Genomic DNA, 114,803 nt, shown 5'->3' with positions numbered 1-114,803 from the left:
CCACCCGTCGTTCACTGTTGCCGCCGCTACCGTATTCGCGGGTAAACCTGCTCCTACGCCGGATCGGTGGTGGACACAGGTCGGTGGTTGGGCACAGGCCGCCGTGTAGGAGCGGGTTCACCCGCGAAAGGGCCGGCCCTGCTGGCCAATTACCCCCGCCGTTCACCGTTGCCGCCACTACCGTATTCGCGGGTAAACCCGCTCCTACGCCTGATCGAGGATGGACACAGGTCGGTGGCTGTGCACAGGCCGTGTAGGAGCGGGTTTACCCGCGAAAGGGCCGGCCCTGCTGGCCAATCCCCACCCGCCGTTCACTGTTGCCGCCGCTACCGTATTCGCGGGTAAACCCGCTCCTACGCCGGATCGGTGGTGGACACAGGTCGGTGGTTGGGCACAGGCCCCGGTAGGAGCGGGTTTACCCGCGAAGAGGCCGGCCCTGCTGGCCAATTACCACCCGCCGTTCACCGTTGCCGCCGCTACCGTATTCGCGGGTAAACCCGCTCCTACGCCGGATCGGTGGTGGACACAGGTCGGTGGCTGGGCACAGGCCGTGTAGGAGCGGGTTCACCCGCGAAGAGGCCATCAAACCCCGTGCAAAAAAATCAAATTTTTTCTATTTACCCCTTGAAAGCATTTCCCTCGGCCATATCTTTTGAGTACGCGATGCCGAAGCCGGGTCGCGTAATGACTTACTTGCTGAATCTCAGGAGTTTATGACCATGACTACTGCTTTCTCTCTTGCTCCACTGTTCCGTCATTCCGTTGGTTTCGACCGTTTCAACGACCTGTTCGAATCCGCGGCACGTAACGAGGCCGGTAGCAGCTACCCGCCCTATAACGTGGAAAAGCATGGCGATGACCACTACCGCATCGTGGTTGCTGCAGCCGGTTTCCAGGAAGAGGACCTCGACCTGCAGGTCGAAAAAGGTGTCCTGACCGTGACCGGTGGCAAGCGCGACAATAACGCCGCTGAAGTGACCTACCTGCACCAGGGTATCGCACAACGCGCCTTCAAGCTGTCGTTCCGCCTGGCAGATCACATCGAAGTGAAGGCTGCCGGCCTGGCCAATGGCCTGCTCAGCATCGACCTGCTGCGCATCGTGCCTGAAGAAGCCAAGGCCAAGCGCATTCCGATCAATGGTGAAAAACCAGCGCTGAACTGATCGAGCTGAAATGAAAAAAGGGCACCTCCAGAGGTGCCCTTTTTCGTGCTTCTCACGCGTGCGCGGCCGTCATGCGATCAGTAATCTGCCGGCGCCTCCAGCAACATCTGCCGAAACTCCGGTAACGGTAATGGCCGGCTGTGCAGATAACCCTGGTACAGATGGCACCCCAGCCGCTCGAGAAACGCCAGCTGTTCGGTCAGTTCTACCCCTTCGGCAATCACCACCAGGTCCAGGCTGCGTGCCATGGCGACAATGGCGCGGACAATTTCTGCGTCGTTGGGGTCGACCGGTGCATCGCGTACGAAGCTCTGGTCGATCTTCAGCGCATCGACCGGCAGGCGCTTCAGGTAAGTCAGCGAGGAATAGCCGGTGCCGAAGTCATCCATGGCAAAACTCACCCCGTAGCGCTTCAGCTCGCGCATCTTGCTGATGGTGTCTTCCAGGTTCTGTATGACGATGCCTTCTGTGATTTCCAGCGTCAGCATCTGCCGCGGCAGGCGGTAATCGTCCAGGCTGCGCAGCACCCGCCCGACAAAGTCGTTCTGGCGGAACTGTCGCGGGCTTATGTTCACGCACAGGTTGAAATCATCAGCGTCGATCAGCCCGTCGGTCAGCATGCGGGCGCAGGCGTCGCAGGCTTCGTCGAGAATCCAGCTGCCAACTTCAAGGATCAGGCCACTTTCTTCCAGTACCTGGATGAACTGCGAGGGCGGTTGCTGACCCAGTTGCGGGTGGTGCCAGCGCAACAGTACTTCGGCACCGACGATGCGGTTGTCGCGGGCATCCACCTGCGGCTGGAAGTGCAGTGCCAGCTCGCCACGGGCCAGGGCCAGGCGCAGGTCGTTTTCCATGCGCAGGCGCTCGCTGGCGGCCTTCTGCATGGTGGTGTGGAACAGCTGGGTGGTGTTGCGACCAGAGTCCTTGGCCCGGTACAGGGCGATATCGGCACGCTTGAGCAGGTCGGCCGGTGTGGTGCCGTGGTCGGGGATCAGCGCCACGCCGATGCTGGGCGTTACCTGCAGGCGCTGGCCATCCAGTGACATTGGCTCGGCCAGCAGTTCGCGCAGGGTGTCGGCCAGCTCGCGCACTTTCTCTTCCACGTGTTCGCGGCTCCCTTCCAGGCCACTGAGCAGCACCACGAATTCGTCGCCCCCCAGACGCGCCACGGTGTCCTCCAGGCGCACGCTGGCCTCAAGGCGGGCGGTGATGATCTTCAGCACGGTGTCGCCCACAGGGTGGCCCAGCGAGTCGTTGATGTGCTTGAAGTGGTCGAGGTCGAGGAACAGCAGGGCGCCACGCAGGTTATGGCGCTTGAGCAGGGCGATCTGCTGGCTCAGGCGGTCCATCAGCAAGGCGCGGTTGGGCAGGTTGGTCAGCGGGTCGTGATAGGCCAGGTGGCGTATCTGCGCCTGGGCGTTCTTCAGCTGGCTGACGTCGCGGGCGGTCAGCAGCAGGCAATCCACTTCGTTGAGGGTGATCGGTTCCACCGAAACCTCGACCGTGAGGATATCGCCACGCTTGTTGCGCCCGAGCATCTCGCGGTGGTGTACCCGGCCGCGCTCGCGCAACTCGGCCAGCAGCGCGCTGCGCTGCTTGTCGTCGGCCCAGATGCCGATCTCATACACCGTGTGGCCGATCACTTCATCAGTGCTGTAGCCGGTCAGGCGGCAGAAGCCGTCGTTGACCTCCAGGTAGCGGCCGCTGTGGCGTTCGGTGATGGTGATGGCGTCGGGGCTGGAGTGGAAGGCCTTGGCGAACTTCTCCTCGCTGGACTTCAGCGCGGCTTCGGCGCGTTGTTGCTGGGTGATGTCGCGCAGGGTGGTCACGCTGCAGGGCTGGTCGTCGACGGTGATCAGGCGGCTGGAAATCACACAGGTCAGCGGGTCGCCATTGCGGTGGTTGAGTACCACGGCGACGTTGCTCAAGGCCTGTTCGCGGATCACCTGCTCGATACGTTTCGCGCGCTCGACGGACTCGGCCCACAGGCCGATTTCCTCGGCGGTACGCCCAAGCACCTGCGCGCTGCTCCAGCCGAAGGTCTGGGTGAACGCCGGATTGATCTCGATGAACTGGCCAGTGTCCTGGCGGGTGACGCAGATCGGGTCGGGGCTGACCTGGAACAGGCTGGCAAACTTCTCTTCCGAGGCGCTCAGGCGCTGTTCGCGCTCCACCTGATCGGTGATGTCGAGCAAGGTGCCCGCCATGCGCAGGGGGATGCCCTGGTCGTCGCGGTACAGCCGCGCGCGGCTTTCGATGTAGCGTGAAGTGCCGTTTTCCAGCTGCACCCGGTAGGTGATCTGATAGTTTCCGGCGGGCCCTTCGCGCAGGCTACGGTAGGCTTGTCGCATCGAGTTGCGCTCGTGCTCCGGCACGCCCTCGAAGAACGCATCGAACGATTCATGAAAGGGGATGGGCGGCAAGCCATGCAGCTGCGCGGCGCGGGCCGAGCCGTAGAGCATGCCGCTTGGGATGTGCCAGTCCCAGGTGCCAAGTTGCGCCGAGTCCAGGGCCAGGTCCAGGCGCTCCTGGCTGTCCTTCAGGGCCTGCTCGGCGCGCTTGCGTTCGGTGGTGTCGACGAATGTACTGATCAGGAAGGTCACGCCTTCCAGCTCGATGCCCTGGGTGCACAGGATGCCGTCATGCACCTTGCCGCTGGTTGCGCGGAATTGCACCTCCATGATCAGCGGGCCGCCGTTGGCGCGGGTCGACTCCACTATCTGGTGGCGCTGTTCGGGGTTGACCCACAGGCCCAGTTCCAGGCTGGTCTTGCCGATCACCTGGCTGCCGGGCCAGCCGAACATGTCTTCGAAGTGCTGGTTGACCTCGAAGATCATGCCGTCGTGGCGGCGGGTCAGCAAAATGGCGTTGGGGCTCAGGTGAAACAGCGTGGCGAAGCGCTTTTCCGAATTGATCAGCGCCGTTTCCCGCTCGCGCTGGCGGGTGATCTCGCGGATCACACCGATCATCTGCGGTCGGCCGTGCGGGTCGCGGGTCAGGCTGCCGTTGATCTCCAGCCAGTGCAGGCTGCCGTCCGGCCAGCGGATACGGTGGCGCATGGCCTGCTCCACCGGCTCGCCGTTGAACACTGCCTGGAACATCTGGCGCGTGCGGGCGCGATCCTCCTCGGGCAGCAGGTCGAGGTAATCGATATCGGCGGGCAGTGGCCGCTGTGGATCGAAACCGAACAGGGCCTGGGTACCCCGCGACCAACTGACCCTGCCGCTTTCGATATCCCATAGCCAGGCACCCAGGTGCGCACCGTTGAGCGCTGCCAGCAGTTGCGGGGCGTTCTGCCAGGCCTGCTCGGACTCCTGGGGATCAGCTGCGGGTATTCGCGGCAGGCGCAAAAAGCGGTTTGCTGATTTGGGCATTGGTACCAGACCTGTGGCGTATGACGTGTCCTTGGAATACGAATAGCTGGCTGACAGCCGGTCAGGTGGGCCCTGAGTGGCTGTCGAGCAGGGCCATGAATGCCCTGGCCGCATTCGATAGCGTACGCTCCGTGTGCAGAATGTAGCCTAGCTGGCGCGACAGCTGTATGCCGGGTAAAGCGATGGGTGCAACCTGTTCGTCGAGCATGGTGCGTGGCAGCACGCTCCAGGCCAGGCCGATCGACACCATCATCTTGATGGTTTCCAGGTAGTTGGTGCTCATGGCGATGTTCGGCGTCAAGCCCTGGCTTTCGAACAGGCGCTGGACAATATGGTGGGTAAAGGTATTGCCGCCGGGAAATACCGCCGGGTGGCGGGCGATGTCAGCCAGGCTGACCGACTGGTTGTTGGCCAGCGGGTGCTCGGGGGCGGCGACGAAGTCCAGGGCGTCGTCCCACACCGGCACGGCCTTGACCAAATGGTGCGGCTCGGGCGCCAGGGTGATAACGGCGATTTCGGCGCGGCCATGCAGAATCTCGTCGTAGGCCTGTTCCGAATCCATGAACTGAATATCCAGTGCCACTGCCGGGTACTGGCGGGTGAAAACCCGTAACAACGGGGGCAGGCGGTGCAGGCCGATGTGGTGGCTGGTGGCCAGGGTCAGGCGACCGCTCACGGCCCCGGTCAGATTGGTCAGCGCCCGTCGGGTATCATCCAGGACGTTGAGGATCTGGTACGCACGGGGCAGCAGTGCGCGCCCGGCTTCAGTCAGGGTCACCTCGCGGCCCAGGCGGTCGAACAGGCGTACGTCCAGTTGCTGCTCCAGGCCGGCGATGCGTTTGCTGATGGCCGGCTGGGTCAGGAACAGGCGTTCGGCTGCGCCGGAAAAGCTGCCGGTTTCGGCAATGGCGATGAAGGCACTGAGGTTGGCCAGGTCCATGATGTTGTATTCCTTTGGGTTATCCAAAGCATAAAAATTATGAATTTGAGTTATTCAATCTAACCCCCTAGCATCGTCCGTACAAGCCAAGGGGTCTTTGGCATAGAAAGACGCTGATGAGGAACAGTCTGATGGCTGGCAAAACGCTCTACGACAAACTCTGGGAAGCCCATGAGGTCAAGCGCCGTGATGACGGCTCGTCCTTGATCTACATCGACCGCCACATCATCCACGAAGTGACGTCGCCCCAGGCCTTCGAAGGCCTGCGCCTGGCCAACCGCAAGCCATGGCGTATCGACGCCAACATCGCCACGCCCGACCACAACGTGCCGACCACGCCAGAGCGCAAGGGCGGTATCGAGGCGATCGTCGACCAGGTGTCGCGCCTGCAGGTGCAGACCCTCGACGAAAACTGTGACGAATACGGCATCGTCGAATTCAAGATGAACGACGAGCGCCAGGGCATCGTCCACGTCATCAGCCCGGAGCAGGGCGCCACCTTGCCGGGCATGACCGTGGTCTGCGGTGACTCGCACACCTCCACCCACGGCGCCTTCGGTGCCTTGGCCCATGGCATCGGCACTTCCGAGGTCGAGCACGTGCTCGCCACCCAGTGCCTGGTCGCCAAGAAGATGAAGAACATGCTGGTGCGCGTGGAAGGCCAATTGCCGGCCGGCGTTACCGCCAAGGACATCGTGCTGGCCGTGATCGGCAAGATCGGCACCGCCGGTGGCAACGGTCACGCCATGGAATTCGCAGGCAGCGCCATTCGCGAATTGTCGATGGAAGGCCGCATGACCATCTGCAACATGTCCATCGAAGCCGGTGCCCGCGTGGGCCTGGTGGCAACCGATGCCACTACCGTTGCCTACGTCGAAGGGCGCCCGTACGCGCCGAAGGGCGAGCAGTGGAAGCAAGCGGTCGAGTCGTGGAAAGACCTGGTGTCGGATGACGATGCCGTATTCGACACCGTGGTCGAGCTGGATGCCAGCCAGATCAAGCCACAGGTCAGCTGGGGCACTTCGCCCGAGATGGTCCTGGCCGTCGACCAGCGTGTACCAGACCCGGCTGCCGAGACCGACCTGGTCAAGCGTGGTTCGATCGAGCGTGCCTTGAAGTACATGGGGCTGACCGCCAACCAGGCGATCACCGATATCAAGCTCGACCGTGTGTTCATCGGCTCGTGCACCAACTCGCGAATCGAGGACCTGCGCGCGGCGGCGGAAATCGCCAAGGGCCGCAAGGTGGCCGCCAGCGTCAAGCAAGCCATCGTCGTGCCAGGTTCGGGTCTGGTCAAGGCCCAGGCCGAGCGTGAAGGCCTGGACAAGATCTTCCTCGAAGCCGGTTTCGAATGGCGTGAACCAGGCTGCTCGATGTGCCTGGCGATGAACCCGGACCGCCTTGAAAGCGGCGAGCACTGTGCGTCCACCTCCAACCGCAACTTCGAAGGCCGTCAGGGCGCCGGTGGCCGTACCCACCTGGTCAGTCCGGCCATGGCCGCCGCTGCTGCTGTAGCGGGCCACTTCATCGATGTCCGCGAGTTGATCCAAGGGAGCGCAGCATGAAAGCCTTTACCCAGCACACTGGCCTCGTCGCACCGTTGGACCGTGCCAACGTCGACACCGACCAGATCATCCCCAAGCAGTTCTTGAAGTCGATCAAGCGCACCGGCTTTGGCCCGAACCTGTTCGACGAGTGGCGTTACCTGGACGTGGGTCAGCCCTACCAGGACAACAGCAAGCGCCCGCTCAACGAAGAGTTCGTGCTCAACCACGCGCGCTACCAAGGTGCCAGCGTGTTGCTGGCGCGGGAAAACTTTGGTTGCGGCTCCAGCCGTGAGCATGCCCCCTGGGCGCTGGACGAGTACGGCTTCCGCAGCATCATTGCGCCGAGCTTTGCCGACATTTTCTTCAATAACAGCTTCAAGAACGGCTTGCTGCCGATCATTCTCAGCGATGAGGAAGTCGACGAGCTGTTCAAACAGGTCGAAGCCAACCCGGGCTACCAGCTGACCATCGACCTGCAGGCGCAGGCGGTGACCCGCCCGGATGGCAAGGTGCTGCACTTCGAAATCGATGCGTTCCGCAAGCACTGCCTGCTCAACGGCCTGGACGATATCGGCCTGACCCTGCAGGACAGCGATGCGATCAAGGCCTTCGAGGCCAAGCACCGCGCCAGCCAGCCTTGGCTGTTCCGTGATGCCTGAAGTTCGTAGGTGACAGTACGGGCCTCTTCGCTCCTACAGAAAGTTACGCGGTCGCTGTAGGAGCGGGTTTACCCGCGAAGAGGCCGGCACAGGCAACAAAAATCTAAAGGAACGAGACATGACCAGCACCCAGCACATCGATGTGGTCCAACGCCAGTTCGGCGAACAGGCCAGCGCCTACCTCAGCAGCGCCGTGCACGCCCAAGGCAGTGAATTCGCCCTGCTGCAGGCTGAGCTGGCAGGGCAGGCCCATGCCCGCGTGCTGGACCTGGGCTGCGGTGCCGGTCATGTCAGCTTCCACGTCGCTCCGCTGGTTACCGAAGTGGTCGCCTACGACCTCTCGCAGTCCATGCTCGACGTGGTCGCCAGCGCCGCCGCCGAACGCGGCCTGGCCAATATCACGACCGAACGCGGCGCTGCCGAACGCCTGCCGTTCGCCGACGCTTCGTTCGACTTTGTCTTCAGCCGTTATTCGGCCCACCACTGGAGTGACCTGGGCCTGGCCCTGCGCGAGGTGCGCCGGGTGCTCAAGCCAGGTGGTGTGGCGGCGTTCATCGACGTGATGTCGCCGGGCAGCCCGCTGCTCGACACTTACCTGCAAACGGTCGAAGTGCTGCGCGACACCAGCCACGTGCGCGACTACTCCGCCGCCGAGTGGCAACGCCAGGTCAGCGAAGCCGGCCTGCACGTGCGCAGCCACACCCGCCAACCGTTGCGCCTGGAGTGGAGCACCTGGGTTGAGCGCATGCGCACCCCCGAGCCGATGCGCGTGGCCATCCGCCAATTGCAACAAGCCATGGGTGAAGAAGTACGGCAGTATTACCAGATCGAGGCCGACGGCTCGTTCAGCACCGATGTGCTGGTGTTGTGGGCCGAGCGTTAAGCACTTTTCGGTGGGGCCCGCTTGGCCACGCCGCGTGAATGGATAGAGGAAAGCATGAGCAAGCAGATTCTGATTCTCCCAGGTGACGGTATCGGCCCGGAAATCATGGCCGAGGCAGTCAAGGTACTGGAGCTGGCCAACGACAAGTTCCAGCTCGGCTTCAGCCTGGCGCACGACTTGATTGGCGGTGCCGCCATCGACAAGCACGGCGTGCCGCTGGCCGACGAAACCCTGGAGCGTGCGCGCAAGGCCGATGCGGTGCTGCTGGGGGCTGTGGGCGGGCCGAAGTGGGACAAGATCGAGCGAGACATTCGCCCGGAGCGCGGCCTGCTGAAGATCCGCTCGCAACTGGGTCTGTTCGCCAACCTGCGCCCAGCCATCCTTTACCCACAACTGGCCGATGCTTCGTCGCTGAAGCCGGAAATCGTATCGGGCCTGGACATCCTCATCGTTCGTGAGCTGACCGGCGGCATCTACTTCGGTGCCCCGCGTGGCCAGCGCGAGCTGGAAGGTGGCGAACGCCAGGCCTACGACACCCTGCCGTACAGCGAAAGCGAAGTGCGCCGCATTGCCCGTGTCGGCTTCGACATGGCCCGCGTGCGCGGCAAGAAGCTGTGCTCGGTGGACAAGGCCAACGTTCTGGCCTCCAGCCAGCTGTGGCGTGAAGTGGTCGAAGACGTGGCCAAGGACTACCCGGACGTGGAGCTCAGCCACATGTACGTCGACAACGCTGCCATGCAGCTGGTGCGTGCACCCAAACAGTTCGACGTGATGGTGACCGACAACATGTTCGGTGACATTCTGTCGGATGAAGCTTCCATGTTGACCGGTTCCATCGGCATGCTGCCGTCGGCGTCCCTGGATGCCGACAACAAGGGCATGTACGAGCCGTGCCACGGCTCGGCACCGGACATCGCCGGCCTTGGTATCGCCAACCCACTGGCGACCATCCTGTCGGTGTCGATGATGTTGCGTTACAGCTTCAATCAGTCGGCTGCCGCCGAGGCGATCGAGAAGGCCGTGAGCCTGGTTCTGGACCAGGGGCTGCGTACCGGCGACATCTTCTCGGAAGGCTGCCGCAAAGTTGGTACGCAGGAAATGGGCGACGCAGTAGTCGCAGCGCTGCGGAATCTGTAATCTCTCTGGCCCGCCCCCCAAAATTCCCGGTGGCGGCCCACTTTTAGCAAAGGTGTAGTTGCGATGAAACGTGTAGGTCTGATCGGTTGGCGCGGTATGGTCGGTTCCGTGCTCATGCAGCGGATGCTGGAGGAGCAGGATTTCGACCTTATCGAGCCGGTGTTCTTCACTACCTCCAATGTTGGTGGCCAGGGTCCGAACGTGGGCAAGGATACAGCGCCCCTCAAGGACGCTTATTCGATTGAAGAACTCAAGACCCTCGACGTGATCCTGACCTGCCAGGGCGGCGACTACACCAACGAGGTCTTCCCCAAGCTGCGTGAAGCCGGCTGGCAGGGTTACTGGATCGACGCCGCTTCGTCCCTGCGCATGCAGGATGACGCGGTGATCATCCTCGACCCGGTCAACCGCAAGGTCATCGACCAGCAGCTGGACGCCGGTACCAAGAACTACATCGGTGGCAACTGCACCGTCAGCCTGATGCTGATGGGCCTGGGTGGCCTGTTCGAGGCCGGTCTGGTCGAGTGGATGAGCGCCATGACCTACCAGGCGGCTTCGGGTGCCGGCGCGCAGAACATGCGCGAGCTGATCAAGCAGATGGGTGCTACCCACGCGGCAGTGGCCGATGACCTGGCCAACCCGGCCAGCGCCATTCTCGATATCGACCGCAAGGTTGCCGAGACCATGCGCAGCGAAGCGTTCCCGACCGAGAACTTCGGCGTGCCGCTGGCGGGCAGCCTGATCCCGTGGATCGACAAGGAACTGCCGAACGGTCAGAGCCGTGAAGAGTGGAAGGCCCAGGCCGAAACCAACAAGATCCTCGGTCGCTTCAAGAGCCCGATCCCGGTCGACGGCATCTGCGTGCGCATTGGCGCCATGCGCTGCCACAGCCAGGCGCTGACCATCAAGCTGAACAAGGACGTGCCGATCGCCGACATCGAAGGCATGATCAGCCAGCACAACCCTTGGGTGAAGCTGGTGCCGAACCAGCGTGAAATCAGCATGCAGGAACTGACCCCGACCAAGGTCACCGGCACCCTGAACATCCCGGTTGGCCGTCTGCGCAAGCTGAACATGGGTTCGCAGTACCTGGGCGCGTTCACCGTGGGTGACCAGCTGCTGTGGGGCGCCGCCGAACCGCTGCGCCGCATGTTGCGGATTCTGCTGGAGCGTTGATCGTTCAGGCTTCACCTGAAAAATACCGCACTGGTGACAGTGCGGTATTTTTTTATGCCTGAAGGTATGCATTTGGGTCGCGGGCCTAATCGCCGGATAATTCATGCCGCTGTTTAATGGCGAAATGTCTGCTCTGACAGCCCCTTGCTCTTGCTCTTGCCGTTGCTTTTGCTTCTAAGTGCGCGGTAGTTCAGGCGACGCAGATTGCGACTTCAGGAGGCCGAGCGCAGGGCTTGCGGAGGGAGGTGACGGGCATGGATGCCCGTCAAGCGCTGGGCCCCAGGATGGGGCCTGCAGCGCGGTCCTCCCGGGAGCAAGCCCGGAGCGAGGGGACCCCGGAGCGCAGCGTAGGGGCCGGATGATGGGAGCCGACGGCTTTGGTTACTTTGGCCACGACCAAAGTAACCCGCCGGAAGGGCGGAAAGGTGACGATGCGCCACCTGCGCGAATGAATACCTACTCGGTGTGAGTGCGCACATCCAAGAAGCAAGACGCAATCGAGCAACAGCAACAGCAGCGCCGGGTGGGCACAGACAAAACCCTACAATCCGAGTAAAGTGCCGCCCCCGCCGTCTACAGCAAAAGGATCCCTTCCATGACACACCCTTTGGATATCGCCGTCGTCGGCGCCACCGGCAGCGTCGGTGAAGCCTTGGTGCAGATCCTCGAGGAACTGGCATTCCCGGTTGCCACCCTGCACCTGCTGGCCAGCATGGAATCGGCGGGCAGCAGCGTGATGTTCGCTGGCAAGAAGCTGAAGGTGCGCGAAGTCGACAGCTTCGACTTCGCCCAGGTCAAGCTGGCCTTCTTCGCCACCGGCGCCGCCGTCAGCCGCAGCTTTGCCGGCAAGGCGCTGCAGGCGGGCTGCACGGTCATCGACCTGTCCGGCGGCCTGGACGACGCCCTGGCCCTGGTGCCGGAAGCCAACGCCGAACGCCTGGCCAGCCTGTCGTTGCCAGCGCGTATCGTCAGCCCATGCTCGGCCGCAGTAGCCCTGGCCGTCGCGCTGGCGCCGCTCAAAGGCCTGCTGGACATCGAGCGGGTGCAAGTGATGGCCGCATTGGCGGTGTCTGCGCAAGGCCGTGAAGCGGTCAGCGAGCTCGCCCGGCAAACCGCCGAACTGCTCAATGCCCGCCCGCTGGAGCCGCGTTTCTTCGACCGCCAGGTGGCATTCAACCTGCTGGCCCAGGTCGGTGCTGCCGACGAGCAGGGCCATACCGCGCTGGAGCGCCGCCTGGTCAGCGAACTGCGCGTGCTGCTGGGCCTGCCTGAACTGAAGATTTCCGTGAGCTGTGTTCAAGTCCCGGTGTTTTTCGGCGATAGCTTCAGTGTGGCCGTGCAAAGCCGTCGCCCGGTAGACCTGGCAGCGGTCAACCAGGCCCTGGAGGCAGCCGACAGCATCGAACGGGTGGAAAACGATGATTATCCGACCCCGGTAGGTGACGCAGTGGGCCAAGACGTGGTCTATGTTGGACGTGTACGTCACGGTGTTGATGAAGACCAGCAACTCAACCTCTGGCTAACCACCGACAACGTGCGCAAAGGCGCCGCGCTCAATGCCGTGCAAGTGGCGCAATTGTTGATTAAACACATGCCGTAAAAGATACTGGCGAGCACTTTTGTCCTGCTCCGCATGCAGGTTCCGGGACGATTCATACAAGGGAAGAGGTCATGCTTCGAATTCGCAAACTGGTTCTGGCCATGGCTGCAGCATCCGCGCTGTCGTCTGGCATGGCGAATGCGCTGGGCCTGGGGGAGCTGACCCTGAAGTCGGCACAGAATCAGCCGCTGGACGCCGAGATCGAATTGCTCGACGTGCGCGACCTCAAAGCCGCCGAAGTGGCGCCGAGCCTGGCGCCACCGGAAGAGTTCAGCAAGGCCGGGGTGGCGTTTCCAACCTACCTCGAAGACCTGACCTTCACACCGGTGATCAACCCCAACGGCAAAAGTGTGCTGCGCGTGACCTCCAGTCAGCCGCTGCCAGGTCCGGTGGTCAAGTTCCTGGTGCAGGTGATGTGGCCGCAGGGCCGCCTGCTGCGTGACTATAGCGTGCTGCTCGACCAGGCCAAGGCACAGGGCGACCAGCCGGCGGCAGGCAATGTCACACCGGCCATCACCGGTGCCAGCAGCTACACCACCCAGCGTCGCGACACCTTGTGGCAGATTGCCGCGCGTAACACCCAGGGTGGATCGATCCAGCAGACCATGATCGCGATCCAGGCTTTGAACCCGGACGCCTTCATCGGCAACAACATCAACCAGCTGAAGGTTGGCCAGGTACTGCGCCTGCCCGACCAGCAGCAGATCCAGAGCATCGCCCAGGGCGAGGCGAACCGCGAGGTGGCCGAGCAGTATGCGGCCTGGCGTGAAGGCCGTCGCCTGGGGCCGCGTGCCCGCCAGCTGGATGCCACCCGCCGTGGCGCCGCCGAGGCTGCACCGTCGCGTATCGCCCAGGGCGACAACCTGCGCCTGGTCAGCCCGGGCAAGCAGGCCGGTGCAGGCCAGGCCAAGGCGTTGAATGACGAGCTGGCCATGGCCCAGGAAAGCCTGGACACCAGCCGTCGCGACAACGAAGAACTGAAAAGCCGCATGGCCGACCTGCAGAGCCAGCTGGACAAGCTGCAGCGCCTGATCGAGCTGAAGAACAACCAGTTGGCACGCCTGGAAGGCCAGGGCGCAGCCGCGTCGGCTGCGGCTGCCGATACCCCGGAGCAGCCCGTGGTCAATCCGGCACCTGCTGCTGCCGATACCGCACCCCAGCCTGTGCCGGACACCCAGCCAGCACCCGCCAGCCAGCCGAAGGGTGCGCTCGACTCGGTCCTGGGCAACCCCTGGCTTCTGGGGGTGATTGCCGGTTCCAGCATCCTGGTGCTGGCACTGCTGCTGTGGCTGCTGGCGCGCAAACGCAAGGCCCAGCAAGAAGCCGAGAAGCACCTGCGCATGGCGCGGGCGCTGGAAGAAGAGCAGGGCGCAGGTTTCGACAGCGATACCGAGAGCTTCGACGGCGTCGAAGCCCGGGAGCCTGGCGTAACCCTGTCGCCGGCTGTGGTTGCCGCTTCGGCTGCAGCTGCCGTCGCTGCGGAAAAAGTGGCAGAGCCGGTCGCCGAGGCAGCACCCGAGCCTGAACCACAAGCAGACCCGCACGCCGCGCTGCTGGCGCAAGTCGACCAATGCCTGGCCGAAGGCCGCCTTAATCGTGCCACCGAGCTGCTGGAGCCCGCCGTGGCCGCCGCGCCGGAGCGTGACGACCTGCGCCTGAAACTGATGGACGTGTACGCCCGTCAGGGTGACCAGAGCGCGTTCGCCGAACAGGAGCGTCAGTTGCCGGCCAGCGAGCAGAACGTTGCTGAAGTCGCCGGCCTGAAAGAGCGTTACCCCGCCATGCTCGGCCTGGCCGCTGCCGGCCTGGGTGCGGCGGCGCTGGCTGCCGAAATGGATGAGCAGTACGTGCAAGAGCTGCTGCACGATGAGCCCGAAGCGCCAGTGGTTGCCGATGTGGTGCCTGACGAGTTGTCCGGGTTCGAGCCGCAAGAGCAGGCTGAGCCAGAGGTTGTCGCGCAGGCAGCGCCTGACGCTGAGCTGGCCGCCTTCGATGATGTGCCAACGCTCGATGCAACGGACCTGGCCGAGCAGGATCTGGACAGCGCCTTCGACCTGAGCCTGGGTGAAGACCTGGCCGATCAAGACCCTCTGGCCGCGTCCGTACTGGACGAGCCGATGGCACAGGGGGGCGTACCCGACGAACTGGTAATCGCTGAGCCTGTGCTGGATGAGCCCGTACAGGAAGAAGCTCAGCCAGACGAGCAACCCTTTGCCGTGGATGCCGAGCTGCAAGCCGACGCCGACGCTGATTTCGAGGCCATGCTGGCTCAGGCCGAGCCTCAGCCTGCCGTGGACCTGTCTGATTTCGATCTCGACGTCAGCGAGCCGGTTGCCCCGGCTGCCCCTGAGGCGCTGGAGCAAGATCCGCTGGATGTCACCGCCGAACTGGCTGCCTTCGACAGCGAACCGGAGTTTGATCCGGTCTCCGAGTTCGACTTGCCGTCGGACTTCGACCTGTCCCTGTCGCTGGAGGATGATTCGCCGGCAGCCAAGAGCTTTGCCTCGGAGCTCAATGACGTCAACGCCGAGCTGGACAAGCTGTCGCAGAGCCTCGAAACGCCATCGCTGGAGCCGCACTTCACCAGCGAAGACGCGGTGGCGCAACCAGAGCCCGAGCCTTTGGACGACCTGGACTTCGACTTCTTCTCCGGCAGTGACGAAGTTGCCACCAAGCTCGACCTGGCCCGTGCCTATATCGACATGGGTGACAGCCAGGGCGCGCGCGACATCCTGGATGAAGTGGTCAAGGATGGTGACGACAGCCAGCGTCAGGAAGCCGAGGACATGCTCTCCCGGCTGGTCTGATGCAAGCAGGGCAGGCCTCTTGCCGTGCTGGCCGCGCCCACAGGATCTCCACAAATGTTCGACCTTGTGAGTGACCTGTGGGGGCGGGCGTGCCCGCGAAGAGTCCCGCAAATACAGTGCGCATCCATCGGCAGCCCTACGAGGCTGCCGTTGTCGTTATAATCCCCGCCATTCCGTACACCCCACAGGTTTCATGCTCTTGGACATCATCGACACCGCTACCGCCGAATCCGCGGCCGAAGGCTACTCCCGCATCGCCCTGGGCGTGGAATACAAAGGCGCGCGCTACCGCGGCTGGCAACGTCAGGCCAGCGGCGTGCCGAGTGTCCAGCAAGCCCTGGAGCAAGCGCTGTCCAAGGTCGCCAACGAGCCGATTTCGGTGGTCTGCGCCGGGCGTACCGACGCCGGCGTTCACGGCTGCGGGCAGGTCGTGCACTTCGATACCCGTGCCGTGCGTGACGAGCGCGCCTGGACCATGGGTACCAACTTCAACCTGCCGCACGACATCAGTGTGGTCTGGTCGCGGCCCATGCCGGCCGATTTTCATGCCCGCTTCAAGGCCTGCGCCCGGCGTTACCGCTATGTCATCTACAACGACCCGATTCGCCCGGCGCACCTGGCCGAAGAAGTGACCTGGAACCACCGTCCGCTGGACGTCGATCGCATGGCCGAGGCGGCGCAGTACCTGCTCGGTACCCACGACTTCAGCGCCTTCCGTGCCAGCCAGTGTCAGGCCAAGTCACCGATCAAGCACATCTACCACCTGCGTGTTACCCGCCATGGCCAGATGATCGTGCTGGACGTGCGTGCCACCGCCTTCCTGCACCACATGGTGCGTAACATTGCCGGTGTGCTGATGGCCATCGGCGCCGGCGAGCGTCCGGTTGCCTGGGCACGCGAGGTGCTGGAAGGGCGCAACCGCCGTGAAGGTGGGGTAACGGCCCACCCATACGGGCTTTACCTGGTGCAGGTGGAGTACCCCGAAGCGTTTGCGTTGCCCAAGCGTTACATCGGCCCACACTTTTTGAGTGGTTACGAGGCGTTGGCAGACTGACGAGCGAAAAGCCATTTGCTAACATCCGCTCTTTCGCCGCAGCAATCAGGGTTCTTGTTCCATGAGCAATGTTCGCAGCAAGATCTGCGGGATTACCCGCATCGAAGACGCACTGGCCGCTGCCGAAGCGGGGGCCGATGCCATCGGCTTCGTCTTCTATGCCAAGAGCCCGCGGGCGGTGGACGTGCGCCAGGCGCGGGCGATCATTGCCGAGTTGCCACCCTTCGTGACCACGGTCGGGTTGTTCGTCAATGCCTCGCGCTGCGAGCTGAACGAGATCCTCGAAGTGGTCCCGCTGGACCTGCTACAGTTTCACGGCGATGAAACCCCGCAGGACTGTGAAGGCTACCACCGCCCCTGGATCAAGGCCCTGCGTGTGCGCCCTGGCGATGACCTGGAGGCGGCCTGTCGGCTTTACGCGGGTGCCCGCGGCATTTTGCTGGACACCTATGTGCCGGGCGTGCCAGGGGGAACCGGCGAGGCGTTCGACTGGTCATTGGTACCGGCGCGTCTTGGCAAGCCGATCATCCTTGCGGGCGGGCTGTCGGCCGATAACGTTGGCCAGGCCATTGCCCAGGTAAAGCCTTATGCGGTGGATGTCAGCGGTGGCGTCGAACAGGCCAAGGGCATCAAGGATGCGGCGAAGATCGAGGCCTTCATGCGTGCGGTGAAACAGGCTTGATGGCAGATGTGACGGCTGGCTGCGCGCCATCGTCCATAGCTTTCGCAGCCCTGCGGGCCGCATGCCAGCACCTGTGGCGGCAAAAAAACACATTAGCGGTGGAGTGGCGCGCTGGAAGCCCCGGCGGCCGGTTCACCATCGTTTCATAAAAGATTTTGAGCTCAAGGGCAGGGCAGGGCCGGTGACGCCGTCCCCCGCCTGCCAATACTGGAGAAAGAAAGCATGAGCAACTGGTTAGTCGACAAACTGATCCCTTCGATCATGCGTTCCGAGGTGAAAAAGAGCTCGGTGCCTGAGGGCCTGTGGCACAAGTGCCCGTCCTGCGAGGCCGTGCTGTATCGTCCGGAGCTGGAAAAGACCCTGGATGTCTGCCCCAAGTGCAACCACCACATGCGCATCGGCGCACGTGCGCGCATCGACATCTTCCTTGACGCCGAAGGCCGGGCCGAACTGGGCGCTGACCTGGAGCCGGTCGACCGCCTGAAGTTCCGTGATGGCAAGAAGTACAAGGACCGCCTGACCGCTGCGCAGAAGCAGACCGGCGAAAAGGACGCGCTGATCTCCATGAGCGGCACCCTGATGGGCATGCCGATCGTGGTTAGTGCCTTCGAGTTCTCGTTCATGGGCGGCTCCATGGGTGCCATCGTCGGCGAGCGCTTCGTGCGCGCGGCCAACTATGCCCTGGAAAACCGCTGCCCAATGGTTTGCTTCTCCGCTTCGGGCGGTGCGCGCATGCAGGAAGCGCTGATCTCGCTTATGCAGATGGCCAAGACCTCTGCCGTGCTGGCGCGCCTGCGCGAAGAAGGCATCCCGTTCATCTCGGTCCTGACCGACCCGGTGTATGGCGGTGTTTCCGCCAGCCTGGCGATGCTCGGCGACGTCATCGTCGGTGAGCCGAAGGCCCTGATCGGTTTCGCCGGCCCACGCGTGATCGAGCAGACCGTACGCGAGAAGCTGCCTGAAGGCTTCCAGCGCAGCGAGTTCCTGCTGGAGCACGGTGCCATCGACCTGATCATCTCCCGGGGCGAATTGCGCCCGCGTCTGGCCCGCCTGCTGGCGCAGATGACCGGTCAGCAAACGCCGGAAGAAGCGCGTGAGGCGGCTGCCGTCGCGTGATGAAACAACGATCCCTGGGCGAATGGCTCGCCTACCTCGAGCAGTTGCACCCCTCGGCCATCGACATGGGCCTGGAGCGGTCGCAGAAGGTGCTTGCCCGCTTGGCGCTGGGCAAGCTGGCGCCGCGCGTGGTGACGGTAACCGGCACCAACGGCAAGGGTTCGACCTGCGCCTTCGTGGCGTCGTTGCTGCGTGCCCAGGGGCTCAAGGTCGGTGTGTACAGTTCGCCGCACCTGCTACGTTACAACGAGCGGGTGGTGATCGATGGCCAAGAGGCCAGCGATGAGCGCCTGTGCGAAGCCTTCGCCGCCGTCGAGGCGGCGCGGGGCGATATTTCCCTGACCTACTTCGAGATGGGGACGTTGGCCGCGTTCTGGTTGTTCTACCAGTCGCAGCTGGATGCGGTGGTGCTGGAGGTGGGCCTGGGTGGCCGCCTGGATACCGTCAACGTAGTGGATGCCGACTTCGCCCTGGTGACCAGCATCGGTGTCGACCATGTTGATTACCTGGGTGATACCCGCGAGCTGGTGGCCTTCGAGAAGGCGGGCATCTTCCGCCCGGGCAAGCCGGCCCTGTGCGGTGATCTGGATCCGCCCGGGCCGTTGCTGGACAAGGCCGCCGAACTGGCCGCGCCACTGTTCCTGCGCGGTCGGGAATTCGACCTGGCCAGCGCCGATGGCTGCTGGAACTGGCGTGGTACTGCCGCCGATGGTGCGCAGGTCGAGCTGCATGACCTGCCTTTGCTTGACCTGCCCATGGAAAACGCCACGCTGGCCTTGCAGGCTTACCTGCTGATGGGGCTGCAGTGGGACGCGGCGCAAGTTCGCCAGGCGCTGCTGGATACCCGTATCACTGGGCGTCTCGACCTCCGTAACTTGAACTGGCACGGCAAACCGGTAGCGTTGCTGCTGGATGTCGGGCACAACCCGCATGCGGCGCAGTACCTGGCCAGGCGCCTGGCGGCCCGGCCGCTGAAGGGGCGCCGCCTCGCGGTATTTGGCCTGCTCGCCGACAAGGATCTGGAGGGCGTTATCGCGCCGCTGCAGGGCCTCATCGACGACTGGGCGGTGGCGCCGCTGGATACCCCGCGCAGTCGCCCGGCCGCAGAGCTGGCCTCGTCCTTGGCGAACCTCGGTGCCACGGTGAAGTCTTATGCCAGCGTCGACGCCGCCCTTGAAGGGCAATGTGCGCAGGCGACGGCGGATGATCAGATCCTGCTGTTCGGTTCGTTTTTCTGTGTCGCCCAGGCGCTGGAATGGCTGGAGCGGCACGCCCTGGAGGGTGGAATAGATGGCTGTGCTGGATAAAGGGATGAAACAGCGCATGGTGGGTGCGCTGGTGCTGGTGGCGCTGGCGGTTATCTTCCTGCCGATGCTGTTTACCCGCCAGGACGAGATGCGCCAGGTGCACGTTGAAGCCCCGCAGGCACCGGCCATGCCCAGCCTGCCGGAAGTGAAGGTGGAGCCGGTTGCCGTGCCGGAGCCACAGGTTATTGCGCAGGAGGCGCAGCAGGCGCCGGTGGTGATCGACGAGGCCACTGCGCCGGCGAGTACACCCAGCCAGCCAATCACCCCGTCGCCACAGACCCAGGTGCAGGTTCAGCCACCCAAGCCCCAGGCGCCCGCGCCCAAGGTGGAGGCCAAAGCCGCTGCAACACCCGCGCCTGCCGCGCCATCGAAGATCGACGCCAATGGCCTGCCCGTCAGTTGGTCGATCCAGCTGGCCAGTCTGTCCAACCGCGCTGGAGCCGAAAAGCTGCAGCAAACCCTGCGTAGCCAGGGTTACAACGCCTATATCCGTACGGCGGGTGGCATGAACCGCGTGTACGTGGGGCCGTTGATCGAGCGCGCCGAGGCCGAGCGCGTGCGTGACGCCATCAACCGTCAGAACAGCCTCAAGGGCTTTGTGGTGCGCTTCCAGCCTGAGCGCAGCTGATTCCCCGGGGCGGCTAGGCCGCCCATTCGCGGGTGAGCCCGCGCCTGCAGGTGCTGTGCCGCTGCAAGGCTTACCCAGAAGCTGTCGGGGCGGGTTTGCCTGCCAATGGCCCAACACCAATCCAGCTGACATTCCGCTTACTCCCGGCCCTCTGCTCTGGTAAAATGCGCCGCCTCAAACGTCTGCAGGCAACACCGTGGCATTTACCTTGGTTGATTGGGCGATCATCGCGATCATCGCCGTCTCCACACTGATCAGTCTCAAGCGCGGCTTCGTCAAGGAGGCCTTGTCCTTGCTCATCTGGATCATTGCCGGTGCGGTTGCCTGGATGTTCGGCGGTTCGCTCTCGGTGTATCTTGAGAGCTATATCCAGACGCCATCGATGCGCATCATCGCTGGCTGCGCCATTCTTTTCGTCGCCACCTTGCTGGTGGGGGCCATGGTCAACTTCCTTGTCGGTGAGCTGATCCGCGTGACCGGGCTGTCCGGCACCGATCGTTTCCTGGGCATGGCCTTTGGCGCTGCGCGCGGGGCCTTGCTGGTAGTGGTGGCCATAGGCCTGATCAGCCTGGGGCCGGTTCAACAAGACACTTGGTGGCAGGAATCACGCCTGATACCACAATTTCTCTTGGTCGCCGACTGGTCGAAAAACCTGATTCTGGGTTTCACCGACCAATGGACGCCCAGTGGGCTGATCAGCACTCCGGCTGATCTTCCGTTCAAGGAACAGTTGCTCGGGCCGTCCAAGCCCTGAGCGCTATTCACTCAAGTTTCATCAAAGTAGGGGTTGCGTCGCATGTGTGGCATCGTCGGTATCGTCGGTAAGTCGAACGTCAATCAGGCGCTGTATGACGCGCTTACGGTCCTCCAGCACCGCGGCCAGGACGCTGCCGGTATCGTGACCAGCCATGACGGCCGGTTGTTCCTGCGCAAGGATAATGGCCTGGTGCGCGACGTGTTCCAGCAGCGCCACATGCAGCGCCTGGTTGGCAACATCGGCATCGGCCACGTGCGCTACCCGACTGCGGGCAGCTCGACCTCGGCCGAGGCCCAGCCGTTCTACGTCAACTCGCCTTACGGCATCACCCTGGCTCACAACGGCAACCTGACCAACGTCGAGCAGTTGGCCAAGGAGATCTACGAGTCCGACCTGCGCCACGTCAACACCAACTCCGACTCGGAAGTGCTGCTGAACGTGTTCGCCCATGAGCTGGCAGTGCGCGGCAAGCTGCAGCCGACCGAAGAAGACGTGTTCGCTGCGGTCTCCCATGTGCACAGCCGCTGCGTTGGCGGTTACGCTGTGGTGGCGATGATCACCGGCTACGGCATCGTCGGTTTCCGCGACCCCCATGGCATTCGCCCGGTGGTGTTCGGTCAGCGTCACACCGACGAAGGTGTGGAATACATGATCGCCTCGGAAAGCGTCGCCCTGGACGTGCTCGGCTTCACCCTGATCCGCGACCTGGCGCCGGGCGAAGCGGTGTACATCACCGAAGAAGGCCAGTTGTTCACCAAGCAGTGCGCCGAATCGCCAAAGTTGCAGCCGTGCATCTTCGAGCACGTCTACCTGGCGCGCCCGGACTCGATCATCGATGGGGTCTCGGTGTACAAGGCGCGTCTGCGCATGGGTGAAAAGCTGGCCGACAAGATCATGCGCGAGCGCCCCGATCATGATATCGACGTGGTCATCCCGATCCCGGATACCAGTCGTACTGCCGCGCTGGAACTGGCCAACCGGTTGGGCGTCAAGTTCCGCGAAGGTTTCGTCAAGAACCGTTACATCGGCCGTACCTTCATCATGCCCGGCCAGGCCGCGCGCAAGAAGTCGGTGCGTCAGAAGCTCAACGCCATCGAGCTGGAGTTCCGCGGCAAGAATGTGATGCTGGTGGACGACTCGATCGTGCGCGGCACTACCTGCAAGCAGATCATCCAGATGGCCCGCGAAGCCGGCGCGAAGAATGTCTACTTCTGCTCCGCGGCCCCTGCAGTACGCTACCCCAACGTCTACGGCATCGACATGCCGAGTGTTCACGAACTGATCGCCCACAACCGCACCACCGAGCAGGTGGGTGAGTTGATTGGCGCCGATTGGCTGGTCTATCAGGACCTGCCAGACCTGATCGACTCGGTCGGCGGCGGCAAGATCAAGATCGAGCAGTTCGATTGCGCGGTGTTCAACGGCGAGTACGTCACTGGCGATATCGACGAAGCCTACCTCGACCGCATCGAGCAGGCCCGTAACGACTTGGCCAAGGTCAAGAACCAGGCCGTCAGCGCGATCATCGACCTTTACAACAACTGATTTTGGGAGCGACGGCATGACGGATCAATGGGATGCCGGGCGACTGGACAGTGACCTCGAGGGTGTCGGTTTCGACACCCTGGCGGTACGCGCTGGCCAAAACCGTACCCCGGAAGGCGAGCACAGCGAAGCGCTGTTCCTGACCTCCAGCTATGTGTTCCGCACGGCAGCCGATGCTGCTGCGCGCTTTGCCGGCGAAACGCCGGGCAACGTCTACTCGCGCTACACCAACCCGTCGGTGCGTGCCTTCGAGGAGCGCCTGGCGGCCATGGAAGGTGCCGAACAGGCCGTGGGTACGTCCACCGGCATGGCGGCGATCCTGGCCGTGGTCATGTCGCTGTGCAGCGCCGGTGACCATGTGCTGGTGTCGCAGAGCGTATTCGGCTCAACCATCAGCCTGTTCGAGAAGTACTTCAAGCGCTTTGGTGTAGAAGTGGACTACGTGCCACTGGTCGACCTCACCGGTTGGGAAAAGGCCATCAAGGCCAACACCAAGCTGCTGATCGTCGAATCGCCCTCCAACCCGCTGGCCGAGTTGGTCGATATCACCGCGCTCAGCGAAATCGCCCATGCTCAGGGTGCCATGCTGGTGGTGGACAACTGTTTCAGTACCCCGGCGTTGCAGCAGCCGCTGAAGCTGGGTGCCGACATTGTGTTCCACTCGGCCACCAAGTTCATCGACGGCCAGGGCCGCTGCATGGGCGGTGTGGTTGCCGGCCGTACCGAGCAAATGAAGGAAGTGGTCGGTTTCCTGCGTACCGCAGGTCCAACCCTCAGCCCGTTCAACGCCTGGATCTTCACCAAGGGCCTGGAAACGCTGCGCCTGCGTATGCGAGCGCACTGCGAAAGCGCTCAGGCCCTGGCCGAATGGCTGGAGCAGCAGGACGGCGTGGAGAAGGTGCATTACGCCGGCCTGCCCAGCCACCCGCAGCACGAACTGGCCAAGCGCCAGATGAGCGGTTTTGGTGCAGTGGTCAGCTTTGAGGTCAAGGGTGGCAAAGAGGGCGCGTGGCGTTTCATCGACGCTACCCGTGTGATTTCCATCACTACCAACCTGGGTGACAGCAAAACCACCATCGCGCATCCGGCGACCACCTCACACGGTCGTCTGTCGCCGCAGGAGCGTGAAGCGGCGGGTATCCGCGACAGCCTGATCCGCGTTGCCGTGGGCCTGGAAGACGTGGCCGACCTGCAGGCTGACCTGGCGCGTGGGCTGGCAGCATTGTGATCGAAATCAGCGGCAGCACCCCGGGCCACAATGGCCGGGTAGCCTTGGTCACGGGCGCCGCCCGCGGCATCGGTCTGGGCATTGCCGCATGGCTGATCTGCGAAGGCTGGCAAGTGGTGCTGAGTGATCTGGACCGCCAGCGTGGTACCAAAGTGGCCAAGGCGTTGGGCGACAACGCCTGGTTCATCACCATGGACGTTGCCGACGAGGCCCAGGTCAGTGCCGGAGTGTCCGAAGTGCTCGGGCAGTTCGGCCGGCTGGACGCGCTGGTGTGCAATGCGGCCATTGCCAACCCGCACAACCAGACGCTGGAAAGCCTGAGCCTGGCACAATGGAACCGGGTGCTGGGGGTCAACCTCAGCGGCCCCATGCTGCTGGCCAAGCATTGTGCGCCGTACCTGCGTGCGCACAATGGGGCGATCGTCAACCTGACCTCTACCCGTGCTCGGCAGTCCGAACCCGACACCGAGGCTTACGCGGCAAGCAAGGGCGGCCTGGTGGCTTTGACCCATGCCCTGGCCATGAGCCTGGGCCCGGAGATTCGCGTCAATGCGGTGAGCCCGGGCTGGATCGATGCCCGTGATCCGTCGCAGCGCCGTGCCGAGCCGTTGAGCGAAGCTGACCATGCCCAGCACCCAACGGGCAGGGTAGGGACCGTGGAAGATGTCGCGGCCATGGTTGCCTGGTTGCTGTCACGCCAGGCGGCATTTGTCACCGGCCAGGAGTTTGTGGTCGATGGCGGCATGACCCGCAAGATGATTTATACCTGAGCACCTTGTTTAAACTGCGCCGGCCTCTTCGCGGGTAAACCCGCTCCTACAACGGTTAATGTCCGACTGTAGGAGCGGGTTTACCCGCGAAGAGGCCGGCACAGGCAATCACATCACGTTGCCTTTTTGAAAAAAATTCAATGGGGCTATTGACTTAGCTTCGCCACCTGCGTAAATTTCGCGGCCTCAGCGAAGCAAACGCAACAAGCAACATCGCGAGGGTGATTAGCTCAGCCGGGAGAGCATCTGCCTTACAAGCAGAGGGTCGGCGGTTCGATCCCGTCATCACCCACCACTTCCTGAGATGTTCCTGGAGCTTCGGGTTCGCAAGAAGCCGATAGCCAGAGAGGAACGCACTGCGCAGCGGTAGTTCAGTCGGTTAGAATACCGGCCTGTCACGCCGGGGGTCGCGGGTTCGAGTCCCGTCCGCTGCGCCATTTTTCAGTAACAGATGGGTGCCTGGCACCGGTCTGAAGCCACAAGGCACACGCCTTGGGCTGATCCCAGTTTCAATCGGGCGCAAGCCTGAACGATACGCAGCGGTAGTTCAGTCGGTTAGAATACCGGCCTGTCACGCCGGGGGTCGCGGGTTCGAGTCCCGTCCGCTGCGCCATCTTCGCTTCAAGGTCCCTAGAACACCTTGAAGCAAACACAAGAGAAGCGATCGCGTTATCGCTTTTTTTGTGCCTGCCCTGAGGCCATCGCGCCGGAAGGGTAGACCCAGGTTTCAATCGGGCGCAAGCCTGAATGATACGCAGCGGTAGTTCAGTCGGTTAGAATACCGGCCTGTCACGCCGGGGGTCGCGGGTTCGAGTCCCGTCCGCTGCGCCATCTTCGCTTCAAGGCCCCATGAACGCCTTGAAGCAACGTTAAAGCGACCTTCGGGTCGCTTTTTTCGTTAGTGCGCCTGGTAAGTGCCTGCCTTTACCCAGATTTACACCAACCTGACAGATTCTTCACCGACCAGCGGTTCCTGTGCCTGCCTGCTGTGTTGCACAATAGGCACTTTCCCGACATACCCGGAATCCGCAATGACCAGATCTTCCGTCTTTGGTGCGCTCGGGCTGGCCCTGGTGCTGGCGGGCGTGACCGGTTGTTCCTCGAAAAAAGCGGCCGTCTACGAGCACGAGAACTTCGATGACTCGGGTACCTTCTCGCGCAGCTTTCCGGTGAGCGATGCTGGCTCTTGCGAGGCCGCCCGGCGTGCTTTGCTCAGCCAGGGTTACATCATCACCAGCAGCGGCGCCAACCAGGTGGTGGGTAACAAGAGCTTTCAGCAAAACAGCGAGAACCACCTGCAGATCAGCTTCAATGTCACCTGTGCGCCGGACGTGAGCGACGATCAGCACTCGACCATGTTCGCCAACGCCCTCCAGGACCGCTATGCGCTGAAAAAGTCCAACACCTCCGCCAGCCTGGGCGTGGGGGTGCTGGGTTCGGTGTCGATGCCGATCGGCTCCAGTGACGACTCGATGGTCAAGGTGGCCAGTGAGACGGTGACCGCGGCGCAGTTCTATGACCGTTATTTCGCCTTGGTGGAGAGCTACCTGCCCAAGCCGAAGAAGGTCGAAAAGGCCAAGGTCGAGGCGCCCAAGGTGGAAAAGCCGGCGGTGGACCTGGGGCTTCCGGAGCAGGCGGCGGCGAACCCGGTGGCGCCGGCCCCGGCAGTTGCACCTTTGGTTGAAGCGACGCCTGCACCTGCGGGGGTAGCCCCGGCCAGCGAGGCGGCAGCGGCACCGGTGGTGGATGACAGCCAGGGTTCGCAGCCGGTCGCCCCGCCGGCGGAAGCTGCACCCATTCAGGTGCAGCAGGATGCCCAGCCAGCCGAGGCCGCCGCCCCCTCCCTTTGATGTGTCGCCTGAACCGGCTCTTTCGCCGGCAGCCCGCGAAAGGGCCGGTTCAGGCTGTAAACATCCCCTGTTACAGACGCCCCGCGATAACTTTCTGAACACCTGCTACGTTTACCACTCATAAGCTTGTCATCATCCCTTCATCCCACCTGCTTAGGCTGAAGGCGATACCTACAAAGGCAAAATGAGCAAAGAGGACGCAGGGCAATGGATGAATACCAGGAAGAACTACTCGAAACCCAGGCTTACGAACTGGACACCCCGGAACCGGCCGACGACGCCACCGAACTCTAGCCCGGCTGCCGCTGGCTGCGGCGGAACTCCCCCGGCGTGAGGCCCGTCCAGCGCTTGAATGCGCGCTGGAAGGCCTCGGCTGAAGCAAACCCCAACAGATAGGCAATCTCGCCAAAGGCCAGCGCCGTGTCACGGATGTAGGTCTCGGCCAGGTCGCGCCGGGTTTCGTTGAGCAGGTCGCGAAAGCGCGTGCCTTCCTCGGCGAGCTTGCGGCGCAAGGTCCAGCTTGGTAGCTGCAAGTGCAGCGCCACTTCTTCCAGGTCCGGTTCACGGCCGCCATTGAGCAGCGGGCCCAGCAGGTGGGTGATGCGCTCACCCAGGCTGCGCACCCGCGTGCGCTGCAGCAGCTCTGCTTCGCACAACTGCAACAGGTGCTGCCAGGTACTCGGGCAATGCCCGGGGTTGGCCAGTTGCAAGGTAGCGCGGCTCAGACGCAGCTGATTGCCGTCGGCGGCGAACTGCACAGGCGTGCTGCAAAGCGGTTGATAGCGCGCGGCATAGGAGGGCGCGGCAAACTCGATCTCCAGGCGTTCGGCCTGCACCGGGGTGCCGGCAAGGTCGGCCAACTGGGCCAGCCAGCCGGCCAGCAGTGAGTCGACCACAAAGCGGTTGTAGTCGTTGTAGGGGCTGATGGAGTAGAAGCGCAGCCAGGCGCCCTGGGCATCTTCCTCAAAGCTGGAATGGCCGCGGTAGTTGGCCGCGTAAAGCGGCTCGAAACGCAGCAGCGTACGCGCGGCTTCACCCAGGGTGGGGGCCTGGGCCGCAGTGACCCCGGCCAGGCCCGTATGCGCCAGCCGGCTGAGGCGCCCCATATGCAGACCTAAAGCGGCCTCACCGCTCATTTCGATGGCTGCGTGGCCCAGGTGCATGTAGCGGGGTATGGACAGGCGTGCGCCGGCTTCGCCCAGGCGGGTCGCGTCCAGGCCGTAGCGGCGCAGCAATGGTTCAGGGTCGTGGCCCAGCTCGCGCAGGGCTTCGCTCAAAGGCTGGACAAAACCAACCGACAGTTCGCCCAGGCGCACGCGGGGGCGGGCCATGGGCTTACAACCACACATTCAACAGGCGGGCGCCTGGGCTGGGGGGGCCGGCGAGCAACGCGCCCGACTGGCGGGCAAAGCCCTGGCCATCGCTGCCCTGTTCCCAGAACTGCCCGCGCATGAATACGCTCATGCTGCTGATGTCGGTTCCGGCCACTTCGGTCAGGCGTTGCCAAGCCGTCTGTTCACTGACTTCGCCGCGCTGCAAGGCTAGCCCGGCGCTGGCATCCTGATGGCGATTTCCCCGCCAGGGTGCTTGCCAGCTGCCCTTGCCACTGAGAAACGCCGGGTTGGCGACCAGTTGTACGGCTTGTTCAGTCAGTTGCTGGTGGTTTTCCGGGTACCAGCTGTCACTGCCCACCAGTATCCCGAGGCGCCCGGCCGGGGTCTGCACGACCTGCAGCGGGTGCTGGCGGCCGTGGTGGACGTAGCGGCGCATTTCACTGTCGGGATATTGCTGGCGCTGGGGCTGCCCCAGTAGCGAGCCGTCTCCGGCAAACACCACACTGCTGTTGAACAGCGGGCCACGGCCGGTATGCAGTACGCCTTGTTTCACATAAGGTTCGGGCAGCACGATCGAACCGGCCACCAAGGTCACGCCAAATTCCTTGGCCAGGCCGCCGAACAGCTGCTGGTAGTCTGCGGCCATCTGCTCGGCCTTCATGCGCAAGTGCGCATCGGCGCGCCAGTCGTCGCCGTCAGCGCCAAGAACCGCGAGGCCATAACGCAGCGGGTTGCTCAGTTCCAGCCATTGTTGGGCTTCGTGGCTCTGGGTGACTTGATACAGCTCGTTCTTCTCTCCGCGCGCCCACAGCCAGGTACCGATGTGTTCCGGCAGCACCACCACCGTGCGTGGGTTCACCAGGCCTTGGGCGCGGGCTTGCTCCAGATAGGCTGCGAGCTTGCGGTGCAGGCGTTGCAGGTTCTGATAGTCGCCCGGGTACAGCAGTGGTTCGACACCGAGCAGGTTGCCGTGCTCGCCCGGCACGCCATGGTTAAGCGCCAGCTCGATGCGCAGGTCGGACAGGTAGTGGCCTTCCGGGCGCTGTTGGGTCCAGAAGCCATAGCCGCAGAGGGCGGCGATCATCACCAGCGCCAGGGCGCTTGCCAGGAGTTTTCGCATCAAGCGTGGGTATTCGCTAAAAATGGAGTGGCCATGCAGGAAATCAAGGACATGGTGCGGCCTTATTCATCAGCATCGGAATCCTTGTTGCGCTGCCTTCTTGCAGAGTCGTGTTTGATCATACCAAAGCTACCGCGCGCTTATGAGCATTCTCTGCAGACAAGAGCGGGTGTCACGGCCGGCAAGCCAGGCGCTGACGTTCATAGTTAACTGCCTTGTCCCGTTCCGGAAGGTTGTAAGGTGCCGCACACTGGCGCTCACCCCACTTGATGGTCAGGCTGCCCTGGTCCTGTTCCAGGAGTAACAATGCCTTGCCGCTGGGGTCGGAAATTGCCAGTTGCTGGCCCGCGGCGTCCTCGACCGAGGCCCCGAACGGTATAAGTTGACCGCGCTCGTCGAACAGCTCGAACTGCACCCGACGCCCGCTCTTGCCGGTATAGCGGGCAAGCACAACGGCGCCGCGGCGAGGCACCAGTTGCTGGGTGGCGTTGTCGATCTCGATGTCGCCCCCAAGGTCACTGGTGTCCAGACTGATCCAGTTGACCCGATAGGGCTGGGCGTTGGGGATCACCGCATAGCCATTGCGCCCGGTCTCCACACCGCTATAGCTGCTGATCTTTGCGCCCTTCACACCCGGTACTTCGGCCAGGGCGAAGGTCTCGCTGAGCGACTGGCCGAGGTTGATGCCGCCCTGGTGGGCGACCACGGCGCCGGCAATGTTCAGGTTCTGCGAGTCGTAGCCGCGCCCCTGGCTATAGCCCAGGCTGATGTCGGCGACCGAAGTGCGGGTGTTCAGGTTGGCCGATGCCGAGCTGCCGCTGGTGCGGCTGTGGCCGCCCTGGATCGAGTAGAAGGTGTCGCTGGTTTCCGACAGGTAGCCGTTGATGCCGGCCTGGGTGGTGTCGTTGCCTTTCTGTGTGCTGGTGGTGACGAACGCCCGCGGTGCGCGGGCCCGGCTGCCGAGTGGGAACGATACCGACAGGTTGAGCTGGGTATCTTGCCCCGAAGGGCCTGAGTTCCCCAGCTCCTTGGTGCGGCTGACGTCCAGGTTGTAGGAGATCTCGCCCCAGTTGTTGCTGTATCCGGCGGTCAGGCTCTGCGAACCGCCGCGGTTCCAGTAGCGCTGGTCGGTGGCCGTCAGGTACAGGCTGCCGAACGCGCGGTTGCGGCCCAGGCTCTGGTTGATGGTCAGGTCGGTGCGGGTCTTGGAGTTGCCACTGCGCTTGATCGCGTTGGCGCTCAGGTCCTCGACATGCTGGGTGAGGGTACGGAAGCCCTCGGTGGAATAGCGGTAGGCCGCGAGGGTAAAGTTGGTGTCGGTACCGGTGAACGTCTTGGCGTATAGCGCCCGCAAGCTGTTGCCCTGGGTGGTCTGGCCCTGGGCCTTGCTCAAGGAGTGGGTGACATCGAGCGAGAAGGCGCCCAGCAGTGTGTTCAGGCCGCTGCCCACGGCCATTGCCTTATAGTCTTGCGTGGCTTGCAGGCCAACGACGCCGGTCACGTTGTTGGTCAGACCGTAAGCCAGCGTCGTACTGAGCATCTGCGGCGTGGCCAGGCCCTCCGTGTTGCTGTTGTAGCGTCCAGCGGACAGGCTGTACTTGACCTGACCGCCACGGACCATGAGCGGCAGGCTGGAGAAGGCCTGCACGGTGACCCGCCGACGGCCGTCGGCCTCGATGATGGTGACTTCCAGGTCGCCATTGGAGCCGCTGGGGTAGATGTCGCTGATCTCGAACGGGCCGGGCGGCACGTTGGCGGTGTAGAGCACGTAGTTGTTCTGGCGAATCTCGACCCTGGCGCTGGTCTGCGCCACGCCACGCACCACAGGTGCGTAGCCGCGCTCGCTGTCGGCGCGCATGCCTTCGTCCGAAGCCAGCTTCAGGCCCCGGTAGCGCACGCTGTCGAACAGGTCGGTGTCGCTGAAAATGTCACCGGCGCTGAACTGGCCTTTGAGCGCGGTCACGTCGTGCTGCATATAGCTGCGGTTGCTTTTGAAAGTGTCCGGCTGCCCGGTGCCGCTGCTGAAGTTCGACTCGTTGCGCAAGCGCCAGCTGCCCAGGTTGATGCCGTTGCGCAGGCTCAGGTTGTTGGCGATGCGGGTCTCGGCATCGCCGGCGCTGCGGCTGGTGTTGAACTGATAGTTCACGAACGCAGCAGACACCCCTGCGTCCCACAGTTGCGGGTCGACGTAGCCGCGCAGGCCGCGTTTCATGGCGACCTGCGGGATGCTGGCGGACAGGCGCAGGTGACCCGAGTCGTAGCTCAGGCTGGCCTGGTCGATCAGTGCGGCCAGGTCGTGGCAGGCCAGGGCGGTATCCAAGCGCCCCTGTGCCTTGAGCTTGTCCATGTCGATACCCAGTTGCTCGAGCAGTTCCAGGGTCAGGCAGGGTTCCACCCGCCCAGTCTGTGGGTGGCGGTTGAATTCGATGTCACGCCGGCCTACCAGCACGTCGTTGCTGTACAGGTCTACCCGGTAGTTGCCCGGCAGCACGCTGTTGGCCGACAGCAGCAGTTGCAGGTCGACCGCCGATTGCGCGCCCTGCAGAAAGGTGGTGTTGAAGCCCTGCAGGTGGGCGGCGTCCTGCGCCGTTGCAAGGCCGGGCAGTGCGGTGCAGATGACCAATGACAGGGCGTTGAGCTTCCAGGCCGGACGAAGCGTGCCGCCACTGAACGCGTGCGCGCCTGCATCGGCTCCCTCGACAGGGTGGGGGGCGATGGACAGAGACATACCAGAAACCTATTTCATATCGCGGCACGGGCGGGGCACGGGGAGGCCGCACGCGACCAGGGCACAAGGTGGGGGCTACGATTTCACAAGGTGATGGCGGGTTCGGCAGGCTTGGCGCTACCCGGCTGGGCAGTGTTCAAACGCAAGAAATATCCATGTTGGGCGCCATAGTCGTTGATGCTCTTGAACGTCAGCGTCAACGGTCCGTCTACCTGGGAAAATACCGAGGTGAATGTTTTTTGTTCGCCAGGGGCGATCATGGTCGAATCGGCGCTGAGCACGGTTTGTTTCCCGCTCTTAAGTTCGATATCGGCCATCGACACGTGATACAGGCTGGGGTTGTTCACGGTCAGTTGTGGCTTCCCGGCGCGCCGGGTCAATTGCCAGACCAGTTGTTCGGGCGCCAGCAGGGCGTTGCCGGGCAAGTTGGCCGGGCGGAAGAAAATCTTGATACGTTGGCGCACCGCCAACTGCAAGGTATTGGCCTTGGTACTGGCTTGCGGAATTTCCTGGACATTGAGCCAGACCACCGACTCGCGATCGGTCGGCAGGCCTTGGCCTTCATAGAGAATGCGCAGCAGTTGTTCCTGCTTGGGCAATACCCTGGCCAACGGTGGAGTAATGGCGAACGGCGCCTGCGCGCTGTCGCCGGCATCCACCCAGGACTGCACCAGGACTTCCTGGTTGCCATTGCGCACGATGACATTGGCTTCTTTGTGCGCACCGTCGAACACGACGCGCGTAGCGCTCAGGGAGATGCTGGCAGTTGCCTGGGCGGCGACGAGCATGCCCAGCAACCCGAGAACGGGATACAGAGAACGACGCAACATGGTTGGGTACCTTGCGGGGGCGAAGAAGTGGCGAGGCTGTTCAGCCTCGCGCAGGGAGCAGCGCCGAAGTGATTACTCGTACTGCAGGATGAATGGCAGGGTGGCGTCACCACGACCGGCGGTGGCAGTGCCGGCGGCGCCAGTGGTCACGTACGCCGCAGAGAAGCTCAGGGTAGCGTCGCCGCCCTCGGCGCCAGTGCCGTGTACATCGCTCTGGATCTTGGCGGTGGCGGCCGAGCTCAGGTCGATCAGGTTGCCATTAGGGTCGAGCAGGGCAATGCCAACGTTGGCAGCAGTGCCGGTGCCTTTGGTCAGGGCCAGGACCTTCTTGCCGGTCACCAGGCCCGAGCCGCCGCTGTTGGCATCGAAGATCATCGCCACCTTGGTGCCGAGGTTGCAGTTGACGTTGAGGTTGAAGTCCTTGCCGGTCACGCGGCCAGCCGTCGGGTTTTCGGCGGTGCCCATGTCCTTGATCGAGACGCTGCCCATGTCTACGGCGATCACGCGGTCGGCGTTGGCGCCATCGACCGAGCAGGCGTCATTGTTGATCACGCCAGTGAAGGAAATCTTGCCGCTGCCGCCGTTGACTGGCCCGGTGGCCTCGACGGCCAGTGCGCCTGCCGAAGCGGTCAGGAGCGAGAGGGTCAGGGCGGCCAGGGAGAATTTATTCATATTGATGTCCACATGAGAGTGAGTAAGTGCTGCAACTTAATGCCCGCTCACAATAAGTCAGGTGGTTTCTCTGGCCCATCAGACGAATCTTAATGGTGGAACAATGACGCTCGCTAGTTAATTAAAGATATGACTCGCCAGGCAATAGGCCAACAATTCCTGATCGCTGTTCACTTCAAGTTTGCGCATCGCGGAAACTTTCTGTGCACTAATGGTCTTGGTACTTCGATGTTGGCTGCGGGCGATCTCACTGACACTTTGTCCGGCAACAAACAGGCGCAGTATTTCGAATTCCTTGGGTGACAGGTTTTCCACCCGTTGATCGATGGCGGTGTTACAGGCGATCACCGATTGCCTTGCCGGTGCCGGCGCCCGGTAGGTGCTGTTGCGGGCGACGGCATTGAGGGCCTTTTCGATTTCGCCATGCAACTGGCTCTTCTGGATCACGCCGTCCACGCCCAGTTCCTGCAGCCGTGTCAGGATCAGCGGGTTGGAAATCATCGTCAGCACGAGGATGCGGACGGCGGGATAGTGACGTTTGAGGTAGTCGATCAGTTTCAGGCCGTCACCGTAGGGTGAGTCTGCCGGCATGTTGTAGTCGGAGATGACCATGTCCACGGGTTGGCGTTCGAGCAGTTCGATCAGCCCTTGCGAACAGACGGCTTCGCCGACCACGCTAAAGCGTGGGTCGCGTTCGACCAGTTCCCGGACGCCGAGCAGCACGATGGGGTGATCGTCGGCGATGATGACCTTGAGTTTTTCCATAAAAGACGACCCGTTAGCCGGTGCGGATGGGAGGGTTGTTTCCATGCGCTATCAGCGCTGAAGTTGATTCTATGCGAGGGCATCGAGTATTGCTGACAGCCTGTCCAGCACCCCCCCCAGCTTATCGGCCAGGGCCGCGTCGAGCGGCGACTCGGCCAGCGCGGACTCCAGTGCACAGCACTGCTCGGCCAGGGACCTGGCCTGTACCGCGCCCAGGGCGCCGGCGATGCTGTGCAGGCGCTCGCCAAGGCGCCGCTGGTCGCCTTGCTCAAGGGCCAGGCGCAACTGCTGCATATCCTCGCGCAGGGTGGTGATGAACAGCGCGCGCATGGCGTCGGAAACTTGCACGGTATCGGTGGCTGCAGGGGAGGGGGAGGCGTTGAGGCTGTCCGCTTGCGCACGGCTGGGCGCTTCGGCCAGTGCTGGCCGACACAGACGGACCAAATGGCTGCGCAACGCCTGCAGGCTCAACGGTTTTACCATCCAGGCATTCATGCCCACCTCGAGGCAGCGCTGGCCTTCTTCTCGCAGTGCATTGGCGGTGACGCCGATGATCGGCAACCGGGCGTCGTGCTGGCGCAGGGTCCTGGCCAGTTCGTAGCCATTCATCAACGGCATGTTTACGTCGGTCAGGACCAAGTCGAACAGGCCTGGCTGCCAGCGTTGCATGGCCTGTTCGCCGTTGGCCGCGACCACCGTGGTACAGCCCAGCGCCTCGAGTTGCTCCTGCAGGATCGCCTGGTTGATCGGATTGTCCTCGGCCACCAGGATATGCAGGCGCAGAGCGGCGCGTTGCTGTTGCGCGGTGTTCTGGTCAGCGGGCGACCCGCCCTGGCGCACGACCGCGATGAGCTGGGCGATGGCCCGCACGTCATGCAGATCCACCCGCCAGCAGCCGTCGATGAACGCGCCGGGGGCAGGGCCGTCGCTGCTGGCGCAGATCCGCTGGCCATGCCAGGTGGCAGCGTCCGGGCAGTCGAGCAGGTCTACCAGCAGGGCCTGGTGGTTGTCCTTCTCCAGGGGGGGAATCGTCAGGGTCGCGGCGATACCCAGACGCTGCAGCCAGTCAACGCCATGCTGGGCAAGCTCCGGTATCGGCGCACGCACATACACCGGGGTCGGGTCGGGCACTACGCTTGGGCAGTCGCTCAGCTCCCCCTGGGCCAGTGGCAGGCTGATGTTGAGGGAAAAGCTGCTGCCCAGGCCCGGCTCACTGACCACCTTGATCTGGCCACCCATCATGTCGGCCAGCCAGCCGCAGATCGGCAGGCCGAGGCCCGCACCGCCCTCGCTGGAGGCGTCGGCGACCTGGTAGAACAGCTCGAAGAGCCTGGCCTGCTGCGCCTGGGAAATGCCAATACCGCTATCGGCAACCTGCCATTGCAGGCGCACGTGGGTGTCGTCGAGCGCCAGCACGCGGGTGCGCAGTACCACCCGGCCGGTGTCCGTGAACTTGATGGCGTTGCTCAGCAGGTTGTTGAGGATCTGGCGGATGCGTATCGGATCGCCCACCACCTGCGCCGGCAGGCGGGCGTCATGGCAGGCATAGAGCAACAGGCCCTTGCGCTCGGCGAAGGCGCGATAGGTGCGCACGGTGTCTTCGAGCATGTCCAGCGGGCAGAACGGCACGGGTTCGAGCGCCATCTGCCCGGATTCGATCTTGGTCACGTCGAGCACGTCACTGATCAGCTGGAACAGGGTTGCCGAGGAGCGCTGGATAGTGTGCAGGTAGCCTTGCTGGCGTGCATCCAGGTGCGTCAGGCCGAGCAGCTCGAGGGTGCCCAGCACGCCGTACAGTGGGGTGCGGATCTCGTGGCTCATGGTGGCCAGGAACAGGGTCTTGGCGGTGTTGGCGGCGTCGGCGGCGCGCCGGGCTTCGTCGAGCGCCTGGGCGTCCTCGACATGGCGGGTGACGTCGTTGAATGCGTAAAGGCGCACGTCTTCGCCGTGGTAGCGGGTGGATACGAAACCGACCTGCAGGTGGCGGCCTTCGACCTGCAGATAGTGCTCGCCACTGCGGGTGCTGCCCACTGCCGAGGCGAGGGTGCTGACCAGCTCGCGGGTGCCCTGCCATTGCTGCGCCCGCTGGTTCTCCAGCAGCACCTCGTTGTCGGCGCTGCGGACCACGCACAGGCCGGTCGGGGCGGTGTCGATGACCACCCGGCTGAAGGCCTCGCTCTCGGTGATGATCTCGTGAGCCGCGCGCGCAGGCAGGATGACCTGGCGCTGATACCAACGGATGACCACCCGGCCCAGCCCGATGAGGACCAGGAACGTGGCGGCGATGCCGGCCAGCGACCAGAACGCGTAACGGAAGAAGTGCCGGTAGGTCACGGTGTAGATCGCACTCCAGCCACCGTTGGCCTGTTCGTGGAGTCGGAACACCAGGCCTTCGGGCTTGATGTTGAGACCTTCATGCACCCCCTTCAGGGGCGCGGGCGCGCCGATCAGCACCTCGCCGGATGGGGTGATGAGGTTAAAGTGGTCATACACGGTCCAGTCCATGATGCGTTCGAAATCATCGATCTGGGCCAGGTCCACCAGCGATGCAACTTGCGTGGCTTGGCCCTCTGCCTTGCCCGAGCGCAGGGGGACGTTGGCGTAGGCCAGCACGCGTGGCGGGGAGGCCTGGTCCGGCTGCTCGACATAGCTGCGCCAGACGATCCTGCTGCCTGGGCCCCAGTCCTTGTCCTGAGGCTGGCGCACAATGACCTGCCTGATCACATCGATGAACGGTTCATTCTCCAGCTTGCCCCGCCCGCGTCCTGCGGCGGGAACCGTGATGTCGTAACGGGCATCCGGCGAGAACAGGAACACCTGTGGCGAACGGTACGGAGAGGCCGACCAGAACATGCTGTAGAAGCTGGCCAGGTTCGCCCCCAGGGTGAAGATGTCCGATACTTCGCGGTCAGCCAGGTTGCGTGGGTCGAATTTGAGGCTGAACGGCATGGAAAATGGAAAGATCTGGCCCTTGTAGATGTCCGGCCCTTCCTCGGGCATGGGTGCCAGCGCCGGCTCGAGCGCACGTGGATAGTCGAGCAACTCCCCCTTGGCGCTGCGTTGCACGAGGGCCTCAAGGAAGGTTTCCTGCTCCTGTACATTCTCCATCAGCCGGGCGAAGTGGATGCTGACCGTGTCGCTGTGTTCGTCGATCAGGCGCTCGAGCGACCAGAGACTGAAGCCGGCCAGCAGCAGCGCCAGGCCCAGCAGGACGGTCATGCCTTTGTTCAGGCGCAGAGAGCTGCGGGCCAGGTTTTCCAGCAGGGCGTTGTACTGTTTCATGCAAGGGTCCGCAAGGGCGTGGGGGCATCGATACCCAACGAATATTACCTTTGATGCCCGGCCGGCGCTGAGAGTTACAGCCGGTCAGTAGGCTGACGGGGGACCGTCGTTGTGCAGCAGGCGCTGGAACTGTTCCGCCGACACGGCATGGGAGATCAAAAAGCCCTGCACCTGGTTGCAGTCGACCTTGCGCAGCATTTCGAGCTCCTGAGGCGTCTCGACCCCTTCGGCGACCACGGTGAGCCCGAGCTTGCGACCCAGGGCAACGATGCTGGCCAAGGCCGAGGCCAGGCTCTCGCTTTCATCGCAACGCTGCACCAGCGCCCGGTCTATCTTCAGTTCGGTGAAGGGCGTCGAGACCAGGCTCATGTACGAGCTGTAGCCTTTGCCGAAGTCGTCCTGGGACAGGCCGAAACCTTTCATGCGCAAGCGGCAGGCGCCTGCATAGAAGTTGCTCAGCTCTTCGGGAATGGAGCATTCCATCAGCTCGAAGCACAGCTTGCCGGGCACGCCTTGGTGGTGCAGGACGAATTCCAGCAGCCGGTCGGCCAGGTCATGGCTGTTCAGCAGGTGGGTCGGCAGGTTGATCGAAACCGGGATGTCATAGCCCCGTTCGCGCCAGCGCGCCTGGGCATCCATGGCTTGCTTGAGCATCACCCACAGCAGCCTTTCCTCCAGGCCAAAGGCATTGATCGTTGGCAGGAAGGTGCCTGGCAGCAACACCCCTTGCTCCGGGTGCATCCAGCGCACCAAGGCCTCTGCCGCGACGATGCGACCATTGTGCAAGGACTTCTTGGGTTGGAACCAGGCCTGAAAAGCTCGGTTGTTCAAGGCATCGACCAAGGTCTGGCGATCGAACTCGGGCGTGGCCGGTACCGCCTGGGCCGGTGCCTGATGGTGCAACCGCAATTGGTCGATCAGGCTACGCAGCGCGGCGGGTTCGACCGGCTTGGAGATCAGCCCGAGCACGTCCACGCCGAGGTTCTTGGCCACCAGGCTCGCCGCCATGAGCATGCGCCGCGAGGCCACGCTCATGATCGCCAGGCCTGGCTTGTGGCGCAGGCCGGCAAGGTGCTGGATGAACTGCACACCGTCCATGCCGGGCATCAGCAGGTCGGTCAGCACCAGGTCGAAGTCACGCTGGCGCAGGCGCTCCAGCGCTTCCTGGCCATCCCGGGCCGCTTCCAGGTTGAAGCTGCCAAGCTCGCTGAACAAGTGTTGTAGGTACATATGCTGGAAGGGATGGTCTTCGACGATCAGGATGTTAAAGGTCTTCAAGGGCTACCTCGATACGGGGCCAGGCAGTTGAACAGGACTTGCAGGTTGAAGGGCTTGATCAGGCAGCGATCCATGCCGGCGGCCAGACACAGTTCCTCCTCGCCGCGTAGGGCATTGGCAGTGGCGCCGACGATGGGGCGGGAGCAGCCCAGCTGGCGCAGGGCCCGGGTCAGTTCGTAGCCGTTCATGCCGGGCATGTTGACGTCGGTCAGCAGCAGGTCGAAATGTTCGCGCTGCCAGGTTTGCAGGGCCTGCTCGCCATCGCTGACCAAGGTTACGCTGCAGCCGAGCTCCTCGAGCTGGTCGCGCAGGATCAACTGGTTGATGACATTGTCCTCGGCAACCAGCACGTGCAGCCCGAGCGGCTCGACCAAGGGGGCCGGCGCGGCGGGGTCCCTGGGACGGCGCAGGCCCTGGGCCTGACCGACAGCATGGTGCAGGGCATCCAGGTCGTTGAGGTTGACCTGCCAGTGACCGGCCTCGTGCCGCGCCTCCCAGCAGTCCTGGGCGCTGGCCAGGATTCGCGGGCCGGGCCACTCGGCGACCAGCCAGCGTTCTACATTGCCGGGATGCAACTCAACCAGCAGTTCGCCGGGCAGGGCGCTGCCTGGCGCCGGCGCGCCGACCTGCGCGCGCGCACCCCAGCGGCAGAGCCAACCACAGATGGCTTCAGCCAGTTCGTGTACTGGCGATACCACGTGAATGCGTTCGCCCAGCAGGTTGAACGGGGCGCTGGTGCGGCCTGACGCCACTTCCAGGGGTAGGGTCAGGCTGAAGCTGCTGCCCAGGCCCAGCTCGCTGACCAGGCGCAACTGGCCGTTCATCAATTGCGTCAGGCGCTGGCAGATCGGCAGGCCGAGCCCGGTGCCGGGGATGACTTGGCTATAACCTTCGGTCTGGTAGAAAGGCTCGAAGATGAACGGCTGGTCTTGTTCGGCGATGCCCTTGCCCGTGTCCGAGACCTGCCACAACAGGCAGGAGCGTTCGCCGTCGCGGTTGAGCAGCCTGGCCCGCAGCACCACGCGGCCGCAATCGGTGAACTTGACCGCATTGCTCAGCAGGTTGTTGAGGATCTGGCGGATCCGGTTGACGTCGCCGATCAGGTGTTCCGGCAGGCGTGGGTCCAGGCAGCTGTAGAGCTGCAGCCCCTTGCTCCTGGCTGCCGCGCTGTAGCCCTGGACCACCTCGCGGACCAGGTCCGGGGCACTGAACTCGCTGAGTTCGAGGGCCAGCTGACCGGCCTCGATCTTGGACACGTCCAGCACGTCGCAGATCAACTGCAGCAAGGTTGACGAGGACCCTTCGATTGCCCGCAGGTAATCGCGCTGCTGGGCGTCGAGCACGGTGCGCGACAGCAGCTCCAGGGTCCCCAACACGCCGTACAGCGGTGTGCGGATTTCGTGGCTCATGGTCGCCAGGAACTGGGTTTTTGCTTCGTTGGCGGTGTCGGCCGCGCGCCGGGCGTCGTCCAGCGCGGCCTCGATCTGCTTGCGTGCGCTGATGTCGCTGAACGCGCAAAGCAGCACCGGCTCGCCCTTGTAGCGGGTTGGCGAGCAGCTCAGGTACAGGTGGCGCCCTTCGGCACTCTCGAAATAGTCGCTGCACTGGCCTTCGGGTCGCTCGAAAGCCTGCTCGATCCATTGCGCGCTGCGCGCGCCGCGTGCCGGGTCCTGGCCCAGCCACTGCTGGGCCAGGTGGTTCTCCAGCACCACCTGGCCATCGCTACGGCGCAACACGCACAGGGCGACGGGGGCGGTTTCGATGACGTCACGGCTGAATATCTCGCTTTCCACCAGTGCACGGATGCGTTCGACCGTAGGGGTGAACAAGCGCTGGTCGAACCGCTGGATCAACACCCGTATCAAGGTGATGCTGAGCACGCAGAACAGCAGGGCACCGAGCAGTTGCTGCCACAGACCGGCAAGGATCGCGGACAGGTCGATCGCGTAAACCAGTTGCCAGTCCGAGGACATCAACGGCTTGCTGATGACCAGGTACTCCGGCAGTAGCCCCTGGCCGGCGAAGCCGAAGAAGTTGTTACCCACGGGATGGCGCAGCGAACGGTCCAGCGTCGGGCCTGGGGTGTTGGTGAACACCAGCATGCCGTCGGCATTGAACATCATGAATTTACCCGCGCTGGCATCCTCGAGCGACGGCGACACTGCCTGGCTGTCGATTTCCAGGCCTAGCCAGCCAGAGTCCGGGTCGCGTGCGTCCAGGCGCAGGAAGATGAACAGGCGCGAACCTTGGGCGCCCTGGTCGGCCAGCCACAGTTCCCGAGGGGCCGTGGCCCGCAGTTCCGCAGCGCGCAACTGCTCCAGCAGGGCGGGCGAAGGCAGCGAGGCCTGGGCGTCAGCGTTGTACAACCAGCGCATGGGGGCCTGAGCCGCTGTGTCGACATACAGCAGGTTGACCCGCCGGGCCTCTAGGTAGGCACACATGCGCTGGGTCAGCCACAGGCTCCAGCGTTTGCCCGGCTGGCTGCCCAGTTGCAGGTGCACTTCCTCGCCCGGTGCCAGGGGCAGCCAGTCGACACCCGGCGCCGTTTGACGCACGGCTGCCAGGCTCAGGCTCTCCAGCAGCGCCTCGCGGTTGGTGAAGAAGGTATGGGCCTCGGCGATCGCGCTGCTCATGGCACCATGGCGCCGAGCGATATCGGTGTTGAAGGTAAAGGACAGGAAATTGTAGGCCGCGCCGAGAATGCCGGCCGATAGCACGATCGCCAGCAACCGAAGCAGGCGGCGTGCTGCCTCGGGGTTGGAGAGCAGGGGGTTGATCTGTTGCAGGTAGGCTTTGAGTCGCATCCCGCAAATCTAGGCAGGCCGCTGGCAACTGGACATCAGACGATCCTTAAAGGCCGCCTGGCCGAAGGTTTTACTGGTAGTACAGGTCGACCAGCGCCGTGGCTTCGAACGGACCGGAAATGGGCGCCGAGCGCCAGATCAGGTCGGCGCGGAACGGGTTGTGGATCACGCCCGGCGCAGCCAGGTCGGCCAGCTTGAACCAGGTGGCGAAAGGCACCGGCTGGTTGCTGTCCTGCTGGGTCAGGGCAATGCCGACGGAGGTGTTGTTGGCGGGCACCAGCAGCTTGTCGATGACGCTGGCGCTGCCAGCGACCGGGGTGAAGCGGGCGCTGACGGTGTAGGGCGTGTCGCAGGATCTGGTCAGGTCGAGGCTGAAACTGGCCGAGCTGGCGACCTGGCCGACCTGTGCCGAGCTGGCCAGGGCCCGGCGGAAATTGACCACCGAAGGCAAGATGGTCAACTCGGGAGAGCAAGGCACGAAGCGGATGTTGTTCATGCCGGTGACGACATAGTTGAGGTTGCTGTCGGGTTTGGGGTTGAGCATGTACCCGCCGTCCAGCTGGAATACCCGGTATTCGCTGAGCGTGCTGGCTTGTCCGTTGCTTGGCGTTGCGCCGTACTTTTCGATGAACACCGTAAAATTCAGGGTGAAGCGGGCCTTGTACCAGCCTGTACAGTTCGCCCAGTCGCAACCATGAAACGAGTTGTAGCCAGTGGTGACGGCGCCCGAAGTCTGAGTGATTTTCTGCGAGCCGTAGCGAATCCCGACCCGTATGCCCTTGCCTATACTGGCTTTGGCCGGGTTGACATAGAAATAGACATCTTCCTTGATGCCGGTTTCATAGTCGTCGGCGCAGATGACCGGAAGCGAGTGTGGTGCCGACTCCCAGATGATCGTGCCGTCAGGCGCGTCGGCCGGTACCGCCAGTGCAGTGCCCAGTGCCTCCTTGAATACCGTCGCCATGGACGGGTCCAGCTTGCAGGACAGCGCGTAGCTGGTGGCGGGGCAGCTGGCGGCGACGAAAAGCAGGCCAAGCAAGTGTTTCCGGATCAGGTTCATGAGTGGGTATCCTGTGGCGGTGTGTTCACGGCAGCGCGATGTGGTGGCGCTTCTGCAGGCCGATATCGGTGAGTTCGCTGAACGCCACGCGACTTTGCGCGGGCAGGGGCGAGGGCGCCTCGAGGGTCAGCGATGCCCCCGGGCGCAGGAGGACGTAGTCCGCAAGCTGGCGCGACTGCCCGGGGCTGTCGAGCTGGAGGTTGACCAGCGAAACATGAAAGGCACTCGGGTTGCTGACTTCGATCAGGCCAGGCTGACGTGCGCGCCATGCCAGGCCCTCGACCGCCTCGCTGGCCGAGCCTGGCAGGCCGGCAGGGCGGTAGAACAGCTTCAGGCGCTGGCGAACGGCGAATTGCAGGGTATTGGCCTGTTCGGGTTTGCGCGGGATCTCGAGGATGTTCAGCCAGAACAGTGACTCCCTGTCCTCGGGCAGGCCCTTGCCGGCGTACAGCACTCGCAGCATGTGCCGGCCGTTGGGCGGTATCAATGCCAACGGTTGGACGATGGCGAAGGGCGCATCGGCGCTTTCGTCGGTACTGCTGACCCAGCTTTGCATGACGGTGTCGAGGTCGCTGCGATTGACCACGCTGATGCTTGCTTCCTTGTTCGAGCCTGGGTAAATGAGGCGTGTGCCCTCGACTTTGAGCTGGCCCCAGGCACCGGACGCCAGGCCCATCAGGACCAGCGCCGCCATGGCTGGGCGCGAGAGGGTATGAAGCAAGCGCGACATGGTCAGGGCAGGGCTCCGGTGAGGGTGACTGGGAAGGGCCTGGGCATCCTAGACAGCTGGGCCGCCCCCGGCTTTGAGACGTTTCTTAAATTGCCGCGTGGTTTAAATGCCTGCTTTGTGAACTGCCTCACGCGCGCAGACGGCCCGGTCCCTGCTCATCCGATAGGCTCAAACGTGGGTATCGGGGAGTGGAAACCATGAGCGGCAAGCGATTCGCATTGAGTGTTGCAATGAGTCTGGCCCTGGTCGGTCAGGCCCAGGCAGGCGCCGTCGTCGCCTCGGGCATGCTGCAGTTCACTGGCAGCATCGTCGAGCCGTCCTGCACGACTACCGTGGGCAGTGCCGGTTGGCGCATGGATGACTGTCCGGCGCTGGCGCGTGACAGCCTCATCGGCATTGAGGGCGTGGACGGCCAGGCACTGCCGGTGCAGGCGGTACGCGTCGATCAGGGGGCCACGGTCGACCAGGCCTACAGGCTGGTCGACGGGCGCGGCGAGCCGCTGACCCAAGGCCATTACGTGGTGATCCTGACCTCACCTTGAGGGCGGGCAGCCGCTCGCTCGCGCTTTGGAGAACATCTTCAGCTTCAGCGCTCAACACAACATGAATTGCCGTACAGGCAATCCGCCAGTTCGTTTGGATGGCGGCTCGGGAAGCGAGCCGCTGGTTCTCAAACCTGGGACGCTGGAAAATCGACGCCGCGAGCGGTGGCTTCCCAGAGGCTGAACTCCGTACGCATGGCGGACAGCTTGGCCATCGCCACATCGAATGCTCTGTTGCCCAGCAGCAGGCGGTGTGGTGGCTGAGGCGAAGTAACCGCAGTATGAATCGCCGCAGCTGCACGGGCCGGGTCCCCCTCCTGCTTGCCGACCGAAGCGTGGTAGGCACGGCGCGCCTTACCTGCGGTAACCTCGTAATCCGCTATCGGTTCCGGCACTTCACCCGATGAGCCTGCCCATTCGGTGCGAAATGCGCTGGGCTCGACCGTCATGACACCGATCCCCAGGGGCTCAAGCTCAGCACGCAAGGTTTCCGATAACCCCTCGACAGCGAACTTGCTCGCGCAGTAGTAGCCTACTGCGGGGAAGCCCGCGAGCCCACCTATGGAGGTCAGGTTCACGATCATGCCCTGACGCCGCTGGCGCATGCCGGGCAGCACTGCCTGGATCATATGGGAGGTGCCGAAGAAGTTAACGTCGAACAGGCGGCGCGCCGCCTGCGGGTCTGTTTCCTCGACAGCGGCGAAGTAACCGATACCGGCGTTGTTGACCAGTACATCCACCCTGCCGAATACGCGTTCAGCTTCAGCCACCACGGCCTTGGCCTGTTCGGCATCGGTTACATCCAGTGGCAGTACCAGCGATTGGCCGAGGCTGGCGAGATCCTGCACCTGTTCGGTCTTGCGTGCGGTGACAACCACGCGCTCGCCTTGCTTGAGCAAATGGGCTGCAATGTGGCGGCCAAAACCGGTGGAACAGCCGGTTACCAGCCAGGTGTTCTGTGTACTCATGGGAGGGTCCTCCTGCAAGTGGTCGGGTTCAGTGCTTGATCGTCTAGGCGCGCCGCTCGAACGTATGGACCTTGGGGACCTCGCTGCAGAACGTGTCGAGTTCGGTCATGAAGGCCTGCACATAAGGTGTCTGCAGATGTCCGTCAAAGGCCTCGGACGAGTGCCAGTCCTCGTAAACGAGCCAACCCTCGACCGAGTCGCCCGATTGGTAGATGTCGTAACGGACGCAGCCAGGCTCCTGCCGTGTGGGGCCGACCAGCGCCAACAGGCGCTGGCCGAGGGCACCGCTTTGCCCGGGGCGTGCGGTGAAGAACGCGAGCTTTGTGAGCATGCTATGGGCTCCTTTATGGGTGATAGACCGATCAACCGGCGGTCACGGTCATGCCGCCGTCGGCCATGACAACCGAACCGACCATGAAGCTGGCCCGTTCGGACGCGAGAAACGCGACGAGCTCGGCAATTTCTTCCGGCTGTGCGGCACGGCCGATGGGGGCCGCTTCGCCGTGCTTGGCAAGAAAGCCAGGACCGTCTTCGACCACGTCATTGAGGATGTTGGTGACCACGTCGCCGACGCCGATGGCATTGACGCGGATACCGTACTCGATGGCTTCGAGTGCCAGCGTACGGGTCAGCTGTGCCAGCGCACCCTTGGAGGCGGTGTAGGCCGCGATGGTTGGAAAGGCGAAGTAGGCGGCATAGGAGGCGATATTGACGATTGCGCCGGACTTGTTAGGCATCATTGCCTTGACTGCCTCGCGGCAATGCAGAAAGGCCGCGGTGGTATTAACCGCCTGGATGCGCTCCCAGTCTTCGCGGGTCATGTCGATGACCAGTTTGTTGATGATGATCCCGGCGTTATTCACCAGGATGTCCAGCCGGCCGAACCGCTCGACGGCAAGGCCGACGGCACGTTCTGCAGCGCCATCTTCGCTGATGTCCGCCACCAGTGGGACCAGCCCTGGACGTGCGAGGTCTTCTACGGCAGGGTCGATATCTTCGGCAACGACCTTGGCGCCACGTGCATGCAGCAAAAGCGCAATTGCCTTGCCGATGCCACTGGCGGCGCCGGTGACCAGCGCGACTTTGCCTTCGACTTCATGGGGAATGTTGGGCGTGATAGTAGTCATGATGCTCTCCTGCGTTGTGAGCCGAGGAGACATTCGCCGGCTCTAGCCTGTAAGGGACGGCTTTACTGTCGCGCAACGCGCAGAGAGAGGCTTTCGTAAGCTTGCCGAGGCTGTCGGGATTTTGCGCCGATATGCAGTCCCTCGGTCCGTAAGCGCGAATCATGCTTTGAATCGCCAGCCAACCCCGCCATCGAGGAGCGGAGTAAACACAGGGGCACCTGGCTCATCGGGGCTTTGACCCGCTGGCTTACCTGCAAACCTCAGATAATATGAGTCGGAACGTTCGAGAGAAGAGCAATGATTTCAGACCCGGGTACCCCAACGCTCGATCAACTGCGGGTATTTCTTGCAGTAGTCGATGTCGGCAGTTTTGCTGGAGCAGCGCGCAAGTTGCATCGCGCCACTTCAGTGGTGAGCTACTCCATTGCCAACCTGGAACTGCAGCTGGGCGTCAGCCTTTTTGATCGCAAAACCACCCGTAAGCCGCAATTGACCGACGCCGGCCGGACAGTGCTGGCCGAGGCGCGCACCATCTACAGCAGCATTGACGGGCTGCGCGCCAAGGTTCGCGGTTTGCTGCATGGCCTTGAAGCCGAAGTGCATCTCGTGCTTGACGTAATGTTGCCTCGCGAGCGTATGGTCGATGCGCTGAAAGCCTTCCGAGTAACGTTTCCAACCGTATCCCTACACCTGCATATAGAGGCGCTTGGCGCAGTGACCCAACGGGTGCTCGACCGTGGCGCCACGTTGGGTGTGAGTGGCCCTCTGTCCACAAGCATTGATGGCATTGAACGTATCGGCGTAGGTAAGGTGGCGCTGGTTCCGGTGGCCGCGCCTGACCATCCGTTGGCGCAACCGGGCCCACACCCGCCGGGCTCAGGTCGCGCACATGTCCAACTGGTCCTGACAGATCGCTCACGGCTCACTGAAGATCAGGAATTCGCGGTGGTCGGCACACGCACGTGGCGCCTGGCGGATTTGGGCGCCAAGCACATGCTGCTTCGCGAAGGCATCGGCTGGGGCAACATGCCGATAGACATGGTTCGCGATGACCTGGCCACCGGACGCCTCGTGCAAGTCGAACTGCCCGACTGCTTTGGCGGCGATTACGCGTTCGATGTTATTTACCGCACCGACACGCCTCCCGGCCCGGCCTCGAAATGGCTGATCGAACGGTTTAAGGCTCAGGCCCGATCCTCCTGACCATTCGAAAAAGTCGAACCTGACGCCCGGCGCATCTATGAACAGGAGTATGTGCTCTTCGTGCGTGTCAAGGACGGCAAGCTTGCCTTTATCCGTGAGTACTTCGACCCGGTCCGGGCTGCCGTTGCACTGAATGCGCCGTTTCCTGCGTTGGCCAGTTAAGGTGTCGCTCGCGCTTACGCAACGCCGCTGCACGGTTGCCGCTTCGCTGAGCCCCTGGCTGTCGGCTGGAGGGATCTTGAAGGCACACTGGGCGGTCGGTAACAAAAACCGATGCGTTCGCCGAGCTTCTATACGGCATCATGTTCCCCTATTGGCGGTATTGCGTGGGCGTTACGCCCACCTCGCGTTTGAACACCTGTGAGAAATGGCTGTGACTGCTATACCCAACCTCCAGGCCTACATCGATGATGCTCTGATCGGTCTCGAGGAGAAGCTGCCGGGCCCGAGCCATCCTCAACCTGATGAAGAACTGCAAGGGTGAATATCCGGCGGCTTTTTTGAACATTCGGCTGAAGTGGCATTCACTCATCCCGGCAACCTCGGCCAACTGCCTTAAATTGAAGTCCCTTGCCAGATCGGCTTCCATGGCCGCCAGCACGCGCCGAAACTTGTACGCAGGGAGAGCGTTGCGGCGTGGGCGATCGTCCGCTGAGCTATCCAGGTAATTGCGGGCAAGGTAGACGGCGATGCATTGGGCCAGACCCTGCAAATACAGCGGGCTCGCGCCACGTCCCATGAGTTCCAGCCGAACCTGCTCCAGCAGTACCGACAGTCCTTCGTCACGCCCGCCTGACACTTCCCGCAGGCGAACGGCCTCGACAGGCCCGCCCAGTATTTCATGGATGGCTTTTTCCAGGAGCGGGACACCGAGATAGATGTGCATGACTTCAAAGTCGTCTGCGCTGGAGACGTTCCAACGCATCTCATACGGTTGCGCCGAAGTGGTCAAAAAGAAATCGCCTTTAGCAACTTCGCTGGTTTCCCATTGGCCCCCAAGCTCACGTTCCTGTACGGCAGCGTTTCCCGAAATGATCCAGACCAGCAAGGGTTCGGCCACCGCTGGGACGATGAAGTTACCTTCCTCACGTTCCCGGTTGAAAATCTGCACCAAGATGTCCCGGTCGGCCAGCACGTCCGAAGCGGCAATTCGCTTGCCCCGGATGTGTGCCTCCAAACCATGGGCAGAAGTCCGCTCTGTCACATCCATGGTCATATTGTCCTCCCTCTTTTTTGGCGAGTGCGCAGGATAAAAGCTGCCTCGCTTCCTGGGTGCCGTACTGACAGGTACAGGTTCAAGGCGGACAGAGTGCGGTGTATTTCACCTGATCTGGTCACGGCAGTGAGAACACACTCTGGACGCAACGGCAGGGCTTTCAGGGTTCAGAGTCACGACAAAGCCGGAATGTCTCCATTCCGGCTTGCGCTTCAACGTTCGGGGTATAAAACCATCCCGGCGTGGTACAACACATTGTTGCGAAACTCACCATCAGCGGTAAATCCAGTGTCATCGACATACTCGATGTGATCACCCTCCAACCAATAGCGGCCTTGGTAAGCACTTGCTTGCCGACCGCGTGCTTCGTCGTAGCGGCCCCCGGGCAAGAGTTCATGGCGGATCCGACCGTCAGCCGTCACCCACATGCCAACGTATGTGTTCTGGTTTCCATATGGCTTGCCCATCTCTGTTCCTCGCTATCGTCAATAGAGCATCAGAATGGACTCGCGGTTGGACGCACGATCAGCTCGCTGACGTCGACATCCGCTGGCTGCTCGACCGCGTAGGCAATCGCACGGGCAATGGCCGCAGCGGGAATCGCGATCTTGCGGAACTCCCTCATCTCCGTGCGTCCGCCTTCATCCGAAATGCTGTCGGCCAGCTCCGATTCGGTAACGCCTGGTGCAATCACCGTGACTCGAATATCACCCCCGACCTCTTGACGCAGACCTTCGGAAATTGCCCGGACGGCATATTTGGTGGCGCAGTACACCGCAGCGGTAGGGCTCACGGCGTAGGCACCAATTGAGGCGATATTGATGATCTGGCCAGCACGCTGCTGTTGCATGAGCGGCAGCGTTGCAGCAATACCGTGTAGTACGCCGCGAATGTTCACGTCGATCATCCGGTTCCACTCATTGACCTTCAACGCTTCCAGTTTCGAGAGTGGCATTACGCCGGCATTGTTGATGAGTACGTCGACGCGACCATGCAATTCGACAGCGAAATCGATGAAGGACTGCATGTCGTCCAGGCTGGTGACGTCCAGTGCCAGCACGTCAGCGGTACCGCCTGCTGAACGAATGTCATCGGCCAGGGCTTCAAGGCGGTCGGTACGGCGGGCCCCCAGAACGACGCGAGCGCCTTTGCTGGCGAGCAGGCGGGCTGTGGCTTCGCCGATACCACTGCTGGCGCCTGTAATCACGATGACTTTGTGTTCGATGCCGTGCATTTTTCTCACTCCTGTTCCTGGTTTCAGAGGCACCTGCTGAACGGCAGGTGTTAAGGCAAGAGTAAGAATCCTGGGGGGAACAGCGTTATGTGATTCCTGCGACGGTCATGCACGATCCTGCATGATTGATCTGCGACTTATGTCAGCCCTTTGCCCGATCCTGGACTGTCTGAGGGCTGCACGAACCGGATACAACTTTTCTATTTATTCGAACATAAATGCCGAAACTAACCGGCTATTAAGCAAAGGCGTATGGAGCCACACTCTCACCCGAACTGCTGCAGTCGTACTGGCGTTGTTCAGTGTTCTCACCGCAGCGATTTTCCACAGCGCGCTGGCCGACCAGGCCCAGTTCATCCATTTCTTCAAGAACATCGCGATGGCCGGTGGCTTGCTTCAGATCGTGGCTTTTGGTGCAGGCCGCTTCAGCTTGGACGCCCGTCGTCAGTAGTCGAAGTGCAGCGCCACAGAGCATCTGGGGCATCATCACCTTACCAATGGGAAAACTTATGAAAGCTATCCAAGTGGCACAGTACGGTCAGGTTCAGGGGTTGGAACTCAAAGATGTCCCAGATTTGATGCCCAATGACGACCAGGTTTTAATCAATGTCGCGGGGAGTGGAGTCAACCCGATTGACTGGAAGATCCTCTCAGGGGCAATGAAGCAATTCATCCCATTGTCTTTGCCCTATACGCCGGGGGTCGAGGTTGCCGGTACCGTTGCAGCGGTTGGCAAAAATGTCCAAGGGTTTGTTGTGGGGGATGAGGTATTCGGTTTCATAGGCATAGTCGGTGGCTACGCGACTCAGGCCGTGGCAGCCGCCGACAGGCTTGCGCATAAGCCCGCCGGCCTGCCGCTCCTCCACGCCAGTGGCATTCCTGCTGCAGCGCTTACCGCCTGGCAAGCACTGCATGAACACGCCAACCTACAGTCGGGTCAAACAGTGTTGATTCACGGGGCTGCGGGAGGCGTAGGAAGTTTCGCCGTACAGCTGGCTCGCCTGGCCGGTGCCTATGTATTGACAACGGCCTCGGCCGGCAACCGAGACTACCTGAATTCACTCGGGGCACAGCAGGTCATTGACTATACCGCGCAACGGTTCGAAGACGTGGCTGAAGAGATCGATGTTGTTCTCGACCTGGTAGGAGGAGAAACGCAAGACCGTTCATGGACGATTGTCAAACGAGGAGGTGTACTTGTATCTACCGTCAGCCCACCCGACCCGCAGAAGGCGCGTGAACACGACGTTGTCGGCAAACATTTCGCTACCCGTTCGGACGGGCGCCAGTTAGCACAGATCGCGCAATTGATTGCTGAGGAGAAGTTGCGCGTCGAGGTTGAGGTGATGCCACTTTCCAAGGTGACCGACGCTATAACGCTGAGCTCAGGGGGGCATACCCGCGGCAAACGTGTCCTGGATGTCAATCGTTGAACAGCGGTTAACTGTATTAGGCTTTTTATGAAAAGCCTAGAAAAGGGATGCCTGCTCCTGGCTGAAGCCTCGTCCCCGAGATACCTCGCCGCAGGAATGTGCAAAATCATCGCAGGAAACCCATAACGGGTTCATTACCGCCGCCTTAATCTGAGCCCAAGCAGCAAGCGAACCCACTGCTGCTGCCGGCCATCAGAGCGACCAAGCCTGGAAGCATACAGGCATCAACGTCACGCTTTGCACTGACAACCGGCAACGAATCCATCGCTAATTTCGGAGTCGCTGTCATGAAAAATGTTAACAAAATGATGATTGGAGTCGCCTTAACTGTTCTGAGCGCAAGTTCGATGGCGCTTCCAGCCAAAGAGCAAGGCAACTGGACCCATAAACCTTGCAAATACCTGTGTTCACCAATCCTGGTCGAGGACGGTGCAGACCGACTCAATGGCCGTCGGGTTGCCGAGGACGGTGCAGACCGACTCAATGGCCGTCGGGTTGCCGAGGACGGTGCAGACCGACTCAACGACCGGCGTGTAGCCGAGGACGGTTCGGACCGAGTCATCAATGCCTGATGTGCCTGGGCTGCGCCAAAAGCCCGGAAAACCGGGCTTTTGGCAGATCAAATGATCCATTCGGCATCTACCCAAATGGATGCGAACCCACCTATCCTCTGCAATCGGGACAGCCGAACGGGGAGGTAACGGTAGTGAGTGATCTGGACAATGAGCTGACACGCCTCAGGGCCGAACTGGCATCAGCGATGCAACGTTTTGCTCCGACATACGGCGTCTATCAAACGGCGATTGATCCGTTGCATTTCATACGAAGCGACACGCCAACAGACGTCATCCATACGGTTCATAAACCGGGATTGTGCATAATTGTACAGGGCCGGAAACAGATCCAGTTGTGGGATGAAAGCTATACCTACGATCAACTGAACTATCTGGTTGTCTCTGTGACACTGCCTCTGGCTGGGCAAGTGACCGAGGCCTCTCCAGAGAGGCCCTACTTCTGCATTCGCCTGGATATCGACCCGGCAGAAATCGCTCAGCTGATTGCCGACGTCAGCCCGATCGGCGTACCCAGCCAGCCATCTCGTCGCGGCCTCTATCTGGACAGGATTGATACCCCATTGCTTGATGCCATGTTGCGACTGGTACGTCTGTTGGATGTGCCCTCCGATATCCCGGCATTGGCTCCGCTGGCCCTCAGGGAAATATTCTACCGGTTGCTCAAAGGCCAGCAGGGCCAGCGATTACATGAGATAGCCATCAACGACAGCCAGACCCACCGGGTGACAAGAGCTATCGAATGGTTGAACAACAACTATGCGCAGCCGCTGCACATCGATGAGTTGGCGAGCTATGTCAATTTGAGTAATTCCACGCTTCACCACCGATTCAAGGCAATCACCGCGATGAGCCCGTTGCAGTACCAGAAACAACTGCGCCTGCAGCACGCACGAAGGTTGATGATTTCAGAAGGGCTGGATGTTTCCACGGCCGGGTTCACGGTGGGCTATGAGAGCCCGTCACAGTTCAGCAGAGAATACAGCCGGATGTTCGGAGCCCCTCCAAGCAAGGACATCGCAAAGATTCGATCGATGGGATGAGTTGCAAGGTGGAACGGGCATGCAAAGAGGCTCCCCCTATGCCCCGCAAGCAAGTAAAGGGGGGCAGCGTAGGGGTATTGATACCGGTCGGGCCTATGCGTCAGCCCTCAGCAGTCTCGCTGTGCGCCAGGATCAATAACTTGTCAGTTTCGATCATTGAGCCCTTTCAAACGGCTGTTTAATGTCGCTGACAGACAAACGACGGGGCCCGCCACCCAGTGAGGTGCCCGCAATCCGTGATCACGCCACCAGGGGACCTTTCCATGGCCGCCGACCGCTACCCGCACCTGCTTGCCCCGCTGGACCTGGGCTTTACCACCTTGCGCAATCGCACCCTGATGGGCTCGATGCACACTGGCCTTGAAGAGCGCCCCGGCGGCTTCGAGCGCATGGCTGCATACTTTGCCGAGCGCGCCCGCGGTGGCGTTGGCCTGATGGTCACTGGCGGCATTGCGCCCAATGATGAAGGCGGGGTGTATTCCGGTGCGGCAAAGCTCAGCACCGAGGAAGAGGCCGACAAGCACCGCATCGTCACCGAGGCGGTGCACGCCGCTGGTGGCAAGATCTGCCTGCAGATCCTGCACGCCGGGCGCTACGCCTACAGCCCACGGCAGGTGGCACCTAGCGCGATCCAGGCGCCGATCAACCCGTTCAAGCCCAAGGCGCTGGACGAGGAGGGTATCGAGAAGCAGATTGCCGACTTCGTCAATTGTGCCGTGCTGGCCCAGCGTGCCGGTTACGACGGTGTCGAGATCATGGGTTCGGAAGGCTACTTCATCAACCAGTTCCTCGCCGCGCACACCAACCACCGCACCGACCGCTGGGGCGGCAGTTATGAAAACCGCATGCGCCTGGCAGTGGAAATCGTCAGCCGGGTACGCGGTGCGGTAGGGCCTAACTTCATCATCATCTTCCGCCTGTCGATGCTCGACCTGGTCGAGGGGGGCAGCACCTGGGACGAGATCGAGCTGCTGGCCAAGGCCATCGAGCAGGCCGGCGCTACCTTGATCAACACCGGAATCGGCTGGCACGAGGCGCGCATTCCGACCATCGCCACCAAAGTGCCGCGTGCGGCCTTCAGCAAAGTCACCGCCAAGTTGCGCGGCGTGGTGAGCATTCCGCTGATCACCACCAACCGCATCAACACCCCGGAAGTGGCCGAGGCGGTGCTGGCCGAGGGCGATGCGGACATGGTCTCGATGGCCCGACCGTTTCTCGCCGACCCGGACTTCGTCAACAAGGCCGCTGCCGGTCGCGCGGATGAAATCAACACCTGCATCGGCTGCAACCAGGCCTGCCTGGACCATACCTTCGGCGGCAAGCTGACCAGTTGCCTGGTCAACCCGCGGGCCTGCCACGAGACCGAACTCAACTACCTGCCTGTACGAACGGTGAAGCGCATTGCCGTGGTCGGCGCCGGCCCGGCTGGCCTGGCGGCGGCCACCGTGGCGGCCGAGCGGGGCCACGCGGTGACCCTGTTTGACGCCGCCAGCGAAATCGGCGGCCAGTTCAACGTGGCCAAGCGGGTGCCGGGCAAGGAAGAATTCTTTGAAACGCTGCGTTACTTCCGCAACAAGGTCAAAAGCACGGGCGTCGACCTGCGCCTGAATACCCGCGTGGATGTGCAGGCACTGGTGGGCGGCGGCTTTGATGAAGTCATCCTGGCTACCGGCATCGCCCCGCGTACCCCGGACATCGCGGGCGTGGAGCATGCCAAGGTGCTCAGCTACCTGGACGTGCTGCTCGAGCGCAAGCCTGTGGGCAAGTCGGTGGCCGTGATTGGCGCGGGAGGTATCGGCTTCGATGTGTCCGAGTACCTGGTACATGAGGGCGTGGCCACCAGCCAGGACCGAGCGGCATTCTGGAAAGAGTGGGGCATCGATACCCACCTTCAGGCGCGAGGTGGTGTGGCCGGGATCAAGGCCGAGCCGCATGCCCCGGCGCGGCAGGTGTACCTGTTGCAGCGCAAGAAATCCAAGGTGGGCGACGGTCTCGGCAAGACGACCGGCTGGATTCACCGCACCGGGTTGAAGAACAAGGGGGTGCAGATGCTCAACAGCGTCGAGTATCTGGGTATCGACGATGCCGGCCTGCACATTCGTGTGGACGGCGGCGAGCCGCAGGTGCTGGCGGTGGATAACGTGGTGATCTGTGCCGGGCAAGATCCGCTGCGCGAGCTGCAGGAAGGGCTGGTGGCGGCGGGGCAGTCGGTGCACCTGATTGGTGGCGCGGATGTGGCGGCCGAGCTGGATGCCAAGCGGGCGATCAACCAAGGCTCGCGGTTGGCGGCTGAACTCTGAGGGCGTCGGGGCTGCGTGAGCCCGATACCTGCACGGTAACCGGAGGGAGCGGGCATGCCCGCGAATTCGATGGCGGTGGCAACGGTGAACGGCGGGTGGAATTTGGCCAGCAGGCCCGGCCCTTTCGCGGGTGAACCCGCTCCTACGACGGTCTATACCGGGCCGTCGATGCCTGTGTCGAACCACTGATGCGCGTCCACCCTGGCACTGTGATGCCTCGGCGGGGGCGACTCATCGATTACAAGCGCTTGCGGGATTACCCTGTAAACTGCGATCCATGCATGTATTCGACCTCCCCCCAGCCCCCCTGCAGTTTCTGAACTTGCCCTGGCTGGAACAAGCCCAGGTCCAGGCCGCCATTCTGCGCCTGGACCTGATCGACCCGCTGATCAGCGGCAACAAGTGGTTCAAACTACGCCACCACCTGCAACAGGCCGGCGCCAGCAATGCTCCAGGCCTGATCAGCCTCGGCGGTAACCATTCCAACCATCTGCACGCCTTGGCCGCTGCCGGCAAGCGTTTCGGCTTCGCCACCGTCGGCCTGTTACGCGGCCATGCCCAGGACACGCCAACCGTGCGTGACCTGCAGGCGCTGGGCATGGAACTGCATTGGCTAGGCTACGGCGGCTACCGTGCGCGCAACGAGCCAGGATTCTGGGCCCCCTGGCAGGCCCGCTACCCAGGCTGGCACTGTATCCCCGAAGGGGGCGGCGGGCTGGCCGGTGCGCAGGGCTGCGCGCTGATCATGCAGCAGGCGCGCGCGCAGATCGCGGGATTGGGCTGGTCGGACCATGACGCCTGGTGGCTGGCTGCCGGAACGGGGACTACCTTGGCCGGCCTTGTACTGGCCGAGGCGGGTGCACATGCCGTACATGGCGCGCTGGCAGTGCCCAGGGATCATGGGGTGCCGGAGACGGTGGCAGCACTGGCCGGCACGCACGGCTACCAGCTACACGACGCCTGCCGTGGCGGTTTCGGGAAGTTCGACGATGAGCTACTGACGTTCATCGCCGACTGCGAGCAGCGCACTGGCGTGCCGCTCGAAGCCCTCTATACCGGCAAGGCTCTGCTGGCCTTGCGTGATCAGGTCGCTGCCGGGCTGTTCAAGCCCGGCAGCCGCCTGATCTTCGTACACACGGGTGGCCTGCAGGGGCGACGCGGTTACTTGTAGGGCAGCATGCGCAACAGCGTGTTGTCGCGCTGCACATAGTGGTGGTAAAGCCCGGCCAGTGCATGCAGGCCGATCAGCCAGTAGCCCCAGCTGCCAATACGCTCATGCCAGCCTTTGATGAACTTGGCCTGGTCCGGGTTCGGGCCGATCAGATGGGGCAGCTCCAGGCCAAAGAACGGCACCGGTTTGTCGGCGGCACTGAGGATCAGCCAGCCGGCCAGCGGCAGGCCGATCATCATCAGGTACAGTGCCAGGTGCATCAGGTGCGCCAGGCCGGTCTGCCAGGCCGGTGGTTTGGGCACGATGGGCGGAGTCGGGCGGCTCAGGCGCATGGCCAGGCGCAGCCAGACCAGCACGAACACGCTGAGCCCGAGCATGAAGTGCAGGTCCTTCATCAGGTTGCGTTCGGCGCTGTCCTTGGGGAACAGGCCACGCAGTTCGATGAGGGCATAGACAGCGGCCAGCAGCACCAGCATCAGCCAATGCAGGGCGATGGACAGGCGCGCGTAATGGGTGGTGGTGGGGGATGAAACCATGATTGGTCCTCGTCATCAGGTCTGAATGGCGCTCTTGCTGGCGCTCAGGAGTCATTTTAATGGCTACCGGAAACAGATCTTTGCGCCAGGTCTGTGAAAAATGTGTTGCCAGCCACCGGCCCCTTCGCGGGCCCGCCCGCTCCCACAGGTACTGCACAGTCTTGGAAGCCTGTGCAGTTGGACTGTGGGAGCGGGCGTGCCCGCGAAGGGGCCGGAACAGGCGACATCAGTTACCGGGCAGATACGGCCAGTCATCACCCACCAGAAACACCCGCTCTGCCTCCTGCCAGGCACCATCGGCATCAGGCACCAGTCGTACCAGCAAGTGCGCCGGTGCCTGCTGCTCCAGCACATGCAGCCAGGCTGCAAACTGCTCCGCCTGCCAGCACTCACCTGACTCCACCCTTGCCGGCGCCAGCCAGGCATGCCGCTGCAGCGGCTGCCAACGCTCGCCCTCGGCCATCACCCAGTCCCGCCGACGAAGCCAGCGCCCACGCAAATGTTGCGGGTTGGCGCCCTGCGGCGCCTCGGCATGCCCAGGCCGTGGATAGAACAGGTAACCACCCAGCCACATTTGCGCCTGCACCTGCTCCACCCCTAGCTGCGCCAGCGCCTGACGGCTGTGCGCCCCCTTGGACATGGGCAACTGGTGCCCCGCCAGGTGCGCAAGCTTGGTCCCCAGCCGGTCATGGCAACCTGGCCCCAGCCAGGCATGGGGATCGTGCCCGGCGTCTTCCGGGCCCAGGTACAGCTTGATCGCCAGTTCCAGGTGGTGCACGCCGTCGCGGTCGCGCAGCACCACGTCGAGCTCGCCCAGGGTGTGCCCGCCGTCGCGAATCGCCAGGTTGGCGGCCAGCAGCTCGATGCCTGGCGCCTGGCCCAGGGCAAATTGCCACAGGCGTTCGTAGTAATGCCCCAGGCGCCGGCTGCCCAATTGCGCCAGCCAGGCGCGCAACGGTCGGTCATCGGCATCCAGGGCCCGCAACCATTGTTCAAGGCGTTGCGGCTGCTGCGCCCACAGGCTGCCCGCCAGCGGGTGTCGCTGGGGGCAGGGTGGGGCGCTGAGCAGGGGCGGCGACAACAAGGCCCATGCCAGGTCACGCACGGTGGAGTGCTGCAGTTGTCGGGGCAGGTCGTGAAGCTGGGCGAATGGCGTCATCCTGCGAGCATAGCCGGTTTGCCGCTGCCCGGTGGTTTCGCCCATAATCGGCGCATCGTCACCCGCCGCAGAGCCTTGCAGGAGCCCCATGGAGCAATTTCGCAATATCGGTATCATCGGTCGCCTTGGCAGCTCGCAGGTGCTCGACACCATTCGCCGACTGAAAAAATTCCTCCTCGATCGCCACCTGCACGTGATCCTCGAGGACACCATTGCCGAAGTGCTGCCCGGCCATGGCTTGCAGACGTCCACCCGCAAGCTGCTGGGCGAGGTCTGCGACCTGGTCATCGTGGTCGGCGGCGACGGCAGCCTGCTGGGCGCTGCCCGTGCGCTGGCCCGGCACAACATTCCGGTGCTGGGTATCAACCGTGGCAACCTGGGTTTTCTCACCGACATCCGTCCCGACGAGCTGGAACAGAAGGTCGCCGAAGTGCTCGACGGCCACTACCTGGTAGAAAACCGTTTCCTGCTGCAGGCCGAGGTGCGTCGCCACCACGAGGCCATCGGCCAGGGCGATGCGCTGAACGACGTGGTGCTGCACCCGGGCAAGTCCACGCGCATGATCGAGTTCGAGATCTACATCGACGGCCAGTTCGTCTGCAGCCAGAAGGCCGACGGCCTGATCGTCGCCACCCCCACCGGCTCCACCGCCTATGCGCTGTCGGCCGGTGGCCCGATCATGCACCCCAAGCTCGATGCCATCGTCATCGTGCCGATGTACCCGCACACCTTGTCGGGCCGGCCGATCGTAGTCGACGGCAACAGCGAGCTGAAGATCGTGGTGTCCAAGGACCTGCAGATCTACCCGCAGGTGTCCTGTGACGGTCAGAACCACTTCACCTGTGCCCCCGGCGACACCATCACGGTCAGCAAGAAGCCGCAGAAGCTGCGCCTGATCCACCCGCTGGACCACAATTACTACGAGGTCTGCCGCACCAAACTGGGTTGGGGCAGCCGCCTGGGGAGCAGTGACGACTGATGCTCGATCCGGCGCGAAGTTTTGACATCATCGGCGACGTGCACGGCTGTGCACTGACCCTTGAACGCCTGCTCGACGCCCTCGGATACAAGCGCGTGGCCGGCGTGTGGCGCCACCCGCGACGTCAGGCGCTGTTCCTTGGCGATATCGTCGACCGCGGGCCACGCATTCGCGAGGCGCTGCACATCGTCCACGACATGGTCGAAGCCGGCCAGGCGTTCTGCATCATGGGCAACCACGAATACAATGCCCTGGGCTGGGTCACCCCGGCGCTGCCTGGCAGCGGCAAGGCCTATGTCCGCGAACACACGCCGCGGCATGCCCGGCTGATCGACGAAACCCTGACCCAGTTTGCCCAGCACCCCGGCGATTGGCACGATTTCGTCAACTGGTTCTACCAGCTGCCGTTGTTCATCGACGCCGGACGCTTCCGTCTGGTGCACGCCTGCTGGGACCCGCGGCTGATCGAGCCGCTGCGCCAGCAATACCCCGACGGCCGCATCGATGAACACTTCATCCAGGCCTCGGCGGTCAGTGGCAGTTTTGCCGACACAGTGTGCAACCGCCTGTTGCGCGGTACCGACATGCGCCTGCCGGACGGGCTGACGCTGACCGGCGGCGACGGCCTGACCCGCGCGTTTTTCCGCACCAAGTTCTGGGAAGAAGACCCGAAAACCTACGGTGACATCGTGTTCCAGCCCGATGCCCTGCCCGAGGAAGTGGCCAGCACCCCGCTCAGCCACAGCCAGAAGAACGCCTTGCTGCGCTATGACGAAGACCAGCCGATGCTGTTCGTCGGGCATTACTGGCGCAGCGGCCGCCCGGCACCGATCCGCGCCAACCTGGCCTGCCTGGACTACAGCGCCGTGCTCTACGGCAAGCTGGTCGCCTACCGGCTGGATGATGAAACCCGTATCGACCCACACAAGTTCGTCTGGGTCGACGTCGACCGCCCACAGGCCAACCAATGAACATTATCGAAGTGATGCGCCTGCCGCTGTCGGTCGACCTCAGCGGCTTCGTCCACCTGTTGCAACGCCTGCAGGTGCCGCACCGGGTCAGCGAGGAGGGTGATGCCCAAGTCCTCTGGGCCCCCGACACCCTGGCCGAAGATGTGCTGCAGCTCTACCAGCGCTACCCCGACGGCAACGCCGACCTGCCGGCCACTGCCGACCCTGTAGGGGCGGGGTCACCGGCGAATGCCCCCACACAACCTTCCCTGGCAGCCCAGGCCAAGGCCTGCAAGATCACCACCCTGACCCTGCTGCTGTGCTTCATCGTCGCCGGCCTCACGGGCCTTGGCGACAACTTCACCACCATCAGCTGGTTCACCTTCCTCGACTTCCGTGTCCAGGGCGACTACCTGTACTTCAGCCCGTTGGCGCAAAGCCTGGATGAAGGCCAGTGGTGGCGCCTGGTATCGCCCATGCTACTGCATTTCGGTGTGCTGCACCTGGCCATGAACAGCCTGTGGTACTGGGAGCTGGGCAAACGCATCGAACTGCGCCAGGGCCCGTGGGCGTTGCTGGGCCTGACCCTGCTGTTCAGCCTGGTGTCCAACCTGGCCCAGCACTACACCAGCGGGCCGAGCCTGTTTGGCGGCCTGTCCGGCGTGCTGTACGGCCTGCTCGGGCATATCTGGCTGTACCAGTGGCTGGCGCCCGACCGTTACTTCAACCTGCCCAAGGGCGTGCTGGTGATGATGCTGATCTGGCTGGTGGTATGCCTGACCGGCGTGGTCGGTACGCTCGGCCTTGGCCAGATCGCCAATGCCGCCCACGTCGGCGGGCTGCTCATCGGATGCCTGACCGGGCTCTTGGGTGGGGCGCTGGCCCGGCGTAAACTGTCGGCTTGAATCAGGAGACACTATGTCCACTTTCGCGCAAATGATTGAAAACATCACCCCGGAAATCTACCAGAGCCTGAAACTGGCGGTGGAAATCGGCAAATGGTCCGACGGCCGCAAGCTCACCGCCGAGCAGAAAGAGCTGTCGCTGCAGGCGGTCATCGCCTGGGAGATGAAGAACCTGCCCGAAGACCAGCGCACCGGCTACATGGGCCCACAGGAATGTGCGTCGAAGTCCGCGCCCATCGCCAACATTCTGTTCAAGTCGGACTCGGTACATTGATCGAACTCGCACGTGGCTCGTTGAGCAAGATGGCCGTAAGCCTGCAGGCACCGGTGGTGCAGTACAGCTTTCGCCTGGATGACACCCAGGTGCCGGTCAACCCCATGATCGGCCAGCGCCTGCGCCTGGAATACCTCGGCGCCATTCATTGCAGCCATTGCGGCAAGCGCACCAAGACCAGCTTCAGCCAGGGTTACTGCTACCCGTGCATGACCAAGCTGGCCCAGTGCGACGTGTGCATCATGGCCCCGGAAAAATGCCACTACGACGCCGGCACCTGCCGCGAACCGTCGTGGGGCGAACAGTTCTGCATGACCGACCACGTCGTCTACCTGGCCAATTCGTCGGGGATCAAGGTCGGCATCACCCGTGCAACCCAGCTGCCCACCCGCTGGCTCGACCAGGGCGCCAGCCAGGCGTTGCCGATCATGCGCGTGGCCACCCGGCAGCAATCGGGCCTGGTTGAAGACGTGTTGCGCAGCCAGGTGCCGGACCGGACCAACTGGCGCGCGCTGCTCAAGGGCGATGCCGAGGTGCTCGACCTGCCGGCCATCCGGGAGCAGGTCTTCGAAGCCTGCGCCGACGGCCTGCGCGAGCTGCAGGGGCGCTTTGGCCTGCAGGCGATCCAGCCGCTGCCGGACGCCGAAGTGGTGCAGATGAACTACCCGGTCGAGGCGTACCCGAAGAAGATTACCAGCTTCAACCTCGACAAGGACCCGGTGGCCGAGGGCACGCTGCTGGGCATCAAGGGCCAGTACCTGATCTTCGACACCGGTGTGATCAATATTCGCAAGTACACGGCCTACCAGTTGGCCGTGCTCCAGTAAAAAGGACCTGCACATGCGTACCGAACAACCGCAAGTGATCTACCTCAAGGATTACCAGGCGCCGGAGTACCTGATCGACGAGACGCACCTGACCTTCGAGCTGTTCGAGGACCACACGCTGGTTCACGCGCAACTGGTCATGCGCCGCAACCCGGCACGCGGTGCCGGCCTGCCGCCACTGGAACTCGATGGCCAGCAGCTGGAACTGCTGCGCGCCTCGCTGGATGACCAGGAACTGCAGCCAGGCGACTACCGGCTCGACGCCGACAGCCTGACCGTGCAGCCCAAGGCCGAGCGCTTCACCCTCGACACCAGCGTCAAGATCCACCCGGAAAGCAACACCGCCCTGGAAGGCCTGTACAAGTCGGGCAAGATGTTCTGCACCCAGTGCGAGGCCGAGGGCTTCCGCAAGATCACCTACTACCTCGACCGCCCGGACGTGATGAGCACCTTCACCACCACGGTCATCGCCGAGCAGCATCGCTACCCGGTCTTGCTGTCGAACGGCAACCCGATCGGCAGCGGGCCGGCCGAAGATGGCCGCCACTGGGCGACCTGGGAAGACCCGTTCATGAAGCCGGCCTACCTGTTCGCCCTGGTGGCCGGTGACCTGTGGTGCGTTGAAGACAGCTTCACCCGCCAGTCCGGCCGTGAGGTGACCCTGCGCATCTACGTCGAGCCCGAGAACATCGACAAGTGCGACCACGCCATGGTCAGCCTGAAAAAGTCCATGCGCTGGGACGAAGAAGTCTATGGCCGCGAGTACGACCTGGACATCTTCATGATTGTTGCGGTCAATGACTTCAACATGGGCGCCATGGAAAACAAGGGCCTGAACATCTTCAACTCCAGCTGTGTGCTGGCCCGCGCCGAAACCGCTACCGATGCTGCGCACCAGCGCGTCGAAGGGGTGGTCGCCCACGAGTACTTCCACAACTGGTCGGGCAACCGTGTCACCTGCCGTGACTGGTTCCAGCTGTCGCTGAAGGAAGGCTTCACGGTATTCCGCGATGCCGAGTTCAGTGCCGACATGAACTCGCGCACGGTCAAGCGCATCGAAGACGTCGCCTACCTGCGCACCCACCAGTTCGCCGAAGACGCGGGCCCCATGGCCCACCCGGTGCGCCCGGAAAGCTTCATCGAAATCTCCAACTTCTACACCCTGACCGTCTACGAGAAGGGCGCCGAAGTGGTGCGCATGGTCCGTACCCTGTTGGGTAGCGAAGGCTTCCGTAAAGGCAGCGACCTGTACTTTGAACGTCACGATGGCCAGGCGGTAACCACCGACGACTTCATCAAGGCCATGGAAGACGCCAACGGCGTCGATTTTACCCAGTTCAAGCGCTGGTACAGCCAGGCGGGCACCCCACGCCTGGAGGTCAGCGAGGCGTATGACGCCGCCGCGCAGACCTACAGCCTGACGTTCCGCCAGAGCTGCCCGCAGACCCCGGACAAGGCCGAGAAACTACCGTTCGTGATCCCGGTGGAGCTGGGCCTGCTTGATGCCGATGGCAACGACCTGCCGCTGCAACTGGCTGGCGAAGACGCTGCTCAAGGAACCAGCCGCGTGCTGTCGGTAACCGAAGCCGAGCAAACCTTCACCTTCCAGGGCATCCAGGCCAAGCCGCTGCCGTCGCTGCTGCGTGGCTTCAGCGCCCCGGTGAAGCTGAGCTTCCCGTATGACCGCGACCAGCTGATGTTCCTGATGCAGCACGACAGCGACGGCTTCAACCGCTGGGAAGCGGGCCAGCAGCTGTCGGTGCAGGTACTGCAGGAACTGATCGGCCAGCATCAACGCGGCGAAGCCCTGAAGCTCGACCAGCGCCTGATCACCGCCCTGGGCACTGTGCTGGGCAATGTATCGCTGGACCCTGCCATGGTGGCCGAAATGCTCTCGCTGCCAGGGGAGGCGTACCTTACCGAGATCAGCCAGGTGGCCGACGTGGACGCCATCCACGCCGCCCGCGAGTTCGCACGCCAGCAGATCGCCGAACACCTGTTCGACGCCCTGTGGGCGCGTTACCAGGCCAACCGTGAAGTGTCGCGCAGCACTGCCTATGTGGCCTCGGCCGAGCACTTTGCCCGCCGCAGCCTGCAGAACATCGCCCTGTCGTACCTGATGCAGAGTGGCAAGCAACAGGTGCTGGACGCGACCCTGGAGCAGTTCGAGCACTGCGACAACATGACCGAGCGCCTTACCGCGCTGGCGGTACTGGTCAACTCGCCGTTCGAGGCCGAGCGCGCCAAAGCGCTGGCGGCGTTTGCCGAGCACTTCAAGGACAACCCGCTGGTCATGGACCAATGGTTCAGCGTGCAGGCGGCCAGCACGCTGCCGGGCGGGCTGGCGCGGGTCAAGGCGTTGATGCAGCACCCGGCCTTCACCCTGAAGAACCCGAACAAGGTGCGTGCGCTGATCGGTGCCTTTGCCGGGCAGAACCTGGTCAACTTCCATGCTGCCGATGGCTCCGGGTATCGCTTCCTGGCGGACCTGGTGATCGAGCTGAACGCGCTGAATCCGCAGATTGCCTCGCGGCAACTGGCGCCGCTGACACGCTGGCGCAAGTATGACGATGCGCGTCAGGCGCTGATGAAGGGTGAGCTGGAGCGCATTCTGGCTTCGGGTGAGTTGTCCAGTGATGTGTATGAGGTTGTGAGCAAGAGTCTGGCGTAATTCTTGTGAATTGGGGCTGCTTTGCAGCCCTTCGCGGGTGAACCCGCTCCTACAGGGGGATGTAACCTTTGTCGGGCGGGTTTACCCGCGAAGGGCCGCCCAGCGGCCCCGGCTTTCCCCGGCCGACAACAAAACATAACACCCCGCCCGTTGTACTCCCGCAAACATCCCCGCTACGATCTCCTCAAGCTATTGCAGGCCTCTAGATCAGGCTTTTTGCAAAGCCTGCAATGCATTGACCCACCAACAAGAACACAACAAGGGGGCAGTCATGAGGGAACAGTTACGTACGCCAGCCAGGCGTGGTGCCTGGCCATGGGCAGCCAGCGCGATGCTGGCACTGGCATTGGGGGTGTGGGCCGACAGCGCCCAGGCCGCAGCAGCCGACCAATACTCCACCGAATCGGCCAAGGCCAGCCAAAGCCTGTTGATCGACGCCACCCATGCCGGCAAGCGCCTGGTGGTGGTGGGTGATCGCGGCCACATTCTGTTCTCCGACGACCAGGGCAGTACCTGGACCCAGGCTCGGGTACCCACCCGGCAATTGCTCACTGCCGTGTTTTTCCTCGACGACAAGCGTGGCTGGGCCGTCGGCCATGACGCGCAGATCCTCGCCAGCACCGACGGCGGCGCCACCTGGAGCAAGCAGTTCGAAGACCTCGCCCGTGAAGCACCCTTGCTCGATGTCACCTTCCTCGACGCCCAGCACGGCTTTGCCGTGGGGGCCTATGGTGCCTTGCTGGAAACCACCGATGGTGGGCAGCACTGGCAGGATGTGGCCGAGCGGCTGGACAACCCGGACCAGCTGCACCTGAACGGTATCGCCCAAGTGCGCGATGCCGGCCTGTTCATCGTGGGTGAGCAGGGCGGCATGTTCCGCTCCACCGACAACGGCCAGACCTGGGCCAAGGTCCAGGGCCCCTACGAGGGCTCGCTGTTCGGCGTGATCGGCACCGCCAGGCCGCAGACCCTGCTGGCCTACGGCCTTCGCGGCAACCTGTTCCGCTCCAGCGACTTCGGTGACAGCTGGCAGCCGATCGAACTCAAGGCCGCGCGCGGTACCCTGGAGTTCGGCCTGGCAGGCGCTACGCTTGTCGATGATGGCACCCTGGTGCTGGTCGGCAATGGTGGCAGCGTGCTGCGCAGCACGGACGACGGCCAGACCTTCAGCGTGTACAACCGCGCCGACCGCCTGGCCCTGGCCGGCGTCAGTGGCCTGGCCAACGGCGGCCTGCTGCTGGTGGGGCAGGGTGGTGTGCACCTGGCCAGCGCCGAAGGGGCTGATCAGCCTGCTCCGGAGGTGCGCCCATGACCAGCAGGGAGAGCATTACCATGCACCCGCATCACCAGGATAAAGCCACGCTGCTCGAACGCCTGATCTTCAACAACCGCCCAGTGGTCATCGCCGTGTGCGTGCTGGTCAGCATTTTCCTGTTCTGGCAGGCCACGCAGATTCGCCCGTCCACCAGCTTCGAGAAGATGATCCCGCTGCAGCACCCGTTCATCGAGCAGATGATGGAGCACCGCAACGACCTGGCCAACCTCGGCAACACCGTGCGCATCTCGGTGGAGGCGGTGAACGGTGACATCTTCGACAAGGACTACATGGAGACCCTGCGTCAGATCCATGACGAAGTGTTTTACATCCCCGGTGTCGACCGGGCCGGGCTGAAGTCACTGTGGAGCCCCAGCGTGCGCTGGAGCGAGGTCACCGAAGAGGGTTTTTCCGGTGGCGAGGTCATCCCTAACACCTACAACGGGTCGCAGGAAAGCCTCGATACCCTGCGCGACAACGTGCTCAAGTCAGGCCAGGTGGGGCGCCTGGTAGGCAATAACTTCAAGTCCAGCATCGTCGACGTGCCGCTGCTGGAGAGCTACCCCGACCCGCAGGACCCGGGCAAACAGGTGAAGCTGGACTATCAGCAGTTCTCTCACCTGCTGGAAGAGAAGGTCCGTGACAAGTTTCAGGCGCAGAACCCCAATGTAAAAATCCACATCGTCGGCTTTGCCAAGAAGGTCGGTGACCTGATCGATGGCCTGGTGATGGTGGCGATGTTCTTCGGCGTCGCCCTGGTGATCACCTTGGTGTTGTTGTACTGGTTCACCTGGTGCATCCGCAGCACTGTCGCCGTGCTCATCACCACGCTGGTGGCGGTGGTCTGGCAACTGGGGCTGATGCATGCGGTAGGCTTTGGCCTGGACCCATACTCGATGCTGGTGCCGTTCCTGATCTTCGCCATCGGCATTTCCCACGGGGTGCAGAAGATCAACGGCATCGCCCTGCAGTCGAGTGATGCCGACAACGCCCTTACCGCTGCCCGGCGCACATTCCGTCAGTTGTTCCTGCCGGGAATGATCGCCATCCTTGCCGACGCAGTGGGCTTCATTACCCTGCTGATCATCGACATCGGGGTGATTCGCGAACTGGCCATCGGCGCCTCCATCGGTGTGGCGGTGATCGTGTTCACCAACCTGATCCTGTTGCCGGTGGCCATCTCCTATGTCGGCATCAGCAAGAAGGCTATCGAGCGCAGCAAGAAAGACGCGACCTGCGAGCACCCGTTCTGGCGCCTGTTGTCGAACTTCGCCAGTGCCAAGGTGGCGCCGGTGTCGGTGGTGCTGGCGCTGCTCGCCTTCGCCGGTGGCCTGTGGTACAGCCAGAACCTGAAGATCGGCGACCTCGACCAGGGCGCACCGGAGCTGCGCCCCGACTCGCGCTACAACCAGGACAACAACTTCATCATCAGCAACTACTCGACCAGTTCCGATGTGCTGGTGATCATGGTCAAGACGCCGTCGGAGAAGTGCTCGGTCCATTCGACCATGGCGCCGATCGACGAGCTGATGTGGACCATGGAAAACACCCCAGGCGTGCAGTCGGCGATTTCCCTGGTCACCGTTTCCAAGCAGGTGATCAAGGGCATGAACGAGGGCAGCCTGAAATGGGAAACCCTGTCGCGTAACCCGGACATCCTCAACAACTCCATCGCCCGGGCCGACGGCCTTTACAACGGCGACTGCTCATTGGCACCCGTGCTGGTGTTCCTCAATGACCATAAGGCTGAAACGCTGGAGCGCGTCACCGCCGTGGCCAAGGCATTTGCCGACAGCCATGACAAGGAAGGCCTGCAGTTCCTGCTGGCGGCGGGCAACGCCGGTATCGAGGCAGCGACCAACGAAGTGATCAAGTCGGCCGAGCTGACCATCCTGATCCTGGTGTACATCTGCGTGGCCGTGATGTGCCTGATCACCTTCCGCTCGTTCGCCGCCACGCTGTGCATCGTGCTGCCCCTGGTGCTGACCTCGGTGCTGGGCAACGCGTTGATGGCCTACATGGGTATCGGGGTGAAAGTGGCGACCTTGCCGGTGGTGGCGTTGGGGGTGGGCATTGGCGTGGACTATGGCATCTATATCTACAGCCGCCTGGAAAGCTTCCTGCGTGCCGGTTTGCCGTTGCAGGAGGCGTATTACCAGACCCTGCGCTCGACCGGCAAGGCGGTGCTGTTCACCGGGCTGTGCCTGGCCATTGGCGTATGCACCTGGATCTTCTCGGCGATCAAGTTCCAGGCGGACATGGGCCTGATGCTGACCTTCATGCTGCTTTGGAACATGTTTGGTGCGCTGTGGCTGCTACCGGCATTGGCGCGGTTCCTGATCAAGCCTGAGAAGATGGTGGGCAAGGAGGGTGGGTCGATCTTCGCCCATTGATTGGAGGGGGCCGCATTGCGGCCCCCCGGTTATACTGCCAGCTCATTTCAGATGGGTACCCCTATGTCCCCCCTCGCTACCGCCCTGCAGTCCTGCGATATGCTTTTGATCGACGGCCTGCACGCCTTCGATTTCACCGTTGATGAAGCCGGCCTCACTGTCGAATGCATGGACGGCCGCCAATTGCGTCGCTGGTCGTTCACCCCTGAGCAAATCGCTGCCGCCATCGCCACCGGAGACGAGTGGCAACTCGACGATGCCAACGGCGCGCATCGGCTAGTCTGTATGAGTGCCTTTCGCGCCCCGGATGATGACCAAGATGAACCGGACCTGGACGACCCTGCTGACCGCTAGCCTGATGAGCCTGACTATCCACGCCCACGCCTCGACGTTGCTGGTGGGCAGCTACACCGATGGCGCCAGCCAGGGTATCTACCGCTACCTGTTCGATGACAAGGCCGGCCGCATCGAGCCCACACCGCAACAAGTGGTCAAGAGTGTCAATCCTTCCTGGCTTGTGCTGTCGGCCGACCAGCGCCAGCTGTTCGTGGTCAATGAAACCCCGGGTGGCCATGCCAGCAGTTTCAGCGTCAGCACCAAGGGCGAAATCAAGCCGCTCAACCAGGTGGCCACCCAAGGTGACGAACCGACTCACGCCAGCCTCAGTCGTGACCAGCGTTATCTGTTCGTGGCCAACTACGCGGTCACGCCTGACCCCGGCGGCAGCCTGGTGGTAATCCCGGTGGCCAGGGACGGCAAGCTCAAGGCCGTGGTGCAACAGGCCCGGCACAAGGCGAGCGGGGTCAACCCTGAGCGTCAGGCCGGTGCCCATGTGCATGCACTGGTGCTGTCGCCCGATGGCCAGCATGTCTATGCCTGCGATTTGGGCGCAGACAAGGTATTCATCTACCGCTACGACGGCGCCAGTGTGGACAAACCGTTGAGCCCGGCAATCCCGGCCTCGGTGGCCTTGCCGCCAGGCAGTGGGCCCCGTCACCTGCTGTTCGACGCCAAGGGCCAGCACGCCTACCTGACGTTGGAAATGAGTGGCGAAGTGGTGATGTTCGACGTCGAGGACGCTGCTTTGCTTGAGCGTCAACGCCTGCCGCTGACCGAGCAGCAGGATGCAGCGGCCAAGGCGGCGGGAGGCCTGCACCTGTCGGCGGACGGCCGTTTCCTGTACGTGAGTAACCGTGGCACGGCGAATGAAATCCTGGTGTTTGCGGTTGGCAAGAATGACGGCCAGTTGACGTTCGTGCAGCGCCGCTCCGTGGAAGGCGACCACCCCCGCGAGTTTGCCCTGGACCCTAGCGGCAATTTCCTGCTGGTGGCCAACCAGAAGAGCAACCAGATCGTGGTCATGCGCCGTGATCTCTTGACTGGCGAGTTGGGGGAGACCGTGCAGACCATGGCGCAGGACGCGCCTTCGGACCTGAAGTTCATCGATTGAGGGGTTGGGAGGGTTCGCCCATAGGCGAACTGGCCAGACACACACTGCAAGAAGTGGATTTATCCGCGAAAGGGCCGGTCCTGCTGGCCAATTTTCACCCGCCGTTCACTGTTGCCGCCGCCACCGTATTCGCGGGTAAACCCGCTCCTACACACAGATCGGTGATGGACACAGGCCGTCGTAGGAGCGGGTTTACCCGCGAAGCAGGCGACGCGTTGCATGGCACCGGCTGCGCCGGTGTTCGCGGGTGAACCCGTGCCTACGGCCCCCATTTGTAGCCAAGTGTCTGTTCAGCGAATCATGATCGCTTTGAACAGCTCCGAAGCCAGCCACCCCTCCAGCCAGCGCCGCACGCGCGGATAAGCCGCCTCGGCGAACCACTGCGGTTCCACTCCGGCAAACTGGCGCATCAGGGGCAGCAACGCGGCATCGGCCATGCTCGGGTGGTCGGCCAGCAGGTAAGCCCGCCCCGCCAGCAAGCCTTCGAGCTCCGCCAGCCAGACCTCGGCCTGCTGGCGGTAATGCTCGCGGGAATGCTCCGGGTAACGTTCAGCATACTTGTACAGGTTCACGTGCGCCTTGAACGTGGTGTCATTGCGCGCAATCAGCGTTTCAGCCTGCTGCGCAGCCGCAGGGTTGGCCTGTAGCCGCCAGTCCTGCGGGTCGTTCTGCGTCAGCGCCCAGCGCATGATGTCCAGGCTCTCTTCCAGTACCTCGGCACCGGTGTCCAGCACCGGTACCGTGCCCTTGGGCGACAAGGCCAGCAACTCTGCCGGCTTGTTCTTCATCGCCACTTCGCAGATCTCCACCTCGCAGCCGGCATAGCGCAGGGCCAGGCGCGCACGCATGGCCCACGGGCAGCGGCGGAACGAGTAGAGGATCACCCGCACACCTCCACGTCACTGAGGCCATTACCCTGGCGCCGCACCTGGATCTGCACCGGGATGCGCTCGTGCATTTCCTGTACGTGGGAAATCACCGCCACTTTGCGACCCTGGGCTTGCAAGCCGTCGAGGGCGTCCATTGCCAGTTGCAGCGACTCGGGGTCGAGGCTGCCGAAGCCTTCGTCGATGAACAGCGACTCGATACGCAAGGTGCTGGACGCCATCGACGCCAGGCCCAGGGCCAGGGCCAGCGACACCAGGAAGGTTTCCCCGCCCGACAACGAGTGCACCGAACGCAGCTCGTCGCCCATCTCGGTGTCCAGCACCAGCAGGCCAAGGGCGCTGCCGCCGCGCTTGAGGCGGTAGCGACGGGCCAGCTGACGTAGCTGGGCGTTGGCGTGGTGCAGCAGCAGGTCAAGGTTGTAGCCTTGGGCGATCTTGCGGAACACATCACCGGAGGCCGAACCGATCAGGGCATTGAGGCGGGCCCAGCGTTGCCACTGCTGGTGGGCCTGTTCGATTTCTGCCGCCAGCGCTTGGTGGGCCTGCTGGCGGCGCTGGTCGTCGGCCTGTTGTGCACGCAATTCGGCGCATTGCTGCTCGTGGTTTGCCAGGCGTTCGCGCAGTTCGGCCAAGGCTTGCTCCAGGGCTTGGACCGTGGTGTCCACGGTCATCTGTGCAGCGTGGTGCTGCAGGCGCTGTTCGCGCTCCTGCAGCAGGACGCGGCCCTGCTCGATGGCTTTTTCCGCGCCTTGCAAACGCTGGCGCAATTCATTGACTTGCGCGTCATCCATGGCCAGCAGGCGATCGAGGCCGGCATCGTCCAGTTCAGGATGCTCGCTGCGCCACTGGGCGATCTGGGCCTGCAACTGTTGGCATTCGGCATCCAGTGCCTGTTGTTGCTGGGTATTGGCCTTGAGCTCGCTGGCCAGTTGCACGCCTTGGGTGCGCAGATCTTGCAGGCGCTGGGCGGTGTCGGCATCGAGGGCGCGGGCTTGTTCCAGCGTGGCTTCCATATGCTGCTGCCAGGCTTCGGCACTGGCATGTTCGCCAAGCAGCTCGCCGAGCGACGCCTGGGCCTGCTGGCGCTGTTCGTCGAGGGCAGCGAGCTTGTGTTGCAACTGCTGCAGGCCTTGCACGCGCGCCTGTTGCTGATCGCGCAGTTTGTCCAGCTGGGCTTGCCGGGCTTGCTGTTCTTCCTGTTCGTCCTTGCGCTGTTCCAGTTGCTGCAGGCGCTGGGCAATCTGTTGGTCGAGGGCGAGGAAGGCATTGGCCGGGTCGTCGTTGAGGGCCTTGAGCGCTTCCTCTGGTAGTACGCCGGCCAGGTCGTTCAGGCCTTGCTGCAACAGCTGCTCGTCGTTGGCCAGGGCCTGGTGCTGTTGCTCCAGGTGGCGCTGGGCCTGTTGTTGGGCGTCGTGGGCAGCCTGCAATTGCTGGTTGAGGCGGGCCGCGTCCCGTTGCAGGGCGAGCAGGGCGCTCTGGCGTTTCTCGTCCTGGCTGATTTCTTCATCCAGGCGACGCAGCTGGCTGTCGAGCCAGGCGCTACGGGCCTTGTCGTCCTGCGGGGCGAGGGCTGGCCACAGGCTGTGTGCCTGTACCTGAGCCACCAGCGGTTGCAACTGTTCGCCCAGTTGCTGCTGCTGTTGCTGGAAGTCCTTGAGCTGGGCATTGACCACACCCAGCTGGGTACGCAGCTCCACCAGCTTGCTGTTGAGCGTTTCGACCTGCTTCTGCGCGGCGTGCTCTTCGGCCTGGTCATGGCGGCCAAGGCTCTGCAGCAGCGCTTCTGGCTGATGGAACGGGTGTTCGGCGCTGCCACAGACCGGGCAGGGTTCGCCGTCACGCAGTTGGTTACGCAGTTCTTCGACGCTGGTGTTGCGTGCCAGGCGTTGGCGTTCCAGCAGTTGACGGGTGAGCATCAACGCCTGTTCGGCGGCCTCCAGCTCGGCCTTGGCGGCAGTGCCTTCGGTAATCAGTTGCTGGCGTTGCAGCATGGCCTGCTGCTGGCGTTCGCGCAGGGCATCCAGCTGCTGACGCAGCTCCTGTTCACGGCCGTGCAGGCGTGACATTTCCTCTACGGCGCGCTGCTGTTTGCGGTTGTCCTGCAGCATGCCGCCGAGCAGGTCGATCTGCTCGGCCAGGGCCTGGGGTTCGGCCTTGGCTTCACGGAACAACAGGTCGTAGGCGTCGCGCTCGGCCTGCAAGTGCGCATTGGCCTGGCTGGCCTGGGCCTGCAAGCCGGGTAGCTCTTCTCGGCCCTTGGTCAGGCGGCCACCGATCAGCATCACCTGTTTCAATTGCGGCAGGTAGGCGTGCCAGGCATTGGCCAGGCCCGCCAGGTGCTGGCTGTCGGCAAGCGCGGTGTCGATCAGCGCCAGTTGTTGCACGCTGCGCTGCTGGTTGTCTTCCAGCTGCTGCAGTTGCTGCTGGCCGTCAGCGACCTGCTGTTGCGCCTGCTGGTTGATGCTGCGCTGGGCGGCCAGCTCCTGGTCCAGGCGTGCCAGCGTATCCTGGGCGGCAAAGGCCTGGCGCAGGCGCGGCGCGTTCTCGCCGTGCTCGGCCTGGCGGTCGGCAAGCGCTTGGCGCGCAGTGTCCAGCGCCTGTTCGAGTTCGCGGGTGCGCACCTGCAGTTCGGCTTGCTGCTGTTGCTGTTCGGTAATTTTCGCGGCCACTGGCGCCAGCTGTGCGCTCAGGTCCTGTCGGCGGTGGAACTGGTGACGCTGTGGGGCCAGGCGCTCCAGGCGTGCCAGGTCCAGGCGTGGTTCGGCCAGCTGTTGCCAGTCCAGTTCGGCGGCCTGCAGCGTGGTGCTGGCTTCGGTGTATTGGGCCTGTAGCTGGCGTTGTTCATTCAGCCAGTTGCGTTGCTGCTCCAGCTGGCGCTCGCCGGCCTGGTCGGCCTTGAACTGCTGTTGCGCCTGCTCCAGGCGCTGGTCGAGCTCGGCACGGGCCTCGGCAGCCATCGGCAGCAGATGGCTGGCGCGTTCTTTCAAGGCGTTGTGTGCCTCGCCGGCTTCGCGCGCCTTGCTGAAGGCACGCTGGCCCAGACGGGTGTAGATCGCGGTGTTGGTGAGCTTTTCCAGCAACTCGCTGCGGTCTTTGTCGTCGGCCTTGAGAAACGCGCCGAACTCGCTCTGGGCCAGCATCACCGCACGGGTGAACTGCTCGAAGTTCAGGCCCAGGCGGGCTTCGACCAGTTGCTTGTATTCGTTCTTGCCACTGCCGAGCACTTGCTCGCTGTCGAGGTCGTAGAAGCTCTGACGGCTGTGTTGCAGTTTGCCGTTGGCCTTGTCGCGGGCGCGGTTGGCTTCCCAGCGGGCGCGGTAGCGACGGCCGTCGATGCCGACGAAATCGACCTCGGCAAAACCGCTGCCGGTGCCACGGCGCAGCAGGTTGCGCGGGTCGGAGGTGGGGATGTCGCCGTCGGCATCCGGAACCTTGGCCTCACGGCCAATGGCATTGAGGCGTGGCACGGTGCCGAACAGCGCCAGGCACAGGGCGTCAAGCAGGGTGCTCTTGCCGGCACCGGTAGGCCCGGTGATGGCGAACAGGCCAGCGCTGGCCAAGGGTTCTGCGGTGAAATCGATGTCGATCGGGCCGGCCAGCGATGCCAGGTTCTTCAGGCGGATGGCGAGAATCTTCATGGCTGTTCCTCTTCCTGCTGCACGTCCTGCAACAGCAGGGCGAAGTCGGCCAGCGCCTGCTCGTCGGCGGGGTTGCCATAGGCTTGCTCCCAGGCGCGGCTGAACAGGTCTTGCGGGGTCATCTGGGCCAGTTCGACAAAGGCCAGGTCGTCGTCTTCGGCGTTGTTGCGACCGGCGTACTCGGCGCTGATGCGGATCAGCCGTACCGCCTTGCCTTCAAGCGCGGTTTCAATCTGCTGGCGCAGGTCGGGTTGCGGCTCGTCGAGCATCACCCGCACCTCCAGCCAGGGCTGGCGGTTGGGGTCTTCAAGCAGGTCGATCACTGGCAGGTCGGCCAGTTGCTGCAACAGCTCGCCCAGCGGTGCCGGGCCCACCCGTTGCAGGGCCACGGCGCGTGGTACGGGGCGTGGCTCGACGCTGACCAGGCCGTTGCCGTCCAACTCCACTTCCAGGACCTGGTGCGGGTAGTTGATTTCGGCGAACGACAGCGGGATTGGCGAGCCGCTGTAGCGGATGCGCTCTTCGCGGTTGACCTTCTGCGGCTTGTGCAGATGGCCCAGGGCGACGTAGCTGATAGCCTTGTCGAACAGCTTGGCCGGCAGCGCCTCGGCGTTGCCGATGATCAGGCTGCGTTCGGAGTCTTCCGACACCGCGCCACCGGCCATGTGCGCGTGGCTGATGGCGATCAGCGCCTGGTCTTTCTTGCGTTTCTTCAGTGCGGCGGCGATCAGTTGCTGGTGCACCTGGGTGATGCCTTGCAGGTAGTCGTCACCCAGCTGCGGGCCGGTCACTTCGGCCGGGCGCAGGAACGGCAGGGCCAGGCACCAGGCGGCCACCTTGCCACGGCCGTTGGTCAGCGGAATCAACAGGCGTTCGGCATCCAGCTGGCCCTCGTCCAGCCAGTGCACACGGCCCAACGCATGGGTGCGCAGGCGGCGCATGAGTGCGGCCGGCAGCTCGATGCGCGAACCGGAGTCGTGGTTGCCGGCGATCATCACGATGTCCAGCTTGGGTTGTTGCTCGTGGGCCTGGACGATGAAGTCGTAGAGGCGTTCCTGGGCTTTGACGGGCGGGTTGACGGTGTCGAAGATGTCGCCCGCAATCAGCAGCGCATCCGGCTGGCGCAGGCGCAGCTGGCCGAGCAGCCAGTCGAGGAAGCAGGCGTGTTCGAAGTCGCGTTCCTGGCCGTGCAGGCTTTGGCCCAGGTGCCAGTCGGAGGTATGAAACAGACGCATGGATGACCTGTTGGTGTCGAGTCGGGCAAGCAGGGAAAGGGCGGTATGGTAACCCAAGCGGGATTCGGGGTGCAGGGCGAGGGATTGGGGGGCAGGTGTTCGTCACAAGAATTTCAGCGCCGGTGACAGGCGCTGAAAACCTAATGGCGAACACCTGCTGGCCTACTTGGGATAGAGCGGCGGCAAGCTGCCGCTCTCGCCCGTCGGCAGCAACACCTGCTCAGCTGGCGGAATGGTACCAATCGCCCGCCACAAATCCTCCCCCTGCCAATACTGCCCGCTCTCGCTATACAGCGCCCCGTTCAACCCATCCAGCGCATCCGACAACGGCACGAAGCGCGCCGCCATCTCGGCCAGGGTTTCCGGTTGCTGTCGGGCCCAGGCATCCAGCGCCTGGCGCGTAGCCTGGGGGTCGTTGGCCTGGCATGCGCGCTTGAGGTCGTCCAGCAAGGTGCGTGGGCTTGGCCCGTTCTGCGCCGTGCGCAGCACCGCTGGCCGCGAACGGGCGCGCCACCACAGGGCAAAGCCCAGCACGGTGGTCAGGGCAAACACCAGTGTGGACAGCTGCCAGGGCCACAGCAGGGTGCTGGCGCTGCTGTTGTCGCCCACCGGGGTGTCGGCGCTCAGTGCCGGGTTGTCCAGCACGTTCAGCGTGCGCGCCGGCAGGCTGCTGTGTTCCAGGTGGTCTTCGCGGGTGTTCCACCAGGCCACTTCCAGCGCCGGCAAGGCCAGCGTGCCGCTGTGGGTCGGCACCAGGGCCTCGCGCTCTTCGCGGTTGGCGGTCATGCCCCGTTCGCTGATTTCGTTGCGCAGCAGCGGCTGGTCAGGGTAGCGGCGCAGGCCGATGATCTCCGTAGCCGGCAGCGGCGGCAGTTGGGTGCTGGACAAGCCTTCGGCACGCAAGGTGATGTTGCGCGTCAGCGAGTCGCCAATCTGTACCTGCTGGCTGCCCGGGTCGGGGCTCCAGTGCTCTTCCAGGGTCAGGCTGCTGGCTGGCAACCACGGCAAGTCAGCCGGCCAGGCTGCCGGAATCGGCCGTACCGTGAGGCGCAAGGGCAGCGAGCTGACCTGCACCTGGTGGCCGGCGCGGGCCGTGCCATTGGCCTGCGCTGCTTCGTCGCTGCTGGCAGCTGCCGTGGCGGTGAACGTCAGTGACGGGATGTCGAGGGTGCCACTTTGCTGGGCATACACCGCATAGCGGGTTTCGATCACGCCATGACGCACGCCGTTGATTTCCTTTTCATACGTGCGCGACTCGCCCAACGGCTCGACCTTGGCGTTCTCCAGTTGCAGGGGGCTGAGGCTGCTGTCGTCGTACAGCGCTACCGAGTGGTAGATGCGCAGGGTCAGCACGGCTTGGGCCTGGACATAGACGTCTTGGCTGTCGAGGGTCGCTTCGATGAATACCTGAGCGTTGTCCTGGCGGTTGGCATCGGCCTGCAGCACTTGCAGTTCGATGGCCTGGCTGTGCGACTGGCCCAGCCGCAGCTCGGGGATGCGCAGGGTACCGCTGCGCCGTGGCAGCAGGGTGATGATCCAGCGGGTGCTGGCGCGGGTTTCGCCGTCCAGGGTGTGCAGGCTGTTCAGCTGTCGCGTGCCGCGCACTTCGAAGTCACCTTCCAGGGCGCGCAGGTCGGGCTTGCCGAACTGGGTGACGTCCTGGCTTTCCAGGGTCAGTTCCAGGCTTTCGCCAGCTTCCAGGCGGGTGCGGTCGACGCTGGCCTGCAGCAGCGGTTCGGCCTGGGCCAGCAGGGCCCACAGCAGGGTGAGGAGAAAGACGCCGAAGCGACTCATCGTGATTTTTCCTGATGCAATTGCTGTTCATACCAGAATTTGCGTCGCAGCAGCTCTGCCGGGTTGTCGGGGATTTCCCGCAGCCATTGCTCCAAGGCTTGGCGCTGTTCGCCGTCGAGGCTGGTCGACACCGGGCGCTGTGGCGGCTGGATGACACTGTCGTCGCCCCCGGCCTGGTTGCCGGGGGCGGCCTGGTTGTTGCTGCTGCTTTCGCCGGGTTGTTCGAGGCTGGCCTGTTGGTCGTCGCCGGGTGTGCCTTGGGCCGGGCTGCTGGCCGAGCTGCTGTTGCCTTCGGTTTCGCTGCCGGGCGTGTCTTGGGCATCGTTGCCGGGCGGTTGTTCCTCGGCCTTGGCTTCACGTTGTTGCAGCAGTTGCTGCACCAGCGCCTGGTTGTCCAGCGCGGCCTGCAGGTCGGGCTGACGCTCCAGGGCTTGCTCGTAGGCATCCAGGGCGGCTTCCAGCTCGCCACTGCGGGCCAGGGCATTGCCTCGATTGTAGTGGGCTGCTGCAGTGTCGCCTTGGGAAAATGCCTCGGCGGCACCGGCATAGTCGCCGGCCTGGTACAGGGCCATGCCGCGCCATTGCGGGTTCTGGAAGTGACGCGCAGCGCTGGCCGGGCGGTTTTGCTCCAGCAGCATCTGGCCTTGCTGGTCGGGACGCAGCCACAGGTCGTTGAGCTCGAAAGCATGGCCAGGCTGCGGCAAGGCCAGCAGCAGCGGCAAGCAGAACAGCCAGCCGCGCCGGCCGGCGCAGGCGGCCAGCAGCAACAACGGAATCAGCAGCCAGTACCCTTGGTCGGCCCAGCTGTCCAGTTGCAGGGTCTGGCCGTCATTGCGCCCGCTCCGCGGGTTGTCGAACAGGCCCAGGCCACGCAGGTCGAGGTCGTCGATGCGGGCGTGCCGGTAGCGCCCGCCCGTGCCGCTGATAAATCCCTTCAGGCTGGCGCTGTCCAGGCGAGGCAAGAGGATGCCGCCCTGGTCGTCTTTAAGGTATTCGCCATTGGCCTGGCGCACCGGGGCGCCTTCGCGGCTGCCGATGCCCAGCATCAGCAGGCTTGGGCCCTGGCGGCCGAGGGCCTGGGTGATGCCCTGGCGCTCGGCGGCGCTGAGCGCCGAGCCTACCAGCAGCAGGCGGCCTTGGCCGAGGCCGCTCTGGGCCAGGAGCGCCAGGCCTTTTTGCACGGCCAGGTCGGCACGCTGGCCGGGTTTTGGCATGATCGACGGGTCGATGGCCTCGAGCAAATTGCGGGTGGTGGCCAGGTCGTCGGACAGCGGCACCAGGGTGTGCGCGGAGCCGGCATACACCACCAGCGCCGTCTGGCTGTCGCGGCGGTGTTCGAGCAGGTCGAGGATCTTGCGCCGGGCCTGTTCCAGGCGGTTGGGCGGGCTGTCCTCGGCGAGCATTTGCGGGGTCAGTTCGAGCAGGATCACCAAGGGGTCGGCCGGGCGCTGACGGCTTTCTTCCAGCCGCTGCCAGCTGGGCCCGAGCAGCGCCAGGATCACCAGTAACCAGGCAAGGCCCAGCGCCACCCACGGCAGTTTGCTGGTGCTGCCGCTGCCGCCACCCAGCAGTACACCGTGGAAGGCTGGCGGCAGAATCATCTGCCAGCGCCCGGCGCGCTTGCGCCGGTGCCACAGCTTGTACAGCAGCCAGCCGAGCACGGGAACCGCCAGCAGCCAGAGCGGGCGCAGCCATTGGGGCCACAAGTCGATCATCGCCGCCTCCTTAAACGCAGGCGCTTCAAGCGCTGGCGCCATTCCGGGTGCGGCTGCAGGAAGCGCGGCTTGCGCAGCAGGCGCTGCAACAGGTTGTCGGGCCACTGCACGGCCACCACCAGCAGCACGCTGAGCAGCAGCGCCAGCGCCAGGGGCCAGGCGTACAGGGCCTGGGCTGTGCGCGCCTGGGTCGGTTGCTGGGCCACTGGCTCCAGTTGGTCGAGGGTATCGCCGATAGCGTCCAGTTCGGCGCCGTCATGGGCGCGGAAGTAGGCACCGTGGGTGATGTCGGCAATTTCCTTTAGCGCGGCTTCGTCCAGGTCCAGGCTCGGGTTGAGGCCGAGCAGGCCTGGGGTGCCACTGGCTTCGGGGTTGGCGCCGATACCGATGGTGTAGATGCGCACGCCTTCCTGGGCCGCCAGGCGGGCGGCTGTCAGCGGGTGAATCTGCCCGCCGTTGTTGGCGCCGTCCGTGATCAGCACCAGCACCCGGCTTTGTGCCGGGCGTTCGCGCAGGCGTTTGACCGCCAGGCCAATGGCGTCGCCGATGGCGGTGTTCTTGCCTGCGATGCCGATCTGCGCCTCGATGAGGAAGGTGCGCACGGTGCGCCGGTCAAAGGTGAGCGGCGCCTGCAGGTAGGCCTGGCTGCCGAACAGGATCAGGCCCACGCGGTCGCCTTCACGGTCTTGCAGGAAGTCGCCCATCAGCGCCTTGACCAGGTCGAGGCGGCTGATGTCCTCGTTCTGCCACTGCATGTCGGGGAAGTCCATCGACCCGGACACGTCCACCGCCACCAGCAGGTCGCGGCCGCTGGCGGCGATCGGCACCGGTTCGCCCAGCCATTGCGGGCGCGCGGCGGCGCACAGCAGCAACAGCCAGATGACGACGAACGGTGCCTGCTGGCGCCAGGTGGGCAGGTTGAGCCGCGCGCGGCGCCCGGCCAGGCCTTCCAGTTCGTTGAGGAAACCCACCTTGAGCACCGGTTCACCACTGTCGGCAGCGGGCAGCAGCAGGCGCGCCAGCCATGGCAGCGGCAACAGGGCGAAGACCCACGGCCAGGCCAGTTCAAACATGCTTGCGGATCCAGATTTCGACGGCTTGGCTGAGCCCGGCGATGGCTTTGTCGTCGAGCTTGCACTCGGGTTTATAGGCGCCTTCTACCAGTACCATCCAGCGGGTCAGGCCGGCGGCCGGGCAGCGGTTATCCAGAAAGGCCAGCCACTCGCGGCCGTTGAGGGTGTGGCTGTTGGCGCCTGGGTAGTGGTTGCGGCACAGGCGCTTGAGCAGGGCGTTGATCTGTTGCAGCCAAGCGCCGGCCGGGGCGCCGTCATACGGGCGTGGCAGGCGGGCCAGCTCGGCCAAGGCCTCCAGGCGCACCGGGTCCAGGGGTTGTTCGGCGCGCACGATGCGGCGTTTGCCCGGGCGCCAGCGGCGCAGCCGCCACAGGCCCCAGCCCAGGAGTGGCAGGACGGCCAGCAGCAGCCACCAACCCGGTGCGGGTGGCCACAGGCTGACCGGTGCCGGGGCGATCAGTGGGTGCAACTGGTCGAGCGGGTTCATGACGCGCTCCGTGGCCGCTGGGCGTTCAGGTACTCGCGCAGTTGTTCGACCATTTCACTTTGCGTGCTCAGTGGCATCAGCACCACCCTCAGCTTTTGCGCCATCAGCTCCCAGCGCTCGATGCGGGCTTCGGCCTGCTGGCGGTAGGCCTGGCGCAGGTTGGCGTCGAGGGTATCGAGCTCCAGCTGGGCACTGCGCTGGGCGAAGCGCAGCAGGCCGGCGGCGGGCAACGCGTGGTCGAGCGGGTCGGATACTGGCAGCAACAGCAGGTCGCAATGCCGTGAGAGCATGGCCAGGTGCTGTTCCACCTGGGCGCTGAGCGAGCGTTCATCGCAGATCACGATGGCCAGGCTGCCGGGGCGCAGCACTTCGCGGGCGCGGCGCAGGGCCAGGCCGAGGCTGTCGGCCCCGGGTATGGCTTCGGTGTGCAGTGACTGGTTGACCTTTGCCAAGCGGTTGAGCAGTTGCAGCAGGCTTTGCTTGCTGCGTCGGGGCTTGATTTCGTGGTGTTCGTTGTCGCCGAACACCAGGCCGCCGATGCGGTCGTTGTGGCCCAGCGCTGCCCAGCCGAACAGCGCCGCAGCCTGGGCTGCCAGCACGGACTTGAACATCAGCCCTGAGCCGAAGAAAAGCCGTTGGCTTTGCTCGACGAGGATGAAGATCGGCCGCTCGCGTTCTTCGTGGAACAGCTTGGTGTGCGGCTCCTGGGTGCGCGCAGTGACACGCCAGTCGATGTTGCGCACATCATCGCCGGCCTGGTAAACGCGCACCTGGTCGAAGTCCACACCGCGCCCACGCAGCTTGGAATGGTGCAGGCCCACGAGTGGGCTGCGCTGGCCGGGCTTGGAAAACAGCTGGATTTCGCGCACGCGGTGGCGCATGTCGATCAGCTCGGCAAGGCCAATGCGGATGCCGTGTTCGGCCAGCTGCGCAGTGGGCATGGGGTCAGGCAACGGCGACGACGTCGAGGATGCGCTGGACCACGCGGTCCTGGTCGATCCCTGCCGCCTCGGCCTCGAAGGAGAGGATGATGCGGTGGCGCAGTACGTCGAACAGCACGGCCTGGATGTCTTCGGGGCTGACGAAGTCGCGCCCGGCCAGCCAGGCATGGGCACGCGCGCAGCGGTCCAGCGAGATGGAACCACGCGGGCTGGCGCCGTAGGCGATCCAGTCGGCCAGCTCGGTGTCGAACTTGGCCGGGGTGCGAGTGGCCATGACCAGCTGCACCAGGTATTCCTCCACGGCGTCGGCCATGTACAGGCCAAGGATTTCCTTGCGCGCGGCGAAGATGGCCTGCTGGCTGACCCGGCGCTCAGGCTTGGTCTCGCCGCCCAGGGCTTCACCCCGGGCCTGCGCCAGGATACGCCGCTCTACGGCGGCGTCGGGGAAGCCGATTTTTACATGCATAAGGAAGCGGTCGAGCTGGGCTTCGGGCAGCGGGTAGGTGCCTTCCTGCTCGATCGGGTTCTGCGTGGCCATGACCAGAAACAGCGGCGACAGGTCATAGGTGCTGCGGCCCACGCTGACCTGGCGCTCGGCCATGGCTTCGAGCAGCGCCGACTGCACCTTGGCCGGTGCGCGGTTGATTTCGTCGGCCAGCACCAGGTTATGGAAGATAGGCCCCTGCTGGAACACGAAGCTGCCGGTTTCCGGGCGGTAAATCTCCGTGCCGGTGATGTCGGCCGGGAGCAGGTCGGGGGTGAACTGGATGCGATGGAACTGCGCTTCGATGCCTTCTGCGAGTTCTTTGATGGCTTTGGTCTTGGCCAGGCCCGGTGCCCCTTCGACCAGCATGTGGCCGTCGGCCAGCAGCACGATCAACAGCCGTTCGACCAGTTTTTCCTGGCCTAGGATCTGGGTAGAAAGAAAAGTGCGCAGCGCGATCAGCGCTTCACGGTGTTCCATCGGCGACGGTTCCTGGTAGGGGGCCTGAGGCGGCGTGAGGCAGCAGCCTTGGCAAGGGGGGATACTTTAATCTATCCGGGGGGGCGACCACCAATGGCGGCGGGTAAATTTATCGTTGCAGACGGGCCTGCGGGCAAAGAAATGTCCCACGCATGGCTGGCCTTTGCCTGATGGTCCGTGACGGCGTGCTGGCGCCTGCTTGTGCTTTTCGGACAAGCAGGAGGCACGATGATGAAAATGAGCAGCGCCAGCACGGCAAACCTTACGCCGGTCACCCTGCGTTTTGGCGTGTTCTTCGATGGCACCGGAAACAACCTGCACAATGCGACGGCGGAGGGTGAGCAGGGTGACAAGGGCGGCAGCTATGGCAACGCCTTGAGCAATGTGGCCCTGTTGCATGCGTTGTATCCGGCTGATGCGGTCTATGCCGACGGGCCGCAGGCGTTCTTGAAGCGCTATGTGGAAGGCGTGGGCACGCTGGCGGGTGAAGCCGACCATGTCTACGCCTCGGCCACCGGGCATGGGCGCACAGGGGCCGAGGCCCGGGTTGCCGAGGCGTTGCAGGGAATGGCCGAGCAACTGCAGGCATGGCGCCAGGCGCATCCGCAGGCGACGCTGGAAGGGGTCGAGTTCGATCTTTTCGGTTTCAGCCGCGGCGCGGCAGCGGTGCGGCATCTGGCCAACCTGCTGCACGAGGGCGCGGGCGGGCTGTTGTCGTTGGCGTGCAAAACCTCGATCAACTTTATCGGCCTGTTCGACACCGTGGCGGCGATCATCGCGCCCTTACAGGGTGACTTCGACCCTGCAGACGGCCGCCACGGTGGCCTGCGCCTGGGCCTGGGTGCGGATATTGCCCGGCACGTGGTGCAGCTGGTGGCCGAGGACGAGCGGCGGCATAACTTCTCCCTGGTGCGCAGTGGCCACGACATCGTGCTGCCGGGCGTGCACTCGAATATTGGGGGTGGTTACCCGGAGACCCTTCTGGAGCAGGTGCTGCTGTGCAAGCCGCAGTCCCAGTGCGTGCCTGCCGGCACGCGTGTCGAGCAGTGCCGCGTACATGCCAAGGTGAGTGCCTTGCTGGCTTCGACGTTTGCCGATATGGGCGAACCCAGGCCGCAAGTGATGACCTGGGAGGAGCCGAGTGCGGGCGGGCGGCGGGACGAGGCGCAAAAGCAGGTCTATGCGGCGGTGTACCGGGAGCGGCACGTGGCGGGGCACTTGTCCCGGGTGTACTTGAGCGTGATGCGGGCGTTGGCGGTGCGCGCTGGCGTGCCGTTTGCCCCGTTGGGGGCGCAGGCAGAGCATCGGCTGCCGGATGAGTTGTCGGGCATCAGCCGCAAATTGCATGCGTTCGCCTTGGGGGAAACTGGCCAGGTGGGGTTGAGCGAGGAAGAACAGCGGCTGCTGCGCGACAGATACGTGCATGCGTCAGCGAACTGGAACGCCCTGAAGGGCTTGCGCAACAGTGTGCTTGATGTGCTGTTCGTCAATCGGCCGGGGGCAGGCGGGCGCGTGGTGCATGCCAACCCGGCGCAATGAATGACTGATCCTGGCCTGGCAATGCTGCACCGGGCCTACAGGGCGCGCGCCAGCTGTTCAGTCGCGCGCCTTCTGGCTGAATACATCTCCTGTGCCAGGGTCAGCAGCACCGTCAGCAGCATGAACACCACCGATGCGATGAAAATCCCGTTGGGCAGGCGCTGATCGAGCATCCAGCCGAATGCCACCGGCCCGATGGCACCGCCGACGTTGAACCCGGTCGACACCAGGCCGAAGGTTTTGCCCTCGGCCCCGGGTGGCGCCGCCGCCTTGACCAGCATGTCCCGTGATGGGGCGATGACCCCGGTGAGCAAGCCGATGGCACCCAGTACGACCACCAATGCCCAGCCCTGCAGCAGCCCCAGCGCCACCAGTGCAGTCAGCGCAGCCGCCAGCGCGAAGGCCAGTGCCGCCACCAGGCCATGGCGCCGGGTACGGTCGGCCAAAGCGCCCCCGCACAGCACGCCGGCTGCGCTGCTCAGCAGGAAAGCGGTGAGCGCGGCGTTGGCCCAGGCCAGTGTCAGGCCTTGGCCCTGGACCAGGGCGGCTACGGAGAACTTCTCGATGGCACTGGTGCTCAGGTTGAGCAGGATGAACAGCACCGTCAGCACGCCGATCATGGGTGTGAACAAGCGTACCCGGCCTGTTGCTGCGGCCGGGCCTGCGCCTTGTGGGTTGGCAGGCCTGGCGACCCGGTACACGCCGCTGCCGGGTATCGATATCAGCAGCAACGCGGCTACCCCGAATACCGCGCCCGCCGCCAGGGCTGCCCGCGTGCCGAACGCTGCGGCGATGCCGAGAAATACGGCTGGGGTAACGGCCGAACCGAGGAAACCGGCAAAGGTATGAATAGAGAACGACCGCCCCAGGCGTGCGGGCTCGATGCCGTTGGCCAGCAGCGCATAGTCGGCCGGGTGGTACACACCATTGGCCAGGCCAGCCATGGCCATCGCCACCAGCAATACCGCATACCCGGGGCTGGCCGCCAGCAGCACGAAGCTGAGGCTGCCCAGCAACAGCCCGGCCTTGAGCACTTTACGTGCACCATAGTGGTCGACGGCATAACCCAGCGGGGCCTGTACCAGCGCGGAGACGATGTTGAACACCGCCAGGGCTACGCCCAGCTCTACGAAGCCCACGCCCAGCAGGCTGGGCAGCACGGGCAGTAGCGCCGGGATCAGCATGATGTGCACGTGGCTGACGAAGTGCACGGCAGCAATTTGGGTCAGCAGCTTGGGGCCAGCGTGGGGCATGTCGATACCTGTTGAACAGCGTGCGCCCCTGGCGCACGGCAAGGTGGTGGAAAGCTCGCTTAGCGGGAGGCGCCGCGCAAACCGGGCAGGCGACCGTTCAGGACAACATGGGCCAGCAGACCAATGACCAGGCCCCAGAAAGCCCCGCCAATGCCCAACAGGCTGATGTTGGCCGCCGCCGCCAGGAAGGTGATCAGTGCTGACTCGCGTGAACGGGCATCGGCCAGGGCGCTGGCCAGGCTGGCGCCGATGGTGCCCAGCAGGGCAAGGCCCGCCAGGGTGGTGATAAAGGTGCCCGGCAGGGCCATGAAGACACTCGCCAGCGTGACCCCGAACACCCCGACGAGGATGTAGCAGACACCGGCAGCGATACCCGCCACCCAACGCTTGTCCGGGTTTTCATGGGCTTCCTTGCCGGTGCAGATGGCCGCGGTGATGGCCGCGATGTTGAACGCGTGTGAACCGAAGGGCGCCATCAGCAACGAGCCCATGCCGGTGACGGCGACAATAGGGTTGGCGCTGGTCTTGAAACCATCGTTGCGCAGCACCAGCATGCCGGGCATGTACTGGCCGGTGAGGGTGATCAGGAACAATGGCAGGGCCACGCTGAGGGCCGCGTTGAGGGAGAAGGTGGGCGCGGTGAAAACCGGTGAGGCAAATTCCAGCCGCAACGTGGTCAGGCCCACTTGCCCCTGCAGCAACAGGTACCCCAGGCCCAGCAGCAGTATCGCGACCACGGCGTAACGGGCGGTGAAGCGTTTGAAGGTCACATACGCTGCAATCAGCAACCCGGCTAGGGTGGGGTCGACCGACAGGCTGGCAAAGGCACCGATGCCGAACTGCAGCAGGATGCCGGCCAGCAGGCCGGCGGCAATGCCGCCGGGCACGACGCGCACCAGCCGCTCGAAGCACCCGCTCAGCCCCAGCACCACGAAGCCGGCGGCCGACAGCAGGTAGGCACCTATGGCCTCGCTGTAGGGCACGCTGGCCAGGGCGGTGACCAGGAACGCGGCGGCTGGCGTGGACCAGGCTGTGATGACCGGCTCGCGGCTGTACCAGGACAATGCCAGGCCGCTGAGGCCGACGCCGATCGACACCGCCCAGACCCACGATGATGTCAGCTCCGGGCTCAGCCCGGCCACTTTGGCCGCCTGGAACACCAGGATGAACGTGCCGCCGTAGTTGACGATCACCGAAACGAGTCCGGCAATCACCGGGTGAAGGATGTCTGTCAGCCTGAGCGGGGTTGCAGAGCTTTGAGCAGGCGCGTCCATGGTTGCCTCTGGTAATGGTCAGATGAGGAGCAGTTTTGTGCGGCGAAGGGGTAATCCGACTGCAGCGTCATTGGCCCGTTCGCAGCCCAAGGCTGTTCCTGAAGAAAAAGGCTGCCCGACAGCGACAGGCTGCCGGGCAGGTTTGGGCATCAGTTGGTCAGCGCCACCAGCAGGTTTTTCAGGTGGTTGCTGCCTTGCGCATCCAGCGGCTGCAGGGGCAGGCGTGGGGCGCCGACATCCTGGCCGAGCATTTTCAGGCCGGCCTTGATGGTGGTCGGCAGGCCACGGCGGGTGATGTACTCCAGCAGCTCGTACTGGCGGTAGAACAGCGCACGGGCTTCAGCCAGATCGCCTTGTTGTACGGCGTCCCACAGCGCCAGGTTGAGTGCCGGGATCAGGTTGGGCGCGGCGGTACACCAGCCCGTGGCGCCGGCCACCAAGGCTTCCAGGGTCAGCGGGTTGCAACCGTTGTAGAACGCCACCTGCCCATCTGTAGCCGTGAACAGGCGGTGCATGCGCTGGATGTCACCGGTGCTTTCCTTGACCATGGTCACATTGGGCACTTCGCCGAGGATACGCAGGATCAGCTCCACCGACAGGTCGGTGCCGCTGGTGCCCGGGTTGTTGTAGAGCATGATCGGAATGTCGATGGCGGCGCCGACCGCCTTGTAGTGGGCGACCACTTCGGCTTCGGTGAGCTTCCAGTAAGAGATGGGCAGCACCATCACTGCCGTAGCACCGCAGGCCTGTGCCAGGCGGGCACGCTGCACGGTGCGGGCGGTGGTCAGGTCGGAGACGCTGACCACGCTGGGTACGCGCCCGGCAATGCGTGCCTGGCTGAAGCGCACCACGGTTTCCCATTCGCTGTCGGACAGGTAAGCCCCTTCGCCGGTGCTGCCCAGCGGCGCGATGGCGTGCACGCCGTCTGCGATCAGGCTATCGATGGACGTGCCCAAGGCATCCAGGTCGAGTGTGCCGTCTGCCGTGAAGGGAGTGATGGTGTAGCCGATAACGCCGCGAATTACAGGTGTAGACATGACCAGGCACCTTTGCCGTTGTTGAGGAAAGAGTACAGCTTCGATCAGCCCAGGCAGTCGCCATGGGCACGCAAGGCACGGCGCGCGTAGTAGCTGAAGGCAGCACCGTGACGTTTAGGGGTGGAAATCCAGTCGTGGGCCTCTTTGCCCAGTGCTTCGGGGATGGGGCGGATGTCACCGGCGCCCATGGCCAGCAGTTGCATCTTTGCTGCGCGCTCGAACAGCAGGGCGAGCACGCAGGCTTCCTCGATCGAACGCCCAGCGATCAGCAGGCCATGATGGGAAAGCAGGATTGCGCGCTTGTCGCCAATCGCGTTCGCGATGATTTCGCCTTCTTCGTTGCCCACCGGTACACCGGGCCATTCCTTGAGGAATGCACAGTCGTCGAACAGGGGGCACAGGTCCATGTGCGAGATGGCCAGCGGAACTTCCAGCATCGACAAGGCGGCGCTGTGCAGCGGGTGGGTGTGGATGATGCAGTTGACGTCGGGGCGGGCGCGGTACAGCCAGCTGTGGAAGCGGTTGGCCGGGTTGGCCATGCCATGGCCTTGCAGCACCGTCAGGTCTTCGTCCACCACCAGCAGGTTGGAAGCGGCGATTTCGTCGAAGCCAAGCCCCAGTTGTTGGGTGTAGTAGGTGCCAGGTTCCTGCGCACGCGCAGTGATCTGCCCGGCCAGGCCAGAGTCGTGGCCGCCGTCGAACAGGATACGGCAGGTGAGGGCGAGCTTTTGTCGCACGGTGTAGGTGTTGTCGGTCAGCGCCGTCAGCATCTGTTGCTGGGCGAGTTTGACAAGCTGGTCCTTGGGGGTGTGCATGGTGGTCGTCATGGGCGGTACCTGCAGGGGGTTGAGACTAGGGATGGCTGATCGGCGTGGAGGCGACGCCAGGACACGGCGTTGATCATAATGACACAAAGTGTCATATGCAAGCGATGTGTCATCCTTGCCTCAGGGGCGTCAACCCATCAGTGCCAGCGCAATCTGTTATGGCGTGCATACGCAACTGGTATTACTTGCCCCGGCTTCACGCTGTTTAGCATCGATCGGGTCTTAACCGTCGACGAGAACAACAACGTGAACCTTGGAACCCTATCCAGTCGAAGTGCCAGATACTGGCCTGAACGTCTGGCGGTGATCGACCGCCACACCCGGCTGACCTTCGCTCAGCTCGAACAGCGGGCCAACCAGCTGGCCTCGGCCTTGCTGGCACAGGGCATCGCCACGGGCGAGCATGTCGCCATCCTGGCGCCCAACCGCGCCGAACTGGTGGAAGCAGAGGTGGCTTTCTACAAGGCCGGCCTGGTCAAGGTACCGGTCAATGCGCGCCTGGCACCGGATGAAGTGATTCAGGTGCTCAACGACGCCTGCAGTGTCGCGCTGATCGCCGATGCGCAACTCGCCCAGGCGTTGCTGGCCCGCAGGCAGGAGGTACCTGCGTTACGCTTGATCGTGACCTTGGGTGAGCGGGGCGGTGACATCACCTATGCCGCACTGCTGGCCCAAGGCAGTAGCCAGCCAATCAGCTGCGACCTGCCTGACGACGCCCTTGCCGTTTTGCATTACACCTCTGGCAGCTCTGGTGTGCTCAAGGCTGCGATGCTCAGCGTGGGCAACCGCAAGGCGCTTATCCGCAAGAGCCTCGCCAGCCCTACCCGTCGCGCCGCCCCGGGCGATGTCATGGCTCACGTCGGGCCTATCACCCATGCCAGCGGCATGCAGCTGATGCCACTGCTGGCGGTCGGTGCGTGCAACCTGCTGCTGGAGCGCTACGACGACCAGCTGTTGCTCGAGACCATCCAGCGCGAAGGCGTAACCCGCTTGTTCCTGGTACCTGCCATGATCAATCGCCTGGTCAACTTCCCCGATGTCGAGCGCTACGACCTGAGCAGCTTGCGCCTAGTGATGTACGGTGCCGCGCCGATGGCACCAGCGCTGGTGAAGCGGGCTATCGAGGTATTCGGGCCGATCCTGGCCCAGGGTTACGGTGCTGGCGAGACCTGCTCGCTGGTAACCGTCCTGACCGAACAGGACCATTTGTGCGAGGGCGGCGACTACCGGCGCCTGGCCTCATGCGGGCGTTGCTACTTCGAGACCGACCTGCGCGTGGTGAACGACCACTTCCAGGACGTCCAGCCGGGAGAGGTGGGCGAAATCGTAGTCAAGGGCCCGGACATCATGCAGGGCTACTGGCGCGCACCCCACCTCACCGCCGAGGTGATGCGCGACGGCTACTACCTGACTGGCGACCTGGCCACGGTGGATGAGCAGGGGTATGTGTTCATCGTCGACCGCAAGAAAGAAATGATCATTTCCGGTGGTTTCAACATTTACCCCAGCGAGGTCGAGCAGGTGCTCTACAGCATGCCGCAGGTGTTCGAGGCGGCGGTGGTGGGGGTGCCTGACGAGCAGTGGGGCGAAGCGGTGCGGGCGGTGATCGTGCTCAAGCCGGGGATGGCGCTGCAGGAGCAGGACGTCATCGAACATTGTGCCCAGGCCCTGGCCGGTTTCAAGAAACCACGCGCCGTGGATTTCGTCAGCGAGCTGCCGAAAAACCCCAACGGCAAGGTGGTGCGCCGGTTGATCCGTGACGCCTACTGGCAAAACAGCGAACGCCGTATCTGACACGAGGAACGACCATGTATCAGCCAAGCGAAAAGGCCCAGCAGATCATCGAGGCCATCAGTGGCTTCGTGCGCAACGAAATCCTGCCCCTGGAACAGCAAGCCGGTCTCAGTTGGGCAGAGCCGCACCCGCGGGCGGTGCTGCAGCAGGTATGGCAGCGCTCGTGCGAGCAGGGCTTCTACAACATCATGCTGCCCGAGGCGATAGGTGGCGCCGGGTTGAGCGTGTCAGACCTGTGTGCGGTCAAGGAAGCCACGGTGCTCACCGGCTCGATGCTGGCGCCGCACATTCTCGGTGAGCTTTCCGGACCGCCCCGTATCGGCCATCTGTTCAAGGTGGCGAGCCCGACCCAGATCGAGGCGTTCCTGCAGCCGGTGTGCCGTGCCGAAAAGGCCGTGTGCTTCGCCCTGACTGAAAGCGAAGCCGGCTCTGATGCAACGGCGATCAAGACCTCCGCACGGCGGGAAGGTGAACACTATGTGCTCAATGGCGCCAAGCGCTACATTTCAGGGGCGCCCTATGCCGACATCGCCGTGCTGCTTGCGGTGACGGATCCCGGGCGCGGTGCCCAGGGGATTTCGGCGTTCTTCGTCGACCTGAGCGCACCGGGGGTAAGGGTTGAAAGCGATTATTCGGTCATGTCCGGCGGTGGTGCGCATGGCGACATCATCCTTGAGGACGTACGGGTGCCGGCGGCCAACCGCATCGGTGAGCAGGGGCAGGGTTTCAAGCTGGCGATGGGGCGCATCACCCTCAACCGCCTGCTGCATTGCCCCACCTTGCTGGGGCTGGCCGGCCTGGCACTGAACCTCTCGATCGACTATGCCCGCACGCGCAAGCAGTTCGGCCAGCCTATCGCCATGTTCCAGTCGATCAACCACATGATCGCCGACATGGCCACCGAGCTGCACGCTGCACGCAGCATGGTCTACGCCACGGCAGCGGTGAATGACGCCGGCGGCAATATCCGCACCCAGGCCCCGATGTGCAAGCTGTTCGTTTCGGAGACGGCCTTCCGCATCGCCGATCGCGCCGTGCAGATACACGGCGGTGCCGGGCTGCTGCGTGGCAACCCGGTGGAGTGGATATTCCGTGCGACACGTATGATGCGCATTCTCACGGGAACCAGCGAGATCCAGCGCAACACCATCGCCAAGGGCGTGCTCATGCCTGAGCAATGACGCGGTATGCCCGGCCCGTGGCGGCCGGGCTCTCCAGACAATAACAAGAACGAGAGATCATCATGACTCATACTGACACCCCCGCACGTGCAGGCACGGCCTGGATGATTGCGGTACTGCTGGCGCTGTTGATGCTGGTGAACTTCCTGGACAAGGTGGTCATCGGCCTGGTGGCGGTGCCGATGTCCAGGGAACTGGGCTTGTCCCCTGCCGAGTTCGGCCTGGTAGGGGGCGCACTGCACTGGTTCTTCGCCATCTCGGCGGTGATAGGCGGCTTCATGGCCAATCGCCGGCCAACCCGCACCCTGCTGCTGGGGATGGGCGCGTTCTGGGCGCTTATCCAGTTGCCCATGTTGTTCGTCAGCTCGCTGTGGGCGATCGTCGCCTGCCGGGTGCTGCTGGGTATTGGCGAGGGACCGGCCTCACCGGTGGCTACACATGCCTTGTACAAGTGGTTCCCCAACGACCGTCGCAACCTTCCCGTGGCGCTGTTGCATACCGGCAGTGCGCTGGGGCTGTTGGTAGCGGGTGCCATGATCCCATGGATCAGTGTGCACTACGGCTGGCGCATGAACTTCATCGTGCTGGCGGTGATCGGCGCGGTGTGGTGTGTGCTGTGGTGGTGGCTGGGCAGCGAGGGCAACCTCGACCGCATTCGCCCGGGCCAGCGTGAAGAAGGGCAGGTCCCTGTTCCCTATCGTCGGCTGCTCGGTGACCGCACGGTACTGGGCAACTACTTGTGCCACTTCGCCGCCAACTGGTCCCTGGCGTTGACCTTGACCTGGGTACCGAGCTACCTGGAAACCGGGCTGGGGATTGACCCGATCATGACCGGCCAGGTGTTCGTTCTGTTCGTGGTGGTTACCACGCCGTTGAGCCTGTTCATGGCCTGGCTGTCACAGCGAATGATGCGTGCCGGGGTTGCCACACGCTGGTCGCGCGGTGCGTTCGTTTCCGTGTGCCTGATCGCCAGCGGGCTGCTGTCGGCGGCATTGTTTCTGCCGGGGCTGAGCAACGTCGAGCGGATCGTCAGCCTCACCTTCAGCGGCGGGCTGGCGCTGGTGATGTACTCCGTGGGGCCTGCCATGCTGGCGGAGTTCACGCCCAGCGGGCAGCGCGGCGGCATTCTGGCGATCGGCAACGGTATCGCCTCGTTGGCCGGGCTGTCGGCACCGGTGGTCACCGGTTTGCTGGTGCAGGGCGCCGGGGCCGGGCACACGGCAGGGTTTGGCCAGGGTTTTCTGGTGTGCGGCGCGGTGCTGGTGATTGCCGGGCTGATCGGGCTGGCCTGGATGGACCCGCAGAAAACCCGGCAACGTCTGGTGCAGGTTGGCACGGCTGCGCCAGCCCAGGCGTGATGTTCACAGCGCTCAGAGGCTCTGCTCCGCCAGGGCCTCGCGCTCGATCAAGGTGCCTTTCCAGCGCTCGCTGCGCACCGCATCCACCAGCAGTGCGCGCACCAGGTCGCGCATGCAGGCGGCGGCGAACGACAGCGGCTTGTGCTGCGAGTGGGCCAAGGCGATGGTGCGGGTGATGCGCGGCTCCACTATCAGCCGCGCGCTGGCAGGCGCGGCCAGATCCAGCAGCGGCGGCCAGTTGCTGATGGTGGCCGCCAGGCCAGCACGGACCAGGCTGGTGATACCGGGGGCAGACTGCTGTTCGTAGCTGGAGTCCAGTGTCACACCGGTTTCCATGGCAGCCTGCTCGATGCGCCTGCGCAAGTGCAGGCTACGGGGTGGCATTACCAGGCGGCTCGCTGCGGCCTCAGCCAAGGTGATGGGCGACTCGTCAGGGCCGTGCCCAGGCAGGCCGACCCAGTACAGGTCTTCGGAAAACACGGGCTCGGCGACCACATGGACAAGCTCTTCGGCGTTGGGCACCACGCCGAAATCCACCTTGCCCAGCTCGATCGCCTGGCCACCTTCGCGGCTCAGGCCATCCCATACGGTGAGCTTGATCCCCGGGAAGCGTGCCTGGGCCTGGGTAATGATGGCCGGCAACAACAGTGCCGAGGCAGTGGCGGGAATCGAGATGGCCACGTGCCCCTTGGGGTTGCCGCGGCTGGATTTCAGCTCGTCCTTCACCGAATCGAGCTGCTGCACGACCGATCGTGCCACTTCGTACAACTGCCGCCCGGCATCGGTCAGTTCGATACCGTCATGCTGGCGCGCCAGCAGTTGCATTTCCAGTTCGCTCTCCAGCAGGCCTATCTGTCGGCTCAAGGCCGGTTGGGCGATGAACGCCTGGCGTGCGGCATTGGAAAAACTGCCGGCTTCGACAATGGCGATCAAATAACGCAGCTGTTTCAAAGTCATCGTGATTCTCAGGCTATGCCGAAGTGATATGGCAACCATCGGGAGACGCTATTTGTTTCAGCCCCGGTGGCCTACTTAGTATCGGTAAGCAGCAAAACGAGGATAACAGAAACGTTCGAATAATTACCCAAGCCCTTGCCTGCAGGCCTTTGCGCCGTACTTAAGCATTAACTCGCAATTCACTCTCTAATAAACACAATAAGAGGTTAAGAGTGATGGCATCTCGTATTTCCGGTCGCTCGGGACCGTGGTCGGTACTTGCCTCATCAGTACTTTTTTCTGCATCTGCCGGTGCCGCTCAGTTTCACTGGGGTGAACTTGAGGGGCAATTCGACTCGGCGCTTTCCTTTGGTACCAGCATTGCGACTGTCAACCCTGACCCGGCCCTGCACAACAGCGCCAACAGCGATGACGGCCGCCTGAACTTTGCCTCCGGCGATGTGTTTTCAGCGGTGTTCAAAGGCACCCATGACCTGGAGCTCAAGCACGACAACCTGGGGGTGTTCCTTCGCGGTACCTACTGGTACGACACGGCCCTGCGTGATCACGATCAGCGCTTCAAGCAGGTCGAGGACAACAACCGCAAGCGCTCAGCCAAGACCGCAGGCAGCCAGCTGCTCGATGCCTTCGGTTACTACCTTTACGACATCGACGGCCAACCGGGTTCGCTCAGGCTGGGCAAGCAGGTGGTCAACTGGGGTGAGAGCACCTTCATCCAGGGCGGACTGAACGTCATCAACCCCTTCAACCTGGCGGCCTTGCGCCGCCCCGGCTCGGAAGTGAAGGACGCGCTGGTGCCGGTGAACCTGTTCTACTTCACCCAGAACCTCACCGAAGCGCTGTCGGTCGACGGTTTCTATCAGCTGGACTGGGAACAGACCCAGCTCGACAACTGTGGCACGTTCTTTTCGAACAACGACTTTTTGCCCGATGGGTGCGATGGCCTCGACGTGGGCGCCAAATTGCTCGGCAACCCCACAGCCGTGGCGGGGCTTGCGCCGTTCGGTGTGAACCTCACCAGCGAAGGCGTGCGCATACCTCGCGGCAGCGACCAGGATGCCCGCAACAGCGGGCAGTGGGGCGTTTCGCTGCGCTGGTACGTGGCGGCGCTGGACACCGAGTTTGGTGCTTACGCGGCGAACTACCACAGCCGCACGCCTTACCTGGGTACGGTCAGCAGCCCGTATTTCGACAACCGCCGTTTCGCCCCGCAGTTGTGCGCCAACCTCGCTATCGGGCTTGCAGACTGTGCCGCTTTTCTGGGTTCCAGCGCAGGCCAGTCGCTGGTCGGCGCGCTACGCCTGGGTACCTCGCAGTACCGGATGCAATACCCCGAGGACATTCGCCTCTACGGCCTTTCGTTCTCCACCACCCTGCGCACCGGCACGGCGCTGCAGGGGGAGCTGAGCTACCGGCCGAACATGCCCATGCAGCTCAACGGTACCGACATCATCCAGTCGCTGTTGAACGTCGATGGCCGCTCGCCATTGCTGGGTGACGGCCTGCGGCCAGACAGCGCCAGTACGTTGTTCGACGGCTACCGCCGTAAAGAGATGACCCAGTTGCAGGTAACCGCTGTTCACGCTTTCAGCCAGGTGATGGGGGCCAACCAGTTGCTGTTGATAGGCGAGGCGGGCGCCACCTACGTCGGCGGTCTGGAGGGCGCCTATGGCCCCCGTTACGGGCGCTCGGGCACGTTCAACAGCGGCGAACTGGCGGACAACAGCGTGTGCGTGGCCATTTCCAAAACCCCTGAGCATTGCAACGACGAAGGCTTCATGACCCCGTTTTCCTGGGGCTACCGGCTGCGCGCCACCTGGGCCTACCCCAACGTGATTGCCGGCTTCGACCTGCGGCCGAACCTGTCCTGGGCACATGACGTGCACGGCACCGGCCCGGTGGAGGGGTCGGCGTTCAGCGAAGGCTCCAGGGCCATCAGTGTCGGGTTGGATGCGACGCTCGCCAGCACCTACAGCCTGAGTGTGTCGTACACCGACTTTATCGACGGCGACTATGGCACCCGCGGCGACCGGGACTTCATCTCGCTGAGCCTGGGCGTCACTTTCTGAGGGCATGACAATGAAAATGCGCATGGTGATGATCGGTCTGTTCTGGGTCAGCGGCGCGCTGGCGGCAGCCGGCCTGCCCGACAACCTGACCCCGGTGGGGGCCGAGCGTGCTGCCAGCCCCGACGGGCGCATCCCGGCCTGGCAAGGTGGGTTGAGCGCGGCCCAGCAACGCCTGGGCGACAACGGCACGCCGCTGGACCCGTTTGCCGATGAGCAGGCTCTGTACCGGATCACGGCCGCCAACTACCGGCAGTACCGAGGTCAGCTTACCGACGGCCAGGTGGCCTTGCTCAAACGCTTCCCAGCCAGCCTGAGCTTGCCGGTGTATCCCACCCACCGCAGTGTTGCGGTTCCCGACGCGGTCGCGGCATCGGCGGCACGCAACGCCGAGCAGGCGCAGCTGGATGACCAGGGCAACGGTTTGCGAGGTTTCACGGGTGTCATCGCCTTTCCGCGGCCAACCAACGGCCTGGAGGTGATCTGGAACCACCTGACCCGGCATCGCAACGTGAGTTACAGCCTGAGCTCCGACAGCGTCACGCCGCTGAAGAATGGCCGCTTCGTGCTGATGAGCGCGCGTCAGGAAGTGGCCCGGCCCGAAGGTTTGGCCCGCCTGGGGGAGGGCAATGTACTTTATTACTTCACCTACCGCATGACGGCGCCCTCGCGGCTTGCCGGTGATGCGATGGTGGTGCACGAGACACTGGACCAGGTCGCCGAGCCGCGCTTGTCCTGGGTGTACAGTGCCAGCCAGCGGCGGGTACGGCGGGCGCCGAACATCGCCTATGACACCACCGGCCCAGGCACCGCCGGCCTGCGGACCGCCGACAGCCGCGACATGTTCAATGGCGCGCCGGACCGGTACGACTGGAAGCTGCTGGGCAAGCAGACACTGCACGTGCCCTACAACAGTTACCGCTTGGCATCGCCCGAGCTGCGCTATGCCGACCTGATCAAGCCAGGCCACATCGACCCGGCACCGACCCGCTACGAACTGCACCGGGTATGGGTCGTGGAGGCGACGTTGAAGCCCGGGGCGCAGCATATCTACGCCAAGCGCCGGTTCTACCTGGATGAAGACACCTGGGCCATTCTCGAAACAGACAGCTACGACGCGCGTGGCGAGCTGTGGCGCACCTCACAGGCCCATGGTTTCTTTCACCCCGGCGGCCAGGTGGCAGTCAACGCCATGGAGGTCACCTACGACCTCAAGAGCGGACGCTACCATGCATCGGGCTTGATCAACGAGCAGCGTCGGCCCTTTGCTTTCAATGTGCGCACCAGCCTTTCGTACTTCTCGCCCGGCGCCCTGCGCAGCTTTGGTGTGCGCTGATGGGCGTGCCTGAACCACGGCCTGACTGGTCGCGGCGGCTGTTGGGGCAGGGTGAAGCGCCTGATCCGCGCTTCACGCTGGCCAACGAACGTACCTTCCTGGCCTGGGTCCGGACCGCGCTGGCGCTGCTGGGTGGCGCAATCGCCATCGAAACCTTCGCCGGCCACGTCCTCGAGACACCCCTGCGGCTGTGGCTGGTCGCTGGCCTGATGCTGCTGAGTGCATTGCTGAGCGCTGGCGCCTGCCTGCGCTGGCTGCGGGTAGAGCGGGCATTGCGTCAGCGACGTCCGTTGCCGTTGCCGGCACTGGTGCCCTTGTTGGCGCTGGGCTGCCTGGTCGCCGTACTGCTGGCAGGTCTGGTCCTGTGGCCACGCTGGCATGGGTGATCCGGGCCTGCAGGCAGAACGCACCGAGTTGGCCTGGCGGCGCACTGTGCTGGCGCTGGTGGTGGTGGCGGGGTTGGCCTGTCGTCAGGGCGATGTGTACGTGCTGACATTGGCGGGCGTGGCCGCGCTGGCGCTGCTGACTCGCCAGGGACGGCGTTACGAGCGGGGCCTGGCGATGTTGCAGGCCGAGCGCGGTCAGCCTGCGCCCTGGGGAGTGCTGGCACTGGGCAGCGTGGTGTGGCTGATGGCACTGGCAGGCTTGTGCCGGTTGGCGAAGGGCGGCTGAGCACAGTGCCGGCGCCGCCCGCTGCCGCTCAGGGCGTGACGATATTGAAGCGCGAATCAGCCTCTTCCAGCCCCCCCATGAATTGCAGGAACTTCACCCGCTCGCCTTTGATTTCGATTGCCCCTGCTGTGGCTTCCTTGAGAAAGCCTGTCTGCTTCAAGGCAATGCTGTCCAGTGTCTGTTTGCGCATGATGACCTCTACATCGGCCTTGGCGTGGCGCGCCAGGTCGCGGTGGGTGAGGACGCCGTTGCGCAGGGTGAGGGCGTAGTCTTCGTCCAGGTCGGAAAACCGCCAGTTGATGGTCAGGTCGCTATCGGCAGCCTTGTAGGCATTCACCCGCACGCCCAGGTAGTCGAAAAACAGGCTGGGTGTCAGGGCCCGCACCATGTCATCGGCATTGCCGCCACTACCCGCACCGGCGGCCACGCCTGAGCGCAATTCCTGCGCGCCACTGAGGTAGGCATTGCGCCAGGTGGTGTTCTCACTCTGGTAACCCAGCTGCTCGAGCGCGTCGGCCTGCAATTCGCGGGCCTCGGTGTTGTCCGGCTCGGCGAATACCAGATGGTTGACCAATTGCGCCACCCAGCGATAGTCGCCCTCGGCGAAGGCCTGGCGGGCCTGGGTCAGCACCTGATCGGCACCTCCCATGGCCGCCACGTAACGCTTGCCGGCCGCTTGCGGTGGCAATGGGTCGAGGTTGGCCGGGTTGCCGTCGTAGAACCCCATGTAGCGTTGATAGACGGCCCTGACGTTATGGCTGAGCGAACCGTAGTAGTCGCGGCTGTACCATTTGCTTGCCAGGCGCGGCGGCAGATTGGCCAGGGTCTGGGCAATTTCCATGGGTGTCTGGCCTTGATTGATCAGGCGCAAGGTCTGGCTGTCGAGGAAGGCGTACATATCACGCTGGTCAGCCAGGTAGTCGCGGATGGCCGCTTTGCCCCAAGTGGGCCAGTGATGCTGGGCGAACACCACCTCGGCCTGGTCGCCATAGCGCACCAGCGACTGGTCCAGGTAATGGGCCCACACTTTCGGATCGCGCACCAGTGCCCCGCGCAGCGTCAGGACGTTGTGCTGCACGTGGGTGGCGTTCTCGGCCATGCACAGTGCCTTGAACGCCGGGAAATAGATGTTCATTTCCGCCGGCGCCTCGGTGCCCGGGGTCAGTTGGAACTCCACCTCCACGCCGCTCAGGGTCATGCGTTGCAGCGGTTGGCTGATTTCGAGCGTCGGCGCGATGAGGCTGATGGTGGCATTGGCCGGGACGCCCTTGCCCAGTCCGGCATCCACCTGGCCTCGCGGCCCGCGAGGCAGGGGGGAGCCGTACATGTACTGGGCGCGGCGCTTCATGGCCGGACCGGCCAGCACGTTCTCACCGATGGCATGTTCGAAGAACCCCTCGGGCGCGATGACCTGGACTTTGCCAGCCTTGACGTCCGCCTCGTTGATCACCCCGCGCACGCCGCCGAAATGGTCGACGTGCGGGTGGGTGTAGATCACCGTGGTCACCGGCTTGCGCGGACGGTGCTTGAAGTACAGTTCGAGGCCCGCTTTGGCGGTCTCCACGGCAAGCAGCGGGTCGATCACGATCAGCCCGTCCTGCCCCTCGACGATGGTCATGTTGGCCAGGTCCAGGCCGCGAAGCTGGTAGATGCCCTCGGTGACCTTGAACAGCCCGGCGATGTTGTTCAACTGAGCGAGTCGCCACAAGCTCGGGTTTACCGTGGCAGGGGACTGCGCCGGCGCCAGAAAAGCATACTGGGCCAGGTTCCACACGGTCTTGCCATCGGCCGTCGCGACTGGCCCGTCGAACCGCTCGACCAGCCCACGCCGGGCTGTTTCGTAATCGACGCGATCCTCGAAGGGCAACCGTTGCAGCCACTGCTGGTTGCTGGCCTGAGTGGCCGGGGTGGCATCCTTGGCCGCTGTTGCGGCCAGGCTCGGAAGGGGGGCCAGCAGGGCAAGCGCCAGCATCGACAGTGAAAAACGCATGGGATGTCCTTGTTGTTCTTGGGGCAGAACACTCTAGGGGAGGGGCTTGCACACCAGCCAATACCAGAGCGGCATGGCCGCTATCGCGTTTCCTGATGGCTTCAGGCCGGGGGCAGCGTGAGGATCTGTTCGACCAGCCAGGCCAGGGCGGGGTCGTGCTGACGGTGGCTCAGGTGCACCAGTTCCAGTTCGAAAGGCTCCAGGGCAAAAGGCAGTTCGTGCACCGCCAAAGGCAGCAGGTGCGCAAACTGTTGGGCCAGTTGCCGCGGCAGCACCACACACATGTCGGTGGCTGCGGCCAGATGGGCGGCCTGCAGGTAGTTGGGCGTGGTATAGGCGATTTGCCGGGTCAGGCCTTGCTCGGCCAGCCACTGGTCGACCATGCCCCGGGTCTGGCCGCCGTGCACCCAGATGTGCCGCAAGCCCAGGAATGCGTCGAGGTCCAGTGCCTGGCCTGGCGCCAGGTGCGGGTGCTGTTTGCGCAGCGCTATCTGCAGGGTTTCACGGCGCCAGGGGTGGCGGGTGAAGCGCGCCGGCACCTCGTCGAAACGGCCCAGTACCAGGTCGAGGTCGCCCCGGTCCAGCGCCTCGGCCGGCAGGTTGGGGGCCAGGTGCACCACGTCGATGCGCACGTTGGGGGCCAGTAGCTCCAGCCGCGCCAGGAGTGGCGGCATGCACAGCTGTTCGACGAAATCGGTGAGGGCAATGCGCAACTGGCGATGGCTGCGCTGAGGCTCGAAGCCATCGCCGGTGCCCAGCGTCTGCTCGATCTGCTGTAACGCCGCACGTATCGGCCCCTCCAGTGCCAAGGCCCGTGGCGTCGGGCGCATGCGCCGGCCCACGCGGACCAGCAGCGGGTCGCCCAGCTGGTCACGCAGGCGCGCCAGGGCATTGCTCACGGTCGGCTGGGTCAGGGCCAGACGCTCGGCTGCCCGGGATACGTTCTGTTCACGCAGCAACATGTCGAAGACGCGCAGCAGGTTCAGGTCGAAGTTCGAAATATTCATGCTGAAAATATATGGCATACGAAATGGAAATTTCAAAAATACCTTCGGCCTGCTTAGGGTGATCACAGTCCTCATACCTACAAGAAAGCAGGAGCGTTGCGCGTGAATACTCCCTTCCCGATCAATCAGGTGGCTGTGATAGGTGCAGGCACCATGGGCCGCGGCATCGTCATCAGCCTGGCCAACGCCGGGCTGTCGGTGCTGTGGCTGGACTGCAACGCGGCAGCGCTCGAAGCCGGGCTGGGCATGGTCAGCCAAGCCTGGGCCCAGCAGGTGGACAAGCAGCGCATCACCCAGGCCCAGGCCGACGCCTGCCTGGCGCGTGTGCAGGTAGTGGACGGCTATCCGGCGTTGGCGGAGGCCGACCTGGTGATTGAAGCGGTGTATGAAAACCTGGCGCTCAAGCAGGAAATCTTCCGTGCACTGGATGCACACCTCAAGCCAGATGCGATCCTGGCCAGCAACACCTCGGCGCTGGACATCGACGCGATTGCCGCTGTCACCCAGCGGCCGTCCCAGGTCCTGGGGCTGCATTTCTTCAGCCCCGCGCATGTCATGAAGCTGCTCGAAATCGTGCGTGGGACGCACACCGATCAGAAGGTGCTCGACGCCGCCTGTGCGCTGGGCGAGCGCATGGGCAAGGTGGCGATCGTGGCAGGCAACTGCCCAGGGTTCATTGGCAATCGCATGTTGCGCAACTATGTGGGCGAAGCGCGCAAGTTGCTGCTTGAAGGGGCGTTGCCTCACCAGGTGGATGCGGTGCTGCAGCAGTTCGGCTTCGCCATGGGGCCGTTCCGCATGTACGACGTGGTGGGCATCGACCTGGAGTGGCGCGCCCGGCAGTTGGCCGGGCAAGGCATGCATGACCCGCTGGTGCAGGTCGATAACGCGCTGTGCGAGCTCGGTCGTCTCGGGCAGAAGACCGGGCAAGGCTATTACCGCTATGCGCCCGGCAGCCGACAGGCCGAGCATGATCCGCAGGTCGACGCCCTGGTGCTGCAGGTGTCCCAGCAGCTTGGATACCGACGCCGGGGCATCAGTGCCGAGGAAATCCTCGAGCGCTGCCTGCTGGCACTGGTCAACGAAGGGGCGAAGGTTCTCCAGGAAGGTATCGCCGCCAGCAGCGGCGACATCGACCAAGTCTGGCTCCACGGCTATGGCTTCCCGGCTGCCACTGGCGGGCCCATGCGCTGGGCTGACGAACAGGGCGCGCCGTTTATCCTGGCCCGGCTGGAATATCTGCAGGGCGTGCTTGGCGAGCATTGGCGCCCGGCTGGGCTGCTCTACTCACTTGTGGCCGGTGGCAAGCGTTTCGAACCGCGTGGGGAGGTTCAGGCATGAACTACCAGGCGCCCCTTCGCGACATGCGTTTCGTGCTGCATGAACTGTTCGACCTGAGCGGACATTGCCAGCAACTAGGTATCGAACTGGACCGCGACACCCTCGACGGCATCCTTGAGGAGGCCGCACGTTTCACTGGCCAGATCATCGCACCGCTCAATCGCAACAGTGACGAACAGGGCTGTCAGTGGGTGGGCGGTGAGGTCACCACCCCGGACGGCATGCGGGACGCCTATCGGCAATACGTCGAACATGGCTGGGCCAGCATGACCGGGCCGCAGGCCTATGGTGGGCAGGGGCTGCCGCAGATGGCATCGGCCAGCTTCCATGAAATGCTGATGGCGGCGTCGTTGTCGTTCCGCATCTACTCCGGCCTGACCGAGGGCGCGGTCCTGGCGTTGCATCGCCATGGCAGCGAGCCACTCAAGCAGGCCTACCTGGGCCGGATGGTCAGTGGCGAGTGGGCCGGCACCATGTGCCTGACCGAGCCGCAGGCCGGCACCGACCTGGCTTTGCTGCGCACCCGCGCCCAGCCGGAAGCGGACGGCAGCTACCGCATTACCGGCAGCAAGATATTCATCAGTGGTGGCGAGCAGGACCTGACCGACAACATCGTTCACCTGGTACTCGCGCGCCTGCCTGATGCGCCGGCCGGTGTCAGGGGCATCAGCCTGTTCCTGGTGCCCAAGCTGCTGCCCGGTGGCGAGCGCAATGCGCTGGGCTGCGGGGCGCTGGAGCACAAGATGGGCATCAAGGGGGCCTCGACCTGCGTGATGAACTTCGACGGTGCCCAAGGCTGGCTGGTGGGGGAGGCCAACCAGGGCCTGGCCTGCATGTTCACCATGATGAACGATGCCCGCTTCCAGGTCGGCCTGCAGGGGCTTGGTATTGCCGAGGCCGCTTTTCAGGGAGGGCTGGCCTATGCCCGGGAGCGTCTGCAGTCGCGCTCGCTTGCCGGGCCGGTGGCTGCGGAAAAACCTGCCGATCCGATTATCGTCCATCCAGACGTGCGCCGCATGCTGCTGACCCAGAAGACCCTTACCGAAGGCTGTCGCATGCTGGGCATCTACACCGCTCGGCAACTGGATCTGGAGCACGGTGCGATAAGTGCACCGGCGCGCCAGGCGGCAGCTCGGCGGGCGGCGTTGCTGATCCCTATCGTCAAGGCGTTCTTCACCGACGTCGGTCAGGAAGTCGCCAGTCTTGGGGTGCAGGTGTATGGCGGTCACGGCTACATCCGCGAGTGGGGCATGGAGCAGTTGATGCGCGATAGCCGCATCACCCAGCTTTATGAAGGCACCAACGGCATACAGGCCCTTGACCTGATACGCCGCAAGGTCCTGGGGGACGGCGGGGCCGAGCTCAATCTGCTGATCGACGAAATGGCGCTGCACGTCAGGGCTGCCAATGCGCTCGGCGGCCTGCAGGCCATGGCGACGGCCGTGGGGCAACGTTTGGAGGAGTGGCGCGCCTTGTCCGCCCACGTGGTCGAGGCCTGTGAACGTGACCCTCAGGAGTCAGGGGCAGTGTCGGTTGATTTCCTTGCCTACTCGGCCTACGTGCTGTTGGCGGCGATGTGGTTGCAAGCGGCTGTGCGCGCTCAGGCAACGCTTGCCGCCGGCAGCGCGGAAACAGCCTTCTACAGGGCCAAGCTTGACGCCGCAACGTTCTACTGGCGGCGGATCCTGCCCCGCGCCACTGCTCACCGCGAGGCCCTGCTGGGTGGCGCGGATTGCCTGATGGCGCTACCGGCGAGCGATTTCGCGTTCTAGCGCACGGCAAACCACACGAACAAGGAGAGTGCGATGCAGCCTTTCAGCTTTGCCACCACTGCGCAGATCCTCTGCGAACCCGGCGCGGTGCAGCGCCTTGCAGGTCTGTGCCGTGAGCGCGGTGCCAAGCGTGTATTGATCGTCAGTGACCCGGGTATCGCCCGCCTTGGCATGCTCGATGACCTGCTGCCGGGGTTCACGGCAGCCAAGGTCGGTGTGGCGATCTTCAGTGAGGTTACGGCCGACCCCAGCGAGGCATGCGTGCTGGCGGCCGCCCAGCGCGCCCGGCATATCGGCGCCGATCTGGTGGTGGGGTTCGGCGGCGGCAGCTCGATGGATGTGGCCAAGCTGGTTGCGCTGCTGGCCCACCGCGACTGTTCGCAGCCCATCGCCGAGCTGTACGGCATCGACAGGGCCAAGGGCCGCCGGCTGCCGTTGATCCAGGTGCCCACCACGGCAGGTACCGGTTCGGAGGTGACGCCGATCGCCATCGTCACCACCGGTGCCACCACCAAGATGGGCATTGTTTCGCCGCTGCTGTTGCCAGACCTGGCAGTGCTCGACGCCGTCTGCACCCTCGGCCTGCCATCGGCGGTGACTGCTGCTACCGGTATCGACGCCATGGTGCATGCCATCGAAGCCTATACCAGCCGCCTCAAACGTAACCCGCTATCCAGCCTGCTGGCCCGTGAGGCGCTGCGGCTGCTGGCGGATAACCTTGACCAGGCTGTGCACAATGGCGGCAACCTGCAGGCCCGCCAGGCCATGCTGCTGGGGGCTTGCCTGGCCGGCCAGGCCTTTGCCAATGCACCGGTGGCGGCGGTGCATGCCCTGGCCTATCCGCTGGGTGGGCACTTTCATGTTCCCCATGGCCTGGCCAACGCGCTGGTGCTGCCGCATGTGCTGCGCTTCAACCTGCCGGTGGCGGCAGTGGACTACGCCGAATTGGCCGTGCCGCTGTTGGGGGCCCGTTTGCAGCCCGGTGATCAGCGCCAGCAGGCAGAACAATTCGTGGCCGAGCTGGCCGCGCTGAGCAGCCGCTGCGGGTTACCTGACCGCCTGCGCGACGCCGATGTACCGCGTCATCGGCTTGGCCAGCTGGCCGAGGACGCGATGCAACAGCAGCGCCTTTTGGTCAATAACCCGCGTGAAGTCACCCAGGCCGATGCGCTGGCCATCTACGAGGCGGCCTACTGATGAGCTACCTCCGGCAACGTGAACACTATCGGCACTTCACGCCTATAACCACCCGGTGGCACGACAACGATGTCTATGGCCATGTGAACAATGTGGTCTATTACAGCTTTTTCGACAGCGCCGTGAACCGCCTGCTGCTGCGGGAGGGCGGGTTGGATATCGACCAGGGGAGGGTGATCGCGCTGGTGGTCAGCTCCGCCTGCGACTACCAGGCGCCGGTGGCCTTCCCGCATGACATCGAAGTGGGCCTTGCGGTGGGCCGGTTGGGCAACACCTCGGTGCACTATCAGTTGGCCGTGTTCCTTGCCGGTCAGCCATTGGCCTGCGCCACCGGCCGCTTCGTCCATGTATTCGTCGACCGCGAAGGGCGGCGCCCGGTGCCGGTACCTGAATGCCTGCGGCGCGTGTTGAGCGAACTGCAGCCCCTATCCCCTGAGGAAGATCCATCATGAAAGACGCCGTGATCGTCGCCACTGCTCGCACACCTATCGGCAAAGCCATGCGTGGTGCCTTCAACGACCTGAAAACCCCCAGCATGACGGCTGTCGCTATCCGCGCCGCGGTAGAGCGGGCCGGTATCGAACCGGCGCAGGTCGATGACCTGGTGCTGGGGACTGCCATGCAGAGCGGCACTGCGGCGATCAACCCGGGTCGGCTGTCGGCGCTGGCCGCCGGCCTGCCCCAATCGGTCAGCGGACAAACCGTCGACCGCCAGTGCGCTTCAGGCCTGATGGCCATTGCCACGGCGGCGAAGCAGATCATGGTTGATGGCATGCAGGTGACCATTGGCGCAGGCCAGGAGCAGATCAGCCTGGTGCAGCAGGTGCACAACCAGCTGGCCAGTGAGGCTTATGACCCCGCAGTGTTGCGCATGAGCGAGCACGCCTACATGCCGATGCTGCAAACGGCCGAACGGGTGGCCCGGCGTTATGGCATAAGCCGCGAAGCACAGGATGTCTACGCCCTGCAGTCTCAGCAGCGCACGGCGGCGGCGCAGGCGGCAGGGCTGTTCGCCGCTGAAATCGTGCCGGTGATCGCACGCAAGAAGGTGGTTGACAAGCTGACAGGTGTCGTCAGCCATGAAGAGGTGCGCTTGACCCAGGACGAAGGGAACCGGCCGGCGACGACCCTGGCCGATCTGCAGGGGCTCAAGCCCGTGGTCGAAGGCGGTTGTGTCACGGCCGGCAATGCCAGTCAGCTGTCCGATGGCGCCAGTGCCTGCGTGCTGATGGAGGGTGCGCTGGCGGCGCGCTCGGGCATCGCGGCCCTGGGGCTTTACCGCGGTATCGCCGTGGCTGGCCTGGCCCCCGAGGAAATGGGCATCGGCCCGGTATTGGCGGTGCCCAAGCTACTGCGCCAGCAGGGCCTGACGGTAGACGATATCGGGCTATGGGAGCTGAACGAGGCGTTTGCCTGCCAGGTGCTGTATTGCGCCCAGCAGTTGCAGATCGACCCGGCGAAACTGAACGTCAATGGCGGCGCCATTGCTATCGGCCACCCCTACGGCATGAGCGGCGCGCGGATGGTCGGCCATGCCTTGCTGGAGGGCAAGCGACGTCAGGTGAAGTACGTGGTCGTGACGATGTGCGTGGGCGGCGGTATGGGCGCAGCAGGCCTGTTCGAAGTGCTTTAGGCCGGTATCCAAGGTCAGCCCATGGCGTTACCGGGACGCAGGCGCAACCTGCGCCCACGGTGTCCCGGCCAGGGCTGGTTATGAGCCTACAGCAACCGCGTGGCGCGAAGCTGGCTGTGGCAATTGGCGGAAGCCATCACGGATGGCAGCGATCAGTTCCGCGTCCTTGACGGGGCACAACCCGGGGAACGGTTTGTTGGCATGGGTGAGCACGGCTTCGACGCTTTCCTGGTTATCCAGGTAAACCTGCCTGATTGCCTGGCTTTCCAGGTCCTTGATGTTGCTGCAGTTCAGCGCGTGGTGAATGGCGAGCCCGGCGCCAAACGCCAGGGCCGGGGTTGCAATACCGTGCTTGCGGGCCAGGTCGATGCTGCTGAGGATGCGTTCGTTGCGTTGCAGCTTGCGCAAGGGGTCGCGGCCTACCCGGGCGCAGGGGTCTTTGAACGAGGTTTTGCAGCGCTCGAGAAATGCCTCGGCAAAGCGGCTGACCACCTCGGCCATCTGTGGGTATTCGGCCACCAGTGCGGGCGCGACCTCCTGGCGAATCAGGCGCTCGGCCAGTTCACTCACCCGCGCATCGCCCATGCCCTGGCCGACCCAGGCATGGCCCAGCAGGCTGGCGTACCAGGCCACGATGGCATGCGGGCCGTTCCACAGGCGGTTCTTGATGATCTGGATCTGGGCGATGTCTGGCACTGTCTTCACCTGGCGCAGGCGTTCGAGCAGATCGCTGCCGCGTTCGGCGTAAAGCGGCATGTCAGCTTCGCTGTTGAACAGCACCAGATGCAGTTGGCTCATGGCGCTGCTGGGCTGTGCAAAGGGCCTGAAGTGGCCGATCAGCCGTTCGTACTCTGGTAGCGGCGTTGAAGGTTTGCGTGTGCTTGCGGGCTCGTCTTCCAGGCTGTTCTGGAACATCTGCGACTTGATGCGCAGCTGCCGTACCAGCGCGTCATTGCCCAGTTTGGACACGATGCGGCTGACCACCGTTTCGGCGAAATGGGTCTTCTGCAAAACCTGCTCGCTGATCGCAGGCGGGCACAGTAGCGACAGCTCGGCTTGCACATGACGCCGCACGAACGCCGCACCGCCAACCTTGTTCAGCACGATCAGCAGGGTCAGCTCCCGGCCTCGGCGCTCGAAGCGTTGCAGCAGGCCTTGGGCGATCACTTTGGCCTGGCTTCTGATGGCCTGCTGGGGCAGGCTCAGGCCGATGATTTCGGCAGTGGTGTACATGCCGATGACGGCGTCGTCGTCATCCATGTCGATCATGCGCACGTTGTCGATGGTCTGGTCGAACGACGTGGCACCGTAGCGCACGCTGTAGCGGCCGAAGGCGCTGACGCTTTCGCGCAGCATGCGCGAGCGGGTTGCGGCAATGATTTCACGCGGTCGGGTGTAGCCGTCCCAATGGGAAAATACCTGCGTCAGGTAACCGCCGCCGATGGCGCCGAAACCATGAATGCCCACGCTGAACTGGTTCATCGAGGCCGGGAACGGCTCGCTCAATGCAGGCATACCCAGGTCGGGTACGCACTCGCTCAGGTCGGCGAGAAATTCATGCATGCTGCGGTAGGCTTTGAGCGCGCCTGCCTTGATTTCCGGCGCAGGCGGCTTGATGTCCTCGATCAGGATCGCCTGCCCTTCGGCGCGCATCGCTGACAGCATGCCGTTTTCCGAGTCCTCGACCATGAAGCACTGGCCTGGCTCGCAATTGAGCGCGCGGGCGGCTGTCAGGAAAATCTCGGGGTGGGGTTTGCCTTGGCTGACTTCATCGCCACAAACGGTGATGTCGAAGTACTTCAGCACGTTGGCGTTGATCAGGTATTCCTCGGCGATGGCACGGCGGCTGGAGGTGGCCACCGCCATGGTCAGGCCCGACTTGCGCAGGCGCTCCAGCACCTCCAGCAGGCCGGCCTTGATCGGTACGCCGTGATTGCGCACATACTCCAGTTCAAGTTCATCCGCGCGTTGGCGGATTTGTGCGTACGGGAAGTCTTCGCCGTTATGCGCCTTGGCGAGGGCTTCGGCCTTCTTTGCGCTCAGGCCCAGCGAGCCAATCAGGGTCTGCTCGCTCAGCGCTTTGCCGAAGATTTCCAGAGAGGCTTGCTTGAGTGTCCTGAAGCGCAGGCGCTCGGTGTCGAAGAGGGTGCCATCCATATCGAAGATGGCGCTGAAAATCTGTTTACCGTGAAAGAAAAGCATTGGCTGTTGCCCCTTGTCGTTGCGTCAGGCATCCCGCCTGTAACAGGCGAGTACGGTGTGTGAGCTGCAGTGGGGGCAGTCAGGTCGGGGGCACACGTTCGACAGGGGGACGCTCAGGGGTGACACAGAGGTAAGGCGGGGCGGAGCGGGGTGTGCAGAGGAGGTTGGCAACCGTTGCGGCGAGGCGGGTGGCGCGTTTGGCCTTGAGGTCACGCCCACTGGCTGCAGTCGGTTTCGCAGGCAGTGGGCGCAAATAGCGATGGATACGTGTGATTCCAGGCATGAGGTGCTTTGCTTCCTTTTCGTCATGGGTGATCCTTTTTCAGCCTTGCACGTATGCGCCGCGACATGCAAGGCTTGGCCTCCCGCTCGCATTGCGCAACAAGGTGAACCCCAATGACCCAAGCTACCGACCAGGCCTTTTACGATCGTGCCGATGCGCACATCGAACTGGCGAACCAGCAGATCGAAAAGTTCGAGGACCTGGGCAAGGTAAGCGCCTCGCTGACCTTCGGTGCCGCGCGCTTCAGCGCCTGGATGAGCGCCCGCAGCTTCAAGAGCGGCGCGGAGCTGGGAGCGGCACGGGAAGAGATTCTGAAGTACTTCTGTGATCAGTACCGGATGATGCTCGAGGACAACCTCGATGAGCATATCGAGCATTTTGACCGGTACATGCTGGGCAAGAACGACTAAGCCAGGTGCGCCGCTTCCCTCAGCGATTTGGCCATTTCTGCAGCAGGATCGAAACGAATTTCTCCGCAGCCGGCGACAGCGATGCGCCGCGCCGGTACACCAGCCCTAGCGTGCGGGTGACTTGCGGCTCGATCAACGGCACGCTCACCAGCGTGGGGTGGTCGGCATTGGGCATGGCCAGGCTGGGCATGGCCGACACACCCAGCCCGGCCTCGACCATGCCCAGTGACGTGGACAGGTGTTGCACTTCGTAGAACCACTTGGGCCGCAGGTTGAGCCCGGACAACGCATGGTCCAGCAGCATGCGGTTGCCACTCAGGCGGCCGACGCCGATCAGGCGGTAATCAGCCAGCTCTGTCCAGGTAACGGAGGCGCGATTCGCCAGTGGGTGGTCACGCCGGCAGGCCAGTACAAAGTGCTCCTGCACCAGCGAGACAAACTCGATGTCCGGGTGCTGGCCGCTCATCATGTTGATGCCGAAGTCGGCCTCGCCGCGCAGTACGGCTTCGAGCCCGTCGTTGGCGCTAAGGTCCAGCAGGCGAATGCGGATTTTCGGGTATTGCTCGTTGTAATCGCGGATCACCGACGGCAGGAAGTAGAACGCCGCGGTAGGAATGCAGGCGAGGGTAACCTGACCGGTCTGGCGCTCGGCCAGCTCGCGGATGCTGAGGATCGAGTCTTCAAAATCATCCAGCAGGCGCCTGGCCTTGGGCAGGAAGTCGCGGCCCACGCTGGTCAGGCTGACCCGGCGAGTGGTGCGTTCCAGTAGCGAGGTGCCCAGGCCTTCCTCCAGTTTCTTGATCCGCCGGCTCAGGGCCGGCTGGGACAGGTGAAGCGCTTCTGCGGCCTCATGAAAACTGCCAAGTTCGGCGATTTTCACGAAAGATCTGATGTCTTGCAGCTCATATTCCATAAGAAACCTTCGACTGGCCTGGCGCTATATTGATGTTTGAATCGCAATAATAGCTACGATATTTGCATTGGATTGATTTATCCATCCCTGTCACTCTTTTGCTCACAGCATCAATGATGTCCATTGATCAACAAGAGTGCGAAATCATGCAACGAATTCCTTGCGTACTCATGCGCGGCGGTACCTCCAAAGGGCCGTTCTTCCACGCCTGGGACCTGCCTGCCAATGTGGTCGAGCGCGACGAATTGCTGATCAACCTGATGGGCTCTGGCCATGAGCTGGAAATCGACGGCATCGGTGGCGGCAGCCCGCAGACCAGCAAGGTGGCGATCATCAGCCCGTCATTGCATGCCGACGCCGACGTCGACTACCTGTTCGTGCAGGTGATGGTCGCACAGCGCCGGGTCGATACGGCCCCCAACTGCGGCAACATGCTGTGTGCGGTTGGGCCGTTCGCCATCGAACAGGGGTTGGTAAAAGGCCAGGAAGGCAAGACCTTGGTGCGCATTCGCAACCTCAACACCGGCACCTTCGTCAATTCGCTGGTCGAAACGCCCGGCGGTATCGTGCGCTACGAAGGCCGCACGGCGATCGATGGGGTACCGGGCACTGCCGCCCCGGTGCACCTGACCTTCCTCGACGCGGTTGGCAGCAAGACTGGCAAGCTGTTCCCCACGGGCAAGGCCCAGGACGTGATTGATGGCGTGCCGGTGACCTGCATCGACATGGCCATGCCGATGATGGTGGTAGAGGCCAGCCAGCTGGGGGTCAGCGGCTCGGAAACCCCTGCTCAGCTAGACGCCAACAGCGCGCTGCTCGAACGCCTGGAAGCGTTGCGGCTGAAGGCCGGAAAGGCCATGGGCCTGGGCGATGTCAGTGGCATGGTCATCCCCAAGCCAGTGCTGGTGTCCAAGCCGCGCTACGACGGCACGCTGCAGGTTCGCTATTTCATGCCACACAACTGCCATCGTGCCTTGGCGATCACTGGAGCCGTGGGGCTGGCGACTGCCTGCGTCAGCCCTGGCACCGTGATTGCCGACCTGTTGGGCGAAGGCGCGCAGCAACTGGCCGAGGTCCGCCTGGAGCACCCAAGTGGCGGCATCGATGTTGCGCTGACGCGCAGCGGTGCCGATGGCCAGACCATCCAGGCTTCGGTGGTGCGAACCGCCCGGCGGCTCTTCTCAGGGTTCGTCTACGCCCCTACATTCCGCAGGTTGGCCGGGTAGTTCCAGGCACCGATCCAGACCTGCACATTCGTAACAAGCGCATCCGCACAATTTCAACAATGGGTGATGCCATGAGACTCGCCAAATCGCTGTATTTCCAGATTCTCTGCGCCGTCCTGCTGGGCGTGGTGGTCGGACACTTCTGGGCGCAACAGGCCGTGGCCCTCAAGCCGCTGGGTGATGCGTTCATCAAGCTGATCAAGATGATGATCGCGCCGGTGGTGTTCTGCACCATCGTCACCGGCATCGCCGGCATGACCGACAAGCGTTCCCTGGGCCGCTTGATGAGCAAGACCCTGCTGCTGTTCCTGGGTCTGACGGTGGTCAGCCTGGTGATCGGACTGGCGGCGGTCTATCTGTTCAAGCCAGGTGCCGGCATGAACATCGATCCTGCCACCCTGAGCACGGCGGGCCTGAGCCAGTACACCGCGTCGGCTGCCAAGCTGAGCGTGGTGGACTTCTTCATGCACATCATCCCGGACACCTTCATCGGTGCCTTCAACAAGGGTGAGGTCTTGCCGGTCCTGTTCATCGCCGTACTCAGCGGTTTCGCCCTCTCGTCGATGGGCGAAAAGGGCAAGCCGGTACTGGACGTGCTGGAGTCGGCCTCGACCATGGTGTTTCGCATCTTCGGCTACCTGATGCGCTTTGCCCCGGTCGGCGCTTTCGGCGCACTGGCATTCACCGTGGGCCAGTACGGGATTACGTCCCTTGGTGCGCTGGCCAAGCTGGTGGGGACGTTGTACATCGCCTGCGCCTTCTTCGTGCTGGTGGTGCTCGGTGGCATCTGCCGCGCCCATGGCTTCAGCCTGTGGAAGTTGCTGCGCTATTTCCGCGAAGAGTTCCTCGTGGTGCTGGGTACTTCCTCAACCGAGCCGGTGCTGCCGCGCATGCTCGAGAAACTCGAGAAGCTTGGGTGCAAGAAAGGCGTAGTTGGCCTGGTGCTGCCCACTGGCTACTCGTTCAACCTGGACGGTACTGCCATCTATCTGTCGTTGGCAGCCGTGTTCATCGCGCAGGCTTGCAACATCGACCTGAGCCTGGGCCAGGTGGTCACTATGCTGGCGATCATGCTGCTGTCCTCCAAGGGTGCGGCAGGTGTCACCGGCAGCGGTTTCGTGGCCTTGGCCTCGACCCTTACCGTGATCCACGACATTCCCCTGGCCGGCCTGGCCCTGTTGATCGGGGTCGACCGCTTCATGTCGGAAGCCCGTGCGCTGACGAGTCTTGCCAGCAACGCAGTGGCGACGGTGGTGGTTTCGCTGTCGGAAAACGCCTGTGACCGCCAGACGCTGCACAGCCGCCTGAATGGCGAGCCGGTGGTCAGCCCCGTCGCTGAAACAGCCGACTGGGTCGCCGAACCACACCGCCACGGCTGAGCCTCGACACCCTCAAGCTTTTTGCAGGCCCCCACCAGGCGTTGCCGGGTGGGGGTCAGGGGGCCGTCTGCGCTGCAGGTGGCCACGTAGACAATAAAAACAAGAGAACAAACCATGCTCGCACTTCTGGGCCTGATCATGGTGGTGACCTTCACCTACCTGATCATGAGTAAACGCCTGTCCCCGATCGTCGCGCTGACCATCGTGCCGATTGTTTTCGCCCTTGTTGGCGGTTTCGCGCCAGACCTGGGCAAGATGATGCTCGATGGGCTGAAAATGGTCGCACCGTCTGCCGCGCTGCTGCTGTTCGCCATCCTGTTTTTCGGCCTGATGATCGACGCCGGCCTGTTCGACCCGCTGATCCGCAAGATTCTCAAGCGGGTGAATGGCGACCCGATAAAGATCGCCATCGGCACCGCCTTGCTATCGCTGCTGGTGGCGCTGGACGGTGACGGCACCACGACCTACATGATTACCTGCGCCGCCATGCTGCCGCTGTACAAGCGCATCGGCATGAACCCGATGATCCTGGCGACCGTATCGATGCTGTCATTGAGCATCATGAGCGGCATGAGCCCGTGGGGTGGTCCCGCCACCCGTGCCATTGCAGCGCTCGGCCTGGATGCGACCGAATACTTCATTCCGATGTTGCCCACCGTCATCGGTGGGGCGGCATGGGTCGTGTTCACCGCCTACCTGCTGGGCCGTGCCGAGCGCCGGCGTATCGGCAATATTGCCCTGGAGTCCGGTGGCGGCAACTGCTACATCAAGGAAATCCTCGGCGACAATCCGCACAAGCGCCCGCGCCTTGCCTATGTGAACCTGGTGCTGGTGATCGCCGTGATGACCGCGCTGGTGCTGGGGCTGATGCACGCGGCCATCCTGTTCATGATCGGTTTCGTCGCCGCACTGATGATCAACTACCCGCAGCTGGACCTGCAGAAAGAGCGCATTCTCGCCCATTCGGGCAACGCCATGACCGTGGTGCTGCTGGTGTTCGCCGCGGGCATCTTTGCCGGTATTTTCTCGGGTACCAAGATGGTCGATGCATTGGCCCAGACGCTGGTGGACTGGATCCCGGAAGCGTGGAGCCACTGGTTCCCGCTGGTGGTGGCGCTGACCAGCATGCCGCTGACCTTCGTGCTGTCCAACGATGCGTACTACTTCGGCGTTGTGCCGATCCTGGCCAATGCCGCGGCCGCGTACGGCATCGACCCTGTAGAGATCGCCCGCGCTTCGGTGCTGGGGCAGCCGGTGCACCTGATGAGCCCATTGGTAGCCTCGACCCTGCTGCTGGTGGGCATGGTCGACCGCGATATCGGTGATTTCCAGAAAGCCACCTTCAAGTGGGCCGTGCTCACCTCTCTGGTGATCACTGCGCTGGCACTGCTGACGGGCGCCTTGTCCTTCATGGTTTGAAGCACCCAGGGCGCCGCTCGGCGCCCCGCTGACTCACCCAAGAACAACAACAGAGTAACCATCATGTCCCGATTTCTTTTCCGTGGGGCCACTTGTGGCCTGCTGTGCGGCTGGCTGCCTGTGGCCGGTGCCGCCGGTTTCATCGAAGACAGCAAGCTCAAGCTGCAGTTGCGCAACGTGTACTTCAACGAGAATTTCCGTGACGAGCAGGGTATGAGCGCCCGCGCCGCCGCCACTGCCAAAAGCGAGCGGGTGGAATGGGCTCAAGGCTTTCTGCTCGATTACCAGTCCGGGTTCACCCAAGGCACCCTCGGCCTGGGTCTCGACGCCTTGGGCCTGGTCGGCTTCAAGCTCGACTCCGGCCGTGGGCGCAGCGGCACCGGGTTGCTGCCAGTGCATGACGATGGCCGCGCGGCCGACGAATTCGCCAGCGCCGGTATCACGGCCAAGGCCCGCCTGGGCAGCACCGTGGTCAAGCATGGCACCTTGCTGCCCAAGACGCCGGTACTGGTGTACAACGATGCACGCCTGCTGCCGCAGACTTACCAGGGAACCCAGCTGACCAGCACCGACATCGACAACCTCACCCTTACCGCCGGCCACCTGGATCGCTTCAAACAGCGCGACTCATCCGATAGCACCGGGTTGTACCTGGACGGGTATGGCGGCCCAGCGTCTGGCGACTTCAGCTTCGCCGGTGCTGACTACGCCGTCAGCAAGCAACTGCGCCTGAGTTATTTCCATGGCGAGCTCGAGCATTTCTACCGCCAGGACTTCGCCGGGCTGGTGCACGATCTGCCGCTGGGCGGCGGTGTGCTGACCACCGACCTGCGTTACTTCAAAAGCCGCGACAGCGGTACGGCGTATGGCGGTGGCATCGACAACGACATGTTCAGCGGCCAACTGTCG

General features: G+C 63.6%; 92 protein-coding genes, 4 tRNA genes and 1 pseudogene (1 of these 97 running past the window's edge). 57 read left to right on the top strand and 40 right to left on the bottom strand.

Going from position 1 to position 114,803, the window contains the following annotated elements; translation table 11 throughout:
* Positions 1–719: 719 nt before the first annotated feature.
* Positions 720–1,163, top strand: coding sequence for an Hsp20 family protein (locus AC3RCM_RS19920; protein WP_064490839.1), 444 nt, complete (start codon positions 720–722; stop codon positions 1,161–1,163).
* Positions 1,164–1,240: 77 nt separating this feature from the next.
* Here the strand turns inward: AC3RCM_RS19920 and AC3RCM_RS19915 are convergent, their stop codons facing one another.
* On the bottom strand, positions 1,241–4,537 hold the full coding sequence (locus AC3RCM_RS19915) for a PAS domain S-box protein (RefSeq protein ID WP_409263790.1): 3,297 nt from the start codon (positions 4,535–4,537) through the stop codon (positions 1,241–1,243).
* Between the two features lie 61 nt (positions 4,538–4,598).
* On the bottom strand, positions 4,599–5,477 hold the full coding sequence (locus AC3RCM_RS19910) for a LysR family transcriptional regulator (RefSeq protein WP_010953001.1): 879 nt from the start codon (positions 5,475–5,477) through the stop codon (positions 4,599–4,601).
* Between the two features lie 131 nt (positions 5,478–5,608).
* Here AC3RCM_RS19910 and leuC point away from each other — a divergent pair, with 131 nt between their 5' ends.
* The 21 genes from leuC (at position 5,609) to AC3RCM_RS19805 (ending at position 26,223) form a co-directional block, all read left to right on the top strand.
* Positions 5,609–7,042: a 3-isopropylmalate dehydratase large subunit gene (gene leuC, locus AC3RCM_RS19905; RefSeq protein WP_010953002.1), complete on the top strand. Its 1,434-nt coding sequence runs from the start codon at positions 5,609–5,611 to the stop codon at positions 7,040–7,042.
* A complete protein-coding gene (leuD, locus tag AC3RCM_RS19900) occupies positions 7,039–7,683 on the top strand; it encodes a 3-isopropylmalate dehydratase small subunit (protein WP_020192544.1) in 645 nt (214 codons plus the stop codon). Before leuC ends, leuD begins: the two co-directional genes overlap by 4 nt.
* A gap of 118 nt (positions 7,684–7,801) precedes the next feature.
* A complete protein-coding gene (locus AC3RCM_RS19895) occupies positions 7,802–8,566 on the top strand; it encodes a class I SAM-dependent methyltransferase (protein ID WP_104887237.1) in 765 nt (254 codons plus the stop codon).
* A gap of 54 nt (positions 8,567–8,620) precedes the next feature.
* Positions 8,621–9,703, top strand: coding sequence for a 3-isopropylmalate dehydrogenase (gene leuB, locus AC3RCM_RS19890; protein ID WP_020192546.1), 1,083 nt, complete (start codon positions 8,621–8,623; stop codon positions 9,701–9,703).
* 63 nt (positions 9,704–9,766) lie between these two features.
* Complete coding sequence (gene asd / locus AC3RCM_RS19885; protein ID WP_003247195.1) at positions 9,767–10,879, top strand: aspartate-semialdehyde dehydrogenase; 1,113 nt, start codon at positions 9,767–9,769, stop codon at positions 10,877–10,879.
* A 595-nt stretch (positions 10,880–11,474) separates the two neighbouring features.
* Positions 11,475–12,479 carry an aspartate-semialdehyde dehydrogenase gene (locus tag AC3RCM_RS19880; RefSeq protein WP_010953006.1) on the top strand — a complete coding sequence of 335 codons (1,005 nt, stop codon included), beginning with the start codon at positions 11,475–11,477 and terminating at the stop codon, positions 12,477–12,479.
* A 71-nt stretch (positions 12,480–12,550) separates the two neighbouring features.
* Positions 12,551–15,286, top strand: a complete 2,736-nt coding sequence (locus AC3RCM_RS19875; RefSeq protein WP_104887238.1) for a FimV/HubP family polar landmark protein — start codon at positions 12,551–12,553, stop codon at positions 15,284–15,286.
* Positions 15,287–15,479: 193 nt separating this feature from the next.
* Positions 15,480–16,340 carry a tRNA pseudouridine(38-40) synthase TruA gene (gene truA / locus AC3RCM_RS19870; protein WP_014754042.1) on the top strand — a complete coding sequence of 287 codons (861 nt, stop codon included), beginning with the start codon at positions 15,480–15,482 and terminating at the stop codon, positions 16,338–16,340.
* 61 nt (positions 16,341–16,401) lie between these two features.
* On the top strand, positions 16,402–17,022 hold the full coding sequence (locus AC3RCM_RS19865) for a phosphoribosylanthranilate isomerase (RefSeq protein WP_010953008.1): 621 nt from the start codon (positions 16,402–16,404) through the stop codon (positions 17,020–17,022).
* A 222-nt stretch (positions 17,023–17,244) separates the two neighbouring features.
* Positions 17,245–18,138, top strand: a complete 894-nt coding sequence (accD, locus tag AC3RCM_RS19860) for an acetyl-CoA carboxylase, carboxyltransferase subunit beta (RefSeq protein WP_004574892.1) — start codon at positions 17,245–17,247, stop codon at positions 18,136–18,138.
* On the top strand, positions 18,138–19,445 hold the full coding sequence (folC, locus tag AC3RCM_RS19855; RefSeq protein ID WP_104887239.1) for a bifunctional tetrahydrofolate synthase/dihydrofolate synthase: 1,308 nt from the start codon (positions 18,138–18,140) through the stop codon (positions 19,443–19,445). Before accD ends, folC begins: the two co-directional genes overlap by 1 nt.
* Positions 19,429–20,073, top strand: coding sequence for an SPOR domain-containing protein (locus AC3RCM_RS19850; RefSeq protein WP_104887240.1), 645 nt, complete (start codon positions 19,429–19,431; stop codon positions 20,071–20,073). The genes folC and AC3RCM_RS19850 overlap by 17 nt, the downstream gene beginning before the upstream one ends.
* A gap of 196 nt (positions 20,074–20,269) precedes the next feature.
* Positions 20,270–20,827, top strand: a complete 558-nt coding sequence (locus AC3RCM_RS19845) for a CvpA family protein (RefSeq protein WP_010953011.1) — start codon at positions 20,270–20,272, stop codon at positions 20,825–20,827.
* 42 nt (positions 20,828–20,869) lie between these two features.
* Positions 20,870–22,375: an amidophosphoribosyltransferase gene (gene purF / locus AC3RCM_RS19840; RefSeq protein ID WP_003247207.1), complete on the top strand. Its 1,506-nt coding sequence runs from the start codon at positions 20,870–20,872 to the stop codon at positions 22,373–22,375.
* Positions 22,376–22,391: 16 nt separating this feature from the next.
* Positions 22,392–23,603 carry an O-succinylhomoserine sulfhydrylase gene (locus tag AC3RCM_RS19835; RefSeq protein ID WP_010953012.1) on the top strand — a complete coding sequence of 404 codons (1,212 nt, stop codon included), beginning with the start codon at positions 22,392–22,394 and terminating at the stop codon, positions 23,601–23,603.
* Positions 23,600–24,373: an SDR family oxidoreductase gene (locus AC3RCM_RS19830; protein WP_010953013.1), complete on the top strand. Its 774-nt coding sequence runs from the start codon at positions 23,600–23,602 to the stop codon at positions 24,371–24,373. Before AC3RCM_RS19835 ends, AC3RCM_RS19830 begins: the two co-directional genes overlap by 4 nt.
* Positions 24,374–24,592: 219 nt before the next feature.
* A tRNA-Val gene (locus AC3RCM_RS19825) sits at positions 24,593–24,668 on the top strand.
* Between the two features lie 65 nt (positions 24,669–24,733).
* Positions 24,734–24,810 (top strand) — tRNA-Asp (locus AC3RCM_RS19820).
* A 99-nt stretch (positions 24,811–24,909) separates the two neighbouring features.
* Positions 24,910–24,986, top strand: a tRNA-Asp gene (locus tag AC3RCM_RS19815).
* 141 nt (positions 24,987–25,127) lie between these two features.
* Positions 25,128–25,204: transfer RNA gene (locus AC3RCM_RS19810), tRNA-Asp, on the top strand.
* A 200-nt stretch (positions 25,205–25,404) separates the two neighbouring features.
* Positions 25,405–26,223: a DUF2242 domain-containing protein gene (locus AC3RCM_RS19805; protein ID WP_104887241.1), complete on the top strand. Its 819-nt coding sequence runs from the start codon at positions 25,405–25,407 to the stop codon at positions 26,221–26,223.
* Between the two features lie 290 nt (positions 26,224–26,513).
* Here AC3RCM_RS19805 and AC3RCM_RS19800 read toward each other — a convergent pair whose 3' ends face one another.
* From AC3RCM_RS19800 to AC3RCM_RS19750, 11 genes are all read right to left on the bottom strand, one after another.
* Positions 26,514–27,554 carry an AraC family transcriptional regulator gene (locus AC3RCM_RS19800; protein ID WP_104887242.1) on the bottom strand — a complete coding sequence of 347 codons (1,041 nt, stop codon included), beginning with the start codon at positions 27,552–27,554 and terminating at the stop codon, positions 26,514–26,516.
* 4 nt (positions 27,555–27,558) lie between these two features.
* Entirely contained in the window at positions 27,559–28,677 is a 1,119-nt protein-coding gene (locus AC3RCM_RS19795) for a nitrilase-related carbon-nitrogen hydrolase (RefSeq protein ID WP_064491308.1), read from the bottom strand.
* Positions 28,678–28,849: 172 nt separating this feature from the next.
* Positions 28,850–31,405 (bottom strand): fimbria/pilus outer membrane usher protein, encoded by a 2,556-nt coding sequence (locus AC3RCM_RS19790; RefSeq protein WP_457252182.1) that lies wholly within the window; start codon positions 31,403–31,405, stop codon positions 28,850–28,852.
* A gap of 83 nt (positions 31,406–31,488) precedes the next feature.
* Positions 31,489–32,235, bottom strand: a complete 747-nt coding sequence (locus AC3RCM_RS19785) for a fimbrial biogenesis chaperone (protein WP_104887245.1) — start codon at positions 32,233–32,235, stop codon at positions 31,489–31,491.
* Between the two features lie 72 nt (positions 32,236–32,307).
* Positions 32,308–32,907 carry a fimbrial protein gene (locus tag AC3RCM_RS19780; protein ID WP_012053263.1) on the bottom strand — a complete coding sequence of 200 codons (600 nt, stop codon included), beginning with the start codon at positions 32,905–32,907 and terminating at the stop codon, positions 32,308–32,310.
* Between the two features lie 117 nt (positions 32,908–33,024).
* Positions 33,025–33,672: a response regulator gene (locus tag AC3RCM_RS19775; RefSeq protein ID WP_012053262.1), complete on the bottom strand. Its 648-nt coding sequence runs from the start codon at positions 33,670–33,672 to the stop codon at positions 33,025–33,027.
* A 69-nt stretch (positions 33,673–33,741) separates the two neighbouring features.
* Complete coding sequence (locus tag AC3RCM_RS19770) at positions 33,742–36,954, bottom strand: hybrid sensor histidine kinase/response regulator (RefSeq protein WP_198748075.1); 3,213 nt, start codon at positions 36,952–36,954, stop codon at positions 33,742–33,744.
* A gap of 84 nt (positions 36,955–37,038) precedes the next feature.
* Positions 37,039–38,232: a response regulator cyclic di-GMP phosphodiesterase PvrR gene (pvrR, locus tag AC3RCM_RS19765; RefSeq protein ID WP_409320331.1), complete on the bottom strand. Its 1,194-nt coding sequence runs from the start codon at positions 38,230–38,232 to the stop codon at positions 37,039–37,041.
* Entirely contained in the window at positions 38,229–41,036 is a 2,808-nt protein-coding gene (locus tag AC3RCM_RS19760) for an ATP-binding protein (RefSeq protein ID WP_409322395.1), read from the bottom strand. The genes pvrR and AC3RCM_RS19760 overlap by 4 nt, the downstream gene beginning before the upstream one ends.
* A 70-nt stretch (positions 41,037–41,106) precedes the next feature.
* Positions 41,107–42,096, bottom strand: coding sequence for a fimbrial protein (locus tag AC3RCM_RS19755; RefSeq protein ID WP_492629091.1), 990 nt, complete (start codon positions 42,094–42,096; stop codon positions 41,107–41,109).
* Positions 42,097–42,121: 25 nt separating this feature from the next.
* Entirely contained in the window at positions 42,122–42,826 is a 705-nt protein-coding gene (locus tag AC3RCM_RS19750; protein WP_392490579.1) for a fimbrial biogenesis chaperone, read from the bottom strand.
* Between the two features lie 197 nt (positions 42,827–43,023).
* Here AC3RCM_RS19750 and AC3RCM_RS19745 point away from each other — a divergent pair, with 197 nt between their 5' ends.
* A complete protein-coding gene (locus tag AC3RCM_RS19745) occupies positions 43,024–43,368 on the top strand; it encodes a hypothetical protein (RefSeq protein ID WP_104887250.1) in 345 nt (114 codons plus the stop codon).
* Between the two features lie 128 nt (positions 43,369–43,496).
* On the opposite strand, the gene AC3RCM_RS19740 is transcribed toward AC3RCM_RS19745, so the two are convergent.
* The 3 genes from AC3RCM_RS19740 to AC3RCM_RS19730 are packed head-to-tail and all read right to left on the bottom strand — an operon-like array spanning position 43,497 to position 45,463.
* Positions 43,497–44,336 (bottom strand): oxidoreductase, encoded by an 840-nt coding sequence (locus AC3RCM_RS19740; RefSeq protein ID WP_104887251.1) that lies wholly within the window; start codon positions 44,334–44,336, stop codon positions 43,497–43,499.
* 43 nt (positions 44,337–44,379) lie between these two features.
* A complete protein-coding gene (locus AC3RCM_RS19735; protein WP_012053254.1) occupies positions 44,380–44,667 on the bottom strand; it encodes a putative quinol monooxygenase in 288 nt (95 codons plus the stop codon).
* A 31-nt stretch (positions 44,668–44,698) separates the two neighbouring features.
* A complete protein-coding gene (locus AC3RCM_RS19730) occupies positions 44,699–45,463 on the bottom strand; it encodes an SDR family NAD(P)-dependent oxidoreductase (protein ID WP_014859533.1) in 765 nt (254 codons plus the stop codon).
* 297 nt (positions 45,464–45,760) lie between these two features.
* Between AC3RCM_RS19730 and AC3RCM_RS19725 the strand changes: the two genes are divergently transcribed.
* Positions 45,761–46,666, top strand: a complete 906-nt coding sequence (locus AC3RCM_RS19725; protein WP_014859534.1) for a LysR family transcriptional regulator — start codon at positions 45,761–45,763, stop codon at positions 46,664–46,666.
* 310 nt (positions 46,667–46,976) lie between these two features.
* Here the strand turns inward: AC3RCM_RS19725 and AC3RCM_RS19720 are convergent, their stop codons facing one another.
* The 3 genes from AC3RCM_RS19720 to AC3RCM_RS19710 form a co-directional block, all read right to left on the bottom strand.
* On the bottom strand, positions 46,977–47,882 hold the full coding sequence (locus AC3RCM_RS19720; protein WP_104887252.1) for a helix-turn-helix domain-containing protein: 906 nt from the start codon (positions 47,880–47,882) through the stop codon (positions 46,977–46,979).
* Between the two features lie 212 nt (positions 47,883–48,094).
* Positions 48,095–48,349 (bottom strand): Atu4866 domain-containing protein, encoded by a 255-nt coding sequence (locus tag AC3RCM_RS19715; protein WP_014754027.1) that lies wholly within the window; start codon positions 48,347–48,349, stop codon positions 48,095–48,097.
* A 29-nt stretch (positions 48,350–48,378) separates the two neighbouring features.
* On the bottom strand, positions 48,379–49,116 hold the full coding sequence (locus AC3RCM_RS19710; protein WP_012053248.1) for an SDR family oxidoreductase: 738 nt from the start codon (positions 49,114–49,116) through the stop codon (positions 48,379–48,381).
* Positions 49,117–49,384: 268 nt separating this feature from the next.
* Between AC3RCM_RS19710 and AC3RCM_RS19705 the strand changes: the two are divergent.
* A pseudogene (locus AC3RCM_RS19705) lies at positions 49,385–49,567 on the top strand (LysR family transcriptional regulator); the annotation flags it as partial.
* Positions 49,568–49,625: 58 nt separating this feature from the next.
* The gene (locus AC3RCM_RS19700) at positions 49,626–50,549 is read left to right on the top strand and encodes an NADP-dependent oxidoreductase (protein WP_457252164.1); all 924 of its coding nucleotides are present in this window, start codon (positions 49,626–49,628) and stop codon (positions 50,547–50,549) included.
* A gap of 407 nt (positions 50,550–50,956) precedes the next feature.
* On the opposite strand, the gene AC3RCM_RS19695 is transcribed toward AC3RCM_RS19700, so the two are convergent.
* The gene (locus AC3RCM_RS19695) at positions 50,957–51,181 is read right to left on the bottom strand and encodes a hypothetical protein (RefSeq protein WP_492629090.1); all 225 of its coding nucleotides are present in this window, start codon (positions 51,179–51,181) and stop codon (positions 50,957–50,959) included.
* Positions 51,182–51,255: 74 nt separating this feature from the next.
* Here AC3RCM_RS19695 and AC3RCM_RS19690 point away from each other — a divergent pair, with 74 nt between their 5' ends.
* The 3 genes from AC3RCM_RS19690 (at position 51,256) to AC3RCM_RS19680 (ending at position 55,635) form a co-directional block, all read left to right on the top strand.
* Positions 51,256–52,164, top strand: a complete 909-nt coding sequence (locus AC3RCM_RS19690; RefSeq protein WP_047604540.1) for an AraC family transcriptional regulator — start codon at positions 51,256–51,258, stop codon at positions 52,162–52,164.
* 263 nt (positions 52,165–52,427) lie between these two features.
* Entirely contained in the window at positions 52,428–54,464 is a 2,037-nt protein-coding gene (locus tag AC3RCM_RS19685; protein WP_430758246.1) for an oxidoreductase, read from the top strand.
* Between the two features lie 277 nt (positions 54,465–54,741).
* Positions 54,742–55,635, top strand: a complete 894-nt coding sequence (locus AC3RCM_RS19680) for a 1-aminocyclopropane-1-carboxylate deaminase/D-cysteine desulfhydrase (RefSeq protein ID WP_492629089.1) — start codon at positions 54,742–54,744, stop codon at positions 55,633–55,635.
* On the opposite strand, the gene AC3RCM_RS19675 is transcribed toward AC3RCM_RS19680, so the two are convergent.
* Both AC3RCM_RS19675 and AC3RCM_RS19670 read right to left on the bottom strand, forming a co-directional pair.
* A complete protein-coding gene (locus tag AC3RCM_RS19675; RefSeq protein WP_020193552.1) occupies positions 55,626–56,171 on the bottom strand; it encodes a cytochrome b in 546 nt (181 codons plus the stop codon). The two genes, AC3RCM_RS19680 and AC3RCM_RS19675, sit on opposite strands and share 10 nt — an antisense overlap.
* A gap of 226 nt (positions 56,172–56,397) precedes the next feature.
* A complete protein-coding gene (locus AC3RCM_RS19670) occupies positions 56,398–57,420 on the bottom strand; it encodes a DUF1853 family protein (protein WP_104887256.1) in 1,023 nt (340 codons plus the stop codon).
* Here AC3RCM_RS19670 and AC3RCM_RS19665 point away from each other — a divergent pair.
* The 10 genes from AC3RCM_RS19665 to AC3RCM_RS19620 all read left to right on the top strand — a co-directional run bounded on the left by AC3RCM_RS19665 (position 57,419) and on the right by AC3RCM_RS19620 (position 69,094).
* On the top strand, positions 57,419–58,309 hold the full coding sequence (locus AC3RCM_RS19665) for an NAD(+) kinase (RefSeq protein ID WP_003247220.1): 891 nt from the start codon (positions 57,419–57,421) through the stop codon (positions 58,307–58,309). The two genes, AC3RCM_RS19670 and AC3RCM_RS19665, sit on opposite strands and share 2 nt — an antisense overlap.
* Positions 58,309–59,280 (top strand): metallophosphoesterase, encoded by a 972-nt coding sequence (locus AC3RCM_RS19660; RefSeq protein ID WP_010953024.1) that lies wholly within the window; start codon positions 58,309–58,311, stop codon positions 59,278–59,280. The genes AC3RCM_RS19665 and AC3RCM_RS19660 overlap by 1 nt, the downstream gene beginning before the upstream one ends.
* A complete protein-coding gene (locus tag AC3RCM_RS19655; RefSeq protein ID WP_020193768.1) occupies positions 59,277–60,164 on the top strand; it encodes a rhomboid family intramembrane serine protease in 888 nt (295 codons plus the stop codon). Before AC3RCM_RS19660 ends, AC3RCM_RS19655 begins: the two co-directional genes overlap by 4 nt.
* Before the next feature lie 13 nt (positions 60,165–60,177).
* Positions 60,178–60,438 carry a YeaC family protein gene (locus AC3RCM_RS19650; RefSeq protein WP_003247224.1) on the top strand — a complete coding sequence of 87 codons (261 nt, stop codon included), beginning with the start codon at positions 60,178–60,180 and terminating at the stop codon, positions 60,436–60,438.
* Positions 60,435–61,265, top strand: a complete 831-nt coding sequence (locus AC3RCM_RS19645) for a DUF2797 domain-containing protein (RefSeq protein ID WP_064492366.1) — start codon at positions 60,435–60,437, stop codon at positions 61,263–61,265. Before AC3RCM_RS19650 ends, AC3RCM_RS19645 begins: the two co-directional genes overlap by 4 nt.
* Before the next feature lie 13 nt (positions 61,266–61,278).
* The gene (pepN, locus tag AC3RCM_RS19640) at positions 61,279–63,936 is read left to right on the top strand and encodes an aminopeptidase N (RefSeq protein ID WP_492629088.1); all 2,658 of its coding nucleotides are present in this window, start codon (positions 61,279–61,281) and stop codon (positions 63,934–63,936) included.
* A gap of 271 nt (positions 63,937–64,207) precedes the next feature.
* On the top strand, positions 64,208–65,248 hold the full coding sequence (locus tag AC3RCM_RS19635; protein WP_409263773.1) for a WD40/YVTN/BNR-like repeat-containing protein: 1,041 nt from the start codon (positions 64,208–64,210) through the stop codon (positions 65,246–65,248).
* 20 nt (positions 65,249–65,268) lie between these two features.
* Positions 65,269–67,644 (top strand): efflux RND transporter permease subunit, encoded by a 2,376-nt coding sequence (locus tag AC3RCM_RS19630; protein WP_492629699.1) that lies wholly within the window; start codon positions 65,269–65,271, stop codon positions 67,642–67,644.
* A 63-nt stretch (positions 67,645–67,707) separates the two neighbouring features.
* On the top strand, positions 67,708–67,998 hold the full coding sequence (locus tag AC3RCM_RS19625; RefSeq protein WP_020415640.1) for a DUF5629 family protein: 291 nt from the start codon (positions 67,708–67,710) through the stop codon (positions 67,996–67,998).
* Entirely contained in the window at positions 67,964–69,094 is a 1,131-nt protein-coding gene (locus AC3RCM_RS19620) for a lactonase family protein (protein WP_256599681.1), read from the top strand. Before AC3RCM_RS19625 ends, AC3RCM_RS19620 begins: the two co-directional genes overlap by 35 nt.
* A gap of 290 nt (positions 69,095–69,384) precedes the next feature.
* On the opposite strand, the gene AC3RCM_RS19615 is transcribed toward AC3RCM_RS19620, so the two are convergent.
* From AC3RCM_RS19615 to AC3RCM_RS19575, 9 genes are all read right to left on the bottom strand, one after another.
* Entirely contained in the window at positions 69,385–69,978 is a 594-nt protein-coding gene (locus AC3RCM_RS19615; RefSeq protein WP_064492362.1) for a glutathione S-transferase, read from the bottom strand.
* Complete coding sequence (locus tag AC3RCM_RS19610; RefSeq protein WP_492629087.1) at positions 69,975–73,619, bottom strand: AAA family ATPase; 3,645 nt, start codon at positions 73,617–73,619, stop codon at positions 69,975–69,977. Before AC3RCM_RS19610 ends, AC3RCM_RS19615 begins: the two co-directional genes overlap by 4 nt.
* On the bottom strand, positions 73,616–74,854 hold the full coding sequence (locus AC3RCM_RS19605; protein WP_012053234.1) for an exonuclease SbcCD subunit D C-terminal domain-containing protein: 1,239 nt from the start codon (positions 74,852–74,854) through the stop codon (positions 73,616–73,618). Before AC3RCM_RS19605 ends, AC3RCM_RS19610 begins: the two co-directional genes overlap by 4 nt.
* 162 nt (positions 74,855–75,016) lie before the next feature.
* On the bottom strand, positions 75,017–76,648 hold the full coding sequence (locus AC3RCM_RS19600) for a BatD family protein (protein ID WP_457252088.1): 1,632 nt from the start codon (positions 76,646–76,648) through the stop codon (positions 75,017–75,019).
* Positions 76,645–78,363, bottom strand: a complete 1,719-nt coding sequence (locus tag AC3RCM_RS19595; protein WP_457252087.1) for a vWA domain-containing protein — start codon at positions 78,361–78,363, stop codon at positions 76,645–76,647. Before AC3RCM_RS19595 ends, AC3RCM_RS19600 begins: the two co-directional genes overlap by 4 nt.
* A complete protein-coding gene (locus AC3RCM_RS19590; RefSeq protein WP_010953038.1) occupies positions 78,360–79,436 on the bottom strand; it encodes a vWA domain-containing protein in 1,077 nt (358 codons plus the stop codon). The genes AC3RCM_RS19595 and AC3RCM_RS19590 overlap by 4 nt, the downstream gene beginning before the upstream one ends.
* The gene (locus AC3RCM_RS19585; protein ID WP_010953039.1) at positions 79,429–79,923 is read right to left on the bottom strand and encodes a DUF4381 domain-containing protein; all 495 of its coding nucleotides are present in this window, start codon (positions 79,921–79,923) and stop codon (positions 79,429–79,431) included. The genes AC3RCM_RS19590 and AC3RCM_RS19585 overlap by 8 nt, the downstream gene beginning before the upstream one ends.
* The gene (locus AC3RCM_RS19580; protein ID WP_020193144.1) at positions 79,920–80,864 is read right to left on the bottom strand and encodes a DUF58 domain-containing protein; all 945 of its coding nucleotides are present in this window, start codon (positions 80,862–80,864) and stop codon (positions 79,920–79,922) included. The genes AC3RCM_RS19585 and AC3RCM_RS19580 overlap by 4 nt, the downstream gene beginning before the upstream one ends.
* Before the next feature lie 4 nt (positions 80,865–80,868).
* Entirely contained in the window at positions 80,869–81,828 is a 960-nt protein-coding gene (locus AC3RCM_RS19575; protein ID WP_003247242.1) for an AAA family ATPase, read from the bottom strand.
* Positions 81,829–82,056: 228 nt separating this feature from the next.
* Between AC3RCM_RS19575 and AC3RCM_RS19570 the strand changes: the two genes are divergently transcribed.
* Positions 82,057–83,367, top strand: a complete 1,311-nt coding sequence (locus tag AC3RCM_RS19570; protein WP_492629086.1) for a phospholipase effector Tle1 domain-containing protein — start codon at positions 82,057–82,059, stop codon at positions 83,365–83,367.
* A 35-nt stretch (positions 83,368–83,402) separates the two neighbouring features.
* On the opposite strand, the gene AC3RCM_RS19565 is transcribed toward AC3RCM_RS19570, so the two are convergent.
* From AC3RCM_RS19565 to AC3RCM_RS19550, 4 genes are all read right to left on the bottom strand, one after another.
* Positions 83,403–84,620, bottom strand: a complete 1,218-nt coding sequence (locus AC3RCM_RS19565; RefSeq protein ID WP_104887265.1) for an MFS transporter — start codon at positions 84,618–84,620, stop codon at positions 83,403–83,405.
* Positions 84,621–84,679: 59 nt separating this feature from the next.
* Complete coding sequence (locus AC3RCM_RS19560; protein WP_104887266.1) at positions 84,680–85,894, bottom strand: benzoate/H(+) symporter BenE family transporter; 1,215 nt, start codon at positions 85,892–85,894, stop codon at positions 84,680–84,682.
* Between the two features lie 149 nt (positions 85,895–86,043).
* Positions 86,044–86,931, bottom strand: a complete 888-nt coding sequence (locus AC3RCM_RS19555; protein ID WP_003247248.1) for a dihydrodipicolinate synthase family protein — start codon at positions 86,929–86,931, stop codon at positions 86,044–86,046.
* Positions 86,932–86,975: 44 nt separating this feature from the next.
* A complete protein-coding gene (locus tag AC3RCM_RS19550) occupies positions 86,976–87,758 on the bottom strand; it encodes an aldolase (RefSeq protein WP_003247249.1) in 783 nt (260 codons plus the stop codon).
* Between the two features lie 246 nt (positions 87,759–88,004).
* On the opposite strand from AC3RCM_RS19550, the gene AC3RCM_RS19545 reads away from it, so the two are divergent.
* From AC3RCM_RS19545 to AC3RCM_RS19535, 3 genes are all read left to right on the top strand, one after another.
* Entirely contained in the window at positions 88,005–89,552 is a 1,548-nt protein-coding gene (locus AC3RCM_RS19545) for an AMP-binding protein (protein ID WP_033725201.1), read from the top strand.
* Between the two features lie 14 nt (positions 89,553–89,566).
* Positions 89,567–90,733, top strand: a complete 1,167-nt coding sequence (locus AC3RCM_RS19540) for an acyl-CoA dehydrogenase family protein (protein WP_020191767.1) — start codon at positions 89,567–89,569, stop codon at positions 90,731–90,733.
* 104 nt (positions 90,734–90,837) lie between these two features.
* Positions 90,838–92,091 carry an MFS transporter gene (locus AC3RCM_RS19535; RefSeq protein ID WP_492629698.1) on the top strand — a complete coding sequence of 418 codons (1,254 nt, stop codon included), beginning with the start codon at positions 90,838–90,840 and terminating at the stop codon, positions 92,089–92,091.
* Positions 92,092–92,103: 12 nt separating this feature from the next.
* Here AC3RCM_RS19535 and AC3RCM_RS19530 read toward each other — a convergent pair whose 3' ends face one another.
* Positions 92,104–93,048, bottom strand: coding sequence for a LysR family transcriptional regulator (locus AC3RCM_RS19530; RefSeq protein WP_003247253.1), 945 nt, complete (start codon positions 93,046–93,048; stop codon positions 92,104–92,106).
* Between the two features lie 215 nt (positions 93,049–93,263).
* Between AC3RCM_RS19530 and AC3RCM_RS19525 the strand changes: the two genes are divergently transcribed.
* Genes AC3RCM_RS19525 through AC3RCM_RS19510 form a run of 4 tightly spaced genes read left to right on the top strand, consistent with a single transcriptional unit; the run spans position 93,264 to position 97,122 of the window.
* Entirely contained in the window at positions 93,264–95,117 is a 1,854-nt protein-coding gene (locus AC3RCM_RS19525; RefSeq protein WP_492629085.1) for a DUF1302 domain-containing protein, read from the top strand.
* 22 nt (positions 95,118–95,139) lie between these two features.
* Positions 95,140–96,450, top strand: a complete 1,311-nt coding sequence (locus tag AC3RCM_RS19520) for a DUF1329 domain-containing protein (protein ID WP_064492353.1) — start codon at positions 95,140–95,142, stop codon at positions 96,448–96,450.
* Positions 96,450–96,836: a YidH family protein gene (locus AC3RCM_RS19515; protein WP_020191763.1), complete on the top strand. Its 387-nt coding sequence runs from the start codon at positions 96,450–96,452 to the stop codon at positions 96,834–96,836. Before AC3RCM_RS19520 ends, AC3RCM_RS19515 begins: the two co-directional genes overlap by 1 nt.
* Positions 96,829–97,122 carry a DUF202 domain-containing protein gene (locus tag AC3RCM_RS19510; RefSeq protein WP_049586660.1) on the top strand — a complete coding sequence of 98 codons (294 nt, stop codon included), beginning with the start codon at positions 96,829–96,831 and terminating at the stop codon, positions 97,120–97,122. Before AC3RCM_RS19515 ends, AC3RCM_RS19510 begins: the two co-directional genes overlap by 8 nt.
* Positions 97,123–97,150: 28 nt before the next feature.
* Here AC3RCM_RS19510 and AC3RCM_RS19505 read toward each other — a convergent pair whose 3' ends face one another.
* Both AC3RCM_RS19505 and AC3RCM_RS19500 read right to left on the bottom strand, forming a co-directional pair.
* A complete protein-coding gene (locus tag AC3RCM_RS19505; protein WP_336088585.1) occupies positions 97,151–99,112 on the bottom strand; it encodes an alkyl/aryl-sulfatase in 1,962 nt (653 codons plus the stop codon).
* Positions 99,113–99,213: 101 nt separating this feature from the next.
* Positions 99,214–100,137: a LysR family transcriptional regulator gene (locus tag AC3RCM_RS19500; RefSeq protein WP_492629084.1), complete on the bottom strand. Its 924-nt coding sequence runs from the start codon at positions 100,135–100,137 to the stop codon at positions 99,214–99,216.
* Positions 100,138–100,221: 84 nt separating this feature from the next.
* Here AC3RCM_RS19500 and AC3RCM_RS19495 point away from each other — a divergent pair, with 84 nt between their 5' ends.
* The 5 genes from AC3RCM_RS19495 to AC3RCM_RS19475 are packed head-to-tail and all read left to right on the top strand — an operon-like array spanning position 100,222 to position 106,062.
* A complete protein-coding gene (locus AC3RCM_RS19495) occupies positions 100,222–101,460 on the top strand; it encodes a 3-hydroxyacyl-CoA dehydrogenase (protein ID WP_492629083.1) in 1,239 nt (412 codons plus the stop codon).
* Positions 101,457–103,232, top strand: a complete 1,776-nt coding sequence (locus tag AC3RCM_RS19490; protein WP_064492349.1) for an acyl-CoA dehydrogenase C-terminal domain-containing protein — start codon at positions 101,457–101,459, stop codon at positions 103,230–103,232. Before AC3RCM_RS19495 ends, AC3RCM_RS19490 begins: the two co-directional genes overlap by 4 nt.
* A gap of 33 nt (positions 103,233–103,265) precedes the next feature.
* Positions 103,266–104,429, top strand: a complete 1,164-nt coding sequence (locus AC3RCM_RS19485) for an iron-containing alcohol dehydrogenase (RefSeq protein WP_020192317.1) — start codon at positions 103,266–103,268, stop codon at positions 104,427–104,429.
* The gene (locus tag AC3RCM_RS19480; protein ID WP_409322430.1) at positions 104,429–104,881 is read left to right on the top strand and encodes an acyl-CoA thioesterase; all 453 of its coding nucleotides are present in this window, start codon (positions 104,429–104,431) and stop codon (positions 104,879–104,881) included. The genes AC3RCM_RS19485 and AC3RCM_RS19480 overlap by 1 nt, the downstream gene beginning before the upstream one ends.
* Positions 104,878–106,062: an acetyl-CoA C-acyltransferase gene (locus tag AC3RCM_RS19475; RefSeq protein ID WP_070384167.1), complete on the top strand. Its 1,185-nt coding sequence runs from the start codon at positions 104,878–104,880 to the stop codon at positions 106,060–106,062. Before AC3RCM_RS19480 ends, AC3RCM_RS19475 begins: the two co-directional genes overlap by 4 nt.
* Positions 106,063–106,140: 78 nt before the next feature.
* Here the strand turns inward: AC3RCM_RS19475 and mtlD are convergent, their stop codons facing one another.
* The gene (gene mtlD / locus AC3RCM_RS19470) at positions 106,141–108,264 is read right to left on the bottom strand and encodes a bifunctional mannitol-1-phosphate dehydrogenase/phosphatase (RefSeq protein ID WP_492629082.1); all 2,124 of its coding nucleotides are present in this window, start codon (positions 108,262–108,264) and stop codon (positions 106,141–106,143) included.
* 396 nt (positions 108,265–108,660) lie between these two features.
* On the opposite strand from mtlD, the gene AC3RCM_RS19465 reads away from it, so the two are divergent.
* Positions 108,661–108,957 (top strand): DUF3144 domain-containing protein, encoded by a 297-nt coding sequence (locus tag AC3RCM_RS19465; protein ID WP_004577437.1) that lies wholly within the window; start codon positions 108,661–108,663, stop codon positions 108,955–108,957.
* Positions 108,958–108,976: 19 nt separating this feature from the next.
* On the opposite strand, the gene AC3RCM_RS19460 is transcribed toward AC3RCM_RS19465, so the two are convergent.
* A complete protein-coding gene (locus tag AC3RCM_RS19460; protein ID WP_003247268.1) occupies positions 108,977–109,870 on the bottom strand; it encodes a LysR family transcriptional regulator in 894 nt (297 codons plus the stop codon).
* A 146-nt stretch (positions 109,871–110,016) separates the two neighbouring features.
* Here AC3RCM_RS19460 and AC3RCM_RS19455 point away from each other — a divergent pair, with 146 nt between their 5' ends.
* The 4 genes from AC3RCM_RS19455 to AC3RCM_RS19440 form a co-directional block, all read left to right on the top strand.
* Entirely contained in the window at positions 110,017–111,096 is a 1,080-nt protein-coding gene (locus tag AC3RCM_RS19455) for a 4-oxalomesaconate tautomerase (RefSeq protein ID WP_020191614.1), read from the top strand.
* A gap of 71 nt (positions 111,097–111,167) precedes the next feature.
* Positions 111,168–112,475, top strand: a complete 1,308-nt coding sequence (locus tag AC3RCM_RS19450) for a dicarboxylate/amino acid:cation symporter (protein WP_026031899.1) — start codon at positions 111,168–111,170, stop codon at positions 112,473–112,475.
* A 114-nt stretch (positions 112,476–112,589) separates the two neighbouring features.
* Positions 112,590–113,894: a CitMHS family transporter gene (locus AC3RCM_RS19445; protein WP_104887274.1), complete on the top strand. Its 1,305-nt coding sequence runs from the start codon at positions 112,590–112,592 to the stop codon at positions 113,892–113,894.
* Positions 113,895–113,957: 63 nt separating this feature from the next.
* Positions 113,958–114,803, top strand: the 5' portion of a protein-coding gene (locus AC3RCM_RS19440) for an OprD family porin (RefSeq protein ID WP_020193320.1). Its footprint extends 408 nt past the window's final position; 846 of the gene's 1,254 nt are visible here — the first part of the coding sequence; its start codon is at positions 113,958–113,960; its stop codon lies off the right edge, out of view.

The sequence above is a fragment of the Pseudomonas sp. GW823-FHT05G12 genome, assembly GCF_058795575.1.
The sequence above is the reverse complement of the archived record's forward strand: the minus strand, read 5'-3'. Positions and strand labels throughout refer to the sequence as shown.

Bases quoted from the DNA above. Each gene is read 5' to 3' on its own strand.
- AC3RCM_RS19920 (WP_064490839.1), top strand. From the start codon at position 720: ATGACTACTGCTTTCTCTCTTGCTCCACTGTTCCGTCATTCCGTTGGT.
- AC3RCM_RS19915 (WP_409263790.1), bottom strand. From the start codon at position 4,537: ATGCCCAAATCAGCAAACCGCTTTTTGCGCCTGCCGCGAATACCCGCA.
- AC3RCM_RS19910 (WP_010953001.1), bottom strand. From the start codon at position 5,477: ATGGACCTGGCCAACCTCAGTGCCTTCATCGCCATTGCCGAAACCGGC.
- leuC (WP_010953002.1), top strand. From the start codon at position 5,609: ATGGCTGGCAAAACGCTCTACGACAAACTCTGGGAAGCCCATGAGGTC.
- leuD (WP_020192544.1), top strand. From the start codon at position 7,039: ATGAAAGCCTTTACCCAGCACACTGGCCTCGTCGCACCGTTGGACCGT.
- AC3RCM_RS19895 (WP_104887237.1), top strand. From the start codon at position 7,802: ATGACCAGCACCCAGCACATCGATGTGGTCCAACGCCAGTTCGGCGAA.
- leuB (WP_020192546.1), top strand. From the start codon at position 8,621: ATGAGCAAGCAGATTCTGATTCTCCCAGGTGACGGTATCGGCCCGGAA.
- asd (WP_003247195.1), top strand. From the start codon at position 9,767: ATGAAACGTGTAGGTCTGATCGGTTGGCGCGGTATGGTCGGTTCCGTG.
- AC3RCM_RS19880 (WP_010953006.1), top strand. From the start codon at position 11,475: ATGACACACCCTTTGGATATCGCCGTCGTCGGCGCCACCGGCAGCGTC.
- AC3RCM_RS19875 (WP_104887238.1), top strand. From the start codon at position 12,551: ATGCTTCGAATTCGCAAACTGGTTCTGGCCATGGCTGCAGCATCCGCG.
- truA (WP_014754042.1), top strand. From the start codon at position 15,480: ATGCTCTTGGACATCATCGACACCGCTACCGCCGAATCCGCGGCCGAA.
- AC3RCM_RS19865 (WP_010953008.1), top strand. From the start codon at position 16,402: ATGAGCAATGTTCGCAGCAAGATCTGCGGGATTACCCGCATCGAAGAC.
- accD (WP_004574892.1), top strand. From the start codon at position 17,245: ATGAGCAACTGGTTAGTCGACAAACTGATCCCTTCGATCATGCGTTCC.
- folC (WP_104887239.1), top strand. From the start codon at position 18,138: ATGAAACAACGATCCCTGGGCGAATGGCTCGCCTACCTCGAGCAGTTG.
- AC3RCM_RS19850 (WP_104887240.1), top strand. From the start codon at position 19,429: ATGGCTGTGCTGGATAAAGGGATGAAACAGCGCATGGTGGGTGCGCTG.
- purF (WP_003247207.1), top strand. From the start codon at position 20,870: ATGTGTGGCATCGTCGGTATCGTCGGTAAGTCGAACGTCAATCAGGCG.
- AC3RCM_RS19835 (WP_010953012.1), top strand. From the start codon at position 22,392: ATGACGGATCAATGGGATGCCGGGCGACTGGACAGTGACCTCGAGGGT.
- AC3RCM_RS19805 (WP_104887241.1), top strand. From the start codon at position 25,405: ATGACCAGATCTTCCGTCTTTGGTGCGCTCGGGCTGGCCCTGGTGCTG.
- AC3RCM_RS19800 (WP_104887242.1), bottom strand. From the start codon at position 27,554: ATGGCCCGCCCCCGCGTGCGCCTGGGCGAACTGTCGGTTGGTTTTGTC.
- AC3RCM_RS19795 (WP_064491308.1), bottom strand. From the start codon at position 28,677: ATGCGAAAACTCCTGGCAAGCGCCCTGGCGCTGGTGATGATCGCCGCC.
- AC3RCM_RS19790 (WP_457252182.1), bottom strand. From the start codon at position 31,405: ATGTCTCTGTCCATCGCCCCCCACCCTGTCGAGGGAGCCGATGCAGGC.
- AC3RCM_RS19785 (WP_104887245.1), bottom strand. From the start codon at position 32,235: ATGTTGCGTCGTTCTCTGTATCCCGTTCTCGGGTTGCTGGGCATGCTC.
- AC3RCM_RS19780 (WP_012053263.1), bottom strand. From the start codon at position 32,907: ATGAATAAATTCTCCCTGGCCGCCCTGACCCTCTCGCTCCTGACCGCT.
- AC3RCM_RS19775 (WP_012053262.1), bottom strand. From the start codon at position 33,672: ATGGAAAAACTCAAGGTCATCATCGCCGACGATCACCCCATCGTGCTG.
- AC3RCM_RS19770 (WP_198748075.1), bottom strand. From the start codon at position 36,954: ATGAAACAGTACAACGCCCTGCTGGAAAACCTGGCCCGCAGCTCTCTG.
- AC3RCM_RS19760 (WP_409322395.1), bottom strand. From the start codon at position 41,036: ATGCGACTCAAAGCCTACCTGCAACAGATCAACCCCCTGCTCTCCAAC.
- AC3RCM_RS19755 (WP_492629091.1), bottom strand. From the start codon at position 42,096: ATGAACCTGATCCGGAAACACTTGCTTGGCCTGCTTTTCGTCGCCGCC.
- AC3RCM_RS19750 (WP_392490579.1), bottom strand. From the start codon at position 42,826: ATGTCGCGCTTGCTTCATACCCTCTCGCGCCCAGCCATGGCGGCGCTG.
- AC3RCM_RS19745 (WP_104887250.1), top strand. From the start codon at position 43,024: ATGAGCGGCAAGCGATTCGCATTGAGTGTTGCAATGAGTCTGGCCCTG.
- AC3RCM_RS19740 (WP_104887251.1), bottom strand. From the start codon at position 44,336: ATGAGTACACAGAACACCTGGCTGGTAACCGGCTGTTCCACCGGTTTT.
- AC3RCM_RS19735 (WP_012053254.1), bottom strand. From the start codon at position 44,667: ATGCTCACAAAGCTCGCGTTCTTCACCGCACGCCCCGGGCAAAGCGGT.
- AC3RCM_RS19730 (WP_014859533.1), bottom strand. From the start codon at position 45,463: ATGACTACTATCACGCCCAACATTCCCCATGAAGTCGAAGGCAAAGTC.
- AC3RCM_RS19725 (WP_014859534.1), top strand. From the start codon at position 45,761: ATGATTTCAGACCCGGGTACCCCAACGCTCGATCAACTGCGGGTATTT.
- AC3RCM_RS19720 (WP_104887252.1), bottom strand. From the start codon at position 47,882: ATGACCATGGATGTGACAGAGCGGACTTCTGCCCATGGTTTGGAGGCA.
- AC3RCM_RS19715 (WP_014754027.1), bottom strand. From the start codon at position 48,349: ATGGGCAAGCCATATGGAAACCAGAACACATACGTTGGCATGTGGGTG.
- AC3RCM_RS19710 (WP_012053248.1), bottom strand. From the start codon at position 49,116: ATGCACGGCATCGAACACAAAGTCATCGTGATTACAGGCGCCAGCAGT.
- AC3RCM_RS19700 (WP_457252164.1), top strand. From the start codon at position 49,626: ATGAAAGCTATCCAAGTGGCACAGTACGGTCAGGTTCAGGGGTTGGAA.
- AC3RCM_RS19695 (WP_492629090.1), bottom strand. From the start codon at position 51,181: ATGGATCATTTGATCTGCCAAAAGCCCGGTTTTCCGGGCTTTTGGCGC.
- AC3RCM_RS19685 (WP_430758246.1), top strand. From the start codon at position 52,428: ATGGCCGCCGACCGCTACCCGCACCTGCTTGCCCCGCTGGACCTGGGC.
- AC3RCM_RS19680 (WP_492629089.1), top strand. From the start codon at position 54,742: ATGCATGTATTCGACCTCCCCCCAGCCCCCCTGCAGTTTCTGAACTTG.
- AC3RCM_RS19675 (WP_020193552.1), bottom strand. From the start codon at position 56,171: ATGGTTTCATCCCCCACCACCACCCATTACGCGCGCCTGTCCATCGCC.
- AC3RCM_RS19665 (WP_003247220.1), top strand. From the start codon at position 57,419: ATGGAGCAATTTCGCAATATCGGTATCATCGGTCGCCTTGGCAGCTCG.
- AC3RCM_RS19670 (WP_104887256.1), bottom strand. From the start codon at position 57,420: ATGGGGCTCCTGCAAGGCTCTGCGGCGGGTGACGATGCGCCGATTATG.
- AC3RCM_RS19660 (WP_010953024.1), top strand. From the start codon at position 58,309: ATGCTCGATCCGGCGCGAAGTTTTGACATCATCGGCGACGTGCACGGC.
- AC3RCM_RS19655 (WP_020193768.1), top strand. From the start codon at position 59,277: ATGAACATTATCGAAGTGATGCGCCTGCCGCTGTCGGTCGACCTCAGC.
- AC3RCM_RS19650 (WP_003247224.1), top strand. From the start codon at position 60,178: ATGTCCACTTTCGCGCAAATGATTGAAAACATCACCCCGGAAATCTAC.
- pepN (WP_492629088.1), top strand. From the start codon at position 61,279: ATGCGTACCGAACAACCGCAAGTGATCTACCTCAAGGATTACCAGGCG.
- AC3RCM_RS19635 (WP_409263773.1), top strand. From the start codon at position 64,208: ATGAGGGAACAGTTACGTACGCCAGCCAGGCGTGGTGCCTGGCCATGG.
- AC3RCM_RS19630 (WP_492629699.1), top strand. From the start codon at position 65,269: ATGCACCCGCATCACCAGGATAAAGCCACGCTGCTCGAACGCCTGATC.
- AC3RCM_RS19625 (WP_020415640.1), top strand. From the start codon at position 67,708: ATGTCCCCCCTCGCTACCGCCCTGCAGTCCTGCGATATGCTTTTGATC.
- AC3RCM_RS19620 (WP_256599681.1), top strand. From the start codon at position 67,964: ATGAACCGGACCTGGACGACCCTGCTGACCGCTAGCCTGATGAGCCTG.
- AC3RCM_RS19610 (WP_492629087.1), bottom strand. From the start codon at position 73,619: ATGAAGATTCTCGCCATCCGCCTGAAGAACCTGGCATCGCTGGCCGGC.
- AC3RCM_RS19605 (WP_012053234.1), bottom strand. From the start codon at position 74,854: ATGCGTCTGTTTCATACCTCCGACTGGCACCTGGGCCAAAGCCTGCAC.
- AC3RCM_RS19600 (WP_457252088.1), bottom strand. From the start codon at position 76,648: ATGAGTCGCTTCGGCGTCTTTCTCCTCACCCTGCTGTGGGCCCTGCTG.
- AC3RCM_RS19595 (WP_457252087.1), bottom strand. From the start codon at position 78,363: ATGATCGACTTGTGGCCCCAATGGCTGCGCCCGCTCTGGCTGCTGGCG.
- AC3RCM_RS19590 (WP_010953038.1), bottom strand. From the start codon at position 79,436: ATGTTTGAACTGGCCTGGCCGTGGGTCTTCGCCCTGTTGCCGCTGCCA.
- AC3RCM_RS19585 (WP_010953039.1), bottom strand. From the start codon at position 79,923: ATGAACCCGCTCGACCAGTTGCACCCACTGATCGCCCCGGCACCGGTC.
- AC3RCM_RS19580 (WP_020193144.1), bottom strand. From the start codon at position 80,864: ATGCCCACTGCGCAGCTGGCCGAACACGGCATCCGCATTGGCCTTGCC.
- AC3RCM_RS19575 (WP_003247242.1), bottom strand. From the start codon at position 81,828: ATGGAACACCGTGAAGCGCTGATCGCGCTGCGCACTTTTCTTTCTACC.
- AC3RCM_RS19570 (WP_492629086.1), top strand. From the start codon at position 82,057: ATGATGAAAATGAGCAGCGCCAGCACGGCAAACCTTACGCCGGTCACC.
- AC3RCM_RS19565 (WP_104887265.1), bottom strand. From the start codon at position 84,620: ATGCCCCACGCTGGCCCCAAGCTGCTGACCCAAATTGCTGCCGTGCAC.
- AC3RCM_RS19560 (WP_104887266.1), bottom strand. From the start codon at position 85,894: ATGGACGCGCCTGCTCAAAGCTCTGCAACCCCGCTCAGGCTGACAGAC.
- AC3RCM_RS19555 (WP_003247248.1), bottom strand. From the start codon at position 86,931: ATGTCTACACCTGTAATTCGCGGCGTTATCGGCTACACCATCACTCCC.
- AC3RCM_RS19550 (WP_003247249.1), bottom strand. From the start codon at position 87,758: ATGACGACCACCATGCACACCCCCAAGGACCAGCTTGTCAAACTCGCC.
- AC3RCM_RS19540 (WP_020191767.1), top strand. From the start codon at position 89,567: ATGTATCAGCCAAGCGAAAAGGCCCAGCAGATCATCGAGGCCATCAGT.
- AC3RCM_RS19535 (WP_492629698.1), top strand. From the start codon at position 90,838: ATGATTGCGGTACTGCTGGCGCTGTTGATGCTGGTGAACTTCCTGGAC.
- AC3RCM_RS19530 (WP_003247253.1), bottom strand. From the start codon at position 93,048: ATGACTTTGAAACAGCTGCGTTATTTGATCGCCATTGTCGAAGCCGGC.
- AC3RCM_RS19525 (WP_492629085.1), top strand. From the start codon at position 93,264: ATGGCATCTCGTATTTCCGGTCGCTCGGGACCGTGGTCGGTACTTGCC.
- AC3RCM_RS19520 (WP_064492353.1), top strand. From the start codon at position 95,140: ATGGTGATGATCGGTCTGTTCTGGGTCAGCGGCGCGCTGGCGGCAGCC.
- AC3RCM_RS19515 (WP_020191763.1), top strand. From the start codon at position 96,450: ATGGGCGTGCCTGAACCACGGCCTGACTGGTCGCGGCGGCTGTTGGGG.
- AC3RCM_RS19510 (WP_049586660.1), top strand. From the start codon at position 96,829: ATGGGTGATCCGGGCCTGCAGGCAGAACGCACCGAGTTGGCCTGGCGG.
- AC3RCM_RS19505 (WP_336088585.1), bottom strand. From the start codon at position 99,112: ATGCGTTTTTCACTGTCGATGCTGGCGCTTGCCCTGCTGGCCCCCCTT.
- AC3RCM_RS19500 (WP_492629084.1), bottom strand. From the start codon at position 100,137: ATGCCATATATTTTCAGCATGAATATTTCGAACTTCGACCTGAACCTG.
- AC3RCM_RS19490 (WP_064492349.1), top strand. From the start codon at position 101,457: ATGAACTACCAGGCGCCCCTTCGCGACATGCGTTTCGTGCTGCATGAA.
- AC3RCM_RS19485 (WP_020192317.1), top strand. From the start codon at position 103,266: ATGCAGCCTTTCAGCTTTGCCACCACTGCGCAGATCCTCTGCGAACCC.
- AC3RCM_RS19480 (WP_409322430.1), top strand. From the start codon at position 104,429: ATGAGCTACCTCCGGCAACGTGAACACTATCGGCACTTCACGCCTATA.
- AC3RCM_RS19475 (WP_070384167.1), top strand. From the start codon at position 104,878: ATGAAAGACGCCGTGATCGTCGCCACTGCTCGCACACCTATCGGCAAA.
- mtlD (WP_492629082.1), bottom strand. From the start codon at position 108,264: ATGCTTTTCTTTCACGGTAAACAGATTTTCAGCGCCATCTTCGATATG.
- AC3RCM_RS19465 (WP_004577437.1), top strand. From the start codon at position 108,661: ATGACCCAAGCTACCGACCAGGCCTTTTACGATCGTGCCGATGCGCAC.
- AC3RCM_RS19460 (WP_003247268.1), bottom strand. From the start codon at position 109,870: ATGGAATATGAGCTGCAAGACATCAGATCTTTCGTGAAAATCGCCGAA.
- AC3RCM_RS19455 (WP_020191614.1), top strand. From the start codon at position 110,017: ATGCAACGAATTCCTTGCGTACTCATGCGCGGCGGTACCTCCAAAGGG.
- AC3RCM_RS19450 (WP_026031899.1), top strand. From the start codon at position 111,168: ATGAGACTCGCCAAATCGCTGTATTTCCAGATTCTCTGCGCCGTCCTG.
- AC3RCM_RS19445 (WP_104887274.1), top strand. From the start codon at position 112,590: ATGCTCGCACTTCTGGGCCTGATCATGGTGGTGACCTTCACCTACCTG.